Consider the following 115,343-nt stretch of genomic DNA (forward strand, 5'->3'; position numbering starts at 1 on the left):
GTGGGGTGATTGCAGGGGGGCAGGATACGGCGACGATTATCAACGGGATGTTGAATGATCATTCGTTGAAGGTGGATACGGTGTGACTTGAAGGCTGAAACGACAAAACCCGCGATCCCGGTGATAGGGGGTGGCGGGTTTTTTATTGTTCCTCTGCGCGACGGCTGCGATCTGATGGACGTGATTGGGTGACGGTTGCGGGCGCAGATGGCGTGATAAACAAAAACGGGCGACCTCAGGGGGGCGCCCGTTTTTTTGGGTTGGTTGATACCTGCTGCGCCTTCCTGGCATGAAGCGACAGAGCACGATTAATTAATATCGTGATCTGTCCCCGGATTTCGGTCGGGGTTAATGTCCGTTGAGAAGCTGGAACGTGTATGCAAACCGGGAATAGGGCGGTGCGGCAATGGAACGGTCGGTGGTGGTGGTTGGACTGGTAGCCCATGTTTCAAACAGCCCTCCGTAAGGGGGCGTGACATGGGCTGGATAAAAAGTAGTGTAAATGCTGCCGGCTTCACCGATGGGGGCATAAATTTGGGTGAGGTCCTGGAATTGGGAGGGGAAAAGGAAGGGGACGTAGCCAAGACCGCCAGATTCCGGATTGGCGTAGTTCCATGAAACTGCTGCTGGTCCCGAAAGGGGGGTGGGCGAGCGTATGAGGCGACAGACCCGAGAAGCGGATACTGTGTAGGAGAGACTATCACCGTTGCTGTCTGTGACGGTGATAATGGTGGTTCCGTTGCCTCGTGCTCTCACTTTTCCGTCAGTAGCGCCGACCGTTGCCACTGATGGGTTCTGCGATGTATAGCGATAAGGAGGGGTGCCCGCGGTCGCCTGTCGTGTTTCCGTTGTTCCGGGTGCGTCTTTTTCGGTCCAGCCGAAATCTTGAATGAGCTTGATACCGTTGAGTCCCATGTGGGTTGTGGGTATTTGTATTTTTTGCACCACTCTAAAGGTCCGTGCCAGTGATACGGGCAAGCTGCCATAAGTGGCTTTGGCTGTAATGCTGTGCGCAGCCACTGTCAGGCCGGTGAGGGTGTAGTTCCATTCGCCTGTTGAATCAATGGTGACCGTGTCTTTTATTGTTCCGTTGACCAGGATCTGCACCTGCAAGTTAGCGGTGGCTCTACCGGTCAACTTGACCGTGGTGTCGGCCGTGGTGCCGCCCTGCGGGATCTCTACATTCTTGGAGTTCCTCACATAGGTAATAGTGGGCTCAATCAACGCCACCGCTTTGATGGTATAGGTCCGATCCGGAAACACCGTGGCCGTGGCCAGATTGTTGCTCTTGTCCAGCGAGACCTTGAACTTGATCGTCAGCGTGGTGCCGTGTCCGAGTTGCTTGAGATAGCTGTTGGCCAGCGCGTTGGGCCAGAATCCTTGACTGATCCAGGTGGCGTTGACCTGGGACGGGAGGCCGTTCCACCGGGTCAGGTTGTGCGCCGTGCCGTCCGCCTTCTTGCCTTCCAGACTCAGCCAGCACGGCTGGCCCGCTTCGATCAGCGTGTGGAGCAGAGCGTGAATGGTCGCGTTGTTGCTGCCCAGCGCCATCACATCCAGAAAGTTGTTGGCGTCGGCCTCGACGATTTTTGGCGCGATCAGTGCCGTCGCTGGCAGCGTCAGGATGTTCAACGGCAAAGGCAATGAGGGGGCGGGTTTGCCGTTGCGTTCGACGACGTAAGTGACCGTCACCTGTTTACCCAAGCTGTAGGCCAGCACCGAGCGCGGCACGGCGATTTCCAGACCTGCGCTGACCAGCCGCTGCGGGCTGGTGTAGGAGCCCGCCACCGCTGAGCCGGTCGCGCCTTGCCAGACCACGCTCAGCTTGTCGGTGGGCAGCAGCGAGCCTTGCGGCACCAGCACTCGGACTTCCGGCTGGGTCGGGCTGAAGTTGGTGCCGGTCATGCCCTTGACAGTCGGGGCCGGCAGGTCAAGTCGGTCGAGATGAATGTCCAGTCGCTTCTCCGGGGATTTGACCCGGTTGAGCAACTGGTCGACGACAGCAAATTCAGCTACTGCACTCGCGTTGTCACCCGCCTTCTGGAACGTGTCGGTGAACAGTGTGTGGGTGATTGGCGCCGTGCCGTCGGGGACATCGAACTCGACTAGGGTGTCGCCCAACCCAAACTTGATGCGGTCGTGGTTGCGCCGGTTGGCATAGGTGAACCCGAACTCCACCCCTTGCGCCGCGCGTGCGGCGCTGACGCCGTCCTTGAGTACGTCGGCCGGGATTATCAGATTCAGGTTTTCCGCAGGCCGTAGGTGATACAGCACGAGCAGATCCCGAGAGGGTTCCGAGTTCCCGCTGGGACGAGTGACCATGTAATGCAGCCGATTGACGCCCTGTCTCAAATTCCCGTGTGGCAGGCACAGGCGCTGGCGCAGCGTTTCCTCCCCCGGCTTGACGGTCTGGCCTGCTCCTGGGATGAGGTCGCCGTTGCAATACAAATCCACGTGATCATCGGCCGCCATGATCCAGGAGCGCTGCTGCAGTTCGGTCCAGGGATCGACCAGGCATACAAGGCCCTGTGCCTGGCCGTCGTAAAGGGCTTTGGAAATACCGCCGTCGGCGATGCCGGCCGGTTTCACCGGCGTGACCCAGCCATGGATGATCATGGGATGCAGCACAAACAATTCGTTCAACACCGCGGACTGGATATCCATTACGTTCTCCTTGGAGGTGGCAAGCCCTGAGTCCTCTCGGGACGCGGGCTCATCACACACCAGGCTGGGAAGGTTGGCTACTGTCAGATCTGACAGGTAGGCGTGACTTCCAGACGAACGGTCGAATTCCTCACATCGGCTCCGGCGGCCCAATCAACGGCAAATCAATGCTGTTGGTTGCCCGGTAAATCCACGCGACTGCTGGCGTCACGGTCAATCTGGGCGTGGTCGGTGCGCAGAACACCCCGGGCGCCGGGACCGACTCTGAGGACGATCGAAAACCTGACCGGCATGTTGAATGATCATTCGTTGAAGGTTGATACGGTGTGATCTGAAATGACAAAACCCGCCATTCCTTTGAAAAAGTGGCGGGTTTTTTATTGGCTTTGGCGAAGGCACTTAAGCATTATTAAGGCGTAGGGAAAAATGGTAAATAAATGCGTCCCCTATTCCCTACCACTTTCTCCAAACACCTGGTTCTGGACTTATCTTGGGTTGCTTCTTTAATTCCCGACTACCCAAACATTGTTGTCCGTGTAATTGCAGATATAGACGCGAGTGCTGTCCGAGCTGAAGGCTACACCTGCAGAGTCGCGGCCGACCGGGATGCGACGGACGCTAAAGGTCGTGGTATCGACTATCACAATGGCCTTGCCGTTAAACCACTCACTGGCACAGAGAGACTTGCCATCCGGACTGAGCGCCAATTGCCACGCGCCAAATCCGATTGGGATGTTGTGAATGACTGCATGGGTACGGGCATCGATCACCACGAGCAGGCTGCCGTCTGTCCTGACGGTATAGATGCGAGTGCCGTCCCGGCTGACCACTATGCCGTGCGGATTCGACCCAACCCCGATGTTGCTGATCACGGAGTAAGTACTTGTATCAATCACCGAGACCGTTCCGCCGTCGATGCCCACCATGCCATTGCCATTCGCGTTGGTGGCATAGACACGACTACCGTCCGGGCTGACGGTAACTTCACTTGCATTGTTCTGAAGCACCAAGGTCTGGAGTGTCTCGAAGCGTGCCGTATCGACTACCGCCAGCCTGCCGTTGGGGAAACCGGTAAAAGGATAAGCGCCACCACAAAGATAGGCACGAGAGCCATCCGGGCTTATCGCAACGCCAAATGGAGCAAAACCCGTGAACGAAATATTGCGAATAATATCGAGGCTGGTGGTATCGACTACGGTCAAAACCTGATTAAGAGAATCAACGCCACCCCGGGTGATATAGACGCGGCTGTTATCCGGACTGACTGCAACACCGAACACATTCCTCCCTAGTGCGATAGAGCCCGTCGCTTTGTGAGTGGCGGTATCAACCACCGTGAGTGCGCCATAGTTAGCGGGATGTGAAGTACTGACGACATAGGCTCGGGTGCCGTCGGGACTAATTGCGATGTTGTAAGGGTAGGGGATTCCCGGGATGGTCCCCGCGGATGTCTGTGGCGTGACGGTCGCAACACCCGTCACGGTCTGGTTTCCATACAAAGCAGTCAAGGAATAAGCGCCGGGCACCCTGTGCCCCTTCACCCCGTTTACAGTGATCTTTCCATCTTTGTCGGTGACGAAGCGGCGGCTGCCACCGGCGTTGTCGCTGAAAGTAAAATCTTTTGGCAAGGACAGTTCGACGGCTTCGTCAGGTAGATCCACGCCATTCTTCGCCAGCGCCAGCCTGACGGTAAACCGGCCTGCCGGGGCGAGCGTGTAGGGGTCATTATCAAAGGTCAGGGTCACTACCGGGGCTGAAATCCTGAGCCGCAACTCTGGTGAGGGCGTCAGCGATCCTTTGCGGATCAGAACCCAGCGCAGTCTGAGGTTTCTGCCCTGATGTGCCTTGAGCAACTCGGGGCTTAGCGTGAAGTTGGCGCGCCTGTTCTGGTTCAACTTGACCGTCGCAAACCCCGGTGTGCCTGGAAGTGCATTGAGCGCCTCCAACCGCGCTTCGTCGCCCTCTTGAGCGGTCAGGTGTTCGACTCGCACCTTCACCCCTTCCGGATAAAGAGACGATTCAATCGGGTTCTTGGCCGGAGCCACCAGAAACGGTGCCTTCAGCTCAATCTGTGTATTGCCTGTCACCATGACGGGGGTTGAGTAAGAGCGTCCCAGTTCCCGGCCATCTCTCAATTGCTTGTAGTACACCCATATCTGCCAACCACTTGCGGCGGCAAAGTAACTATTGTCCAGTGACAACTCGGGAAAGTCCGGGACAATTTTCACCTCCTTTGTCGTCACAAAAGTTACGTCCTTGCCCTCCGCGTTCCGGTAGGTGCAGGTCAGTTCCAGTGTGTCGCCTGTGGCCCATGGCGTGCGCACATGTACCTTGGCGATCACCGGTTGACCATTGAGTTCACCCAGGTCGATGGTTTCAGGCCCGTGCTGTGGGCTGAGGATGGGTTTGTCGAACCAGTTGCCTTTGAGGTTCACCCACAGCGGGATACTCTCCGAATACGGTTCTGGGGCAGGACCGTTACCGATCCAGTCCTTGACCGTATAGGAGAAGCGAACTGCCGTCCCTTCGCCAGCGGCAACAAGAGCGGCATGATTTACCAGAATCGGTAGCGGATTCTGGTGAGAAGTTTGCTCAGCTTCTTCGACGCTCACATTGTGTTTGATGACATGGCCGTTGCAATTGAACAGGACCATGTCGAACGCTCTAATCATCGGGTAAAACACGTAAAACCAGACCCCGCGCTGCGCCAGTTCCGGCCCTACGCCGTACTTGGCGGCGTCCTCGACCTGGATCTGTAATTGTGAATTCACACCATCGCCTGGCTGGTCGTCCCGCCCTCCCGGGCCTTCTCGGTGAAACCATGCCGACAGGTCGTCAGAGGTGCCGATATTTTGCGAACCGTTGGTGACGGTGTAGTGGATGAGGTTCTGGCCATCGCGCAAATAGTCCGTCGGGATTTGGAGGTTTGCGGTTTTGTTTTCATCTCCGGGGTTCAGGTAGGTGTGGAAGTCGACCTTCAGCTTGTTTACGTACAAAGTGATGGTTTGGCCCTGCTGGCTACCGGGAAAAGGGTCCACGACAGCGACGTATCCGGAGTCCGTCTTTGCAAGAATCGGGATGCCGCACTGCGCGTTGATCCCTCCGGGCACGGTGATTTCCATGCCCTCAATCCTGACCAGATCCAACTTGAGAATCTCTACAGCTGTCATGACCTCACTCCCTGCCCGAGGCGCCCACGAGTTAGACGCAGGGCGGCGATGAGCGTCATGACACCTGATGTTGGGTGATTTGCCTACTGTCATATCTGACAGGTACATGATGGTTTAAGACGAACGGTCGAACCGCTCACATCGGCTCCGGCGGCCCAATCAACCGTCCCATCACCCCGAACAATCCCAACTCACGGATCACTTCCAACTCCCCCTTGGTCTCGACCATCTCCGCAATCAACGGCAAATCAATGCTGTTGGTCGCCCGGAAAATCGCCTCGATAAACAGCCGTTTATCACTCTGCTCATCAATGTGACGGATGTACGCGCCATCAATTTTCAAGTAAGCCAGACCCAGTTGAGCCAGGTTGCCGATCTGGCCGAAGCTGCCGCCGAAATGCTGCAGACCGATGCGGTAACCGGTGTTGAGCAGGCTGTGGCTCAGGCGTTGCAGTTCTTCCTGAGGTGGCAGTTGGCGTTCGTCGATTTCCAGGATCAGCAGGGGGGCAAGTTCGGGCAGCGATTCGAGCATGTCGAGGATGTGTTGCAACTGCGCTGGATCGCGCAGGGTGCTGCCGGACAAGCTTAACGCCAGGGGCCAACGGTTGATGATGAGGTAGTCGAGGGTGGCTTCGAGCATGGCCAGGTCGAACCGGGCCGACCAGCCGAGCCGCTCGATCCACGGCAGGAAATGCCCGGCGGCAATGGCCTTGCCCTGCGGGTCGAGCAGGCGTGCGAGCACTTTGTGATGCAGCACCTGGCTGGTATCGGCGCATTGCACCACCGGCTGGAAATACAACTGCATTTTGCCTTGGTTCAGGGCGTCGTCGATCCAGGTTTGCCAGTCGTTTTGGGACGGGGTCGGCGCGGTGATGGAATCGGCCAAGTGGACCCACGGGCGCTCGGGATGTTGCCGGGCTTCGGTCAACGCCTGGTCCAGTCGCGTCAGCACGTCACTGGCGGGCTCGCCGGGGTGGTAGGGGGCGATCCCCAAGTGCGCCACCGGCATGGCGTCGCTGGCGCCAGTCAGGCGCAGGTTTTCCAGGGTGGCGCTGACTTCGCTGGCCAGGCGTGCAGCATCGACGCTGTCCAGCCCGGGCGTCAGCAAGCTGAACTCACCGCCGCGATTGCGCGCTGCAAGCCAGGTGCGACGTTCCGGTGGCTCAGTCAGGCGCTTGAGCAATTCGCCGACGGCGCTGATCAGCGCATCGGTGCGCTGGCCGCCCAAGCGCTGGTTGAGACCGGCCAGGTCGTTGATCCGCAGCATCAGCAAATGACCATCGCTGCTCTGCTCGGACACCAGCAATTCGTCGGCCAGCTCTTCATCCAGCAAGCGCCGATTGGCCAGGCCCGTAAGGCTGTCCTGATAGGACTCGACCCGCAGCTTTTCACTGCGTGCGACCTCTTCGGCGAACAGCGCCTTGAGCTTCTCGACCATCTGGTTCATGGCCAATACCACGCGTTTCAACTCCGGTGTGCGCGGCAGTTTCGGCAGACTGATGAACTCGCGTTTGCTGATGGCTTCGGCCTGCCTGACCATGGTATCGAGTGGCCGAAATTGTCGGCGCAGCAACCAGCCACCAAACACGGCACTGAGCAGGCCGCACACCAGCAACCAGATCAGGCTGCCGAGGGTGCTGTCCCAGAGTTTGGCCAGGGCGAACTGCGGATTGCTCAGCACTTCGACCCGTGCCGCCTGGACCCAGCCGCGCATGATCAGCGCTTCGCCACCGGGTGGGTGCAGGTCGACCAGGTTCACAAACCAGGCGGGAACGCCTTCGATTTGCCCCGGCACAGTGCGCTCTACCAGTACCTGAGAATTCTCGATGTTGATGATTCGAATACTGCTGAAATAACCGCTGTCGAAAATCGAGCTGACCATTAATTCGATCATCGCCGGGTCATCGATCTGCGCTGTCAACGACAAACCCAACGCGGTGGCGGCGTCCTGAGCGTGGGAGCGCAACTGGCCGATCATCTGCTCGCGAGAGCTTTCCAGGCTGACAAAAAAACTGCCGCTGAACGCCACCAGCAAGAACAGGCAGATAGCGAGAAACAACTGTTTACGCAGTGACATGAATCGCTCCTTGCTCAGGTGGCTAGCCGTCGCCCACGGCGAACCCTTCGGCCTGCATCTTTTTCAGTACGTCCTGCCAGCGCGACAGTTTTTTCGAGTCGCTGCTGCGTTTGCCGCCATTGGCTCCCGGCAAGTACAGGCCTTCTGCGTTGAAGGCGTACACCGGCAGCAAGTCTTTGCGTTGGGAAGCGGGGCGGACATCGCCGATCAAGTTATCCAGCACCAGCGGATCGGCCGTGGGGCTGTTGTAGAACGTCAGCACCATGTGTGCCTGGTTCTGGGACAGGGCTTTGACGTAGGTGATGCGCAGCTTTTCGCTGGGAATTCCCAGGTGGCGCAGGCTGAAATATTTCGCCAGTGCATAGTCCTCGCAATCAGCGGCACCTTTGATCAGGGATTCGACGGGCGTAGCCCAGTAATCGGTCTGATGCCAGATGCGGGTGTCGTCCAGAAAGCTCAGTTGCTGATTGAAGAAGCGATTGACCGCGTTCAACTGCTCGCGCTCGGAGCCGTTGGCTTCGCTACTGAGCATTTGACTCCAGGCCTCGATCCTTCCGCGTCCCGGGCCGAGGGTGCCGTAGCGATCTTCGGCGGTTTGCAGAATCTGCGTAAAACTCCAGTTGGCCCCGACACTGACCAGGCTGGTCGAAAGGAAAGTGATCAGCAACAGCCATCCGCCGAGCCGAAGTCGGAGCGTTGACCATCCTGGGCTACGCGGACTGCGGGACATGTCTGGCCGCTCGGGTGCAGATGTCTGAAGTCTAGGCGGTGTTTTTTGAAAGGTAGGGTTGATCGTCGGGTCAGTTCGCGGACTGATCGTTCCCACGCTCCGCGTGGGAATGCATCCAGTGACGCTCTGCGTCACAGAGTCGAAGGGACGCGGAGCGTCCCGGGCGGCATTCCCACGCGGAGCGTAGGAACGATCAGGGCTCAGGGTTTGCGCAGGGTTTTCTGTTTGAGGATGTAAAGGGTCACCAGCACGGCGCTGGTCAGCATGAACCCACGCGCCCACGGCAGTGGCACCAGATAGCAGGAAAGCAGGATGCTCGCCCACATCAGGCCGATGGCGTAGACCTTGCCTTTGAGCGGGATGCCGTTGCCGCTCAGGTAATCGCGAACCCACGGCCCAAGCCGTGGATGTTCAATCAGCCAATGATAAAAGCGCGGCGAACTGCGGGCGAAGCAGGCAGCCGCCAGCAGCAGGAAGGGCGTGGTGGGCAATACCGGCAGGAAAATCCCGATCACCCCCAGCGCTACGCTTAGCCAGCCGATGGCCAGCAGCACGTAACGCAACATCAGGGAGCGGTTGCCTATGGGGTTGTCCATAGGCAAAACCTTAGTGGTGACGAGGCTTTAGGATCGCCGGTTTTTCGTCTGGCGCCTGGCACAGCAGGTACAGCGCGGTCAGGGCTTCCGGGATCTGCACGATCATGTCGTCCATCAGGTTGGGGTCTTTGGCGATGTCTTCGAACTCAGGCTGTTCGTCGAACAGACCCGAACCGACCATGATCGGCAGAAGCATTTCGCTGACTTCGTCTTCGGCGGTTTCGAACCAGGCCGCTTCGCGCAGGAACACGCCTTCCATGAAACCGATGCACCAGCCGCGCAGGTCGGAATCATCCGGCTCTTCGCCCAGGTCCAGGTCGCAGGGCAGCTCGAACTCTTCATCGGATGCCAGTTGGCGAGCGATGTGAGCCTTGAGGGCCAACAGGGTGGATTCGATCGCTTCACGCTCGGTATCGTCGGCGTAATGCGGCTCTTCGGCGAAGAGGGCGTCGATCCATTCACGGTCGGGAACGGGTTCGGAACAGATCGACAGCGCAGTGAGGTAGCCGTGGGCGGCCACGTAGTCCAGCGCCTCGTCATGCAGTTCGTCGGCGTCGAGGAAGACTTGCAGGCGGGTTAGTTGCTCAGCGAAGGACATTAAAGGGCTACCTTGGGAATTTAAACAGATGCGGGAATTCTAGGCCTTCTTGAGCGCTGGGGCCAGCCGCGCGGCATTTTTGCACCCATGCAGGAGTATGGAATGCCGCAATCCCTGTGGGAGCGAGCCTGCTCGCGATGGCGGCAACCCAATCAACATTGATATTGAATGTAACGCCGCCATCGCGAGCAGGCTCACTCCCACAGGTTGCACGCGGTGTTCGTCCTTGTGTGTCCTATCAGCGGCACCCTTTGCCGGACATCGCTCGGGTATACTCCCGCGTTTTGTGATGCCCTGCCGGCGTCGCGGCTGAAATGTGAAGCGTCATGCAATGCGCACTTACGATTTGTCAGTGCAGCCTTGGTGGTTCTGAACCAGCCTTGCAGGGATGTTTTTGTGATTTTTGGAGTTTCTATGCTCGAACAGGCTCAACGCGTCCTCAAGGACATCTTCGGCTACGACAGTTTCCGTGGCCGTCAGGGTGCAATCATTGAGCGCGTGGCCAGTGGCGGCGACGCCCTGGTGCTGATGCCTACCGGTGGCGGCAAGTCCTTGTGCTTTCAGGTGCCGGCGCTGTTGCGCGAAGGCTTGGCGGTGGTGGTGTCGCCGCTGATCGCCCTGATGGACGACCAGGTCGCTACCCTCGAAGAGCTGGGCGTCGCGGCGGCGGCATTGAACTCCACGCTCAGCGCTGAACAGCAGCGCGACCTGGCGGCACGGATCAAGCGCGGTGAAGTGAAAATGCTTTATCTCGCGCCCGAGCGTCTGGTTCAGCCACGGATGCTGGCGTTCCTGCAAAGTCTTGAAATTTCCCTGTTCGCCATCGACGAAGCCCACTGCGTGTCCCAATGGGGTCACGACTTCCGCCGCGAATACCTGCAACTGGGCCAGTTGGCGGAATTGTTCCCCAACGTCCCGCGTATCGCCCTGACCGCGACAGCCGACAAGCGAACCCGGGAAGAAATCGTCGACCGCCTTCATCTTCAGGATGCCGAGCGTTTCCTGTCGAGTTTCGACCGCCCCAACATCTTCTATCGCATCGTGCCCAAGGAGCAGCCGCGCAAGCAGTTGCTGGCGTTCCTCGCCGAGCGGCGCAGCGATGCCGGAATCGTCTATTGCCTGTCGCGCAAAAAGGTTGATGAGGTAGCGGTGTTCCTCAGCGAGCAAGGTTTCCCGGCGCTGCCTTACCATGCCGGTCTGCCTAATGACACGCGGGCCCATCACCAGAAGCGCTTCCTCAATGAGGAAGGCCTGATCATGGTGGCCACCGTGGCGTTCGGCATGGGCATCGACAAGCCCAACGTGCGCTTTGTCGCTCACCTCGATTTGCCAAAATCCCTAGAGGCCTACTACCAGGAAACCGGTCGCGGCGGCCGTGACGGTCTGCCGGCGGATGCCTGGATGGCCTACGGCCTGCAAGACGTGGTGATGCTCAAGCAGATGTTGCAGAACTCCGAAGGTGACGAGCGCCACAAGCGTCTGGAGCAGCACAAGCTCGACGCCATGCTCTCGCTCTGCGAAGAAACCCGCTGCCGTCGCCAGACGTTGCTGGCCTATTTTGACGAAGACATGCCCGAACCCTGCGGCCATTGCGACAACTGCGTCGATGGCGTGCAGACCTGGGACGCCACCGAGCCGGCCCGTCAGGCGCTGTCGGCGATCTACCGCACCGGCCAGCGCTATGGCGTCGGCCATCTGGTTGACGTGTTGCTGGGCAAGGACAATGAAAAAATTCGCAGCTTCGGTCATCAGCATTTGTCGGTATACGGTGTAGGCAAAGCGATGGGGGAGAGCGAATGGCGCTCCTTGTTCCGACAACTTGTTGCCCGTGGTCTGGCGGACATCGACCTGGAAGGCTACGGCGGCCTGCGCCTGAGCGACAGCTGTCGACCGCTGCTCAAGGGCGAAGTGACCCTGGAGCTGCGTCGCGACCTGAAGCCGCAAACCACGGCCAAAAGCAGCAAGAGCCAGGCGAGCCAACTGGTTCGCGGCGAAGAGCGCGAACAGTGGGAAGCCTTGCGCGCCCTGCGTCGAAAACTCGCCGAAGAGCATGGCGTGCCGCCGTACGTCATCTTCCCCGACTCGACACTGTTGGAAATGCTCCGCAGCCAACCGACCTCGCTGGCGGAAATGGCCACGGTCAGTGGCGTTGGCGCGCGCAAGCTGGAGCGCTACGGCGAGGCCTTCCTCGAAGTGCTCGGCGGGCAAGTCGAGGCACCGAAAGTGGTGGCCGACCTGCGCCACGAACTGATCACCCTGGCCCGAGCCGGTATGACCCCGTTGCAGATCGCCGGTCAGCTGCAATGCTCGGAAAAGAACGTCTACACCCTGCTCGCCGAAGCGATTGGCAAGCAGCAGTTGTCGCTGGAGCAAGCGCTGGATCTGCCTGAAGAGTTGATGGGCGAAATCCAGGATGCGTTCCTCGACGGCGAAGGCGAATTGCCGCCTGTGTCGGAGATTGCCGCACTGTTCGCCGGGAGAGTACCGGAAGGCGTTTTGTACTGTGTTCGGGCGGCGCTGCAATCCGAATTCGAGATTTAGGTGATCTGCCACATAGATGTAACGATTCAGTACAGGGCAAGCCTTGCCTATGGCCAAGGGTCATGCTTAGCTGACTAATAATTAGTTTTTCTTTATTTCAGTCTAATCATGAGTGTTTTATGCCGTTAACCGAACAACACCGCTTTGGCATGCAACTGGCCCAGATGTCGCGTGGCTGGCGTGCCGAACTGGACCGCCGCCTGGCTGGCCTGGGTCTGTCCCAGGCGCGCTGGCTGGTGCTGCTGCACCTGGCGCGTTTTGATGATGCGCCGACTCAACGTGAACTGGCGCAGAGCGTCGGGGTTGAGGGGCCGACCCTGGCTCGTCTGCTCGACAGCCTCGAAAGCCAGGGGCTGGTGCAACGTCAATCGGTGCTGGAAGACCGTCGGGCAAAAAAAATCGTCCTCTGTGCCCCGGCTCTTCCCTTGATCGAACAAATTGAAACCATTGCCACCCAACTGCGCCACGAATTGTTCGATGGCGTCGATGAGGCAGACTTGAAGGTCTGCATGCGGGTCCACGGGCACATTCTGGCCAACCTGGAAAAATCTTGAGGCATAAACGCCCCCAGGACTTTTGAGATACCCCGTTGGGCAGACTATAAAGAACTACTTGGCAATATCGTGTTCGTACCGGATGTGCGAACGCGTACAAGATGGTTCTGGTTATCTAAGGGATGCTCATGCTCGATAGTTGGCACGTGGCTTTACGGTGTTGCGCCAGGCTGTTTCTGGTCGGTGGCGCTGTCACTTACTCGGCATTGGCGCCCGCGTTGGGCTTGGGTGAAATCACCCTGCATTCGGCGTTGAATCAGCCGTTGCGCGCCGACATCGCACTGGAAGATGCCGCAGGTCTGGCGGAGGGCGAGTTCTCGGTCAGCCTGGCGACAGCGGATGAATTCAGTCGCGCCGGCATCGATCGGGTGTTCTTCCTCAATAATCTGAAATTCACGCCGATCCTGCGCGGCAACCGCAGCCTGATCCGGGTGAGCTCCAGCAAACCGGTCAATGAGCCTTTCCTGAATTTCCTGGTGCAGCTCAATCAACCCAATGGGCGGGTGCTGCGCGAATACACGGTGCTGATCGATCCGCCGGGTACGCCGGGGATTGTCCCCGTGACTGACGAACCGGTTACCGACGTTCAGTCCTCCGGATTCCCGACAGTTGCGCCGGCCGCTGAGAAGCCACCTGCGACAAAAAGCAAAAAGTCACCACCGCCTCCTGTCGCCGCGCCGATGAGTGATCCCGTCGCCGAACAACTGGCCGCCAGCGTGCTGCAAAATCAGCAGCTGCAAGCAAGCATCGATGAACTGACTGCGAAGCTTCAGGCCCAGGAAGAGCTGGTCGCCGGTCAGAAAAAGCAGGTGACGGAACTGCAAACCCAATTGGCGGAAATCACCACCGCAGCGGCGGAGCCGGTTGCTCCCGCCGTTGTGGCTCCCGCGCCGGCCATTGTTGAAGAGCCTGAGGCGACTAACTGGGGGCTGATTGTCGGGTTGCTGGCGGTGGCGGTTCTGGTGTTGCTGGGGGTGTTCGTTCGGCGTCAACGACAACAGGTTCAGGCATTGCCTGACGCCCTGCCTGTTTTACCTTCACGGCATGAACCGGTGCTTGATCGCACTGCAGGACTGGTTGCCCAATCGTCAACGGTGCAGCCCGTAACTGAATCGGGCGAAGAGTCGCCCGCAGGCGATGTGCTTGAAGGGGTCGAAATCTACCTGGCCTATGGCCGTTTTTCCGAAGCAGCCGGTTTGTTGCGTGAGGCGCTGATCAAGGAGCCGCAACGCACGGACCTTGCCGTTCAGCTGTTGGAAGTCTTGGGTAAACAGGGTGACGCACCCGCCTATGAAGCACAGGAAAACAACCTGCGTGACGCCGGATACGACCTGCAAGAACTTCAGACTATTCGCGCCCGACACCCGAAATTGAGCAGTGCGGCACCGTTGGCCGTTGCAGCGTCAATGACTCCCCCCAAGGCTGCGATTGCCGAAGCAACACCCAACGATGAGTTCCAGTTGAACCTGGATGACCTGTCAATGGATTCGAGCTGGGACCTGATCAGCCCTTTTGAGCACTCGCCGTCCGCCGCCGCCCCGGTCGAGCCGCCTTTTGTCTCGAACCTGCACGTCTTGCCCGAGGTGTTTGAAATGCCCGACGAGCCGATACTGGACGAGCCCGAACTTGAATGGGTCGCCGAGCCTGACTCGCAGTCTCTGGATGACGCCTTTCTCAACGAGTTCAGCGATCCCGGCCAGTCGCTGGAACTGGAACCTCTGAATCTGGAGCCGGCTGAACCGAGCAGCGCCGACAAACTCGAACAAGCCCAGACCTGCATTGATGACGGCGATGTGAACAGCGCCATCGAACTGCTCAACGAGTTGCTCGAGGAAGGCAACGAGCCGCTTAAGCAGACAGCCCGGAACCTGCTCGCCGGGCTATCATAGCGGCGCCCTCTGGCTCAGGAGTTTCGCCGATCATGACTGCACGCAAACCGGAAATCATCATCACCTATTGCACGCAATGCCAGTGGCTGTTGCGTGCTGCCTGGCTGGCCCAGGAACTGCTCAGCACGTTTGGCGACGACCTCGGCAAAGTGTCGCTGGTGCCCGGCACCGGTGGGGTGTTTCACATTTTCTGTGACGACGTGCAGATCTGGGAGCGCAAGGCTGACGGCGGTTTCCCGGAAGCCAAAGTGCTGAAGCAGCGGGTCCGCGATCAAATTGATCCGGACCGCGACCTGGGGCACAACGATCGCACTCAGTGAGAAGCGACTTCTGCCGCAACAGTCTTCTTGCTTGACGCGCCCGAGAGGCGGCTGGAGACCACGATCGCCACGATGATCAATGCGCCACCGATCAACATGCGTAGCGTCGGATTTTCATCAAACAGCAGCCAGGCCATGGTGATGCCGTAAACCGGCTCCAGGGCGAAAACCACGGCGGCGGTCCGCGCCTTGATCACTGCCAGACTGGCGACGAAAAGACTGTGAGCGACGCCAGTGCAGAACACCCCGAGCAAACCGATCCACAACCAGTCTATGGTGCGTACTTCGCCTAACTGCGGTGCCGCCAACGGCAACAGGCACAACGCGACCACCACGTTCTGACACAACGCAGCCTGCACCGCCGGGATTCGCCCGGAGCTGGCGCGGTTGGTTAGCGATAGCAGAGAGAACAGCAAACCTGAGCCCACCGCCCACAGCAGACCCATTGTGGCGCCGCTGGCCAGATCGAAATCAGGGGTGACCAATACCAGCCCGATACTGACCAGCACCACCAGCAGGATTTCGTTGGCGCGAATTCGCTCGCGGAAGATCAGTCCTTCAAGGATTACGGTAAACGCCGGGAAGCTGGCGAACCCCAAGGTCGCGATCGCCACGCCTGCGACTTTTACCGCAATGAAAAAACTTACCCAATGCCCGGCCAGCAGTAAGCCGCTGAGCAACAGTCGGCGCCAGTCCACTGCCTCGAGTTTCTGCCAGCGAGTCGCACTGGCGAATCGTGCAAAAACGGCTAATGCCAGCACGGCGAACGCGGCACGCCCGAAAACGATGACGGCGGGAGAGGCGGCAGCCAGTTTGCCGAAGACACCGGTCAGGCCGAACATCAATGCGCCAATATGCAAAGCGCCGAGGGCGGTACGGGGAGTCATTGCAATCCTTGAAAAACGTATAAAACCAGGCCCTACATTGAACCGCGCAACGTCCCGTTGTGTCTGTCGCCAGACTCGCGTCCTTTGTCGCCAACCTCGCGCCGCAATTTTCCAGGCGATGCCCCAAACTCCCGCAACACCGCCGCCGCGAAGGCGCTCTGGGAACTGTAACCGACCCGACTGGCAATCTCGCCGATCGGCAGCGCCGAATCCCGCAACAAGCCCACGGCCATGTGCAAACGTCGACTGCGGATGTAATCCATCGGCGTCTGCCCGCATTCCGTAACGAACCGTGCATGCAGGCGAGCGCTGGACAGACCGGCGATACGCGCCAGGTCGGCGACTTGAAGTGGGTAGGCTGCGTACTGATCGATGTGCGCATTCAGCGCCGCATAAGGCAGTCGCCGACCGCCGATGATCTCTGGCCTGGCGTTGTTGAGGCTGGCCAGCAACAACACCGCGCCTTGTTGCGCGATCAGTGGATCGTTGACCTGACTGCCCGCCAACCAACTGACCAATTGGCTTTGCCCTGCATCCAGCGGCAAGCGACCGGCGTGGTCGAGCAAGCGACGGCTGGCCTCGGCGTGATCACCCAGGGACTGAACAACCCATTGGTCATTGGGCACATCCAGCACCAGGCAACGGCTGCCATTGGCACTACCGCAGGCGTGATGGAAACCGGACGGCACTACCACGAAACTCTGCTGGACCACCTGACTGCCACGTCCGTCGACCTCGAAATCCAGCGCACCCGACAACCCGAACACCAGTTGCGCGTGGTCGTGACTGTGGACGATCAGGTCGTGGGTGTATTGGCGAAGCGTGAGGATCGGTCTCATCGCGGGTCTCTTGGTCAAGGTGCGGCCAGTCTACACCGGCCGGGTGCTGTCACAGGACTGACTCGCCACTGTCATAGGCAGTTAACCCGTGCGGCGCAAGCTTGCAAAAACTATCCAGAGGGTTGCCCATGACCAGCGCCGAGCTCGCCAAACCCAGTCGTAAGCAACGTGTGCGAACCTTGTGGATTTCCGATGTGCATCTGGGCACCCGGGATTGCCAGGCCGAACACCTGTCGCAGTTTCTCAAGGGCTATCACGCGGACAAGATCTACCTGGTCGGCGACATCATCGATGGCTGGAAGCTGCGCGGCGGCATGTACTGGCCTCAGGCGCATACGAATGTGATCCGCCGCTTGCTGACCATGAGCAAGCGTGGCACCGAAGTAATCTACGTCACCGGCAACCACGACGAATTCCTGCGCCGCTATTCGAAGCTGATTCTGGGCAATATCCAACTGGTGGATGAAGCCGTGCACGTGACCGCCGATGGTCGCCATCTCCTGGTCATTCATGGCGACCAGTTTGACGTGATCACGAGGTATCACCGCTGGCTGGCCTTTCTCGGCGATTCGGCCTACGAATTCACCCTGACCCTCAACCGCTGGCTCAACCATTGGCGCGCACGCTATGGCTACGGTTACTGGTCGCTGTCGGCGTATCTCAAGCACAAGGTCAAAACCGCGGTCAGCTTCATCAGCGATTTCGAAGAAGCCATCGCTCACGAGTGCGTCAAGCGCGAGTTGCACGGCGTGGTGTGCGGGCACATCCACCATGCCGAGATACGCAAGGTCGGCGGGGTGGATTACCTCAATTGCGGGGATTGGGTGGAGTCTTGCACCGCGCTGATCGAGCATTGGGATGGCTCGATCGAGTTGTATCGATTGGCGGATGCGCAGGCGCGGGAGGCCGAGTTGAAGGCCATCAAAATCGCTGAACCGGCGTAAACCAGAGGTTTAGCCTTTGTGGCGAGGGGGCTTGCCCCCGTTGGGGCGCGAAGCGACCCCAAAACCATTCATCCCGGTTGTATCGGGTAGACCGTATTTGTCGGTTTTTACGACTGCTGCGCAGCCGAACGGGGGCAAGCCCCCTCGCCACAGTTCCCTTACATTCTTCAGGCCGACGAATGTTCTTCCATCGCCGCCTTGTAAATCGAGTGCTTGGGCTGCGCAAACAACCGTTCCATCATCGGTTCAAAGAAGCTCAGCGGCAGCGTGTCATACGCCGGATCAAACGCCGCTGCGTCGTATTTGGCGCAAAACTCAATGGTCGCCTGATACTGCGGATGCCCGCTGAATTGCTCGCGCAGATGCCGATCCATCCCTAGATGATGGAAGAAGTAATACCCCTGGAAAATGCCGTGCTTCTCGACCATCCACAGGTTCTCGGCGCTGACGAACGGCTTGAGGATTGCCGCAGCGATGTCCGGGTGGTTGTAGGAACCCAAGGTGTCGCCGATGTCGTGAAGCAGCGCACAGACCACGTATTCTTCATCGCGGCCATCGCGCCAGGCACGGCTGGCGGTTTGCAGGGAATGGGTCAGACGATCCACCGGGAAGCCGCCGAAATCACCTGCCAGTAATTTCAGGTGCGCCACAATCCGTGTCGGCAATTGCCTCGCATAGGCACTGAAATCTGCGGCGATGATCGCCCAGTCTTCCTGCGTGCCGTCCTGCATGTGGGTGAAACGGGCATTGGCATTCATCGGCTGTCCTCCTGTGGTTCGTTGGGCCTAGAACGGCACGCGACCCAGAATCATGTCCCGGTACATGACGAAATCACCGAGCAGGCTGTAAAACGGATGTTGAAAGGTCGCGGGGCGGTTCTTCTCGAAAAAGAAATGTCCGGCCCAGGCGAAGCTGTAACCCGCCAGCGGAAGGGCCCATAACAGCAGCCAGGCGCCACTGCCGATGGTCAGGGCCAGGATGAAAATAACCAGCGTCGTGCCGATAAAGTGCATTCGTCGGCAAGTGCTGTTGCTGTGTTCGCTGAGGTAATACGGGTAGAACTCAGCGAAGCTATTGAAACGCTTAATGTTTTCCACGACTGCGATCTCTGTGGTGATCGAACTGACATGCAAGATGTTCTGCGGGTAGCTTATTTGAGTCTAGAGTGATCATTGGCATCAGCCAGTGACAATAGGCGCCACTTTAGTATCCTTCGGAAATTGGCCGTAGCATGCGGCTCATCATGTAAGTGGACGACATGAGCGAACGAACGACTTCTGCAAGCTGGGCGATGGGGATTGTCAAAGCACTGGAGATGGACGGCCTGGATTGCCGGGTGCTGTTCAAACAGCTGGGGCTCGACTACGCGGCGCTGGATGATCCGGACGCGCGCTTCCCGCAAGATTCCATGACACGACTGTGGCAGCGCGCGGTTGAGCTGTCCGGCAACCCGGCGATTGGCCTGAACATGGGCAAGGTGGTGCGACCGGCCTCCTTCCATGTGGCGGGCTACGCCTTGATGTCCAGCCAGACCCTGGCCGAAGGCTTTCAACGGCTGGTGCGTTATCAGCGGATCATTGCGGAAAGTGCCGACCTGAGTTTCCGATTGTTGGAAGAAGGCTACGCGCTGATTCTGACGGTCCACGGCGACCATCTGCCGCCGACCCGGCAGAGTGCCGAAGCGTCACTGGCTTGTGCCCTGGCGCTGTGCGGCTGGTTGACCGGACGTACCCTGCAACCACGCAAGGTGCTGGTGCAGGGCGATGAACCCGTCGATATCGAGCCCTACAAACAAGCCTTCCATGCGCCTTTGGTGTTCAACGCACCGTATGACGCCTTGATCTTCGAACGCGCTGACATGGAGGCGCCGTTGCCTACCGCCAATGAGGCGATGGCGCTGTTGCACGACCGGTTTGCCGGTGAATACCTGGCGCGGTTTTCCGAGAGTCGCGTAACCCACAAGGCGCGGCAGGTGCTGTGCCGTTTGCTGCCCCAGGGCGAGCCCAAGCGCGATACCGTGGCGCAGACGCTACACCTGTCGCAACGCACCTTGCAGCGACGTTTGCAGGAAGAGGGCACGAGTTTTCAGACGTTGCTGGACGACACCCGGCGTGAACTGGCCGAGCAATACCTGGCGCAGCCGACCATGACCCTGCTGGAAATTGCCTACCTGTTGGGGTTCGCCGATCCGAGCAACTTCTTCCGCGCCTTCCGGCGCTGGTTCGACACCACCCCCGGCGAGTACCGGACGCGGTTGATGGGCGCGCCTGCGCCTGTCAGTGACGCCAGAACGCCGGAATACACAGAACAAACACCGTAATGATTTCGAGTCGGCCCAGTAGCATGCCGAACGAGAGAATCCACTTGGCGGCGTCCGGCAGGGTGGCGAAGTTGCCCGCCGGGCCAATGGTCTCGCCCAGTCCCGGACCAACGCCGGACACCGTGGCGGCCGCACCGGTGAGGGCGGTCATCCAGTCCACGCCGAGCAGCGACAACAGCAGCGCGATCACGCAGATGGTGATGGCGAAGAAGAACGAAAAGGTCAGAATCGAGCGCACGATCTCTTCATCGAGACGGTGACCGTTGTACTTCTGCTTGATCACTGCGCGCGGGTGAATCAACTGGTTAAGGTTGGCCTTGAGCAGAATGTATGCAACCTGGAAGCGGAAAATCTTGATCCCGCCAGCGGTCGAGCCCGAGCAACCGCCGATAAAGCCCAGGTAGAAGAACAGCATCAGCGAGAAATTGCCCCAGAGGCTGTAGTCCCCCAGCGCGAAGCCTGTAGTCGTGACCACCGAGGTCACGTTCAGCGCCACATGCCGTAATGCCTCCAGCCAATGCAACTGGGTGGTCCACCAATACCAGGTGCCGAGCACCAGCCAGGTCACCAGCAACATGCCGAGCAAGCCTTGAACCTGCTCATCCTTGATCAGTGCTTTGCGGTTACCGCGCAAGGTCGCTACATACAGGGTGAACGGCAGGGCACCAAGAATCATGATGACGATCGCGACCCAATGCACTGCAGGCTCCGGCCACTTGGCCAAAGACTGGTCGGAGGTCGAGAAACCACCGGTGGAAATCGCTGACATCGCGTGGTTGATCGCGTCGAACGGACTCATCCCGGCCCACCAGAACGCCAGGCTGCCGAAAATGGTGATGCCGACGTAGGCCGCAACGATCAAACGCGCCACCATGTGCGAACGGGGCATGACTTTTTCGGAACGGTCTGACGACTCGGTCTGAAACAGCCGCATGCCGCCGATGCGCAGCAATGGCAGAATCGCTACCGCCATGCCGATAAAGCCGATGCCGCCGATCCAGTGCAGCAACGAGCGCCACATCAGGATGCCGGGAGACATGTTGTCCAGGCCCGTGAGCACCGTCGCCCCGGTGGCGGTAATCCCGGACATGCTTTCGAAGAACGAGTCGGTATAGCTGATGTGCTGTGTCAGCAGGAACGGCAGCGCGGCGAAGATGCACACCACCAGCCAGCTGCTGACCGTCAGCAGGTACATGTCTCGCGGGCGCAGGTGTACATGTTCCGGGCGACCGGGGATGACCAGCGTGAGGCCCGCGAGAAAGGTAATCATGCTCGCCCAGAGGAACGACGGCAGGTCGCCGGTGCGGTCGAACACCACCAGCGTGCCCATGGGCACGACCATGGCGATGGCCAGGGTGATCAGGAAGATGCCGATGATGAAACCAATGAGACGTAAGGTCGGCAACGCCATGAAGTCCGCTCGGGCTGAAATAGGGAAGGGCGCCATTCTACCTGTGGCGCCTGCCATGTAAACCGGCGCCGCCTGCGCAGTTGCAGCTAGAATAGCCAAACATTTTTTTCAGGAGGTGGCCGATGCAGGCTCTCGACGCTTTGCTCAACCGTGTTTCCGTTCCACGACTGATAGAACCGGCGCCCACCGCAGAACAGCGGGAAGTGCTGTTTGGCGCCGCAATGCGAGCGCCAGACCATGGCCACTTGCAGCCTTGGCGTTTCCTGACCGTCGAAGGCGCGGCGCGCGAGCAAATGGGCGAGTTGCTGGCCGAGGCGGCGAAGCAGCAGGACAGTGAAGTGTCCGAGGCGGTATTGGACAAGGCGCGTAACGGTCCGCTGCGCGCGCCACTGGTGGTGGTGGTGATCGCGCGATTGCAGGATCACGTCAAGTATCCGAAGTCCGAACAACGGCTGGCGGCGGGGTGTGCCGCTCACGGGATTTTGCTGGCGGCTTATGCGCAAGGGATTGGCGCGGTATGGCGCACGGGCGAACTGGCGTATTCGGAACATGTGGCCAAGGGCTTGGGCCTGGCTGAAGGGGAAGAAGTGATCGCGTTCCTTTACCTCGGCACGCCGCAGAAGGAGCCGCGCGTGGCGGAGAAAGTCGACCTGGCCGAATTCGTCAGCGCCTGGCCAGCCGCGTAAGGATCGTTCCCACGCTCTGCGTGGGAATGCCTCAAGGGACGCTCCGCGTTCCAATGGGACGCAGAGCGTCCCGGGCTGCATTCCCACGCGGAGCGTGGGAACGATCATCTAAGTGGCGACTCCCGGCACTAACGGTAATTCGAGGCTGGCGATAAACCCGCCATCGGGATGATTAGCCAGCACCAGACTCCCGCCATGCCGTTCCGCCGCACGGCGCGCAATCGCCAACCCCAAGCCATGTCCGGCCGCCGTCTGCCCCGGTGCCCGGTAGAACGGCTCGCCCAATCGGCTCAAATGCGCAGCCTCTACACCCGGCCCATGGTCGCGCACACTGACCACAATCCGCTCACCCTGGCGCACCGCCTGCATTTCAATCGATTGCCCCACCGGGTTAAACCGTTGAGCATTACGCAGCAGGTTGTCGACGGCGCGCTCGATCATCGTCGGCCAGCCTTTAAGGTTCAGATTCGACTCGGCCTCAAGGTGCACGTTCTGCTCCGGCGAACCCAATTGAGCATCCTTTTGCAACGTGTTGAGCAGCGCATTGAGATCAATCTCTTCAGCGCTGGCGTTGTCGGCATCGACCCGCGCCAGAACCAGGATTTCGCTGATCAGCGCTTCCAGTCGGTCGCACTCTCGAGTGAGGCGCGGCCAGAGTTTCTGGCGTTCTTCAGGGTTGGCTCGCTCGGCCAGTGCCAGCGCGATGCGCAGCCGGGCAAGCGGTGAACGCAGCTCGTGGGACACATCCCGCAACAACTGCCGCTGGCTGCCGATCAAACTTTGCAGGCGCGCGCCCATGCGGTTGAAGTCGTTGGCCAGCACGCCGAATTCATCGCGCCGGTTGGCCAGTTTCACCAGGCTGTTTTGTTGGTAGGTGGTTTGCCCCAGGTCATGCACCGCGCCGCGCAAGCGGTTGAGTGGGCGAGTAATGGACATCGTCACGAACAGGCTGAACAAGGTCAGCACCACCAACGCTATACCCAGCGCACTCAGCGGCCAGAGCAGGCTTTCGCGGTGCCACGCGTCAAGTTCGGGGTGCGGAATACGGTAGATCAGCAGGTAGGTGTCGCCGGTTTTTGCGCTGGTGTACTCATCGGTCAGCCGGCGCCATGGCAGGCGACGGTCGTCGTTGTTCTGGCGCGCTTCGAAGGCGGCCGCCCGGCGTGGAAAGGTACCGCGCACCAGCGGATCGCCGCTCTCATTGAGCACTTGAACGTCGATATGATACTGGCGCTTGCGCTGTTCCAGAATGTCCTGGGCCGCGTCTTCACCCTGTGATTCGTAGGTTTGCGTCCACTGTTCGGCCAAGGTATTGAGGCCTGGATGGCGGCTGAGAATCCAGGCGTCCTGGTTGAGCATGTGGCCCAGCAGAATGGAAAGCCCGGCAACCAGAGCGATGGCCAACCAGAAGCTGGCCAGAATACGCCAGAACAATGAGCGCACAGAAACTCCTCAGCAAAGAAAGCCCAACGGCGATTAACCGTCGGGCTGTGATATGTCGCTAGAACATTACTGCGCCTTTTGCGGCTGTTGCGCTTTCCAGGCCTTGAACTCGGCCCATTCGGCGCGACGTTCAGCCTGTTTTTTCTGGATCTCGTCGAATTGCTTCTGTTGATCCGGTTTCAGCAGCGCACGCACGTCGGCTTCGGCTTTCTTGTGGTTGGCCGCTATTTCATCTTTCAAGGCTTTCTGGTCGGCTGGCGAGAGTTTTTCCAGGTACTTGTCGACCACTTGCTTACGTTCACGCATCTGCTCGCCCATGATTTTGCGGATCTGCTCGCGCTGTTCGCGGCTCAGGTCCAGCTGGCTGTACGGGCCTTTGCCGTGCATGCCGTGCATCTGACCGCCATGGTGTGAGCCGTCCATCGGGCCGGCACCTTCAGGCATGGCCATGGCAACGGTCGGCAGGGCGGCAGCGAACATCAGAGCGATAAGAGTCTTGCGCATGGTGAATCTCCTTGTCTCGTTCCCGGTACGTTCCGGATGAGTACAGATTACGCAGATCAAGGTCAGCGGCGGTCAGCTGAGCGTAAAGCTTAGGTAAAGACGATTTCAGATTGACCTGACAAATCCATCACTTTCACCAATTTCACTGACCAAACATGACCGATGTAGCAGCTGTCGAGCCCCAGCGAGGCTGCGTTCGGCTGCGAAGCAGTCGTGAAATCAGGCGATGCGTTTTTTCAAGTTAGCCGCGTATCCAGAACTTACGACTGCTTCGCAGCCGAACGCAGCCTCGCTGGGGCTCGACAGCTGCGACAACGTTTTGCATTGGGTTTTAGAGGCTGTAGTAATATCCGCGGCTGCGCAGGGCCACGATGCGTGGGCGGCCGTCGGGGTGCGGGCCGATCTTTTTGCGCAGGTTGCTGACGTGCATGTCCAGGCTGCGGTCGTACAACGTCAGTTTGCGGCCGAGGGCGATTTGCGCCAGTTCCTGTTTGTCCAGCGGCTCGCCGGGTTGCTTGAGCAGGGCTTCGAGCAAGCGGCTTTCGGAGACGGTGAGGGTGAACTCCTGTTCATCGATGCTGACCACGCCACGTACCGGACTGAAACACAGGTCGCCCAGTTCCAGCTGACTGGACACCGCTGCCGGATGACTGCGGCGCAACACGGCGCGCAGGCGGGCGGTCAATTCCCGTGGGTCGCATGGTTTGGCCAGGTAATCGTCGGCGCCGAGTTCCAGGCCAAGGATGCGGTCCAGCGGCTCGCCGCGAGCCGAAAGCATCAGCACCGGCAAGTCCGGGTGATCGCTGCGCAATTGCTTGAGCAGCTCCAGGCCGCTGCCATCCGGCAGCATTACATCCAGCACCACGGCTGCCGGCGATGTTTCGGCCAGTGCGCGACGGGCGCTCTGACCATCGTGGCAGGCGCGGACCTGAAAGCCTTCCTGGCTCAGCCAACTGCTCAGGAGCTCACACAGCTCCTGGTCATCATCAATTAATAACAGCTCGCTCATGACTCACTCAATTTAGCCATTGCCTACGTTTTCTGGTGGCACCACTGGCGAAGATACCGCAGAGCAGCGCCAATAGCGCTACCCCGGCGCCGATGACGAACCACTGTTGCTGATCGGTCAATAGACGCGGCAGCGAGCTGCTGGCCTGGGTTTCCTTGAGTTGCAGCTTGAGACGCTGATTCTCTTGGCGCAACCGGCTTAGCTGGGCGCTTTCGCGTTCGGCATCGGTATTTTGCAGCTGTTTGCTCAGTTCTTCTCGTTGCTGTTCGCTTGCCTTCAAGCGCTGTTGCAACTCGGTGATCTGGCTGCCGGCGCTCAGGGACAGCGGTGTCGAGCTGCCGCCCTCGGCGCTTTCTTCACCGTGGGCAGGGGCCACAATCGATAACGTCACCAACATCAGACACAACGGACCTTTGCGCATCGCCACTCCTGATTCCAATACGAGTATTGGGCAGGTTGTCGGCCGGCAAACGAGAATAATGAGCGTTGAGAGCGCGATGAACCGATAAGGTTCATCGCGCGGGGAGATATTACGGCAGGACTTGCTTGAACGGTTTGACCGAAACGTTGGCGTAGACGCCTGCGGCGATATACGGATCAGCGTCGGCCCAGGCCTGCGCGGCGCTCAGGGAATCGAATTCGGCGACGATCAGGCTGCCGGTGAAACCCGCAGCGCCAGGATCATTGCTGTCGACTGCCGGGTGTGGACCGGCCAAAACGATGCGACCTTCACCTTTGAGCGCTTGCAGGCGCTCAAGGTGTGCAGGCCGTGCGGCCAGGCGGGCTTCCAGGGAGTTGGCGACGTCTGTGGCAATGATTGCGTAAAGCATGTCAGTCCTCGGTTTTTGGCGTTGTGGTATCGGCGTCGTGCAGGTGGCGGGACAGGTAGATGCCCTGCGCAACCAGGAACAGCAGCGTCATGCCCAGGCTGCCGAAGACTTTGAAGTCGACCCAGTATTCCTGGAACGTGAACGCGACGAACAGGTTGGCGGCACCGCAAAACAGGAAAAAGCCGATCCAGGCGATGTTCAGGCGAGTCCAGACCGGCTCCGGCAGGGTCAGCGCGTGGCCCATGATGCGTTTGATCAGCAATTGCTCGCCGATGAAGTGGCTGCCGATGAACGCCAGGGCGAACAGCCAGTTCACGACCGGCGCTTTCCATTTCAGGAAGGTTTCGCTGTGGAACGCCAGGGTCAGACTACCGAAGACCAGGCAGGCGATGAGGGTCAGCCACTGGCTCTTCTCCAGCTTGCGCTGCTTGATGAACAGCGTGCCGTAAACCACCAGGGAGCTGAGGATCAGCATGGCAGTGGCGCTGTAGATACCGCCTACAGTGACCTCGTGGCCGGCAATGTCGACGACCCGGGGATCGAGTTTGAAGACGATGAAGAACAGCAGGAGCGGGATGAAATCGATGAATTGTTTCACAGTGGCAGCCAGAAGCAGGATGTGGCGGCATAATAACAAACATATGGGCGCGCGATAGCGCCAGCTGAATTGAGGTAAAAAAGTCCTGTGAATGTTGATTTGCACTGCCATAGCACGGCCTCCGATGGCGCTCTCGCGCCTGCAGTACTGGTTGCGCGTGCGTTCGAGAAAGGCGTGCGAGTCCTGGCCTTGACCGATCACGACACTCTCGAGGGCCTCGACGAGGCTCGCAGTGCGGCGACCGCGCTGGGGATGCAACTGGTCAACGGCGTCGAATTGTCCTGCACCTGGGGCGGCGCGACCATTCATGTGCTGGGCTATGGTTTCGACGTCAACGCTGTGCCGTTGGTCGAGGCCATTGCAAAATTGCACGATGGCCGCTGGCTACGGTCCGAAGAAATAAGCCGCAAGTTGGCATTGAAAGGCATGCCGGGTGCGCTGGAAGGTGCCCGGGCCATCCAGCAGGAACTGGGCGACAGCGGCAACGCGCCGGCCCGTCCGCATTTCGCCGACTGGATGGTGCGTGAAGGTTTCGTCAAGGATCGCGCCGAAGCGTTCCGCAAATGGCTGGGTGCCGGCAAACTGGGGGACGTCAAGCAACACTGGCCAACCCTGGAAGACACGGTCGAAACCCTGCGTGCCGCCAAGGCCTGGGTCAGCCTTGCGCATCCGTGGCACTACGATTTCACTCGCAGCAAGCGTCGCCGGCTGATTTCTGACTATATTCAAGCTGGGGGCCACGCTATCGAAGTGGTCAATGGCCATCAGCCCGCCGAGCAAGTGGGCAGCCTGGCGATTCTCGCCCGTGAGTTCGGTCTGCTGGTCAGCGCCGGCAGTGATTTTCATGGCCCTGGAGGCTGGTCCGAGATCGGTGAGTACCGCCCGCTTCCGGAAGATTTGCCACCACTGTGGTGTCGATTCAAACATGACCCAATTATTGCCGCCGTCTGAACAGGTAGAGAATGTGAGTCAATTTTTCCAGATTCATCCGGAAAACCCGCAAGCGCGCCTGATCAAACAGGCTGTCGAGATCATCCGCAAAGGCGGGGTGGTGATTTATCCCACAGACTCTTCCTACGCCATTGGTTGCCAGATCGGTGACAAGAATGCCGTGGAGCGCGTGCGTCGATTGCGTGGTCTGGATGACAAGCACAACTTCGCCCTGATTTGCAGCGATCTGTCGCAACTGGGGCTGTTCGCCAAGATCGATACCGGTCTTTTTCGCTTGCTCAAGGCCCACTTGCCGGGTCCGTATACCTTCATTCTCAACGCCACCCGCGAAGTCCCGCGGCTGTTGTTGCACCCGAAAAAACGCACCATCGGCCTGCGCGTACCGAGCCATCCGATTGCCCTGGCGCTGCTGGAAGAACTCGGCGAACCGCTGATGAGCGTGACCCTGATCATGCCCGGCGACACCGACCCGATGACCGATCCTTACGAAATGCGCCAGTTGCTCGAGCATCAGGTCGACCTGATCATCGACGGCGGTTTCGGCGGGATCAAGGCGTCCACCGTGATCAACCTCGCTGACGGCGAGCCGGAAGTGATCCGCGTGGGTTGCGGCGACCCGACGCCGTTCATGGCCGAGGCGTAGATGTCTGCAGTAGAACCCGTGGTTGACAGTCAGGCCGGAGCCCAGCAAGAGCTGCCCTTCGCGATGGTCTATGGCCAGGCGGTCATGGAAATGCCGCTGGACCTGTACATTCCGCCGGATGCGCTTGAGGTTTTTCTCGAAGCCTTCGAAGGCCCCCTCGACCTGCTGCTGTACCTGATCCGCAAACAGAACATCAACATCCTCGACATTCCTGTAGCGGAAATTACCCGGCAATACATGGGCTATGTCGAGTTGATGCAGTCGGTGCGCCTGGAACTGGCCGCCGAGTACCTGGTCATGGCCGCAATGCTGGCCGAGATCAAATCGCGGATGCTGCTGCCGCGTGCCGAAACGATCGAAGCCGAAGAAGATGACCCTCGCGCCGAACTGATTCGCCGCTTGCAAGAGTACGAACGCTTCAAGGCCGCAGCCGAAGGCATCGATGGCCTGAGCCGTGTGGGTCGTGACGTGGTCGTCCCCAAGCTCGACGCCCCGGAAGCCCGGGCGCGCAAGCTGTTGCCGGACGTGCGTCTTTCAGAGCTGTTGTTGTCCATGGCAGAAGTGTTGCGCCGTGGCGACATGTTCGAAAGTCACCAGGTCAGCCGCGAGGCACTGTCCACCCGCGAACGCATGAGCGATGTGCTGGAGCGCCTCAAGGGCGGCGGTTTCGTGCCCTTTGCCGAGCTGTTCACCGCTGAGGAAGGACGTCTGGGGGTGGTGGTAACCTTTATGGCGATCCTCGAACTGGTCAAGGAATCCTTGGTCGAGCTGGTGCAGAATGAGCCGTTCGCAGCGATCCACGTGCGGGCCCGAGCCGAATAACGAGTTGAATCATGAACCTGACTGAACCCCGCGAGCTGGCGCCACTGCTTGAAGCCTTTCTGCTGGCCTCGGGAAAACCGCAATCGCTTGAACGCCTGTTCGAACTCTTTGAAGAGGGTGAGCGGCCGGAGCCGCCGGTCTTCAAGAAAGCCCTGACGATTCTCGCCAAGTCCTGCGACGGCCGCGCCTTCGAGCTGAAGGAAGTGGCCTCCGGGTATCGCTTGCAGATCCGCGAAAAGTTCTCGCCGTGGGTAGGACGTTTGTGGGAAGAGCGGCCGCAGCGCTATTCCCGCGCCATGCTCGAAACCATTGCGCTGATCGCCTATCGCCAGCCGATCACCCGGGGCGAGATCGAAGACGTGCGGGGTGTGGCGGTCAACAGTCACATCGTGAAAACCTTGCTGGAGCGCGAGTGGATTCGCATCGTCGGCTACCGCGACGTGCCAGGTAAACCAGCGATGTTTGCCACCACCAAGGCCTTTCTCGATCACTTCAACCTCAAAAACCTCGACGATTTGCCGCCGCTGGCCGAATTGCGCGAGCTTGAGCCTGATCCGGTGCTCGATTTCGACGACGCGCCGGTGCCTGCCGCACTGCAAGAGTTGGCCGACGCCAGCGCCGAGCCGGAAGAGCCGAAGGAAGAAACCAGTTTCCATACGCTGTTGCTGGAGCTCGACACCATGGAGGAGGGGCTCAAGACCGACTTCGACGATCTGTTGCGTGATGGTGAGGTGAGCGGGACCGAAGAGATTGTGGACCTGCCCGAGCCTGTGATCGAAGTCGAACTTCAGATCGAGCCCGAAGCCACAGTCGAAGAAGAGCAGGAAGAAGAGCAGGAAGATGATGTGCTTGGCGTTGCCGAAGCTCGCGAGAAACTCCTGGCCGCTGTCGCCGCCCTTGAACAACACAAGCCCGAGCCCGAGTTGACCGACGAAGAAGCCGAAGCCCGAGCCCTCGCCGAAGCAATCGAGGCCGAACGCCGCGCATTCGAAGACGATTAACCTGACTGATCGTTCCCACGCGTGGGAACGATCTTCAAGAACTGTAGGAGCCGAGCTTGCTCGCGATAGCGGTCTTCCAGTCACCTTGATGTTGAATATGCCGACGTCATCGCGAGCAAGCTCGGCTCCTGCACAAGCCGGTCGGCGGAAAAACAGGTAAGTCGCCATTGATCAGCTAGTCTCTGATGCGCGAACGCTCCCATGAGCGTATGATTCGCGACCCTTCGGCGATCCCTTCGCCAAGTACCCCGTTTTACAGACCACACCGGGAGGTGCCCAGATGAGTATCAAAGACCAGAAAGACGACCAGGAAATCGGCCCAGCAGGCGAAAAACTGCAGAAAGTCCTCGCCCGTATCGGCGTCGGCTCGCGCCGTGACGTGGAAGCCTGGATCAGCCACGGCCGCATCAAGGTCAATGGCAAAGACGCCACCCTCGGGCAGCGCGTCGACATGCACGACGCCATCACCATTGATGGCAAGGTGATCAAGCGCGAAGAAGCCGCCGAGTCGGTACGCCGCGTGATCATGTACAACAAGCCGGACGGCGAAATCTGCACCCGCCTTGATCCGGAAGGTCGTCCGACCGTTTTCGACAAGATGCCGAAACCAAAAGAAGGTCGCTGGATCAACATCGGTCGTCTGGACATCAACACTACCGGCCTGCTGATGTTCACCACCGACGGTGAGCTGGCCAACCGCCTGATGCACCCTTCCTACGAAATGGACCGTGAATACGCGGTGCGTGTCCGTGGTGAAGTCGATGACGAGATGATTGAGCGTCTGAAAGCAGGCGTCGTCCTCGAAGACGGCCCGGCCAAGTTCACCGACATCAAGCAGGCGCCAGGTGGCGAAGGTTTCAACCACTGGTACCACTGCGTGGTGATGGAAGGTCGCAACCGCGAAGTTCGTCGTCTGTGGGAATCCCAGGGTCTGGTGGTCAGCCGTCTGAAGCGCGTGCGTTTCGGTCCGGTGTTCCTCAACTCCGACCTGCCGATGGGCCGCTGGCGCGAAATGAGCCAGTACGAAGTCGATATTCTGAGTGCTGAAGTCGGCTTGACCCCGGTGGCCATGCCGCAGATGAACGCCAAGAGCAAAGACAAGCTCGATCGCATGCAGCGTAAATCGTCGCGTCCGATGGGCAAGACCGAGCGCGTGCGTTCGTTGCGTCCAGCCATCGGTAACCAGACCGCTGCTACGCCGCGTGATACCCGTGAACCGCATATCGAAGGCGAGCGCCCAGCCCGCAAGCCAGCAGCACCTCGTGCTGACGGCGAGCGCGGTCCACGCACGCCACGTCCGGCCAATGGTCGCACCGAGCGCGGCGAAGGCCGCGGTGCGCCAAGCGGTGGTCGTAGCGACCGCGGTGCTCCGGCCGGTCGTGGCGAGTCTCGTGGTGAGTCGGGTCGCGGTACGCCTGTGGCAGACCGTCCTTCCGACACCAAGCGCCCGGCCAAGGCTCCGGCGAAGAAGCGTCCAGGCATCGTTCTGGTCGACAAGGACGCACCCTCGGGCAAACGCCGTGGTGCACCAGCCGGTTCGGGCCAGCGTCCGGGCTTCGGTCGTCGCAAGCCTGAGTAATCGGTAAGCGCTCCATGAAAAACGCCAACCTTCGGGTTGGCGTTTTTTTTGTCTGTTTTTCTGATCGTACCCACGCTCCGCGTGGGAATGCAGCCCGTGACGCTCTGCGTCACATCTCAAGAGCGGACGCAGAGCGTCCATTGATGCATTCCCACGCGGAGCGTGGGAACGATCAGTCGATCAGTCAGAACACAAACCGCCCATCAAACACCGGCTCATCATCCAGCGCCAACACGCCGCTGGAGAAAATCAGGTCCAGATGATGGCTACCCTTCGCGCCACCGCCCAATCCCAGGTGCAGCCCGCAATGGCGCTCCTCGAATCCGGCATTGCGCGCATACAATGCCTTAACGCCTTCATTGGTGCCGATCCCCAACTCCTCAATTCGTCGATTGGATGGATTGGCCTCCAGGTACTTGTTGAAGTCATGTTCCAGCCCCGGCACCTCGGTGGCGATTTTGCTGATAGTCGAGTTCTCGATCCACAACTCCAGCGGCGACTCCAGTACCCCGTATTTGCGGGCAAATGGAATAGTGCCGAGAAAAGTCCCCATGAACTTGACCCTGCCATTAATGGCTTCGCTGTGCGTAGCAATCTCACCAGGCGCCAAATCGAAGTTGCCTACACCGTTGATGTCGGTCCACTTCTTGATGCTGCTCAACGGTGTTTCAAACCACGAACCGTGATCATCCTTGAAACTTAACGTGGTGGCATGGGACATGCGCTGGATCAAGTGGCTGTTCAACCCGGCAATGCGCTGCGGGGTGACACTGAACGTGTCGTAGAAGTAATCGCCGTAATCCTTGAACAGCAGCGACTTTTTCCAGTTCTCGGCCATGACGCCTTGCAGCGCGCGGACAAAATCCGGGCCATCGGGGCGTGGATTGGGCAGGGTGGAAGAGTCGTAGAAGAAAATGTACAGATCACTGTCGGCAATCGTCTGGGCCAGCAATTCCGTGGGTTCCAGGTCCAGTCGCATTGCGCTGAAACTGAAGCGAGGGCTGGCACCGGCCTGTTCGGCGATGGCGCTCGTCAGTGCCTGGTAATCAGCTGTGTGGCCGATCAATACCTTCGCCGGAGTGATGCCGACAAGGGCAGGGTGATGTTCGAGGTAGTAAAGGAAATGCGATATGGCGCGTTGCTTATCCATGTAGTCCTCCCTGACAAACCGAGAAAAAGTGGCAGGCACAACCGGCCGGATCGTGCCTGCCGGGATGTCTTACAGAGGCCACATCGCCGTGCCGAACGGAACAACCGCATCGGCTTGCATCATTTCAACGGCGGCGTCATGGGTCGGTGCTTCAAACCAATCGTCCAGTTTGCAGTTCAGTTTCCAAGTCTTTTTCAAGTGCTTGCATTGTGAATCTCCTAGATGACTTTTTCGGTAAGTGCAGCGGCGCGTTTTCAGTCATTGAACAACCCGCCAACTTGCTGATCGATGCGTCTTGGCAAGTCGCTGAAAACCTAGTTCACAGGTTTTTAAATTGCAAAAAAATAATCAAATAAGATTTGTTTGAACTTTTTATTCTGTTTTTCGTTGAACAATTTGTTAATAAAAAACAAAAAACTAACTCGATCTTTTCCTTAGGAAGCTTCCTACCGTCAATTTGCAGTCAGCCTACAGCCAGATCTGATTCGGCAAATTTACGTTACGGCATGTAAAGAATTGCTGACGAAATCAAGCCCCAAAGCCCTTGGTTTGACGCTTGCGCAAGGGATGTAAGGAAAACCTTCCGCCGAGCAGCCATTCAGGCCGTGCGCACGGCTCTGGCCCGCTTGTTTCAGTCACGCGAGAAGGGTGAGATGCGCCCCATGCCTGTCGTGCAGGTGCATAACAAGAAGGAGGCGCAATGTACGCCGTGACTTATCTCCATCTCCCCCGTGGAGCGGTTTTTCCATCGTTCCCATCGATGACCCGCAAAGGTCTGACTCAATTTTTGCAGCCGCCCGAGAACCTCGTGGCGGACACAGGCAATCCCGGCAAATGACACGCTGATCCAGCAGTGTCTGGTAGCAGGGGGTTACAGGTGTACAATGCGCCGCGTTTTAACTGTGACCTCCTGCGCATCTGCGCAAACCTCAAGGCTATCCGCCTTGTTCACTCCGTTGCGCCACAAGCGTGTCGGGTTCGATTTCGTCACAGATAAAAACAAACAGGTGACGCATGACCGTTGTAAAAACGCTGAACTCCTTTTGCCTTCGCTGGGGTTTGATCGGCGCTGCTTGAGATCGCACCCGAGCAGCAACGTCTAACGAACATCATCAAACCTTGCGTGAGACCCTTTTCATGAGTGGACAAAACTCGCATTCAGGCGAGCTGAAACGCGGCCTGAAAAATCGCCACATTCAACTGATCGCCCTCGGTGGCGCGATCGGTACCGGGCTGTTCCTTGGCTCGGCCGGTGTACTGAAATCCGCCGGCCCGTCGATGATCCTCGGCTACGCCATCTGCGGCTTCATTGCTTTCATGATCATGCGCCAGCTCGGCGAAATGATCGTCGAAGAGCCAGTCGCCGGTTCCTTCAGCCACTTCGCCCATAAATACTGGGGCGGTTTCGCCGGCTTCCTGTCGGGCTGGAACTGCTGGATTCTGTACATTCTGGTGGGCATGTCGGAGCTGACCGCGGTCGGCAAATACATCCACTACTGGGCGCCACATATCCCGACCTGGGTTTCGGCAGCCGGTTTCTTCGTCTTGATCAACCTGATCAACCTGGCGAACGTCAAAGTCTTTGGTGAGGCGGAGTTCTGGTTCGCGATCATCAAGGTCGTGGCCATCGTCGGCATGATTGCACTCGGCAGCTATCTGCTGGTCAGCGGCGACGGCGGCCCCCAAGCCTCGGTGACCAACCTGTGGGTCCACGGCGGTTTCTTCCCGAATGGCGTCAGCGGTTTGGTGATGGCCATGGCGATTATCATGTTCTCCTTCGGCGGCCTGGAAATGCTCGGTTTCACCGCAGCGGAAGCTGACAAGCCGAAAACCGTGATCCCGAAAGCCATCAACCAGGTGATCTACCGGATCCTGATTTTCTACATCGGCGCGTTGGTTATCCTGCTTTCCTTGACGCCATGGGACAGCCTGTTGACGACCCTGAATGCGTCGGGCGACTCCTACAGCGGCAGCCCGTTCGTTCAAGTGTTCTCGATGCTTGGCAGTGACACCGCTGCGCACATTCTCAACTTCGTGGTCCTGACCGCGGCGCTGTCGGTGTACAACAGCGGCACCTACTGCAACAGCCGCATGTTGCTGGGCATGGCCGAGCAGGGCGATGCGCCGAAAGCCTTGTCGAAGATCGACAAGCGCGGCGTGCCAGTGCGTTCGATCCTTGCTTCGGCGGCGGTGACATTGATTGCCGTTTTGCTGAACTACCTGATCCCGCAAAACGCGCTGGAACTGTTGATGTCGCTGGTGGTTGCCACCCTGGTGATCAACTGGGCGATGATCAGCTTCTCGCACTTCAAGTTCCGCCAGCACATGAACAAGACCAAACAGACGCCGCTGTTCAAGGCCCTGTGGTACCCGTACGGCAACTATGTTTGCCTGGCGTTCGTGGTGTTCATTCTTGGCGTGATGCTGCTGATTCCGGGGATTCAGATCTCGGTGTATGCGATTCCGGTGTGGGTCGCATTCATGTGGATTTGCTACGGCATCAAGAACAAACGCAGCGCCCGGCACGCACTGCAGGCTGCGGGTTCCGTAGCGAAATAATGTAAGCGCAGACACAACAAACCCGGCCATGTGCCGGGTTTGTTGTTTTCGGGTTTTACACAAATCCCTTGTAGGAGTGAGCCTGCTCGCGATAGCGGTGTGTCAGTCAACATCTTAGTTGCCTGACACACCGCTATCGCGAGCAGGCTCACTCCTACGGGGACCGCATTCTTTCAGTTTATTCGCGGTATCCTGAGCGCCCTGAACCCGGACGCTTTTCCATGCTGGTGATTTCCAACAACGTGCATCTGCCGGATGCCGAGATCGAATTGACCGCCATCCGCGCCCAGGGCGCCGGTGGGCAGAACGTCAACAAGGTCTCCAGTGCCGTGCACCTGCGTTTCGACATTCCGGCCTCGTCCTTGCCCGAGTTCTACAAGGAGCGGTTGCTGGCGCTGCGTGACAGTCGCATTACCAGCGACGGGGTGTTGATCATCAAGGCCCAGCAATACCGCACGCAGGAAGCCAATCGTGCGGACGCGCTGGAACGGCTGACCGAGTTGATCCTCAGTGCCACCAAGGTCGAGAAAAAACGTCGCCCGACCAAGCCGACCCTCGGTTCGAAGAAGCGTCGGTTGGAGTCAAAGACCAAGCGCGGCAGCATCAAGGCTGGACGCGGCAAGGTCGATTTTTAGCGGGTTTGGCGTTCTTCCCGGTACTTTTCATTGAGATGCTTCGGCGCCTGCCGGTACAAGTAAACACTCAGTGCCAGACCGCTCAACGCGGCGAGTGCAGCGAACAGGAAGATCGAGGCAAAGCCAAAGCCTGCCGCAATCGCACCCGCCACCGGCCCGGTGATCCCCAGCGACAAATCGATGAACAACGAATAAGCCCCGACTGCCGCGCCACGACTTGAGGCCGGTACCAGATTGACTGCTTCCACCCCCAGCGCGGGGAACACCAGCGAGAAACCGAACCCACTCAGCGCCGCACCGGCCAATGCCCAATGAGCGTCCGGCGCCAGCCACAGCAGCAGCAAGCCGAGGGTTTCCACCGACAGGCAGGCAATCGCCACGCGAAAGCCGCCGAGGCGGTTGATCAGGTTGCCGAACAACAGCCGCGCACCGATGAAACTGGCACCGAACAAACTCAAGCACAGCACCGCGTTGTCCCAATGCTGCGTGGCGTAATACAACGTGATGAAAGTCGCGATAGTGCCGAAACCGATGGAGCCCAGCGCCAGGCCGCAACCATGTGGCAGTACGCGCCCCAGCACGTGCATGAACGGCAGCCGCTCACCGACCACAATCGGCGCTGCGGTCTTCGGCCAGGCCAGCACCAGGCCGAGGACGGCCAGCAACACGATGCTCACGCCCATGCTCCACAAACCCAATTGACTGACCAGCAGCACGCCCAGCGGTGCACCGACCGCCAGCGCGCCATAACTGGCGATGCCGTTCCAGGAAATGACTTTGGCGGTGTTCGCCGCGCCGACCCGGCCGATGCCCCAGCCAATCGAGCCAGAACCCACCAGGCTTTCCGCGCTGCCGAGTACCAGACGGCCGATCAGCAGGCTGATCAGGCTCAAGGTCGGCAGGCTTTGGGTCCAGGCCGAAATCAGCATGAACACGCCGCTCAAGCCGCAGCCGGCGAGGCCGTACATCACGGCGAGTTTACTGCCCTTGTTGTCGATGATTTTCCCGGCATACGGACGGCTGAGCAGGGTGGCCAGGTATTGCACGCTGATCACCAGGCCGGCGATGACCGCACCGAAGCCCAGATCGCTGTGGACGTAGCCCGGCAGCACGGCCAGGGGAATGCCGATATTCAGGTAGCCGATGAAGGTGAACAGGACGATGGAAACGACTTGCAGCGTGACCGCCTGGGGGCGCTGGTTTTCAGACATGGGTAAAGATCCACGGGGAAGCAGGATAGATAGGCTGCTTATGATAGCGGCGCTAACGGTCGCGGGTCGTGGAAAAAGTAAAACTATTTGCCGGGTGGGGATGAATCAGGGTTTCGCGGGAGCGACCAGGTGCGTGGTGACCAGGGCGGCCAGGGCGTTTTCTTCGCTGCCGAAACGGGCGAGCAGCGCGGCGCGTTTCTCGGGGGACAGGCGATTCCAGATCTCGATCATCTTCTCGGTAGTACCGATCAAGACGCTGGCTTGGGTTTCGCTGAAGTCGTCGGTCATGGGGGGCTCAAGGATTCAGGCGGTGTGGAAAGCGCATGTTAGCGCTTTCCACACGGTCTGGCATTGCAGGTGAATCAGTCTTCGCTGTCGGCCTTGCGGCGTTCAGTGGCTTCTTTCGGCTCGGGCTGTTGGGCGCCGGCTTGTTGCGTGGGCGTCTGCTCAGTTTCGTGCAGGCTTGGGAAGGGGAGATTAGGGATCTCGTGCATATCGCGCTCCTCGCAAAGTCTGTTGATAGATCTGGTAGATCCGCGCTTTTAAAAAGCTTGGGGAGGATACAGCAGAAGAAATGACAAATAGACTTTTATATCCAATTGTTGCGACGGATGGGATTGTCTAGACAGGTCTGCGGCAGTGGCGCAGACGATCGTTCCCACGCTCTGCGTGGGAATGCAGCCCGGGACGCTCTGCGTCGCTTTAAAGCCGAACGCGGAGCGTCCGTCGAGGCATTCCCACGCGGAGCGTGGGAACGATCATTGGTGCGATAGGGATTACTTGCAGACTTCGGCGATGGCTTCGGCCAGCAGATCCAGGCGTGTCGCATCGATTCCGGCGACGTTGGCCCGGCCGGTGCCGACCATGTAAACGCTGTGATGATCGCGCAGTTGTTTGACCTGCTCCGGCGATAAACCAGTGTAGGAAAACATCCCGCGCTGCACGCCGATGTGCGCAAAGCGCTCGCGCAAACCATGAGGTTCCAGCGCTTCAACCAAACCGCTGCGCAGCTGGGCGATGCGCAAACGCATGGCTTCCACTTCGTCGGCCCAGAGGCTTTTCAGCTCTGGATCACCGAGGATGGTCGCTACCACAGCCGCGCCATGATCCGGTGGTGTCGACCACAGGTTGCGGGCGATGTTGGCCAGTTGGCTGCGGATATCCACCAGCTTGTCAGCGGTTTTCGCGCAGACAATCAGCGCACCGGTGCGATCGCGGTACAGGCCGAAGTTCTTCGAGCAGGAGCTTGTGATCAGCACTTCCGGCAACGCGGCAGCGAACAACCGGGTCGACCAGGCGTCCTGTTCCAGGCCATCGCCGAAGCCTTGGTAGGCGAAGTCGATCAGTGGCACCAGATCGCGACTGCGCACCACGTCCAGCACTCGGCGCCAGTCGTCATGGGACAGATCGAAACCGGTCGGGTTATGGCAGCAGGCGTGCAGCAGCACCACATCGCCTTTCGGCGCCTCGTTGAGGGTGGCGAGCATCGCTTCGACATCGAGGCGGTTATCGCTGCCCACGTACGGGTAATGACTGACCTTGACCCCGGCTGCCGCGAAGATGGTTTCGTGGATCGGCCAGGTCGGGTTGCTCAGCCACACGCCACGGCCCGGCAGGCACTGGGCGATGAAGTCGGCACTCAAGCGCAGCGCGCCGGTGCCGCCCGGTGTTTGCGTCGCCCCGGTCCGTTGTTCGGCAATCAGCGGGGAATCGGCGCCCAGCACCAATTCAACGATGGCCTTGCCGAACGCCGATTCACCGTGGCCACCGATGTAGGTCTTGGTGGTCTGGCGATCCACCAGACGTTGCTCGGCGAGTTTCACGGACTGGGGAATCGGTGTCAGGCCTTGGGCATCTTTATAGACGCCCACGCCGAGGTCGAATTTGCGCGGATTGGGGTCCTGCGCATAGGCCTCCATCAGGCCGAGAATCGGGTCGCCGGGTACTCGGCCGATGGCGTCGAAATGCATTATTTGCGGCCCTCGGCGTCCTTCGCCACTTCGTCAGTGCGCGCGGCCATGATGAAATCGTTGCGATGCAGGCCCTTGATGGAGTGGCTCCACCAGGTCACGGTGACTTTGCCCCACTCGGTCAGCAGGCCTGGGTGGTGACCTTCCGCCTCGGAGATTTCACCAACGGCGTTGGTGAACGCCAGTGCGTGTTTGAAGTTCTTGAACAGGAAAACTTTTTCCAGCTGCATCACGCTGTCGCGCACTTCAATGTTCCAGTCAGGAATCTGTTTGATCAGTACCGGCAGTTCTTCGTCGCTGACCTGAGGGGCATCGGCGCGGCAGGCTTCGCAATGGGCTTGGTTCAATGTGGACATGATGGGTTCCTGAAATCGAATTATTGGAATTCGGCCGTCAATTCACCACGCTAAACCAAAGCGTCGGTTCCTGACAGGCTCACTTGATTCTAAAAGCTGCGGATCACGCAGCCTTTGGCGGAAATTTCGGTGTGTGCAAGCCCAACAGCATGCCTTGCTTGACCATGCCCATGATGTCTTCGTGGGCGAGGTCGAACAGACGCTTGAGGTTCGGCAGGACAAAGTACAGCGGTTGCAGGATGTCGATGCGATACGGCGTGCGCATGCATTCCAGCGGATCGAAGGCCTGATGCTCAGGTTCGTCTGACAGGCAGTAAACGGTTTCTTTCGGCGAGGAGAGAATGCCGCCGCCATAGATGCGCAGGCCTTCAGCTGTATCGACCAGGCCGAACTCGATGGTCATCCAGTACAGGCGCGCCAGGTACACGCGTTCTTCCTTGGAAGCCTGTAGGCCGAGTTTGCCGTAGGTGTGGGTGAATTCGGCAAACCAGGGGTTGGTCAGCAGCGGGCAGTGGCCAAAGATCTCGTGGAAAATGTCCGGCTCTTGCAGGTAATCCAGCTCTTCGCGGGTACGAATAAACGTCGCCACCGGAAACTGCTTGTTGGCGAGCAATTCGAAAAAGGTCTGGAAGGGGATCAGTGCGGGCACCCGGGCAACCTGCCACCCGGTGGTTTCACCGAGGACCTTGTTGATCTCGCCGAGTTGCGGAATGCGGTCGTGGGGCAGACCGAGTTTTTCGATACCGTCCAGGTATTCCTGGCACGCACGACCCTCGATCACTTTCAGTTGGCGAGTGATCAGCGTGTTCCACACCGCGTGTTCTTCGGCGGGGTAGTCGATAAAACCTTGCGCATCGGGCTCGCGAGCCACGTATTGCGTCTGCTTCATGCTGCTCTCCTGCTAGGGGATTCGTTCTTGTTGTGTGTACAGCTATGGACCTAGAAATACCTCAGAAATGCAGTGTTGCAGCGCCCGAGTCGCGCTGTGCGTAGGAAAAATCGTCGATTTTTGTAAAGTAATCGTTACGGATCGACTGAAATGGCGCAGGGATTGAGATTGGCGGGTTTGAAATGGCGTGCAGGTGTCACATAATCTTGACGACTAAGTTGGTGTCTGCGCAGAAAAATCCCTGCTCAGGCCCTCAATCACTCCTGTTTCGGGCGTTTTTATGCGTATCAAAGTCCACTGCCAGAACCGCATCGGCATCCTGCGCGACATTCTCAACTTGCTGGTGGAGTACGGGATCAACGTCGCTCGCGGCGAAGTCGGCGGTGAGCATGGCAACGCGATCTATCTGCACTGCCCGAACCTGATCAACATTCAGTTTCAGGCGTTGCGTCCGAAGTTTGAGGCGATCGGCGGGGTATTCGGCGTCAAGCGTGTAGGGCTGATGCCCAGCGAACGTCGGCACATGGAACTCAATGCGTTGCTCGGCGCCTTGGAATTTCCGGTGCTATCGATCGACATGGGCGGCTCGATCGTCGCGGCCAACCGCGCGGCGGCGCAGTTGCTCGGCGTGCGGGTCGATGAGGTGCCGGGGATTCCGTTGTCGCGTTACGCCGAGGATTTCGACTTGCCGGAACTGGTGCGCGCCAACAAGTCGCGGATCAACGGCTTGCGGGTGAAAGTGAAGGGCGACGTGTTTCTCGCCGACATTGCGCCACTGCAATCGGAGCATGACGACAGCGAAGCAATGGCCGGTGCGGTACTCACGTTGCACCGCGCCGACCGGGTCGGTGAGCGCATCTATAACGTGCGCAAGCAGGAGTTGCGCGGTTTCGACAGCATTTTCCAGAGCTCGAAGGTGATGGCCGCGGTGGTGCGCGAAGCCCGACGCATGGCGCCGCTGGATGCGCCGCTATTGATAGAAGGCGAAACCGGTACCGGTAAAGAGTTGTTGGCGCGCGCCTGCCATCTGGCGAGTCCGCGGGGGCAGTCACCGTTGATGGCGCTCAACTGCGCCGGCCTGCCGGAATCCATGGCTGAGACGGAGCTGTTCGGCTACGGCCCCGGCGCTTTCGAGGGGGCGCGGGCCGAGGGTAAGCTCGGTCTGCTGGAGCTGACGGCAGGCGGTACGCTGTTTCTCGATGGTGTCGGGGAAATGAGCCCGCGCTTGCAGGTGAAGTTGCTGCGCTTCCTGCAGGACGGTTGCTTCCGTCGTGTGGGCAGTGATGAAGAGGTTTATCTGGATGTGCGGGTGATTTGCGCGACGCAGGTCGACCTGTCCGAGTTGTGCGCGCGGGGTGAGTTTCGCCAGGATTTGTATCACCGCTTGAACGTGCTTTCACTGCACATTCCGCCCCTGCGCGAATGCCTCGATGGTTTGACGCCGCTGGTGGAACACTTCCTCGATCAGGCCAGTCGGCAAATTGGTTGCCCGCTGCCGAAACTGGCGCCGGCGGCGATGGAACGGCTCAGTCACTACCATTGGCCGGGCAATGTTCGGCAATTGGAAAACGTATTGTTCCAGGCGGTTTCTTTGTGCGAGGGCGGGACCGTCAAGGCCGAACATATTCGCCTGCCGGACTACGGCGTGCGTCAGCCGCTTGGCGATTTCTCACTTGAGGGTGGGTTGGACGAGATTGTCGGGCGTTTCGAGAAAGCGGTGCTTGAGCGTTTGTATTCCGAGCATCCGAGCAGTCGCCAATTGGGCAAGCGGTTGGGGGTTTCGCACACCACTATTGCCAATAAGTTGCGTGAGTACGAAGTCGGCAAAGAACCCGGCAGCGCCTGATCGTTCCCACGCTCCGCGTGGGAATGCCTCAATGGACGCTCTGCGTCCGCTTTGGGACGCGGAGCGTCCCGGGCTGCATTCCCACGCTCCGCGTGGGAACGATCAGCGAATCGGTCAGTAAGGTCAGCACTTGCCTCGAAGCGGCATAACACCGCCGGTTTTTCGTCTTCGACACAATCCTCCAATCCCTCCTGAACCCATCAAGTCCTTTGTTTGCCGGGCCCTGCGCCGCCAGAAAAAAGTTGGTCTGCAAATTGCTTGTGGCTCAGCAGTACAGCGGTGGACGGCAAACGTCCGGCATGCAGAGGAAAGAGTGTGGACAAGTACCTTTATGTGGCAATGACCGGCGCCAGCCAGAATGCACTGGCGCAGAAGGCTCATGCGAACAACCTGGCGAACATCTCCACCAACGGTTTCCAGAAAGACCTGGAGCAGGCGCGTTCGATGCCGGTGTTCGGCGACAGCTTTCCGGCGCGTGCGTTTGCCCTGTCCGAGCGTCCGGCCACCGATTTCTCCCTTGGCGCATTGGTGCAAACCGGTCGCGACCTCGATGTCGCGGTGCAAGGCAATGGCTGGATCGCCGTGCAGAACCCTGATGGCGGCGAAAGCTACGTGCGCACCGGCAGCCTGAATGTCGACGCCCTGGGCGTGCTGCGGGCCGGCAATGGTATGCCGGTGATGGGCAATGGCGGGCCGATTGCCGTGCCACCCGAGCAGCAAATCGAAGTGGGCGAGGACGGCACCATCAGCATTCGTGCGATGGGCGAAGGTCCGCGCGTGATGGCGGAAGTCGACCGCATCAAACTGGTCAACCCGGATTTCAAGAACATGACCAAAGGCCTGGACGGTTCGATCCACACCAAGGACGGCAAGCCGGCGCAGGCCGATGCCGACGTCAAACTGGTGTCCGGCTTCCTTGAGTCGAGCAACGTCAACGCCGTGGAAGAGATGACCTCGGTGCTGGCCCTGGCCAAGCAGTTCGAGCTGCACATCAAGATGATGAACACCGCCAAAGAAGACGACCAGGCCATGGCTCGGGTCTTGCAGATCAGCTAATTATCAGAACGTCGCGCCGTAAAACAGGCGCACGAGGAGAATCGAATGCTTCCGGCTCTATGGGTTGCCAAAACAGGTCTGTCCGCCCAGGACACCAACCTGACGACCATTTCCAACAACCTGGCCAACGTGTCGACCACGGGTTTCAAACGTGACCGCGCCGAGTTCCAGGACTTGCTCTACCAGATCAAACGCCAGCCAGGCGCCCAGTCGACCCAGGACAGTGAATTGCCATCGGGTCTGCAATTGGGTACCGGTGTGCGCATTGTCGGCACCCAGAAAAACTTCACCGCCGGCAGCCTGCAAACCACCGAGCAGCCGTTGGACATGGCCATCGACGGTCGCGGCTTCTTCCAGATTCTGCAGCCGGACGGCACCACGTCCTACACCCGTGACGGGACATTCCACCTCGACTCCAACGGTCAGATCGTGAACGCCAGCGGCTTCGCCCTGGAACCGGCCATTGTCATCCCGAACGATGCCCAGACCTTCACGGTCGGTCGCGACGGCACCGTGTCCATCACCGTTACCGGCAACCCGGCCTCCCAAGTGATCGGCAACCTGCAAACCGCCGACTTCATCAACCCGGCCGGTCTGCAAGCGGTGGGCAACAACCTGTTCCTGGAAACTGCGGCCAGCGGCGCGCCACAAGTCGGTACCCCGGGCCTGGCCGGTTTCGGCACCACGTTGCAGAACACCCTCGAGACCTCGAACGTCAGCACCGTTGAAGAGATGGTCAACATGATCACCACTCAGCGCGCTTACGAGATGAACTCCAAGGTGATCTCCACTGCCGACCAGATGCTCTCGTTCGTAACGCAGAATCTGTAATCAAGTCTATGAGGCGGCCATGAGGTCGCCTGCAACACCGTGAGGTAGGGTCATGAATCGCTTCGTATCTGTTCTGGCACTGAGTGGGGCCGTCGTGCTCGCGGGCTGCGTTGCCCCGCCGCCCAAGCCCAATGACCCTTACTACGCCCCGGTGTTGCCGCGCACACCGCTGCCGGCTGCCGCCAATAATGGCTCGATCTACCAGGCCGGTTTCGAACAGAACCTGTACAGCGACCGCAAGGCGTTCCGGGTCGGTGACATCATCACCATCACCCTGAATGAACGCACCCAGGCCAGCAAGAACGCCAACTCGCAAATTGGCAAGAACAGCAAGACCGACATCGGTCTGAGCTCGTTTTTCGGGGGTGGCCTGAGCACCAGCGATCCAGTGGGCAGCGGTAGCCTGAGCCTGGATGTCGGTTATGAAGGTGACCGCGCCACCAAGGGCGACAGCAAGTCCGGGCAGAGCAACAGCCTGACCGGTTCGATCACCGTGACCGTCGCCGACGTGTTGCCCAACGGCATCATCGCCGTGCGCGGCGAAAAGTGGCTGACCCTCAACACCGGCGATGAGCTGGTGCGGATTGCCGGTATGGTTCGATCCGATGACATCGCCACCGATAACACTGTGTCGTCGACCCGCGTCGCCGATGCGCGCATCACCTATTCGGGCACCGGTGCTTTTGCCGATGCGAGTCAGCCAGGCTGGTTCGACCGTTTCTTCCTCAGCCCGCTGTTCCCTTTCTAGGTGGCTACGTTGAATTTCAAACACCTGATGGTGGCTGCGATCCTGATGAGCGCAGCTTTCGGTGCTCAAGCCGAGCGGCTGAAGGATATCGCCAGTATTTCCGGCGTGCGTTCCAACCAATTGATCGGCTACGGCCTGGTGGTCGGGCTTAACGGCACCGGCGACCAGACGACGCAAACCCCGTTCACCCTGCAGACGTTCAACAACATGCTCTCGCAGTTCGGCATCAAGGTGCCGCCGGGTTCGGGCAACGTGCAGTTGAAGAACGTCGCGGCGGTGTCGATCAGTGCTGATTTGCCGGCGTTCGCCAAGCCGGGTCAGCAGGTCGACATCACCGTATCGTCCATCGGTAACTCCAAGAGCCTGCGCGGCGGCACCTTGCTGCTGACGCCGCTCAAGGGGATCGACGGCAACGTCTATGCGGTCGCTCAGGGCAACCTGGTGGTCGGCGGTTTCGACGCCGAAGGTCGTGACGGTTCGAAGATCACTGTCAACGTACCGTCGGCCGGTCGTATCCCGGGCGGTGCGTCGGTCGAGCGTTCGGTGCCGAGCGGTTTCAATCAGGGCAACAGCCTGACGCTGAACCTCAATCGTTCGGACTTCACCACCGCCAAGCGCATCGTCGACAAGATCAACAACATGCTCGGCCCTGGCGTTGCCCAGGCCATCGACGGCGGCTCGATTCGCGTCAGTGCGCCGCTCGATCCGAGCCAGCGCGTCGACTATTTGTCGATCATCGAGAACCTTGAAGTCGACCCGGGTCAGGCGGTGGCGAAAGTCATCATCAACTCGCGGACCGGCACCATCGTGATCGGCCAGAATGTAAAAGTTTCCCCGGCCGCCGTGACCCACGGCAGCCTGACCGTGACCATCACCGAAGACCCGATCGTCAGCCAGCCCGGCCCTCTGTCCAATGGGCAGACGGCGGTCGTGCCGCGCTCGCGGGTCAACGCCCAGCAGGAAGCCAAGCCGATGTTCAAGTTCGGCCCGGGCACCACTCTCGACGAAATCGTGCGTGCGGTGAACCAGGTCGGCGCGGCGCCGGGTGACTTGATGGCCATCCTCGAAGCCCTGAAACAGGCCGGCGCGTTGCAAGCCGATCTGATCGTGATCTGAGGACGGCGACCATGGATATGCGCAAGGGCGGTTTGGGGGTCAACAGCAACGATTCGGGTTCCTATTCGGACCTTAATCGCTTGAACCAGCTCAAGGTCGGCGACAAGGACAGTGACGCGAACATGCGCAAGGTTGCGCAGGAATTCGAGTCGCTGTTCCTCGGTGAAATGCTCAAGTCCATGCGCTCGGCCACCGACGCGCTGGGCCAGGACAATCCGCTCAATACGCCGGCCGCCAAGCAATACCAGGAAATGTACGACCAGCAGTTGGCCGTTTCCATGTCCCGTGAGGGTGGCGGTATTGGTCTGGCTGACGTGCTGATGCGTCAGATGTCGAAGAACAAACCGCTGGCCCCGGGCGAGGCCGCTGCCGCGTCAGCCGCCAAGCAAGCTGCCGCGAAAGCCGCCGTGGAAACCCCGATTGCCGCCGGTACGGTCGCCACCAACGGGCCGCTGTCGCGCCTCAATGGTGAGCGTCCGTTGTGGGCTTCGCGCTCGGTGAGCGCGACAAGTAGTGCGGGTGAAGGCACTCATCGCAATGACATGGCGCTGATCAATCAGCGACGTCTGGCGCTGCCGCCAAAACTGGCCGACCGCTTGCTCGCAGGGCTGGTGCCGTCGGCATCGATTCCCGCCGCGACCGCCACGACGGCACAGAACAACATCCAAATGCCGCAGAGCACCAAGACCGGTGCCGGTCCGCTGTACAACGGCGATTGGCTGGCTTCGCAAACGGATGCGACATCCAGCGGGCGCCTGCAGGTTTACGGTCGTGCCATGGCGCAAATACCGCTGGCACCGGCGAAGAAAGCGTTCAGTTCCGCCGACGAATTCGTCAACACCATGCTGCCGATGGCCAAAGAGGCCGCCGAACGTATTGGCGTCGATCCGCGTTACCTGGTGGCGCAGGCTGCCCTGGAAACCGGTTGGGGCAAATCGGTCATGCGCGCCCAGGATGGCAGCAGCAGTCACAACCTGTTCGGCATCAAGGCCAGCAGCAGTTGGAAGGGCGAATCGGCGCGGGCAATCACCAGCGAGTTCAGGAATGGCGAGATGGTCAAGGAGACGGCGCAGTTCCGTTCCTATGACTCTTACAAGGACAGCTTCCATGACCTTGTGACGCTGCTGCAAACCAACAATCGCTATCAAGATGTTGTGAAGTCGGCCGATAACCCAGAACAGTTTGTGCGCGAGTTGCAAAAGGCCGGTTACGCAACCGACCCGGACTACGCAAGCAAGATTTCGCAGATAGCCAAGCAGATGACGAGTTACCAGAACTACGCTGCGGCGGGCGCTACCACCACGCCTCTATAGGCATAAGCTATAAGGTCTGAACCATGAGTTTGCTCAACATCGGGATGTCGGGGCTGTCAGCCAGCCAATCGTCGTTGATGACGACGGGTAACAACATCGCCAACGTCGATACCGCGGGTTACTCGCGTCAGCAGACCGTGCAGGGCACCAAAGCCTCGCAGCAGTTCGGCAATGTCTACATCGGCACCGGCACGACCCTGGCCGATGTACGTCGGGTGTACAACAGCTACCTTGACGCCCAACTGCAGACCACCACTTCGCTCAACAGCGATTCGGCCGCGTACCTGGGTCAGGTCACGCCGCTGGACAAACTGCTGTCGGACAGCGGCACCGGCCTCAATGGCGCACTGACCAAGTTCTTCGCCTCGGTACAGAACGTCAACGCCAAGCCGGGTGACGACGCTTCACGCCAGTTGCTGCTCAGTGATGCCCAGGCCTTGAGCAATCGTTTCAATTCAGTGTCCAGCCAGTTGAACGTGCAGAACGCGAACATCAACGGCAACCTGACGAACATGGCCGATCAGGTCAACAAACTGGCCGCCACCGTGGCCCAGTTGAACCAGAAGATTTCCGAGATTTCCAGCTCTGGCGGCATGCCGAACGAACTGCTCGACGCCCGTAACGAGACCGTACGCCAGCTTTCGACCTTTACCGGCGCGCAGATCGTCGAACGCGAAGGTAACGTCGATATCTATCTGGGCAGCGGCCAGCCGCTGGTCATGGGCAACACCGTCAACAAACTCGAAGTCGTGCCGGGCAAAGACGACCCGAACCGCTTGGCGCTGCAACTCAATCGTGGTTCGAGCACCATCGATATCACGTCGATCATGACCGGTGGCGAAATCGGCGGTTTGCTGCGCTATCGCAGCACCGTGCTCGACCCGGCCATGAACGAACTGGGTCGCGTCGCCCTGGTCGTCGCCGATCAGATGAACAGCATCCAGGCCCAGGGCATCGACAAGAACGGTGACTTCGGTTCAAACCTGTTCAACAGCATCAACAGTGCCGCGCAAATGGCTCAGCGCAGCATCGCCTCCGGCAATAACAGCGTGGGTTCGGGCAACTTCGATGTCAGCATCGAAGACACTGGCAAGCTGACCATCAACGATTACAAGGTGACGTTCACCAGCGCCACCGACTACACCGTGCAGCGCCTGCCAGACAATACGCCTGTGGGCGGCAGCTACAGCACGACGACCACACCGGCGCCGGTGATCGAGGGTTTCTCCTTGAAGCTGACCGGTGGCACCGCGGCTGCTGGCGATACCTTCAAGATCACCCCGACCCGCAATGCGGCGGCCAATATCAAGACCGAGATGACCGACTCCAAACGTCTGGCCATCGCGGCACCGTTGGGTGCATCCATCGCGGCGAGCGGCAGCGGTAATGGCACCCTGACCATTCCGGCCAGCGGCCAACCGACCCTGACCACCCAATTCGATATCTACGACGCGGCCACCAAGACCGCGATGCAGAACGGCCTGAAAAATTCCACGCCGGCCAAGGTTGTCTTTGGTGCGGTGTCCGCCGACGGCACCAGCCAGGCCTACCAGTTCCTGGATGCCAAGGGTGGGGTGATCAGCAGCGGCACCATCAAGCCAGGTGAGAGCAACACCCTGAGCCTGAGCATTCCGCTCAAGGATTCCACAGGTGCGCCGATCCCGCCTGCGCCTGCCACTCAGTACACCGCGGCCTTCAGCATGACCATCGCCGGCTCCCCGAGCAACGGCGCCGGGATCAACGTCTCGCTCAGTCAACCGGGTAGCCTGGACAACCGTAACGGCACCGCACTGGCCGGCTTGCAGACCGCGCAGACCGTGGACACCGGATCCGCCAGCAAAGGCATTTCCCTGAACGACGCTTACGGCAAACTGGTCGAAGGCGTTGGCTCCAAGGCGGCCCAAGGCAAGCTCGACAGCGCCGCGACCTCAGCCATCCTGGCGAACGCCAAAGGTGCGCGCGACTCGCTTTCGGGGGTCGACCTCGATGAGGAAACCGGCAACCTGGTCAAGTATCAGCAGTACTACACCGCCTCTTCGCAGATCATCAAGGCTGCGCAGGAAATCTTCAGCACACTGATCAACAGCATTTAAGGAGTCGTAGCCCATGCGCATTTCTACCGCCCAGTTTTACGAGTCCTCGGCTGCGAACTATCAGAAGAACTTCGCCAACGTGGTCAAGAGCAGCGAAGAGGCCAGCAGCCTGGTTCGCGTCAACACGGCCGCCGATGATCCGGTCGGCGCCTCGCGTCTGTTGCAGTTGGGTCAGCAGGCTTCGATGCTTGATCAGTACAAGGCCAACACCAACACGATCAAGGCGACCCTGGGTCAGGCCGAGTCGGTGATGACCAGCATCAACAACGTGCTGCAGCGCGCCAAGGAACTGGCCATTGGTGCCAACAACGCCGGTTACACCGATGCCGACCGTCAGGCCAACGCCTCGGAACTGGGCCAGATCGAAGAGCAGCTGTTGAGCCTGATGAACAGCCAGGATGAAAACGGCAAATACATCTTCGCCGGTTCCAAGGGTGATACCGCTCCGTTTTCACGCAACTCCGACGGCACCTACAGCTACAACGGCGACCAGGTGACCCTGAACCTGCCGATCGGCGACAGCATGTCGATGGCCACCAACAGCACCGGTTGGGAAGTGTTCCAGCAGGCGATCAATACCAGTCGCACCCAGGTTACCGGGTCGATGAATGACGGTCTTGTGACCTTGTCCGACGGGCAAATCTCGTCAAACGTGTCGTACAACAACAAATTCCGCAGCGGCGAGCCGTACCTGGTGGAATTTACCAGTGGCACTCAGTTGAAGATCACTGACGCGGGCGGCAACGACGTGACGAGTGAAGCCACTCAGGGCGGCGTCATCACCAACGGCAAGAACCAGAGCGTGAGCTTTCGCGGTGTCGACCTGACCCTGAACTTCAATGACCCCAACGCTGCGTTGGCCGGGCGTACATTCAAACTGGAAGCCAAGCCGGACACGTTCAACGTTTCCCGTGGACCGGGCAACCCGAGCACCGTCCAGGCGATCAGCACCAAAATTACCGACCCGGCCGCGTACCATGCCAGCTTCCCGGGTGGCTCTGCAGTGCTCAAATTCACCAGTGCCAGCGCGTTCGATTTGTACGCGGCACCGATCACCGCCGACAGCAAACCGGTCTCCAGCGGAACGATGGTGGGTAATATCGCCACCGCATCGGGTGTTGAGTTCACGCTGAACGATACCCCGGCCAATCCACTGGCGGCAGGCGATCAGTTCAACGTGGCGGTCAACACCCACGAGACCCAGAACATTCTGGACACCGTGAGCCAGTTGAAAACCGCATTGAATACGCCGACCACAGGCAACGCCGTCGCGACCCAGAAGCAACAGGCGGCGATGGCCGCGGGCTTGGGCAACCTCGCCAGCGGCATCGATCAAGTGTCCGCGGGCTTGAGCTCGGTCGGCGGTCGCGGCTCGGCGCTGGATACTCAGAGCGATACCAACCAGGCGCTGGTGCTGGCGAACGCGCAGACGCAATCAACAATCCGTGATTCCGATCCTGCCGAAGTAATGACTCGCCTGACCTTGCAACAAACCATGTTGCAGGCCTCGCAGTTGGCATTCAGCAAGATCGCGCAGTTGGGCCTGTTCAACAAGGTCTGATTCAGTGCAGGGATCGCATGACTTAATGCGATCCCTGACCTTCTTCTTTTTACGGTTCAGGACGTTCTGCTCTCGCGCGAGTTGACGCCGGCCGGTCGAGAGTCACGCGTGTGAAACCTACTCCTCTTGTCAGCATTGCCATCCCTGCGTACAACCCGCGCTTCTTCAGTACAGCGCTGCAAAGCGCACTCGACCAGACCTACGAAAACCTTGAGATCGTCATTTGCGATGATTGCCGCACGGACGAGATCGAGCAGATCGTCGAGTCCCTGAGCGTAGAGTCGAATGTGGTTGTGCGTTATCTGCGCAACCCTGTCCGCCTGGGCTTCCAACAAAACATTCTGCGTTGTTTCGACGAGAGCCGTGGCGAGTTCATCAAGTTCCTGTGTGACGATGATCAGTTACTGGTCCATACCGTCAGCCAGCAGGCTGCGATTCTGGCCGAGCATGCGGACGTGCTGCTGGTGGTCAACAGGTTTCAATTCGTCGATGCCGACAGTTACGTGTTGCCCATTCGCATGGAGAACGTTGGCCTCACCCAGTTCGATGCCGTGTTCAAGGGTGAAGACCTGCTGGCCAGCTTCGAAAAGACACCGCGTAACATTCTCGGCGGGTTCAGCTGCGCGTTGATGCGCCGCGCCGACATCGAAATCTTGCTGCCAGCGCTGGCGCAGGCCGGTGCGGGGTTTGTGGCGTTGCTCGATTTCGCCTTGTTCATCTGCCTGTTGCGCCGCGGCAATCTGGTTGCGCTGAACAATGTCGGCAGTGTTGAGCGATTGTATCCGGAGCGCCTGACCCGTCAGCCGGACACTGTTTCGAGCGCCATTGTGGAGTGGACGTGGCTGGCGCAGATGCTTGAGCAACGCAGTGGCGAACCGGCTCCGGCCAGTGGCTGGATACGCTACCTGGCACTGGAAGAAGACACCACGAAGGTGCCACGTGAATGGGAAGAGCTGAACCTCTATTACGCCATGGCGGCACGGCAGGCCATCATCCTGTTCCAGGTGGGCACGGACACTGAAAGTTACGCAGACCTCTACGCGCAATGGCTTGCTTCCCGTTGTTTCAGCCCGACGCGCCAGCAGGTGCTTTTGCAGCAAATTGCGCGATGGTCGCATCGGCCGAAGATTGTTCCCGTCATCATCGATGCCGACGAGGACGCCCACGCAGTGGACATCACGTTACAAAGCCTCGCAGGTCAGTTGTATGGCTGCGAGTCGATTGTGTTGTTGTCCTGCGGGCAACAGGCTGTCAATCACCATGTGCTGCGGGTTGCGCTGCACACTGACTGGTCACGGCAACTCAACGCTCTGCTGCCGCAAATGGACGGCGTGGACTGGTTTTACCTGTTGCGTGCCGGTGACCGGCTGACGGAATCCGCTCTATTGGTGCTGGCCGACCGGATTGTCGGCGTGCCGGGCACGACATGCGTTTACAGCGACGAAGGTGCACTGGTAAACGACAAGCCTGCCGAGCCGATCTTCAAACCCGACTTCAATTTCGACTTGATGCGCGGTTATCCCTACGTCGGTCGCACCCTGGCCTTCGAGCGCCAGCGCTTTGTCGAGATGGGTGGCTTCGATTCAACGTTGGGTGAGCTGGCACCTCATGACCTGATCTGGCGGCTGGTGGAAACGGACGGGCCGCAGACCATCGCGCACATCGCCGAAGTGCAGGTCGAGTCGAGTTTTACCTTCGCTCAATGGTTGTCCCTGCCTGAAGTGGTCGAGCAAAACCCTCGGCTGATCTCGGCCCATCTACAGCGGATCGGCGTCGAGCATCGGCTTCATCCTGGCCCGCTGATGCAGCTGGTTCCGCGCATCGAATACCTGTGCTCGGAGCAGCCTCTGGTTTCGATCATTGTCTGTATCAAAGACGAGTTGATCGCGCTGGAGCGTTGCATCAACAGTCTGATCAGCAATACAGGATATGCCCGCTACGAAATCATCATTGTCGACAACGCCAGCGAAAGTCCCGAGGTCCGGCATTGGCTGAATGCCATGGCCGAGCTGGGCAGCGATACATTGAGGATTTTCTCGTACCCCGAGGGGGGGAGCGATGCGGTCATCAGGAATTTCGCGGTGCAACAGGCGCGTGGCGAATATCTGCTATTCCTCAGTCCTCACTGCGTCGTGCACGACGCTGCCTGGCTGGATGAAATGCTCAATCACGGGCAGCGTCCCGAAGTCGGCATCGTCGGACCGCGTACCCTCAGCCTCCAAGGCAACGTCATCGACGCCGGACTCGTGCTTGGTCTGGGCGGGCTGGCGGGGCGGGCGTTTGTGAACGAACCGGTGGTTTCCGGCGGCTACATGCAGCGGCTGCAAATGGTGCAGAACTGGAGCGCCGTCAGCGGCCATTGCTTGTTGGTGCGCAAGCAGGTGCTGGAGAGTGTCGGTGGTTACGAGGAGACCATCAGTACGCAGGGGATCAGCTCCCTCGAGTTGTGTCTGCGATTTGGCAACAGTGGTTATCTGATTGTTACCACGCCTTACTCGAGCGTTGTGCTGGTGCCTGCGGCGGATACAACACCCCGCGAAGGAGAGTGGAAAGAGCGACTGGAGCGCGAGCAGGAAGCGTTCTATCAGCGCTGGCTGCCCAAAATCGCCAACGATCCTGCTTACAATCGCAACCTGAAACTGAACGAACCCAGCTTCGGTCTGGAGCCGGGGCCGCGTACCGGCTGGAACCCTTTGAGCACCCGCAGTGTCCCGTCTATCCTGGGGTTGGCGCTCAACAGCTCGGCAATCGGACACTACCGTATCAGCCAGCCATTGTTCGAATTGCAGGGGGCTGGGCGGATCGTCGGTCGCGTGTCGTACGACATGCTGTCGATCATCGAGATCGAGCGCCAATCGCCGGATGTGATCGTGCTGCAGGGCCGCTACAACGCGAACAAGATTGAAGACATTGTTCAGGTGAAAACCTATTCGAATGCGCTGCGCATCTTTGAGCTGGATGACTACATTGCCGACATTCCCAGCAAGAATGATCACATCCGCAACATGCCAGGCAATCTTCCCGCACTGTTGCGCCGTGGCGTAGGGATGTGTGACCGGGTCGTGGTATCGACCCATGCGCTGGGGGATGCCATGTCGGACATGCACCACGATATTCGTGTCGTGCCGAATATGCTGGCACCGAACTTGTTCGGCAACCTCACGAGCCGACGTGGTGCTTCAACCAAACCGCGTATCGGCTGGGGCGGTGGTACCAGTCATCGTGGCGACCTTGATCTCATCGCCGACGTTGTGCGCGAGCTCGCGGATGAAGTGGAATGGGTGTTTTTCGGTATGTGCCCTGACTCGCTCAGGCCGTACGTGCATGAATACCATTCGGGTGTTGTCCTTTCCGCGTACCCGCAGAAGCTCGCGAGCCTCAACCTTGACTTGGCTCTGGCGCCGCTGGAATTTCATATTTTCAATGACTGTAAAAGCAATTTGCGCTTGCTTGAGTACGGCGCCTGCGGCTATCCGGTGATTTGCTCCGACACCGAGGCCTATCGCGGACATTTGCCATGCACTCGGATATTCACCAACAGCACGGACGAATGGCTGCAGGCGATTCGCATGCACCTGTCCGATCCCGCTGCCAGCTATCGGATGGGCGACGAATTGCGCGAAGTGGTGTTGCGTGACTTCATGTTGCGCGGCGATAACCTGCAGTACTGGGCCGATGGTTGGCTGCCCGATTGATGAGTTTCACGTCGAACCGTCAGAACAACGTAATGCCGCTGATCCGGCTACCCGCTCGTTATAGGAATTCATATGCAAAGCAATTTCCCGAATGGATCGTCTGCTCCGTTGAATGAGCGTTTTACCCTGGTGCTGCTGACTCACAACCAGCCGCATGCGGTTCGCCGTGCCTTGCGCTATTACAGCGCCTGGCCCTGCAACGTGCTGGTCGTCGATTCATCGCTCGAAGCAGATGCCGACATCGCCGCAACGTTCGCCGGTGCGCAGTATCTTCATGTGCCCGCGCCACGTGCCGAACACTTCAGCTACAGAGTCCGCCAGGTGATCGGGCAAATCACCACGCCATACATGGCGGTGGTCGAAGTCGAAAGCTTCCTGCTGCCCGAAGCGCTCGATCAATCGCTGGCCTTTTTGGAGGCTAATGACGACTACGGCACTTGCCAGGGTTACAGCTTGGCGTACGAAGCGCATGCCGATCGCGTCGATTATTATTTGCGTGACCGTAAGGGTTGCGAAGACTACAGCGACGACTCGGCTGAAGCCCGCCTGGCGATTTTGAACCGGGATTGCCCGTCCTTGGCCAATGCCGTGACTCGCACCCGAATCATTCAGCGCTGGTATGCATCGCTGGCCTCGGATTTCAATCCCAACTTGCGCGGGAACGGCTATTCCGACGGCCTGACGGCAGGTGGAAAGGTGCGCCTGCTGCCAATTCCGTATGCGTTGCACGAGCGCCGAAGCATTACGTTTGGCGAAATTACCGAGAAGCTGTTCGAGTCGACCTGGGATTCCCTGGCAGGCGAGCCGGTTCGTCGTTTCGAACCGACGCAATACATTGAACTGCCGTTCTACAACCAGGCCTTTTTCGAGGTGCTGGCGGCGCTCGAGTTTTTGTTGCATGCAGTGCCGACAGGTCGGCTGCAACTGGAAGAACTCGAGGCGGCGATGCTCAAACAAAAAGAGTTGTCGCGCATTCATCGCAATACCAGTGCAGAGCCGCTCCATGATCGACTGCTCAAATCCTTTGAGCTCTACGCCTTCAACCAGGAAGTGGTGGAGCGACTGGCTCGGTCGCTGAAGGGCGAGGGGGCGCTGGCGCAGGCACAGAAAGTCCTGGCATGGGGCGAGCGACTTGGCGCGGCGACGCTGGACAGCCAGGCAAAAATGTTCGACACCACGCGTTCCGGTCAACTGCTGAACTGGCTTGAGGCGCGCAACCCGAGCGAGAGCCAGGTAAAGGACATCTCCCGGCATCTGGCCCGCCATGCTGGTGGTCCGACGTTTGGCATCCTGTTGCTGGACCTGGACGCCGATATCTTCAAGCTGCAGGCGACGTTCGACAGCGTGATGAACAGTTACTGCCGAGCGTTCAAGATTATCGTGTTCACCACCGGCGACCTGCCGGCCGAAACCACGCTGCAAAACACCCTGCATTTCGTCAAGGTCAACGAAAGCAACTACGTCGACAAAATCAATCAGATGGTCAGCCAGACTGATTGCGACTGGATGGTACTGGCCGAAGCCGGCGACGAGCTGACGCCAAGCGGTCTGTACCAGGCGAGCCTGGAGTTGCTCGCCGCGCCGCACTGCCGCGCCGTGGCCATGGACGAGTTTCAGCGTCAGAAGAACGGAACGCTGGCCGATGTCTTCCGCCCGGGCTTCAACCTTGACCTGCTGCAAAACAACCCGGCCTTGATGGCACGCCATTGGCTGGTACGCCGGGATGTCATGGTTCAGGCCGGTGGTTACTCGCGTGACTTCAAGAAAGCGCTGGAATTCGATTTGCTGTTGCGTCTGATCGAGCAGGGCGGGCTGGACGGTCTTGCGCATCTGGACGAGCCGCTGCTGATCTGCCAGGCACCGGAAGACGAAACCAATGCCGATGAGCGCAAGACCTTGCTGCGCCATCTCGCCACCCGTGGATATCAGGCTGACGTCAGTTCGCTGGTGCCGGGTACGCACAAGATCGATTACCGCTTCATCGAACGGCCTATGGTGTCGGTCATCCTGCATGGCATCCGTGATCTGGCGACGTTGCAGCGCTGCATTCTCAGTGTGCTGCAACGGACCCGCTACCAGCGCTACGAAGTACTGGTGGCTGACGATTCGGCCTACGCGGCGCAATTGGGTAATTGGCTGGATGGTCAGGGCCAGCAAGGCAACCGGGTTCGTCTGTTCAGTGCCGAGCCGGGTCTGTCGACCGGGACGCTGATCAATGTCGCCAGTCAGCAAGCCAAAGGTGAATACCTGGTGACGCTGGCCGCTGACGGCGAGGTGGTCAACGTCAACTGGATCGAATCCCTGCTCAATCAGGTTCAGCGTCCGGAGGTCGGTGTGGTCGGCGCCAAGCTGATCGACCGTGACGGTTCTGTCACTCAGGCGGGCCTGATCCTCGGTTTTAACGAGGGTGTGGGTTCGCCGTTCGTGGGGCAACCGAAGACGGCCACGGGCTACATGAACCGGCTGGTGGTGGAGCAGAACTGCTCGGCGGTGTCCTTTGCCTGCCTGATGATCTCCAAGCAGTTGTTCGAGGCGGCAGACGGCGTTGATGTCGAACACTTCGCCGAAGCGTTCGGTGATATCGATCTGTGCCTGCGTGTCGGTCAGGCCGGTTATCTGACGGTGTGGACCCCGCATGTGCAGGTCATTCAGTCAGGCGTATTGGCGCAGTCGTCAGCGGCTCGTCAGGCACTGGGCGAGAAGTGGTCCGAGGCGCTGGCGCACGATCGGTTCTACAACAAGAACCTTGCCTCCAACGGCTCTGGATTCAAGCTCGGACCGGTGACCGGCGTTGAATGGTCGGCCTTGATCAAGCAGGCCCAAGCCTAAGGATCAAAGCTCGACAGCCATCCGTGTCCCGCAAAAAAAGGCTCACCTCTCGGTGGGCCTTTTTTTTTCTGAGGCGCTAGAGGCATGGCGCAACGAGGCTCGTCCGTGGTGTTTTTCGATGGCACCAATATTGCTTTCTGAGGTGTGCGCCCGAGTTAATCGCGCAGACGCCGAATTATTGGCGTCCCTTGCCAACGGCCAGCGCTTCAATGAAGTCGATGTAGCCCACAGTTGAGAGAAGCACATGAAGGCAGTAATTCTGGCGGGGGGATTGGGAACTCGTATCAGTGAGGAATCGCACCTCAAGCCCAAGCCGATGATCGAAATCGGTGGCAAGCCAATCATCTGGCACATCATGAAGATCTACTCTCACTACGGCATCAACGACTTTGTGGTCTGCCTGGGCTACAAGGGCTACATCATCAAGGAATACTTCGCCAACTACTTCCTGCACATGTCGGACGTGACGTTCGATATGGCTGAAAACAGCATGCATATTCATCAGGGCAAAGCCGAGCCATGGCGCGTCACGCTGGTTGATACCGGCGAGACCACCGGCACCGGCGGCCGCCTGAAGCGCGTGCGCGACTACCTGGGCGACGAAACCTTCTGTTTCACCTACGGCGATGGCGTGTCGAACGTCAACATTCCCGAACTGATCGAATTCCACCGTCAACACGGCAAGCAGGCCACAGTCACGGCCGTGCAGCCACCGGGACGCTTCGGCGCGATGGAACTGGAAGGTGCTTGCGTCAGAGGCTTTCAGGAAAAACCCCAGGGCGATGGCGGCTGGATCAACGGCGGCTTCTTCGTGCTGGAGCCGAGCGTGCTCGATGGCATCGAAGATGATTCAACGACCTGGGAATACGAGCCGATGCGCAACCTGGCACGCCAGGGGCAACTCATGAGCCATCTGCACCGTGGTTTCTGGCAACCGATGGATACGTTGCGTGACCGCGTCTTCCTGGAAGAGCGCTGGAACAGCGGCAGCGCCGAATGGAAGCTCTGGAAGTGAACGGATTCTGGGCGGGTAAAAAGGTTTTCCTGACCGGCCATACCGGCTTCAAGGGCGGCTGGCTGGCGTTGTGGTTGCAGCAACTGGGCGCAGAGGTGCGCGGCTTTGCCTTACCCGCCGCGACCACGCCGGCGCTGTGGACTGTGGCCGGTCTGGACCGTCTGATTGCCGGTGACATGGCGGATGTTCGCGATGAGGCGGCAGTCGCTCAGGCACTGCAGGCCTTTGAGCCAGACGTGGTCTTCCACCTTGCGGCGCAACCGCTGGTGCGCGAGGCGTATCGCATCCCTGTCGAAACCTATGCAATCAACGTCATGGGTACCGTCAATGTGCTGGAAGCCGTGCGTAATTGCCCGAGCGTTCGCGCGGTGGTAGTGGTCACGACCGACAAATGCTACGAAAACCGTGAATGGGTTTTGCCCTATCGCGAATACGACGCGCTCGGCGGCTTCGATCCGTACAGCAACAGCAAGGCCTGCGTTGAATTGCTGTGTGCGTCTTACCGCAACTCTTTCTTGCAAGCGTCCGGTGCTGCGCTGGCCACTGCGCGGGCGGGCAACGTGATCGGTGGCGGCGACTGGTCGCCAGAGCGATTGATCCCCGACGTTTTCCGGTCCTGGCAAAACAATGAAGAAGTGGTCCTGCGTTATCCCCACGCAACGCGCCCGTGGCAGCACGCTCTCGAGCCGCTGATGGGCTATCTGATGCTCGCCCGCGCGTTGTATGAGGACGGTGAGAAATACGCCAGCGCCTGGAACTTCGGCCCCGACAAGGGCAGCGTCGCCACCGTCGAAACCATTGTCGGCCAACTGGCCGAGCTGTGGCCGACTGCGGTGCGCTGGTCGGTCGATACCCAGGTGCAACCCCATGAAGCCGGGTTGCTGGCGCTCGATTCAAGCAAGGCGCGCCTGGAACTGGGCTGGACGCCGCGCTGGTCGTTAGCCACCACCCTCGAACGCACGATGGCCTGGAACCTCGCCTGGCAAAACGGCGAAGACATGCACACCTTTACCCGCAAGCAGATTGCGGACTACCAAGGCGATACCCATGAGTGAAAGTACTGCGGATCAGTTGCGCCAACAAATTGTCGAGTTGGTTGGGCGTTATGCGCAGCTGGAGCTGGCCCCCAAAGTCTTTGTCGCCGGCCAGAGCCCTGTGCCGCCTGCGGGCAAGGTGATCGGCGCAGGTGAACTGCAGACGATGACCGAAGCGGTGCTGGATGGCTGGTTGACCACCGGGCGCTTCAACGACGCCTTCGAAAAACGCCTGGCCAAATACCTGGGCCGACGTTGCGTGCTGACCACCAACTCGGGTTCGTCGGCCAATCTGATCGCGTTCTCCGCGTTGACTTCGCCCCGGCTGGGCGATCGTGCGATCAAGCCTGGCGACGAAGTGATTGGCGTCGCGGCGGGTTTCCCGACCACCGTTAACCCGATTTTGCAGTTCGGTGCGGTGCCGGTGTTCGTCGATATCGAACTGCCGCACTACAACATAGACCCGAGCAAGATCGAAGCCGCCATTGGCCCCAAAACCAAGGCGATCATGCTCGCGCACACCTTGGGTAATCCTTATGACCTGAAGGTCATCCGGGCGCTGTGCGACAAGTACAATCTGTGGCTGATCGAGGACTGTTGCGATGCTCTCGGTTCGACCTACGACGGTCAACTGGTCGGCACTTTCGGCGACATCGGTACCCTGAGCTTTTACCCGGCGCACCACATCACCATGGGCGAGGGCGGCGCGGTCTTCACCAACAGCCCATTGCTCAGCCGCATCATGGAATCGTTCCGTGACTGGGGCCGCGACTGCTATTGCGCGCCCGGCCAGGACAACACTTGCAAACAGCGTTTCTGCAAGCAGATGGGGCAGTTGCCGGAAGGCTACGACCACAAGTACACCTATTCGCACCTCGGCTATAACCTGAAAATTACCGACATGCAGGCCGCCTGTGCCCTGGCGCAGATGGATCGGCTGGAGGACTTTACCGAGGCACGCAAACGCAATTTCCGCTGGCTCAGCGAGCGTCTGGCGAATTGCGCCGACTACTTGATCCTGCCGCAGGCTACCGCCAACAGCGACCCTTCGTGGTTCGGTTTTCCGGTGACCCTGCGCGACGGTTGCGGCATCAATCGCGTTGAATTGCTGCAGTTTCTCGACAGCCAGGGCATCGGCACACGTCTACTGTTCGCCGGCAATCTGGTGCGTCAGCCGTACATGCTCGGGCGCAATTTCCGCGTCAGCGGCGAGCTGACCGTCACCGACAAAATCATGCACGACACGTTCTGGATTGGTGTGTGGCCGGGCCTCGGTGAAGAGCACCTTGGCCATGTCGCACGCTGCCTTGAGCAGTTTTTCGGGTTGCCACGCTGATGCGCGCCTACATCCTTTGCGGTGGTTTTGGCACTCGTTTGAGCGCCGTGCTCCAGGGCTCGCAAAAAGCCGTGGTCGACATTCATGGCCGACCATTCCTCGCACTGGTGCTGGCGCAACTCAAGCAGGCCGGTATCAGCGACGCGGTGCTGTGCGCGCATTACCGTGCCGATCAGTTGGCCGAGCTGTTGCCGACGTTGTCGGCCGAGTCGGGTCTGGCCTTGGCGCTGGTGGTCGAAGAGCAACCGATGGGCACGGGCGGCGCTGTATTGCAGGCGCTGCGCGAAATGCCGCCGGGTGGCCGTTATCTGGTGCTCAACGCCGATACCTGGCTCGATCACTCGGCCTATCACCTGGCGATGAATGCGACAGAGGATGTGCTGGTTGGCGTCAAAGTCGAAGACCGCTCGCGTTACGGCAGCCTGAGCTGCTCGGACAGCTTGCAGTTGCTCGCGCTGAACGAGAAGGGCGTTGGCGGGCCTGGCCTGGTGAATGCGGGTGTCTACGGCTTTGCCGTCGATTCGCTGGACGGGTTTGCGCTGCAGGCCTGTTCGATGGAGCAGGACATCTTGCCGCAACTGATTGCCCGTCAATCGTTGAAGGTCGGCGAATACTCGGGCCCCTTCATTGATATTGGAACGCCGGACTCCCTGAGTGCATTCAAGTCGGGCTTTCAAGAGGTCGCGAGCGCATGAATCAGTTGGTAAGAAGCCAGACGATTTACACCCATCAGACCATTCTCGATGCCGTTGAATGCATTGAGTCAGGCGCGCTGCAAATCGTTTTTGTGGTGGATGATGAACGGCGACTGGCCGGCGTATTGACCAACGGTGATTTGCGCCGTTACCTGCTGCAAGGCGGCGCGACGACTGTGCCGGTCACAGAGTGCATGAACACCGACTATCGCTCGGTGAAGCTCGGCGCGGCGCGCGAGGAAATGCTCAAGATTTTCGATCTGAGCTACAACGCGATCCCGGTGGTCGATGTCGATGGCTTTCTGGTCGACGTGGTCACGCCTGCGCGGCTGGCAGCCAATCAGGAAGTGCCGGTATTGGCACGAGCTCGGGCACCGGTGCGCATGAGTTTCAGCGGCGGTGGTTCCGACCTCACGTATTACTTCGTGGAAAACCCGGCAGCGGTGCTTAGTTGCACGGTCGGCCTGTATTCCCATGCCACGCTGATTCCGCGTGCCGACAGCGTCATCCGGATTTTTTCCGAAGACCTCGGCACCGAAGAGCATTACGCCTCCATCGCAGACCTGCTGGTGCATGGCGACAAAGGTTTGCTGGCGACCATCGTCTCAGTAATCCAGCCCAACTACGGACTGGATCTTTATATCCGTTCCGACTTTCCCGTAGGTTCCGGCCTGGGAGGCTCGTCGGCCGTTACAACTGCAGTCATCGCTGCATTCAACGAGTTGCGCCGCGATCGCTGGAGCACCTACGAAGTGGCCGAGCTGGCATTTCAGTCCGAGCGGTTATGCTTCGGCATCGCGGGTGGCTGGCAGGATCAGTACGCATCGGCCTTCGGTGGTTTCAACCTGATCGAGTTCAAGGAAGGTCGAAATCTGGTGCACCCGATTCGACTGGAAGATTCGATCTGCAACGAGCTTGAAGAGTGTCTGGTGCTCTGTGATACACGCATCTCCCATGACTCCGGCAAGCTGCATGAGCAGCAGCGCGAAGAGATGGAAAGCAAAAATGCCCAGGGCCTGCTCATCACCGAAAGCGTGGCGCTGTGCCGCCACATGCACCACCATCTGATTCGCGGCGAACTGCATGATTTCGGCCGTTGCCTGCATCAGGGCTGGATGCTCAAACGACAGTTTTCCCGCGCCGTCAGCGATGGCGTGCTCGACCAGATTTACGACAGCGCGCTGGCCGCAGGCGCGCTTGGCGGCAAATTACTTGGCGCCGGAGGCGGGGGCTTCTTCCTGTTCTTCGTGCAGCCCCAGCATCGCCAGGCCGTGACCGCAAAGGTCCGCGAGCTTGGCTGCCGAACCACTGATTTCCGTTTCGAATCCAACGGTGTCACTTCCTGGCGGACCAAAATTCAATGAATGAGCAAATTTTCAGCATCGATGGTGTTGTCATCGGTGGCGACCACATCTTCGTCATTGCCGAAGTGGGTAACAACCACAACGGCTCGGTAGAACTGGCAAAAAAACTGGTCGATGCGTCGATCATGGCCGGGGCCGATTGTGTGAAGTTCCAGTTGCGCAACCGTGAAGCGCTCTATCGCCGCAAGGCCGATGGTTCGCGGGCCGAGGATCTGGGTGTCGAGTACATCCAGGACCTGCTCGACAAGGTCGAACTGACCGTTGATGAGCACCTGCAAATCCGTCAGTACTGCGCGCAAAAAGGTATCAGCTACATCTGCACGCCATGGGATGAGCCGAGCGTCGAAGTGCTCGCCGATTTTGACGTGCCGGCGCTGAAGATCGCCTCGGCGGACCTGTGCAACCCGTACCTGATTGCCAAGGCTGCGAAGCTGGGCAAACCGTTGATTCTGTCGACGGGCATGTCGCTGGAGCATGAAATCGTCCGCGCCATCGAGCAGTTGAACGGTTTGGGCGTGCCATTCGCCTTGCTGCATTGCAACAGCACTTACCCGGCGCCGGAAACCGATATTCAACTCGGTTACCTGGCGCGTTTGCGTGAGCTGCACGGCCTGATCGGTTACTCCGGTCATGAGCGTGGCACTGCGATTAGCATTGCCGCTGTGGCATTGGGCGCCAAGTTGATCGAGCGTCACATTACCCTCGACCGTGGCATGGAAGGGCCGGACCACCTGGCCAGCCTGGAGCCGGAAGAGTTCCGTCAACTGGTCGAAGGCATTCGACAGGTCGAGAAGGCATTGCCATGGACCGGCCCGGGCCGCCACGCCAGCCAGGGTGAATTGCTCAACCGCGAGAACCTCGGCAAGAGTGTGATCGCCGCCCGAGCCATCGAGCCCGGTGAAGTGTTCGAACAGAACATGCTGCGCGTGGCCAGTCCGGGCCAGGGGCTGCCGCCGTATCGCCTGATCGATCTGCTCGGCAAGAAGGCCGGGCGCGCAATCCCGCAAGGCGACTTCCTGTTCGACAGCGATCTGTCCGAGCAAGCCGAAGTGCGCCGTGAATTTGCCATGCCGATTCTTTGGGGTGTGCCGGTGCGGTATCACGATTTCCTGCAATACGAGCAGTGGATCAAACCGGACCTGTTCGAATTCCATTTGTCCTACCGTGACTTGAGCGTGGCGCCGCAGGCGTATTTGCGTCAGGTCGAGTGTTCGCGTCTGGTCGTGCATGCCCCGGAGCTTTTCGAGAACAGCGAGCTGCTGGACCTGGTGGCCGATGATCTGGAATACCGCCAGCGCTCGATTGCCAACCTGCAACGAGTGGTCGATGCCACCCTGCAAATCGCCGAGTTCTTCCCGAACGCCGACTCGCTGCTGATCGTCGCGAACATCGGTGGCTTCTCGGCCGACGAACCTTTCCCGGTCAGTCAGCGTGCAGAGCTGTACCGACGCTTCCAGGAATCCTGTGCGCAGGTCGACTTCGGTCGCACCGAGCTGATTCCGCAAAACATGGCGCCTTTCCCGTGGCACTTCGGCGGGCAACGTCACCAGAACATTTTCATGATGCCGCAGGAGTTGGCCGAACAAGCCAAAGCCCTGAACCTGCGCCTGTGCCTGGACCTCTCGCACCTGCAAATGGCCTGCTTCCATTTCGGCCTGGACTTCCAGGCGGCACTGGCGCTGCTGCTGCCGCACTCGGCGCACCTGCACGTGGCCGATGCCAAGGGCAGCAACGGCGAGGGCGTGATCATGGGCACCGGTGATGTGGACTGGCCAGCGACGTGGGCGCAGCTCAAGGCGTATCCGCAAGTGAGCTTTATTCCCGAAGTGTGGCAAGGCCACAAAGATCACGGTGCCGGGTTCTGGTCGGCGCTGGATTTTCTCAATTCACTCAACGTAGGTTCGTCCAATGACTGATCAATCTCTCTCCGCGCGCCTGGATCGTTTGTTGAGCGAACCTCTGGAAGCGATTCGCCAACGCCAACAGAACACTCTGTTGAACGTCCTTGGTGATTTTGAGCAGCCGTTTGTCTTGTTCGGTGCCGGGCATCTAGGTAAAAAAGTGGCTTCGATGCTGCTGGAAATGGGCCTCAAACCCAAGGCCTTCATCGATAACAATCCTGCGCTCTGGGGACGCTCGGTGCTGGGTATCGAGGTGTTGAGCCCGGCGCACCTGGCCGAACGCGAAGCCGGTCATCTACCTGCCATCATCACCACCATCTGGTGTGGTGAGGCCAGCGATCGAATGATTGATCGACTGGCACCATTGCATGCACTGGGTTTCGAGCGCATTGCGTTATTCGGTCATCTGGCCTGGCGCTTTCCGGAGAAATTCCTCCCGCATTACAGTCTTGACCTGCCGGAAAAAGTCATCGGTGAAGCCGTGCACATTCGCCAGGCGTTCAACCTGCTGAGCGATGACGAATCGAAGGCCCTGTTTGTCGATCACGTCGAATGGCGCCTGTTTCTCGACTACGATTTGCTGCCTCCGGCCTCGCCGCTGGAGATCTACTTCAACGATCGCTTCGTCAACGCCAACGATGAGGAAGTGGTTTACGACATCGGCGCATTCAACGGCGATTCGATTCACGGTTATATCCAGAGCGGCCGCAAATATCGCGAGATCCACTCTTTCGAGCCGTCGCCAAACAACTATGCCGACCTCAAGGACACCATCGCGCAACTGTCCGGCGAATACACCGGCCTGCACGCGCACGCGATGGCGGTAGGTGACAGCGTCGGCGAGATTCTGATCGAGACCGGCAATGGTCCGGCTTCCCGTGTCGGCATGGGCACCGAGTCGGTGCGCATGAGCACGCTGGATGAACTGGGCAAAGAGATCCTTCCTGCGACGTTTATCAAGATCGATATCGAAGGCTTCGAGCCGCAGTGCCTGGAAGGTGGTCGCCAACTCATCAGCGAGGCGCATCCGGTATTGGCGGTTTGTGTTTACCACGAGCAGGCGCACCTGTGGAGCATCCTGCTGCAATTGCATGAGTACTACGACGGTTATCACTTCAGCCTGTGCCCACACCTCGCCGAAGGATGGGATCTGGTGCTGTACGCCGTACCGGCCGATCGCGTCTCTCATCACTAATTCATTTTTCAGGCGGTTTCCATGCGTGTTGCAGACTACGTCTTCGAGTTTATTGCCCGCCAAGGCGTCGGGCATGTGTTTTTCCTGCCGGGCGGAGGTGCCATGCACCTCAACAATGCGTTGTTCCGTCAGCCGCAGTTGCAAGCGATCAGCATGCTTCATGAGCAGGGTGCCGCGATTGCCGCCGAAGGCTACGCGCGCACCTCGGGCCGCTTTGGCGCCTGTCTGGTCACTTCCGGGCCTGGCGCTACCAATGCAATGACCGGCCTGGCCGGTGCCTGGTTCGAATCGACACCGGTGATGTACCTCTCCGGTCAGGTTAAGCGTGCCGACCTCAAGGGCAATAGCGGTCTGCGTCAACTGGGCACTCAGGAGCTGGACATCGTCAGCGTGGTCACGCCGATCAGCAAGTACGCAGTGTGTGTGCTTGACCCGCAGCAGATTCGTTACGAGCTGGAAAAGGCGTTGTGCGTGATGATGAGCGGCCGTAAAGGCCCAGTCTGGATCGACATTCCGCTGGACGTTCAGGCCACCGAAATCGACCCCGGTCAGTTGGCCGGTTACGCCCCCGATCAAGATGCGCAACCGGCGCTGCCGGATGCCGGCACGTTGCGTGATCTGGCAGTGCGATTGCAACAGGCACAGCGCCCGGTGCTGCTGGTTGGCAACGGCGTTCACGGCGCCGGTGCACAAGAGGCGATGCGTGCGCTGATCGAGCGCTTGGGCATCCCGACGATGACCACGTGGATCGGCGCCGATCTGCTGGAGTACAGCCATCCGCTGTACTTCGGTCGCTGTGGCACTGTGGCCTCGCGCGGAGCCAACTTCACTGTGCAAAACGCTGATCTGGTGATTGCCATCGGCTGCCGTATGGACTTCTCCATCACCGGTTTCGATCGCTCGCAATTCGCCCGTGCCGCCGAAGTGGTGGTGGTCGATATCGACCCGGCGGAAATCGCCAAACTCGGCGACATGCCTGATCAGGCGTTCGTCTGCGACGCCGGTGATTTTATCGCTGGACTGATGCGAAACACCGAACAGAAAACCTTTGATTTCACACCGTGGCGCGAACGCTGCACCGACTGGAAAAACCGTTACCCGGTGGTTCTGCCGGAGTACCACGATAAACAGGGATTCGTGAACAGCTACGTGTTCACCGAAATGCTCTGTGATGCACTGCTCGAAACCGACATGATCATCCCTGGCAGTTCCGGAGCGTCGATCGATACGTTCTGGATCTCGGCGAAACTCAAACGCGGTCAACGCGCGGTAGCCACTGGCGGCCTCGGTTCGATGGGTTACGGTTTGCCTGCGTCGATTGGCGGCTGCATTGGCAGTGGCGGCCGACGCACCATCTCGGTCGATGGCGACGGTGGGTTCGTGATGAACATCCAGGAACTGGAAGTTGTCCGCCGTCTGCAACTGCCGATCAAGTACTTCGTGCTGAACAACAACGGCTATGCCTCGATCCGCGCTTCGCAATCGGGTTATTTCAAACAGACCATCGGTTGCGATCCGGTCTCCGGTCTGACGCTGCCGGACATCGGTGCGCTGGCCGAGGCGTTCGGTTTGCCGGTGCTGCGGGTCAGCGAGCAATCGACTCTGCAGGACGTGATCAACCAGGCCCTGGCGATGCCGGGGCCGGTGGTCTGTGAAGTGATGGTCGAGCCTGATCAGGCCATCGGGCCACGGATCACTTCGCGTATCGGCCAGAACGGCCAAATGGTCTCCAGCCCGCTGGAAGACCTGTTCCCGTTCCTCGATCGCGACGAACTGAAGGCCAACATGCTGATTCCACTGGTGGGGGAATGAGCATGACTGCTGACTATCTGAAGCAGTACGCCGACGCGGGTCTGTACACGATGCAAGGGCGTCTGCTGCCACCGCAGGATGGGCGTTTCCAGTCCTTCCCTCGGGGGCAATGGCGTGAAGAAATCGAACTCACGGCGCAGGCAGGCTTGCGCGGTATCGAGTGGATTTACGATTTGTACGGTGAGGGTGCCAACCCGCTGGAAACACCTGCGGGGCGGGCTGATCTGAAAGAGTGCCTGGCCGGTTACGGCGTGTCTGTTGTTTCTATTTGCGCCGATTACTTCATGGATTGTCCGTTGCTGCGTTGCACCGACGAAGAACTGGCCTCGCGCCTGGAACGACTAGAGTGGCTGATCGGCATTTGCCCGCAATTGGGTATCGGTCGCGTCGTGCTGCCATTCGTGGACAACTCGCGCATCGGCTCACTTGAAGAGCATGCGAAAGTCATCGGTTATCTGCGGCAGGTGCTGCCTTCGGCAGAAGCAAACTCGGTGGAGCTGCACCTGGAAACGGATCTGGCGCCTGAGCCGTTCAAGCAATTGCTGCTGGCCATTGATCATCCGTTGGTCAAGGTCAATTACGATGCCGGCAACAGTGCTTCGCTGGGTTATGCGCCGGCTGACGAATTCGCCGCCTATGGCGAGCGGGTCGGCAGTTTTCACATCAAGGATCGCCGCCAAGGCAGCACCACCGTACCGCTGGGGCAGGGCGACGCCGATTTTGCCAGCTTGCGCGAACAGCTGATCCGCTTCGATTATCAGGGTGACTTCGTCCTCCAGGTCGCGCGTGGCGTGGCCGGTGAAGAACCGGTCTGGTTGCGGGAAATGAGTGAGCTGTCAGCCGAATGGCTGCGCGGTAACCGTCTGGTTTGAAATAGTTGAGGTCATTGTGCGGATTTTATTTTGCGGGTTGGGCGGCATCGGGCAACGGCATTTACGCAACTTGCGTAAGTTGTTGGGGCATTCGCTGGAAGTGCATGCGTATCGGGTTCGCGGTCAACGAATCAAGTTGCAGGACAACCTGACTGTCGAGCAGGGCGCCGATCTGGAAGCCGATTACGGTGTGATCGTTCATCACGACCTCGATAGCGCATTGGCCCAAAATCCTCAAGCGGTGTTCATCTGCAACCCCAACGCCTTGCACGTACCGATTGCCCTGGCTTGTGCCCGAGCCGGCGTGGCGGTGTTCATGGAGAAGCCGCTGGCCAGTGACCTGGAGGGTATTGAAGAGCTGCTGGCGCTGGTCAAGCAGAAGCAATTGCTGTTCTACGTCGGCTACAACTTCCGTTTTCATCCCGGCTTGCAACGGCTCAAGTCGCTTCTGGACGAAGGGCATTTCGGCAATATCATTCGCGTCAGCGCCGAGATCGGTGAATACCTGCCGAACTGGCACAAGTACGAAGACTACCGGCAGATGTATGCCGCCCGGGCCGATCAGGGCGGTGGGGTGATTCTGTCGCAGATCCACGAAATGGACTTGATCTACTGGCTGTTCGGTTTGCCTGACAACATCCTTTGTGTCGGCGGACAACTGAGCAATCTGGAAATCGACGTCGAAGACACTGCAACCTCGCTGATGCAATACCGCGGCGAGCAGGGCAGCTTCCCGATTCATCTGCACCAGGATTTCGTCCAGCGTCCACCGGTCCGCACGTTCAAGATCATTGGCGACGGTGGCAGCGCCGTGATGGACCTGATCAATACGCAGCTGACGGTGTACACCGCCACAGGCGAAGTCGCCGAAAGCTCGAACTTCCCTGATTTTGTACGCAACGAGATGTTCCTGAATCAGGCGCGACACTTCCTGGATTGCCTCCAGGGCAACGCCCGGCCGAAGGTCACCCTGTTTGATGGCCTGCAAAGCTTGCGCCTTGCTCTGGCGGCTCGTGAGTCCTTGAAGAAAGGCGTGCAGATCAATCTGGACGAGGTCACGGTCAATGGCTGATCACAACGCGATGAAGCAACTGTTCGACCTCTCCGGTCGGGTCGCGATCATCACCGGTGGCGGCGGCTTGCTGGGTTATCAGCATGCCGCCGCAATTGCCGGATTGGGGGCAGTGCCCATTCTGCTCGATGTGAGCGAAGAAGGACTGGCACGTAGCCGCAATCGGCTGCTTGAGGAAACGGGCGTCACGGCGCAGACCTTTGTAGCCGACATCACGGACCTCAAGTCGCTGCAATCGGTATGCGATCAGGTCATCGCCGATCATGGCCGGATCGATATTCTGATCAACAATGCCGCACGCAATCCCAAGGTTGAAGACGCCGACGGCAAGAACTTTTCCCGGCTCGAAGACTTCCCCTGGGAACAGTGGCAGCAGGATCTGGACGCGGGGCTGGGCGGCGCGTTCAACTGCGCCAAGGTATTCGGCAAGCAGATGGCCCTGCAAAAGAAGGGTGTGATCATCAACATCGCCTCGGACCTTGGCGTCATTGCGCCCGATCAGCGCCTGTATCGGATTGACGGTCGTGAGGACGATCAGCAGCCGGTCAAACCGGTGACGTACTCGGTGGTCAAGCATGGTTTGATCGGCCTGACCAAATACCTTGCGACGTATTGGTGCGAACAGGGCGTGCGCTGTAATGCGCTGTCGCCGGGCGGCGTCTATGCCGGCCAGGACGATGTGTTTGTCAGCAAGCTGACCAGCCTGATCCCGCTGGGTCGCATGGCCCACGCAGATGAGTATCGCGGTGCAATCGCATTCCTGTGTGCCGATGCCTCTCTCTACATGAATGGCTGCAACCTGGTAATGGACGGCGGCCGCAGCGTTTGGTGATGGCCGGCGTGTGGTGTGTTCTGCTGAAATTTTGAATCTGTTTTTGTTTCGAGGTTGTATTCATGGCTATAGACCGGGTCGCCCAGCATTGTATTTGCTGCGCCAGTACTCATCTCGACAGATCGCCTGCGGTACTGATGCCTTTCGTGGCCAGCCGGGTGTTTGGCCATGAACCTGTCAGCATTACGCCCGAGTGGGGGTTGAGGGATCTGCAGCCAGGCATGGCCTATACGTTGTGCACGTCGCTCCAGTGCCAGGCGTGCGGGGTGCTGTTTCTCGATTACCGTTTCTCTGACCGGGAAATGATGCAGCTGTATCACGGTTACCGTGATGAGGCCTATACACTTGAGCGCGAGCGTTTCGAACCCGGGTATGCCGCTGCAAACCAGCATTATCAGGGGCGGGCCGATTACGTTCGCGACGTCGAAGCCTGGCTTGAGCCACGAGTGACGTCTAACCCCCGGGTCCTTGATTGGGGGGGAGACAGCGGGATTAATTCGCCGTTTCTAGGTCGAAGCAGTCGGACCCACATATTCGATATCTCTTCGGTGGAAACGGTCGACGGTGCACAAGCGGTTGATCGCGCTGCGATAAAAACCAATAGCTATGACCTGGTGGTATGCAGTCAGGTACTGGAACACGTATCGGATCCCCATGAACTGCTGGTGCAAATCGCCGAGTGCCTGGACGACGACACGTTGTTGTACCTCGAAGTCCCGCGCGAAGCGTTGATGCGCGAGCATCCTGATCGCAAGGACCTGGCCGGGCTCAAGCGGCACTGGCACGAACATATCAATTTCTATACCGAAGAATCGCTCAGGGCGCTGGTCTTACGCGCGGGGCTGCTGGTGCAGGAATGCATGACGCTGGACATTGATTTGGGCTGGCGCAAAAGCAGTATTTTTGGATTGACCGCACGGCGCGCCCGATCATGAGAGTGACATTAGCGTCACAGGTCGTGGCCGACGATGTGCAGCGTGTTATCCGGCATCTGCACGGTTACGAAGAACTCGCCGGCAAACATTTGCTGATCACCGGCAGCACCGGTTTTTTTGGCAAGTGGCTGCTCGCGCTGCTGGCACTGTTGAACAGAAACGGCGCTGCTATAAGCGTGACCGCGATGTCCCGTTCTCCGGAGACGTTCCTGGCTCAATATCCCGAGTATCGCAACACGGGATGGATCAACTGGTTGAAGGGCGATGTGCAATCGCCGATCAATCTGCAGGCAGGGCGTCCGGTCGATCTCGTTCTGCATGCGGCCACCGACACGCTGGCCGGCGCCCACGCGAATCCGCTGAGCATCTTCGATACGATTTTGAATGGCGCGCGCAATGTGCTGGACATTGCCGTGCGCACGGGCGCCAGGCGCGTACTGTTTACCGGTACGGGCGCGCAATATGGACCGCTTCAGTACGGTCAGCCAGTGCTTGAGGCCAGTGCGTCGGCCTGCAACAGCACACTGGCGAGCAGCGCCTATGCAGAGGCCAAGCGTGCGCAGGAAACCCTCGCCGCGCTGTATGCCGAGCGCTATGGCATGGAAGTGGTTTTGACCCGCTGCTTCGCTTTCTCAGGACCGGGGATCGCCCTGGATGCCCACTTTGCTATCGGCAATTTCGTCCGGGACGCGCTGTGGAATGACGAGCTGGTGTTGCAATCGAGCGGGCAAGCCGTGCGCAGTTACCTGCACGGTGCCGATCTGGCTGTCTGGTTGTTGACGCTGCTGGTTCGCGGCGAAGCAGGGCAGGCTTATAACGTCGGCTCGGACAAGGCATTGAGCATTGCCGAGCTGGCCCACACCGTGATGGCCCGGACCGCTCCGGAAAAATCCGTCAGGGTGCTCGGGCAAAACGGCGACCCCAGGACCCAATCCTATTACGTTCCCGACATCCGCAAGGCCCGCGATCTGGGGCTGGATGACTGGACTTCGCTAGACGAGTCCATCGACAGCATGGTGCGTTGGGTCTGCGAGCACCAGCGTTGCGCCCACTAATCAATTGGCAGGCCTATACATTTCAGATTTCGTCAGGAGTGCAGCAGTGACGCGTTCATTATTTTCCAAGCGGCCTAGCCCTTATTACCTGCTTGCCCCGGACTTCCGGCGTAATTCTGCCGGTATTCGTGTGATGCACATGCTGTGCGATGCATTGATGCGCTCCGGGTATGAAGCTTACGTCACAGCCAATGTCCTGAGCCCTGGTTTGATGACGCCTCGCCTGACCAATGATGTGATCAAGACCCATCAGACTCAGGGCGTGGAACCCATTGTGGTCTATCCCGAAGTCGTGTCAGGCAACCCTTTGGCCGGCAATGTCGTGGCCAGGTACTTGCTGAATCGCCCCGGTTTTCTGTCCCGGGGCGTGACCGCAGAAAGTTTCGGCAAGGATGACCTTATCTTCGCCTACACCAAGGATCTGCAATTACCCGACAGACCGGCCGACCGGGTGATGTTTATGCCGCCGTTCGACCGCAGCATTTTCTGCTTGCCCCAAGACCCCGCAAAACGGGTGCCTGGCAAGGTATGTTACTACCGGGGCCGAAGCGCCCAGTCGCACATCGATCCTGCAATCCTGGGTGATAACCCGATAGAAATAACGCCGCACTTCCCCAACACCTGGGAAGGCCTGGCGGATGTCTTTCAGCAGTGCGAGTATTTTTACTGCGCAGAATCGTCGGCGCTGGCGGGAGAGGCGGCGCTGTGTGGTTGCATCAGTGTCCTGTTGTCCAGCGAATGGGCACCTCAGGTGATCGGCAAGAGTGAAACGCAGGGATTCGGCCTGGCCCACGGCAACGACCCTGAGCAAATTGAAGAGGCACGCCGCACATTGCCGTTGCTGCTCGAGCGGATTGTCCAGCAGGAGCAAGAATTCTGGCCCGCCCTGGACAACTTCATCGACATCACCCAAGCCGCCACCCGCGAGTATCAGGAAGCGCGCAAGGGTGGGGCAGGGACGCTTTGGCTGGCGCCACGTGTGCTGACGAATGTCGAGCGCGGCATCGCCAAGGCTTATTTGCGCGACAAAATGATCCCTGCCCTTGAGTTAGTAGTGTTCGACTTCCTTGGTCAGCCGGACAAGTTGAACAGAACCCTGAACAGTATCAATGCGCTGGACGGCTTGTACGCTTCGATCCAGATCTGTGTGATGGGTGTCGACGTGTCGAAGGTGGCGCCGCAGGTCAATCTTGATGCGGTAAAGATTCCAGCGGTCGATTACATGGAATGCATCAATCACCGACTGTTCGACTCCGGTGCCGAGTGGTTCATGTGTTTGAATGCCGGCGACGAACTGACATCCAGCGGCTTCCTGGTCACCGCGCTGGACCTGACCGGTTCACCCGATTGGCGCGCGGTTTATGCTGACGAAGTCTTGCGCTACAGCGACGGCCATTTAGAGTTGATGCTACGCCCGGACTTCAACCTTGACCTGTTGCTCAGTACGCCAGCCACATTGGCCAAGCACTGGCTGTTCCGTCGCGATGTCTGGCAGGCCATGGGTGGTTTCATCACCGATTGCCCGGACGCCTTCGAACTTGAATACATACTTCGCCTGGTCGAGAACACCGGGCTCGACAGCCTGCGGCACGTCAGTGAGCCGCTGGTGATCAGTGACATGCCATTCCTGCACGACAGAGAGCAGGAACGGGCCGTGATCGAGCATCACCTACGTGTCCGCGGTTTTGAGTCTGCGCAGGTCAACTGCCGGGTGGAGGGGCAATATGAGTTGGACTATGTTCACTCAGGCAGTCCTTTGGTCAGTATTCTGATTCTGATTGACGGGCAACTGACCCACGCCCAGCGTTGCATCGAAAGCCTGTTGGAGCAGACGACTTACAGTGCGTATGAATTGCTGTTGCTCGATCGGGGCAATGACGATCCGTCAGTGTGTGACTGGTTGTCCGGTATCGAGCAATTGGGGGCCGCGCACATTCGGGTACTGCGCTACCCGGCGGCACCTACAGTGCAAGCGATCCGCAATGATGCTGTCAGCGACGCTCAGGGAGAGTTTTTGTTGTTCCTGGATTCCACCATCGGGATCATGGGGCAATACTGGCTGCAACAGTTGTTGAATCAAGGCGTGCGACAGGAAGTGGGTTGCGTCGGGGCAAAGTTGGTGGGCGGCGATGGCAAGGTTCGGCATGCGGGGCTCCTGGCAGGTCTGGGTGGAACTGTCGGAAAAGCCTTTGAGGGCATGCCTTCCGATTCGCCTGGCTACATGCAACGTCTGCAAGTGGATCAGAACTACTCTGCACTGAGCGACCAATGCCTGATGCTGCGTCGGGAGTTGTTCCTTACGGTGGGCGGTTTCGATGAGAAACTGGCGCCTTGGGCGGACGCCGATTTGTGCTTGAAGGTTCAGCAGGCCGGCTACCTGAATGTCTGGACGCCGCGAGTGCAACTGTTGGCCGGTGACGTCGAAAGTCCGATTGCGACAGCGGAGCAGGAAGATCGTCTGTACGAGCGCTGGTTGCCGCAGTTGGCGCGCGACCGTGCCTACAACCCGAATTTCTCTTTGGCGCCAGGCCAGGCGTTCATAGTCGAGGATTCGCTGAAGTCCTGGCATCCACTGTCGAGTCACAAACTCCTGCCTCGCGTGCTCGCGCATCCTGCGGAGCAAACCGGTAACGCTCAACGCATCATCGCGCCTTTCACTGTGTTGCGTGCAGAAGGTCTGATCGAGGGGCTCGTTTCGCCCGAGCTGCTGTCTGTTGTCGATCTGCAGCGTTACGATCCTGATGTGATCGTGCTACAGCAGGTGGCGAGCGACGTGCATCTGCAGGCGATGCGTCGCATGAAAGCGTTCTCCCGTGCATTCAAGGTCTTTGAGCCGGGCGAGTACCTGCCGATCACAGAGGGCAGCCTCGCCATGTTGCACCGGGGCCTGTCGTCAATGGATAGACTGGTGGTGTCGAGCAACGTCATGGCGCAGGCTTTCGAGGGATTCTGCCCGGATATCCGTGTGGTCGAGAGCCGATTGAATCCGATTGAATGGGAAGGTCTTGTCAGCGAACGTCGTTGCTCTGACAAGCCGCGAGTCGGTTGGGCCGGTGGACTGGCAGATGTCGACGAACTGGAAATGATCGGCAACGTGATCAAAGACCTCGCTGGCGATGTGCATTGGGTCGTATTGGGTCCGTGCCCTGAAGCATTACGCCCGTTCGTTCAGGAAGTGCATAACACTGTCAATATCGCTGCTTACCCTGCGAAGCTGGCTTCGCTCAACCTTGATCTGGCGTTGGCCCCACTGGGTGACACGATGCTTAACCGCTGCAAAAGCCATCTGCGACTGCTTGAGTATGGCGTGTGCGGTTTTCCGGTGATTTGCAGCGATCTGCAACCCTATCGGAACGAGTTGAGCGTAACTCGGGTTCAGAATAGTTACGAAGCATGGGTCGAGACGATCAGGGCGCATGTGAGCGATCTGGAGGCGGCTGCGCAATTGGGTAATACCCTGCGAGATCAGGTGCGGTGTGACTGGATGTTGGCCGGCCAGAGCCTTGTGACATGGCGCAATATCTGGCTGCCGAACTGAGTCAAATGCACAGCCAGACGTGAAAAATCGCATTCATGCACTTAACGGCGTGACGCATAGGTCATAAAGTGCATCTTCACTGTATTGTGTTCCTCGGTGCGGGCGATGAGTCTGCCCCGGGAAATCAACCATTTTGATGCGCCCCTGAGCTTTTCGGGGTGAACCTAGTCGCTGTTTATGATCGGGAAGCCATGATGATTGGCATAAAAAGCATAGCGAGTTACGTGCCGGCCGCCGGCGTGGATAACTACGCTCAGGGTGCCAAATTCGCCAAGGATGAAGAGTTCATCCTGGGCAAGATCGGTTCGGCTTTCCTGCCGCGCAAAGGCGCTGAGCAGGAAACATCGGACCTGTGTGTCGAAGCTGTTAATGCATTGTTTGCTAATAATCCCGACCTCAAGCGCGAGTCTATCGATGCGCTGATCGTTGTCACCCAGAATGGTGATGAGGAAGGGCTGCCGCACACGGCTGCCATCGTTCAGGACAAGCTCGGTCTGCCAACGCATGTTGCCGCGTTCGATATTTCCCTGGGTTGCTCGGGTTACGTGTACGGCATCTACGCCATGAAAGGCTTCATGGAAGCCACAGGCTTGAAGAATGGTTTGCTGATCACCGCCGACCCTTATTCGAAGATCGTTGATCCTGAAGATCGCAACACCACTATGCTCTTCGGTGACGCGGCTACTGCGACCTGGATGGCCGAGGATGCGCCCTGGCAGTTGGGCAAGGCCAAGTTTGGTACTGACGGTTCCGGTGCCCCGCACCTGAAAGTCAGTGACGGCGTGTTCTTCATGAACGGTCGTCAGGTGTTCAACTTCGCCTTGTTGAAGGTCCCAGCGCATCTGCATGAGTTGCTGGATGAGTCGGCGTTGCAAGCCAGTGATATCGACGCGTTCTGCATTCACCAGGGCAGTGCGGCGATTGTCGATGCAGTGGCTCGGCGTTTTGAAGGCGAGCCAGAGAAGTTCATCAAGGACATGGTCGAGACCGGCAACACCGTTTCGTCGAGCATTCCTTTATTGCTGGAAAAACACGTGCTGAGTTCAACCTGGAAGCGCGTGGCGATTAGCGGTTTCGGCGTTGGCCTGTCATGGGGCTCGGCGATTCTCTATCGCGGCTGATCTCTAAAAGACTTTCAATAGCGCTACCGGCAGTCCGGTAGCGCTATTTTTTTGCCCGGAGCTTTTTTCGGCAGTTTTTTTGACGTCATTTTTTATGCGGCAAGGCCGCTAACCCCTGATTTTGTTGGGGGTGGCAGTCTGCTAGTAATTTTTTTAAAAAAAGCCCTCAAGCAACCCGCCATGACGACGATAACTATTACGAAGGTTCTCTAGGCCACACCCGGCGGTTGCCAGGGCCGGAAGCCGCAGTACCCAACCAACGAGGAATTCGTCATGGCTTTAACCGTAAACACTAACGTCACATCGTTGAACGTTCAGAAAAACCTGAACAAGGCTTCCGACTCTCTGTCGACTTCGATGACTCGCCTGTCTTCCGGTCTGAAAATCAACAGCGCCAAAGACGACGCCGCCGGCCTGCAAATTGCTACCCGCATGACCTCGCAGATCCGTGGTCAGACCATGGCGATCAAAAACGCCAACGACGGTATCTCCATCGCTCAGACCGCTGAAGGCGCGATGCAGGAACAAACCAACATTCTGCAACGTATGCGTGAACTGGCTGTTCAGTCCCGCAACGATAACAACAGCACTACCGACCGTGACGCTCTGAACAAAGAGTTCACCCAAATGTCGGCTGAACTGACCCGTATCGCCAACAGCACCAACCTGAACGGCAAGAACCTGCTCGACGGTACTGCCAGCACCATGACCTTCCAGGTCGGCTCCAACACTGGCACCTCGAACCAGATCACCCTGACTCTGAGCGCCAGCTTCGACGCAAACACCCTGGGTGTTGGCTCGGCAATCACCATCGCCGGTTCGACTTCGGCCGTTTCGGAAACCAACTTCTCGGCTGCCGTTACTGCAATCGACAAGGCTCTGGACACCATCAACGCCAGCCGTGCTGACCTCGGTGCTGCACAAAACCGTCTGACCAGCACCATCTCCAACCTGCAGAACATCAACGAAAACGCCAGTGCTGCACTGGGTCGCGTACAAGATACCGACTTCGCTGCTGAAACTGCACAGCTGACCAAGCAACAAACTCTGCAACAAGCTTCCACCGCAATTCTGGCTCAAGCCAACCAACTGCCATCCGCTGTACTGAAACTGCTTCAGTAATAGCTGGTGAGTTTTTGGCGGGGGAGTGCGCTTGTCGCGCTCTCTCGCTTTTTTGATTCAAAGAGGTGATGGACATGGATATGAGCGTGAAGCTGAACTTGTCTTATCCTGTGGCGAAGCCGGCGACGCCCGTTGCTGATGCCGCTGCGGAAAAGCCTCGAGCCGATGCTGCGCCAGTGGCATTGGTCAAGGATGAGCCAAAGGATGCGGTAAGTGAGCGGGACAAGCTGAAGATGGCCGTTCAAGAAATTGAAAAGTTCGTCCAGTCGGTCAAGCGTAACCTGGAGTTCTCTATCGATGAGCCTTCAGGCAAAGTCATCGTCAAAGTCATTGCCAGCGACTCCGGTGAGGTGATCCGTCAGATCCCCAACGAAGAAGTCCTGAAACTGGCCAATAGCTTGAATGACGCAAGCAGTCTGCTGTTCAGCGCCAAAGTCTGACAGCTGGCATGAAATTTGTTGCTATGTTCTTTTGGGCGTTGTAGTGGTCAAAAGACCGGCGAGACACTGAAGGGAGATCTACATGGCAAGTCCAATTCTACCGGGCACGGGCTTAGGCTCGGGCCTTGATACCGGTGCTATCGTCAAGGCACTGGTCAACGCTGACAAAGCGGCCAAGCAAGGTCAGATCGACCGTGGCACCACGACCAACACCGCGTCCATCTCCGGTGTCGGCACCCTGAAGTCGCTGCTCGCCACGTTCCAGGCGGCCATGAAGACGCTGGGCAATACCACTGAACCTCAGTTCACCGGTTTTGCTGCCACCTCTTCCGATCCCAAGGTCCTCACGGCTACCGCTAACAACTCCGCTGTCGCCGGCATCTACAAGATCAATGTCTCGCAGCTTGCCACGGGTTCGAAAGTCGCCACGGCTGCTTTTGATGGCGGTTCCAAGGCCTCCGTCAATGGCGGTGCTGCAGGCACTCTGGTCATCTCTCAGGGCGTGCCTGGCGGAACAGCCAAAACCTATAACCTTGACGTGCCGGCGGGCTCCACCCTCGAGTCTGTCGCCAAATCCCTGAACGACAAGTACCAGTTCAGTGGCTTCAGCGCCAACGTCGTGACCGATAACTTCGGTTCGAGACTGGTGGTGAGCTCGTCTAACACCGGTGCAGGCACCGATATTTCGCTCAGCGGTGTCGGCCTGGACGTCGATGGTTCCCAGGTGATTCCTGCGATCTCGACGAAGACCTCGGCTGGCTCAGTGGGTGCGCTCGCTGTTGACGCGAAGTTCACAGTGGACGGCCTGTCGGTCAGCAGTCCTACTAACAAGCTGGACAACACTGTCTCGGGCTTGTCGATGACGCTGCTTGCCACGGGCAATTCGCAGGTACTCGTAGCGACCAACACTGATGGCTTGAAAGCCTCGATCCAGAAATTTGTCGATGCTTACAATGCAGTGGCCAACGCGATTAGCTCGCTGACCAAGCCTTCGCTCGATGACGACGGCAACCCGACCATTCCTGCTGCGCTGACTGGCGACGCCATGCCGCGTTCGATCCTGGCGGCAATGCGCGGGCCGCTGTCCGAGGCCGGTACCGGTGACAAGCTCACTGTGCTGTCGCAGTTGGGGATCACTACCGATCAGAAGACCGGTGCGCTGAACTTCGATTCCACCAAGTTCACCTCTGCGATGAACGACAAGAAGCTCGGTGGGGAAGTACAGAATCTTTTCTCGGGTGACAACGGTCTGCTCGCGCGCATGAACAAGGCGATTTCGCCTTACACCGAAACCGGTGGAGTTCTCGATACCCGTTCTACCGCGTTGGCTAAAACCAAGAACAAACTGGCCAACGACCAGCTCGCGCTGGATCGTCGGATCGAATCCCTGACCGCTGTACTGACCAAAAAGTACAACGACATGGATACCTTGGTCGGCAAGCTGAAAGCGACTGCCAGCAACATCACTTCGATGTTTGAAGCGATGACCGCGCAGCAGAAGAACAGCTGATAACCCAGTAACGCCAAAAGCCCGGCAGCGTCGTTCAACGCTCCGGGCTTTTGTGTTTCGCGACTAAAGTTTTTTGACGCGTCGTCGATACATTGTTTATACGAACCACAGATTTTTGATGAGGTACAACATGAATCCAATGTTAGCCCTTCGCCAATACCAGAAGATTGGCGCTCAGGCGCAAACCTCCGAAGCCAGTCCTCACCGTCTCGTACAGATGCTGATGGAGGGTGGTCTCGACCGTATTGCTCAAGCCAAAGGCGCCCTGGAGCGCAAGGATATTCCCAATCGGGGCATCTTCATCGGCAAAGCCATTGGCATCATCGGTGGTTTGCGTGAAGGGCTCGATCTTGAGAACTCCCTTGAGAGCGTAGGTGAGCTGGATAACCTCTACACCTACATGATGAAGCGCCTCACCGAGGCCAATGTCAGCGCCGATCCAAAGATTCTCGACGAAGTCGCCGATCTGCTTCGCACCGTCAAAGACGGCTGGGACGCTATCGCCGCGCCGGGTCCGCAGTTTTAAGGAGATCACCATGAGTCTTGTATTGCAGCGAATCGAACAAACCCGTGAAGGCCTCGTTGGTGCTTTGGCCGAGCGAAACTGGGAAGCCATTGGTGAGTTGGACCTGGCTTGCCGTTCCTGCATGGAAGACGTCTTGAGTGAAGCTTCGGTGGACGAGGCTGCGTTGCGCGATAACCTTGAGGAGTTGTTGGGGGTGTATAAACAGCTTCTTGAGGCGGCTACGGGGGAGCGGCAAGCGATAGTTGATGAGATGTCGCAGATCCACCAAGCACAGAGCGCGGCAAAGGTTTACCATCTGTTCGGTTAAAAACCCCGGTTAATCCAAACATAGTGCGCCATAAATTTGACTGTGCACGGTTTTTTGACTTAACTAGTGGCTGCTACCAGATTTCAGGCGTCTACAGGCATAACGTGTCTGCAAGCGTCTAGCTTGCCCCCTCATTTTGGGCATTGAGTTGACTAGGGAAGTTGCTATTGCATGTGGCGTGAAACCAAAATTCTGCTGATTGATGACGATAGCGTCCGCCGCCGCGACCTGGCGGTGATTTTAAATTTTCTTGGCGAAGAAAATTTACCCTGCGGTAGCCATGACTGGCAGCAGGCTGTCGGCTCATTGTCATCAAGTCGTGAAGTAATCTGTGTCCTCATCGGGACGGTCAATGCTCCTGGTGCACTTGTGGGCTTGCTAAAGACACTCTCAACCTGGGATGAGTTCCTTCCGGTTTTGTTAATGGGCGATAATTCTTCCGTTGACTTGCCTGAAGACCAGCGTCGCCGAGTGCTTTCGACCCTCGAAATGCCACCCAGCTACAGCAAATTGCTCGACTCCCTGCACCGTGCCCAGGTCTATCGCGAGATGTACGACCAGGCCCGCGAGCGCGGCCGTCACCGTGAGCCCAATCTTTTCCGCAGTCTTGTCGGCACCAGTCGGGCGATTCAACACGTCCGTCAGATGATGCAGCAAGTCGCCGACACCGACGCCAGTGTGCTGATCCTCGGTGAGTCCGGGACCGGCAAGGAAGTGGTCGCGCGTAACCTGCACTATCACTCCAAGCGTCGTGACGCGCCGTTCGTGCCGGTCAACTGCGGGGCGATCCCGGCCGAATTGCTGGAAAGCGAACTGTTTGGCCACGAGAAGGGTGCCTTCACCGGGGCAATCACCAGCCGCGCCGGGCGTTTTGAGCTGGCCAATGGCGGCACGCTGTTCCTCGATGAAATCGGCGACATGCCGCTGCCGATGCAGGTCAAGTTGCTGCGCGTATTGCAGGAGCGCACCTTCGAGCGCGTGGGCAGCAACAAGACCCAGAGCGTCGATGTGAGGATCATCGCGGCAACCCACAAGAATCTCGAAAGCATGATCGAGGTCGGTAGCTTCCGCGAAGACTTGTACTACCGCCTGAACGTGTTCCCGATCGAAATGGCGCCTCTGCGCGAGCGTGTCGAAGACATTCCGCTGCTGATGAACGAGTTGATCTCGCGCATGGAGCACGAGAAGCGTGGTTCGATCCGTTTCAACTCGGCAGCGATCATGTCGCTGTGCCGCCACGGCTGGCCGGGCAACGTCCGTGAACTCGCCAACCTGGTGGAACGCATGGCGATCATGCATCCGTATGGGGTGATCGGCGTGGTCGAGTTGCCGAAGAAATTCCGCTATGTCGACGACGAAGATGAGCAACTGGTCGACAGCTTTCGCAGCGATCTTGAAGAGCGCGTGGCCATCAACGGTCATACTCCGGACTTCTCCGCCGGCGCCATGTTGCCGCCGGAAGGTCTGGACCTGAAGGACTACCTCGGTGGTCTGGAACAAGGGCTGATTCAGCAGGCGCTGGATGATGCCAATGGCATCGTGGCGCGCGCGGCAGAGCGACTGCGTATTCGTCGCACCACACTGGTGGAAAAGATGCGCAAGTACGGTATGAGCCGTCGTGACGGTGATGAGCAGGCGGATGATTGACGCCTGTTTTTCAAGTCCTTCATTTATAGGCGGTTTTTTTTAGGCACGGGTATTGCTACATCCCTCGCAACGTTCCGTTTAACTGACGGTCAGCCAAGCGAGAGAGCCCGATGCCCCAAGCCGCCCAGATGTCTTCTGTCCCTGACGCTCCGGGACAACCGTCGTCCGTAGAGCAGGCGAGCCGGCTTGGCCTTGAACAGGCGTTTGCACTGTTCAGCCAGATGTCGAGCCAATTGACCGATTCCTACAGCATGCTCGAAGCCCGGGTCACCGAGCTCAAGGGTGAGCTGGCGGTGGTCAGTGCCCAGCGCATGCAGGAGCTGGCGGAAAAAGAACGCCTGGCCAACCGGCTGCAAAACCTCCTTGATCTGTTGCCCGGCGGCGTCATTGTCATCGACGCCCAGGGCATCGTGCGCGAAGCCAACCCCGCTGCCTGCGAGCTGCTCGGTCTGCCCCTTGAAGGCGAACTGTGGCGTCATGTCATTGCCCGCTGCTTTGCGCCCCGTGAAGACGACGGTCACGAAATCTCGCTCAAGGACGGTCGGCGTTTGTCGATCTCCACTCGCTCGCTGGATGCCGAGCCCGGGCAGTTGGTGTTGCTCAACGACTTGACTGAAACCCGTCATCTGCAAGATCAGCTGGCCCGCCACGAACGTCTGTCGTCGCTCGGTCGCATGGTCGCGTCCTTGGCTCATCAGATTCGTACTCCCTTGTCCGCCGCCTTGCTCTACGCCAGTCATCTGACTGAGCAGGCGTTGCCGGTCGAGACCCAGCAACGTTTTGCCGGGCGCCTGAAAGAGCGCTTGCACGAACTGGAACATCAAGTTCGCGACATGCTGGTGTTTGCGCGCGGCGAGCTACCGCTGACCGATCGCGTCACGCCTAATATGCTGATGCAGTCGCTACAGGCGGCCGCATTGACCCATGTCCAGGATCTGCCGATTCGCTGGCAATGCGACAGTCATTCGGGCGAGTTGCTGTGCAATCGCGACACGCTGGTCGGGGCGATCCTGAACCTGATCGAGAACGCCATCCAGGCCAGCGCCGGCGATGTGCGTTTGAAAGTCCATTTCTATACCCGTGACAACAACCTGCGTGTCGCGGTCAGCGATAGCGGTAGTGGCATCGATACGAAGGTGCTGGCGCGTCTGGGTGAACCCTTCTTTACCACTAAAACCACCGGAACCGGCCTCGGCCTGACCGTGGTCAAGGCAGTGACGCGTGCTCATCAAGGACAATTGCAGCTGCACTCGCGGCTCGGTCGCGGCACGTGTGCGCAGGTGATCCTGCCACTTTTTTCGGGTGAAAAGCCCAGCGCTCAGGGCGCGGAGTGAAGGACATGGCAATCAAGGTTTTACTGGTCGAGGATGACCGCGCGCTACGCGAAGCACTGGCCGATACGCTGTTGCTCGCCGGTCACGATTTCAAAGCTGTCGGCTCGGCGGAAGAGGCGCTGGTAGCGGTTGGTGCCGAGGCGTTCAACCTGGTGCTGAGCGACGTCAACATGCCGGGCATGGACGGCCATCAACTGCTCGGATTGCTGCGCACTCGTCAGCCGCAGCTGCCGGTGTTGCTGATGACCGCTCACGGTGCTGTCGAGCGGGCGGTCGATGCCATGCGTCAGGGCGCGGCGGATTATCTGGTCAAGCCATTCGAGCCCAAAGCCTTGCTCGATCTGGTGGCGCGGCATGCGCTGGGCAGCCTCGGGGCGACCGAAGGCGAAGGGCCTGTAGCGTTCGAGCCGGCCAGTGCGCAATTGCTGGAATTGGCCGCACGGGTGGCGCGCAGTGATTCCACGGTGTTGATCTCCGGCGAGTCCGGAACCGGCAAGGAAGTGCTGGCGCGTTACATTCATCAGCACTCTCACCGCGCCAGTCAGCCGTTCATTGCAATCAACTGTGCAGCGATCCCGGACAACATGCTCGAAGCCACCTTGTTCGGTCACGAAAAGGGTTCGTTCACTGGCGCCATCGCAGCGCAGGCCGGCAAGTTCGAGCAGGCGGATGGCGGCACGATCCTGCTCGATGAAATCTCCGAAATGCCCCTGGGTCTGCAGGCCAAGTTGCTGCGGGTATTGCAGGAGCGCGAAGTCGAACGAGTCGGCGCACGCAAGCCGATCACGCTGGACATTCGAGTGGTCGCCACCACCAACCGAGACCTGGCCGGTGAAGTGGCTGCGGGGCGTTTTCGGGAAGACCTTTACTATCGCCTGTCGGTTTTCCCACTGGCCTGGCGTCCGTTGCGTGAACGAACCGCCGACATCCTGCCATTGGCCGAGCGCCTTCTGGCCAAGTACGTCAATAAAATGAAGCATGCCGCGGCAAAGCTGTCGCCCGAGGCCGAGGCGTGCCTGATCGGTTATCCATGGCCGGGGAATGTGCGTGAGCTGGACAACGCGATTCAGCGGGCGCTAATCCTGCAGCAGGGCGGATTGATTCAGCCTGAGGATTTCTGTCTGGCCGGGCCTGTGGCGTGCGCGCCGTTGCCGACATTGGCGCCCATGCCTGTGCGCGCAGTCGAAGTCGACGCCGAATCGGCGGGCGCCCTCGGCGATGACCTGCGGCGCCGTGAATTCCAGATGATCATCGACATCTTGCGCGCTGAGCGCGGCCGCCGCAAAGAGGCCGCCGAGCGCTTGGGCATCAGCCCGCGCACCCTGCGCTACAAGCTGGCGCAAATGCGCGACGCCGGAATGGACGTGGAAGCGTACCTGTTCGCCACCTGATCCGATTTGGGTAGCAGCTGGCGAAGCCTGCGTCCGGCTGCGCAGCAGTCGTGAAATCATCCCGCGCGGTGTTTCAGAAAGACCGCGTGTTCAGGTTTACGACTGCTGCGCAGCCGGACGCAGGCTTCGCCAGCTGCTACAGATTGCATGACGACTTGAAAAGTCTGGGCTTTTGTTTGGAGCAGCCGCGGAGCTGGCACCCTTGTTGCTAACACCTCACTACCCGCCGAGTGAGTGTCAAAAAATTGCGGGTCGCCAGAGAGAGTAGACCATGAGCCAAGGTATTGAATTTAATCGATTGATGTTGGACATGCGGTCCATGCAAATGGATGCCATGTCTGCGTCGAAATCGACTGCCGCTGTTCCTCAAATGAGTGGCAGCAGCTTTTCCGACATGCTCGGTCAGGCCGTCAATAAAGTGAACGACACCCAACAGGCGTCCAGTCAGTTGGCCAGTGCCTTCGAGATCGGCAAGAGCGGCGTCGACCTGACGGACGTGATGATCTCCTCGCAGAAGGCCAGTGTGTCTTTTCAAGCGTTGACCCAAGTACGCAACAAGCTGGTTCAGGCATACCAAGACATCATGCAGATGCCGGTTTAAGGACGATTTGAGTCATGGCAGAAGCAGCCGCCGATAATGTTCCGGCCAAGGCCACTCCAATAGACGGCAAGCCGCCGCTGTTCGGGTTGTCCTTCCTGGAAAACCTCTCCGAGATGACCATGTTGCGTCAGGTGGGCCTGTTGGTCGGCCTGGCTGCGAGCGTGGCGATTGGCTTTGCCGTGGTGTTGTGGTCCCAGCAGCCGGATTACCGGCCTCTGTACGGCAGCCTTGCCGGTATGGACGCCAAACAGGTCATGGATACCCTGGCCGCAGCCGACATTCCCTATACCGTTGAACCGAACTCCGGTGCCTTGCTGGTCAAGGCCGATGACCTGTCCCGTGCGCGAATCAAACTCGCGGGCGCTGGTGTCACTCCCAGCGATGGCAACATCGGTTTTGAAATCCTCGACAAGGACCAGGGCCTGGGCACCAGCCAGTTCATGGAAGCGACCCGTTATCGTCGCGGCCTCGAAGGCGAACTGGCTCGCACCATCTCCAGCCTGAACAACGTCAAGGGTGCCCGCGTGCACCTGGCGATTCCGAAAAGTTCGGTGTTCGTGCGTGACGAGCGCAAGCCGAGCGCTTCGATTCTGGTGGAACTGTACTCCGGCCGCTCGCTGGAGCCTGGCCAGGTACTGGCGATCATCAACCTGGTAGCCACCAGCGTTCCCGAACTCAGCAAATCCCAGATCACGGTTGTCGACCAGAAAGGCAACCTGCTGTCGGATCAGGCGGAGAATTCCGAGCTGACCATGGCCGGCAAGCAATTCGATTACAGCCGTCGCATGGAAAGCATGCTGACTCAGCGCGTGCATAACATTCTGCAACCGGTGCTGGGCAACGATCGCTATAAAGCCGAAGTCTCGGCCGATGTGGATTTCAGCGCTGTCGAGTCGACCTCTGAGCAATTCAACCCGGATCAACCGGCGTTGCGCAGCGAGCAGTCGGTCAACGAACAACGTACCGCCAGCAATGGCCCGCAAGGTGTGCCGGGTGCCCTGAGCAACCAGCCGCCCGCGCCGGCTTCCGCACCGCAAACCACCGGTGGCGCTACCGCGTCGGCCGGCATGGTGCAGCCAGGCCAGCCACTGCTGGATGCCAACGGTCAGCAAATCATGGACCCGGCCACCGGCCAGCCGATGCTGGCTCCGTACCCGGCGGACAAGCGCCAGCAGTCCACCAAGAACTTCGAACTCGACCGTTCCATCAGCCATACCAAACAACAGCAGGGCCGTTTGAATCGCCTGTCGGTGTCGGTGGTGGTGGATGACCAGGTCAAGATCAACGCGGCCAATGGCGAAACCACCCGTGCGCCATGGACCGCCGATGAATTGGCGCGCTTCACGCGTCTGGTACAGGACGCCGTCGGCTTCGACGCCAGCCGTGGCGACAGCGTCAGCGTGATCAACATGCCGTTCTCCGCCGAGCGCGGTGAAGTGATTGCCGAAATTCCGTTCTACTCCCAGCCTTGGTTCTGGGACATCGTCAAGCAAGTGCTGGGTGTCTTGTTCATCCTGGTGCTGGTGTTCGGTGTGCTGCGTCCGGTGCTCAACAACATCACCGGCGGCGGCAAAGACAAACATCTGGGCATCGGCAGCGACGTCGAGTTGGGTGGCATGGGCGACCTGGACGGCGAACTGGCCAACGACCGCGTCAGCCTCGGTGGCCCGACCAGCATTCTGCTGCCGAGCCCGAGCGAAGGCTATGACGCACAGTTGAACGCAATCAAGAGTCTGGTGGCAGAAGATCCGGGTCGCGTGGCCCAGGTCGTGAAAGAGTGGATTAACGCAGATGAGTGATAACCGAGCCGTTGCCGCCAAACTGACCAAGGTCGACAAAGCCGCGATTCTGCTGCTGTCCCTGGGTTCCACCGATGCTGCCCAAGTGCTGCGCCACATGGGGCCCAAAGAGGTCCAGCGTGTGGGCGTGGCCATGGCCCAAATGGGTAACGTGCACCGCGAGCAGGTCGAGCAGGTGATGAGCGAGTTCGTCGACATCGTCGGCGACCAGACCAGCCTCGGCGTCGGCTCCGATGACTACGTGCGCAAAATGCTCACCCAGGCCCTGGGCGAAGACAAGGCCAACGGCCTGATCGACCGCATCCTGCTGGGCGGCAACACCAGTGGCCTCGACAGCCTGAAGTGGATGGAACCGCGCGCCGTCGCCGACGTGATCCGTTACGAGCACCCGCAGATCCAGGCAATCGTGGTCGCATATCTCGACCCGGATCAGGCCGGTGAAGTGCTGGGCAACTTCGACCATAAGGTCCGGTTGGACATCATCCTGCGGGTGTCTTCCTTGAACACCGTGCAACCGGCAGCCCTGAAAGAACTCAACCAGATTCTCGAGAAGCAGTTCTCCGGCAACTCGAATGCTTCGCGCACCACCCTGGGTGGTATCAAGCGTGCGGCGGATATCATGAACTTCCTCGACAGCTCGATCGAAGGTCAGCTGATGGACTCGATCCGCGAAGTCGACGAAGACCTGTCCGGTCAGATCGAAGACCTCATGTTCGTGTTCAACAACCTGTCCGATGTCGACGACCGCGGTATCCAGGCGTTGCTGCGCGAAGTGTCTTCCGACGTGCTGGTGCTGGCCCTCAAGGGTTCGGACGAAGGCGTCAAAGAGAAGATCTTCAAGAACATGTCCAAGCGGGCGGCCGAACTGTTGCGCGACGACCTCGAGGCCAAAGGCCCGGTGCGCGTCAGCGACGTGGAAACCGCGCAGAAAGAAATCCTCACCATTGCCCGCCGTATGGCCGAAGCCGGAGAAATCGTTCTCGGCGGGAAGGGCGGCGAAGAGATGATCTAAGGTCACTATGTCGTCCAAACATGATGAGTCCAACACCGACCTGATCCGCGGCAAGGACGTCGGTGGTTTCGACGTCTGGTCGCTGCCCAGCTTCGACCCGTTCGTGCCGGAACCCGAGCCGGAACCTGAGCCCGAACCGCCGGAAATGGAAGAAGTGCCGCTGGAGGAAGTCCAGCCACTGACCCTCGAAGAGCTCGAAAGCATTCGCCAGGAGGCCTACAACGAAGGCTTCGTCACGGGCGAAAAAGAAGGTTTTCACAGCACCACGCTCAAGGTCCGCCAGGAAGCCGAGGTGGCCCTGGCCGCCAAGATTGCCGCTCTGGAGCAACTGATGGGGCATTTGTTCGAGCCTATCGCCGAGCAGGACACCCAGATCGAAAAGTCCCTGGTCGATCTGGTGCAGCACATCACCAAACAGGTGATTCAGCGTGAACTGGCCATCGACTCAACGCAGATCGAACACGTCATGCGCGAGGCCCTCAAGCTCTTGCCGCTGGGCGTGGGCAATGTGCGGCTGTACATCAATCCGCAAGATTTCGAACAGGTCAAAGCCCTGCGCGAACGCCATGAAGAAACCTGGCGCATCGTCGAGGACGAGGCATTGTTGCCCGGTGGTTGCCGGGTCGAGACTGAACACAGTCGCATCGATGCCACGGTCGAAACCCGCGTTGCGCGGGTCATGGACAAGCTCTTCGATCAGTTGCACGAACAGGCCTTGCACCCGGCCGAGCCGGATCTGAGCCTGGAACTGCCGATCAGCGACAAGCCAGCGGTCGAACCTGAACCGGACGCTCCCGATGCGCCTTGATCGCACCAGCTTCGCCAAGCGCCTCGGCAGCTACGCCGAGGCCACGGAGCTTGCAGGCGCGCCGATCCTGGAAGGCCGCTTGCTGCGCATGGTCGGCCTGACCCTCGAAGCCGAGGGCTTGCGCGCCGCCATGGGCAGCCGCTGCATGGTCATCAACGACGACAGTTATCACCCGGTGCAGGTCGAAGCCGAAGTCATGGGCTTTTCCGGCAGCAAGGTGTTTCTGATGCCGGTCGGCAGCGTTGCCGGCATCGCTCCCGGTGCCCGTGTGGTTCCTCTGGCCGATACCGGCCGTCTGCCAATGGGCATGAGCATGCTCGGGCGGGTGCTCGATGGCGCCGGTCGCGCGCTGGACGGCAAGGGCGGGATGAAGGCCGAAGACTGGGTGCCGATGGACGGCCCGACCATCAACCCGCTCAAGCGCGAACCGATCAGCGAGCCGCTGGACGTGGGCATTCGCAGTATCAACGGTTTGTTGACGGTCGGTCGCGGTCAGCGTCTTGGCCTGTTTGCCGGTACTGGCGTGGGCAAGAGTGTCCTGCTGGGGATGATGACCCGTTTCACCGAGGCCGACATCATCGTCGTCGGGCTGATTGGTGAGCGGGGTCGTGAAGTCAAGGAATTCATCGAGCACATCCTCGGTGAAGAAGGCCTCAAGCGTTCGGTCGTGGTGGCCTCCCCGGCGGACGATGCGCCGCTGATGCGCCTGCGCGCTGCGATGTACTGCACGCGAATCGCCGAGTATTTCCGTGACAAGGGCAAGAACGTCCTGTTGCTGATGGACTCGCTGACCCGTTTCGCCCAGGCCCAGCGAGAAATCGCCCTGGCCATTGGCGAGCCGCCAGCGACCAAGGGCTATCCGCCATCGGTGTTCGCCAAACTGCCGAAACTGGTGGAGCGGGCCGGTAACGCGGAGAAGGGCGGCGGTTCAATCACCGCGTTCTACACCGTACTGTCCGAAGGCGATGACCAGCAGGACCCGATTGCCGATGCCGCACGAGGCGTGCTCGACGGGCACATCGTGCTGTCCCGGCGCCTGGCCGAGGAAGGCCATTACCCGGCCATCGATATCGAAGCGTCGATCAGCCGGGTCATGCCGTCTGTGGTTACGCCCGAACACATGATGCGCGCCCAGTATTTCAAGCAGCTGTGGTCGCGTTATCAGCAGAGTCGAGACCTGATCAGCGTCGGCGCCTACGTCGCGGGTGGCGATCGGGAAACCGACCTGGCGATCTCGCTGCAACCGCAGTTGGTGAAATACCTGCGCCAGGGCCTGAACGACAGCATCAGCCTGGGCGAAAGCGAAGCCTATCTGGGCACGATTTTCGCTCCCGCGGCCGGCGGCTAACCGGTCATGGCCCAGAGCCGAGCCTCGCGCCTGGCCCCCGTGGTCGAAATGGCCGAAAAGGCCGAGAAAACCGCGGTCCTGCGTCTGGGGCACTTTCAGGGGCAGGTCCGACTGGCCGAAAGCAAGCTCGCCGACCTCGAAGCCTTTCGTCTCGATTATCAGGAGCAGTGGATCGTGCGCGGCAGCAGTGGCGTGTCGGGCCAATGGTTGCTGGGTTATCAAGGCTTCCTGGCGCAACTGGGGACCGCCATCGACCAGCAGCGGCAAAGCCTGGTATGGCATCAAAACAACCTGAACAAGGCACGGGAATCCTGGCAGCAGGCGTTTGCCCGGGTCGAAGGCTTGCGCAAACTGGTGTTGCGCTACATGGATGAGGCGCGGCGGCTGGAAGACCGACGTGAGCAAAAGCTGCTGGATGAGTTGTCCCAGCGGTTGCCGCGTCAGGATCCCTATTGAATCAGCTGGACCGCGTCATCGTTCTTCGCGGGCAAACCTCGCTCCTGCGGGTTTTGCAGCGTGAACAACACCGATCCTGCGCTCGCCCGCGAAGACGTCCTCCAGGATTGCGCCACTTACCAGCCTTGCCCCCATCCCTGCCAAGTGCTAAACCTTGTACACGTACGTTCACCAATGACAAGGAAGCCGTTAAATGTCAGTCGTTACAGAAGTCTCAAAAGATGGGCAAAAGCTGACGATATCGGTCAAGGGACGATTCGATTTCGCCAAGCATCAGGAATTTCGTGAGTCCTATGAGGACAAGAAACTCTCCGCAGTTGTCGTCGACTTGAAAGAAGCGACCTACCTCGACAGTTCGGCGCTGGGCATGTTGCTCTTGCTGCGTGATCACGCTGGTGGCGACAATTCCGATATTCGCGTCGTTAACAGTAGTACCGATGTGAAGAAGATCCTCGCCATCTCCAACTTCGACAAACTGTTCGACATCAGTTGAACGGCATGCAGTCGCCGTTCGAACCGCTGACGATCCTGATCGCCGAAGACAGCGCGGCCGATCGCATGCTGCTGTCGACCATCGTTCGTCGCCAGGGGCATGAGGTGCTGACGGCCGCCAACGGTGCCGAAGCCGTTGAAGCGTTTCGCCAGCAACGACCGCAACTGGTGCTCATGGACGCGATGATGCCGGTGATGGACGGTTTTGAGGCGGCCCGGCAGATCAAGGAGTTGGCCGGGGAAACCCTGGTGCCAATCATCTTCCTCACCTCGCTGACCGAAAGCGAAGCGCTGGCCCGCTGTCTGGAGGCCGGGGGTGACGACTTTCTGGCAAAGCCCTACAACCAGGTGATCCTCGGCGCCAAGATCAAGGCGATGGACCGCTTGCGACGATTGCAGGCCACGGTGTTGCAACAGCGTGACCAGATCGCCAGGCACCACGAGTACCTGCTCAACGAACAGCGCGTGGCCAAGGCCGTGTTCGACAAGGTGGCTCACTCCGGCTGCCTGAGTGCGCCGAATATTCGCTACCTGCAATCGCCTTATGCGTTGTTCAACGGCGATCTGCTGTTGGCCGCGTTCACCCCGGCCGGCGACATGCACGTGCTGCTCGGCGATTTTACCGGTCACGGTTTGCCGGCCGCAGTCGGTGCCATGCCCTTGGCTGAAGTTTTCTATGGCATGACCGCCAAGGGTTACGGCCTGTCCGAAACCCTGCGCGAGATGAATGCCAAGCTCAAGCGCATCCTGCCGGTGGATATGTTCTGTTGTGCAACGATGCTGTGCCTGAGTTTTCAGCGCCGCTCGGTGGAGGTCTGGAACGGCGGAATGCCGGACGGTTACCTGCACAGCATCGCCAGCGGCGAGCGAACGCCGCTGGCGGCTCGGCATTTGCCGCTCGGCGTGCTGAGCCCGCATTCCTTCGATGACCGCACCGAGGTGTTTCCGATGGCGGTCGGGGATCGGGTCTTCCTGTTGTCCGACGGAGTGATCGATACCTGCGATGACAACGAACAGCTGTTTGGAGTGGAGCGGTTGCAGCAGGTGTTTGCGGCCAATCGTCAGCCTGATGAGCTGTTCGAAGAGATCGAGCAGGCGTTGCGGGACTTTCGCGGCGAGGCCCGTGATGACGTGAGCATGGTCGAGGTCAGTCTGCTGGAGGCGGCACAACTGAGCCCGCCGGCGCTGGTGTATTCCGACAGTGGTCAGTCCTGCCCGCTGGACTGGTCAGTGAGTTTCGAATTTCGCGCCGCCACGCTCAAACGCTTCAATCCGCTGCCGTTTCTTCTGCAATTGCTGCTCGAGGTCCACGGTCTGCGGGCTCAGAGCGGGGCGCTCTACAGTGTTTTGGCCGAACTGTATTCCAATGCCCTGGAGCATGGGGTGCTGGGGCTGGATTCAAGTCTCAAGCGCGATGCCTCGGGTTTCACCCGCTATTATCAACAACGCAATACACGCCTGGACGGGTTGCAGGACGGCTATGTGCGGGTGCATTTGCAGGTAACACCCAAGGGCGAGGGCGGGTGTCTGATTGTTCGGGTTGAAGACAGTGGCAAGGGTTTCGATGTCGCACGAGTAATGGAACGCCCCGTCGACGGTGTCCGTCTGTCGGGGCGTGGCGTCAGTCTTATCCGTCAACTGGGCCACAACGCGAGTTGGTCCGATGATGGCCGAAGTGCCCGCGTGGAGTTTTTCTGGGAGGCTCTGGCATAATCCACGCATTCTTGATCAAGGAGTGAGCAAGTGGCTGACACACATCTGGACCGCGACATACTGAACGCGCTGCAAGAGGTGATGGAGGATGAGTATCCGATGTTGCTGGATACCTTTCTCGCCGACTCCGAAGAGCGTTTACGCATCTTGCGCAAGGCTGAAGATGCCGCGCAACTCATGAATGCCGCCCACAGCTTCAAGGGCAGCAGCAGCAACATGGGCGCTATTCACCTGGCTGAGTTGTGCCATGAGCTGGAGCAGCGCGCCAAGCAAAAAAGCCTCGCCGGCATTGAAAAGCTGGTAGACGAAATTGATGACGAATTTGCGTTTGTCCGGCCGCTCTATGAAGCAGAGCGTCAGCGCTCGATCTCTGGCAATGAGACCGTTCGGCGCTTTTAGCGCCAGTCACTCAAACCTGGCGCGACCTTTGCAATAATCTCCGTCAACTGTACCTACGATCCCAGTGCAGCGGAGACCGTTCCATGCCCGTTACCCCCAATATGCTCCTTCAGGCCGCCGCGCAGGCCAAGACTCAAGCCGCCTCCGCCAAAACACCGGCGCTGGCCGCTGAGCCTGGGGACAAGGCATCCAGCTTCGCTCAGGTCTACGCCAATCAAGCCCGGAACAAACCCTCTGCGGTGGGTGATGGATCGGCCAGGCCGATACACGATAAAGCGCCGGACAGCCCCGATAAAAAAGACGTCAGCAACGACAAGTCTGCCGCTCCGGAACCGGCGGTTGCCGATAGCGGCAAATCCTTGCCCGCCGATAAACCGGCGCAGGCTGACGACGAGGCCGCCAGCGATGAAGGAGCGGAGGCTGTGCAAACGCCGGTCGCTGATGCCGCGCCTGTTGACCCGACGCTGGATCCTGCGTTAATGCAGGCAGTACAGCCCGCGGCGCCAATGCCGCTACCGGCCGCTCCGCCCGTTGTGGTCACCCCACCACCGCAGGTCGAGGTGGCTGTGACGGCGGCAACGACTCCGGTCGTTGCAAGCACTGACACCGATTTCGATCCCGAAGCCGATCCCCTCGACGCACTGCCCGCCGTGCGCATGGCCATGGAGCAGGGCGGCCATATTTCGGTGGCGAGTCAGGCCCAGCCAACAGCGGCACCGACCTCGGCCCAGGCTCAGGCCGACGGCGAGTCGACCTCGGCGCAGAACTTCGCCGCCGGCATGGCGAGCATGCTCGATGTGCAAGCCGACAAGGACAGCACCGGCCAGGACGGCGACAAGGCCTTCAGTGGTCTTATCGATGACGGTCTCAAGGATCTGAAATCCGCCAGTAGCGATACCCGGGTCGACGATTTCGCCAACCGTCTGGCGGCACTGACCCAGGCGGTCACGCCGAAAACCGCCAACGCATTGCCGGTGAACCAGCCGATCGCCATGCATCAGAGCGGCTGGACCGAAGAAGTCGTGAACCGGGTCATGTACCTGTCCAGTGCCAATCTCAAGGCCGCCGACATTCAGTTGCAACCGGCGGAGCTGGGGCGGCTGGACATTCGGGTGAACATGGTTCCGGATCAGCAGACTCAAGTGACATTCATGAGTGCCCATCCAAGCGTCCGTGAAGCGCTGGACGGGCAGATGCATCGCTTGCGTGACATGTTTGCGCAACAGGGCATGGGCCAGGTCGACGTCAATGTGTCCGACCAGTCCCGCGGGTCGCAGCAAGGCCAGGATCAGGCTCAACAGAGTCAGGGGGGACGCACCAGTGCCAGTGGCGGTCGCCTTGATTCGATGGATGACGAGCTCACCCCAACCATTGCCGAAGTGGCGCCTGCGGCTACCAGCGTCATCGGCTCCAGCGCCGTCGACTACTACGCCTGATCAAATCAGGCATCAAACCCTGTGGGAGCGAGCCTGCTCGCGATGAGGCCATAACATTCAACATCGTCGTTGACTGTTACATCGCCATCGCGAGCAGGCTCGCTCCCACAGTGGTTTGTGGTGTGCTTCAGATTGCCGTCACCCATCTCCCTACAGACGCTTCTGGCATAACACTTGCTCTTGCCTTGCCGTGCGACTGTGAAAACCCGAATAGTGACGGATTATTGGCATGGCGAAGAGCGAAGCAGCAGTAAAAGACCCCGCAACCAAAGGCAAACTCAAGCTGATCATTGTGATCGTGGTGGCCCTGCTGCTGGCGATCGGTTTGTCCGTGGGAGCAACCTGGTTCTTCATGCACAGCGCCCAGAGCAAACCTGCCGACGCGGCTGAAACCGCCCCGGTCGGCAAGCAGCCAGCGATTTTCGAGCCCATGGCTCCGGCCTTCGTGGCCAACTACAACCAGAACGGTCGTCAGCGCTACATGCAGGTGAGCATCACCATGCAGGGTCGCAATCAGGCCGATCTGGACGCGCTCAAAGTCCACATGCCCGTCATCCGCAATAACCTGGTCATGCTGTTCTCGGGACAGGATTTCGCCACGCTGGCATCGCCGGTCGGCCAGGAAATGTTGCGTCAGAAAGCCACGGCCAGCGTCCAGGAAGTGGCGCAGAAAGAACTCGGCAAAGTGGTCATCGAACAGTTGCTTTTCACTAATTTCGTACTGCAGTAGGAACACGACATGGCCGTGCAGGACCTGCTGTCCCAGGATGAGATCGATGCGCTGTTGCATGGCGTCGACGATGGTCTGGTACAGACCGATACCGCTGCTGAACCCGGCAGCGTCAAAAGCTACGACCTGACCAGTCAGGATCGCATCGTCCGTGGGCGCATGCCGACCCTGGAAATGATCAACGAACGTTTCGCCCGTTACACCCGCATCAGCATGTTCAACATGCTGCGCCGCTCGGCGGACGTTGCCGTCGGTGGCGTGCAGGTGATGAAGTTCGGCGAATACGTGCACTCGCTGTACGTGCCGACCAGCCTCAACCTGGTCAAGATCAAACCGTTGCGCGGCACTGCGTTGTTCATCCTCGACGCCAAACTGGTGTTCAAACTGGTGGACAACTTCTTCGGCGGCGACGGCCGACACGCGAAGATCGAAGGGCGTGAATTCACCCCCACCGAATTGCGTGTAGTGCGCATGGTGCTGGAACAGGCCTTCGTCGATTTGAAAGAAGCCTGGCAGGCGATCATGGAAGTGAACTTCGAGTACATCAACTCGGAAGTGAACCCGGCCATGGCCAACATCGTCGGCCCGAGCGAAGCGATTGTGGTGTCGACGTTCCACATCGAACTCGATGGCGGTGGCGGCGACCTGCACGTGACCATGCCCTACTCGATGATCGAACCCGTGCGCGAAATGCTCGACGCCGGCTTCCAGTCGGACCTCGACGATCAGGACGAACGCTGGGTCAACGCCTTGCGCCAGGATGTGCTGGACGTTGACGTACCGATCGGTGCCACGGTTGCCCGTCGCCAGTTGCGCCTGCGGGACATTCTGCACATGCAGCCGGGCGACATTATCCCGGTCGAGATGCCGGACGAGATGATCATGCGCGCCAACGGCGTGCCTGCGTTCAAGGTCAAGATGGGGTCGCACAAAGGCAACCTCGCGTTGCAAGTGATCGAGCCGATCGAGCGCCGCTGACCGGCGCTCCCAACCCCCTGTGCTTTTAACTGACGGCTCCTGATTGAAGGGATGCCCGCCGAGGACAAATTGATGGCTAACGATATAAACACCCAGGACGACCAGGCGCTGGCTGATGAATGGGCTGCGGCCCTGGAAGAAACCGGCGACGCCGGGCAGGACGACATCGACGCCTTGCTGGCCGCCGACGCCGCCAGTTCGCCGTCCAACCGTCTGCCGATGGAAGAGTTCGGCAGCGTGCCGAAAAACCACGAACCGGTTACCCTCGACGGTCCGAACCTGGACGTGATTCTCGATATCCCGGTGTCGATTTCCATGGAAGTCGGCAGCACCGATATCAACATCCGCAACCTGCTGCAACTCAACCAGGGGTCGGTGATCGAGCTCGATCGCCTGGCCGGTGAGCCGCTGGACGTGCTGGTCAACGGCACGCTCATCGCCCACGGCGAAGTAGTGGTGGTCAACGAGAAGTTCGGCATCCGCCTGACCGACGTGATCAGCCCAAGCGAACGCATCAAGAAGTTGCGCTGAGTGAAAAAGGTTCTGGGGGGGTTGCCAGGGTTGGCGCTGGCCTTGCCGTTCAGCGTTATGGCTGCCGAGCCGGTGGCGACGGCTGCCAGCGCCGCCGCACCGGCGGTCAGCAGCGGTGTGGCCGGGCAATTGACGCAGTTGGTGTTCGGTTTGCTGCTGGTGCTGGGGTTGATCTTCTTCCTCGCCTGGTTGCTGCGCCGGGTCCAGCAGGCCGGGCCGGCCGGCAAAGGGCAGGTGATCGAGCTGATCGGTTCCCGCGCACTCGGCCCGCGTGACCGTCTGATGCTGGTGCAGGTCGGCAACGAGCAGATTCTGCTTGGCTTGAGCCCCGGCACCATCACCGCGCTGCACGTGCTCAAGGAGCCGGTGCAAGTGCCCGGCATTACTGAGAAAGCGACCCCCGAGTTTGCCCAGCGCCTGATGGAGCTGATGGGCAAGGATCATAAGGATAAGAAGTAATGGGTGCGCTACGCATCATCTTGACGCTGGCGCTGATGCTGGCCGCGCCACTGGCGTTCGCCGCCGATCCGTTGTCGATCCCGGCGATTACCCTGGGTACCAATGCCGAGGGTGCTCAGGAGTATTCGGTCAGCCTGCAAATCCTGCTGATCATGACCGCGCTGAGTTTTATCCCGGCGTTCGTCATGCTGATGACCAGTTTCACCCGGATCATCATCGTCTTCTCGATCCTGCGTCAGGCCCTGGGCCTGCAACAGACGCCGTCGAACCAGATCCTCACGGGCATGGCGCTGTTCCTGACCCTGTTCATCATGGCGCCGGTATTCGACCGGGTTAATCAGGATGCCTTGCAGCCGTATCTGGCGGAGAAACTCACCGCTCAAGACGCCGTGGCCAAGGCGCAGGTGCCGATCAAGGACTTCATGCTCGCCCAGACTCGCAGCAGCGATCTGGAGTTGTTCATGCGCTTGTCCAAACGCACTGATATCGCGTCGCCGGATCAGGCGCCGCTGACGATTCTGGTTCCGGCGTTTGTCACGTCCGAACTGAAAACCGCGTTCCAGATCGGTTTCATGATCTTCATTCCGTTCCTGATCATCGACCTGGTCGTGGCCAGTGTGCTGATGGCCATGGGTATGATGATGCTCTCGCCGCTGATCATTTCCCTGCCCTTCAAGATCATGTTGTTCGTGCTGGTGGATGGCTGGGCGTTGATCATCGGCACCCTGGCGAGCAGCTTCGGCGGTGTATCGCCATGACGCCGGAAGTTGCGGTAGACATCTTCCGGGAAGCGCTGTGGCTGACCACCATGATGGTTGCCGTGCTGGTGATTCCGAGTTTGCTTGTGGGCCTGTTGGTGGCGATGTTCCAGGCCGCGACCCAGATCAACGAACAGACCCTGAGCTTCCTGCCGCGTCTGCTGGTGATGCTGGTGACGTTGATCGTCGCCGGTCCGTGGCTGGTGCAGACCTTCATGGAATACATCCTGCAGTTGTACGGCAGTATTCCTCAGGTCATCGGTTAAACCATGTCGCTGCTCCAGCTGACCGATACCCAGATCAGTACCTGGGTGGCGACGTTCATGCTGCCGCTGTTTCGTATCGGCGCCTTGCTGATGGTCATGCCGGTTTTCGGCACGACCCTGGTGCCTACGCGAGTGCGCCTATATTTCGCCTTGGCGATTACATTGGTGATCGCCCCCGGCCTGCCGCCGATGCCGCCGGTCAATGCGCTGGACTTGAGCGGTTTGCTCCTGATTGCCGAGCAGATCCTCGTCGGTGCCGTGCTGGGATTCTCCTTGCAACTGTTCTTCCAGGCCTTTGTGGTCGCCGGGCAGATCGTCTCCATTCAGATGGGTATGGGTTTCGCTTCGATGGTCGATCCCACCAACGGTGTCTCGGTGGCGGTGATCGGGCAGTTCTTCACCATGCTGGTGACGCTGTTGTTCCTGTCCATGAACGGCCACCTGGTGGTGTTCGAAGTCCTTACCGAAAGCTTTACTACGTTGCCGGTCGGTAGCGGGTTGATGGTCAATCATTTCTGGGAACTGGCCGGCAAGCTCGGCTGGGTCCTCGGTGCTGCGCTGTTGCTGGTGTTGCCGGCAATCACCGCGTTGCTGGTGGTCAACATCGCCTTTGGCGTGATGACCCGGGCTGCGCCGCAGTTGAACATCTTTTCTATCGGCTTCCCGCTGACACTGGTGCTCGGGCTGTTCATCGTCTGGGTCGGGCTGGCGGACATTATCAATCAGTATCAACCGCTGGCCTCCGAGGCCTTGCAGTTGTTACGCGAACTGGCACGGGCGCGCTGAGTCATGGCTGAGAGCGAAAGCGGTCAGGACAAAACAGAAGACCCCACCGAGAAACGCAAGAAGGATTCTCGCGAGAAGGGCGAGATCGCGCGTTCGAAAGAACTCAACACCCTTGCGATCATGATTGCCGGATCCGTCGCGCTGCTGATTTTCGGCGGGGCGCTGGCGCAAGAATTGATGGAACTGATGCGGCAGAATTTCTCCCTGTCCCGTGAAGTCATTCTTGATCAGCGCTCCATGAGCACTTACCTGTTGAATTCAGGGCTGACAGCCTTGCTGGCGATTCAGCCGATCATGATCACCCTGGTGTTGGCAGCGTTGATCGGGCCGATCTCCCTGGGTGGATGGCTATTCGCAGCGGGGTCCCTGGCACCGAAATTCAGTCGGATGAACCCTGCCGCCGGCCTCAAACGAATGTTTTCGTTCAAGGCGGTGGCGGAGCTGCTCAAGGCATTTGCGAAGTTTTTGATCATTCTGGCTGTGGCCCTGCTTGTGTTGAAGTCAGACATCGATGACCTGATACGCATCGCTCACGAGCCGTTGGAGCTGGCCGTCATTCACTGCCTGCAGGTGGTGGGCTGGAGTACCTTGTGGATGTCCTGCGGGCTGATCGTCATCGCTGCAGTGGACGTGCCGGTGCAGCTTTGGGAAAGCCACAAGAAACTGCTGATGACCAAGCAGGAAGTGCGTGACGAGCATAAAGAAGCCGAAGGGCGACCGGAGGTCAAGCAGCGTATTCGCCAGTTGCAGCGCGAAATGTCCCAGCGCCGGATGATGGCGGCGATCCCCGACGCCGATGTGGTCATCACCAACCCTACCCACTACGCCGTAGCGCTCAAGTACGACCCGGACAAGGGTGGGGCGCCGATGCTGATTGCCAAGGGCAGCGACTTCCTGGCTTTGAAAATCCGTGAAATCGCGGTGGCCAACGAAGTGCTGCTGCTTGAGTCGCCGGCACTGGCGCGTTCGATCTACCACTCCACCGAGCTTGATCAGGAAATCCCTGGCGGGCTCTACCTTGCTGTCGCCCAGGTGCTCGCTTACGTCTACCAGATCCGCCAGCACCGTGCCGGCAAGGGTAAGCGCCCGGATCCGCTGAAGGGCGACCTGCCGATTCCGCCCGACCTGCGGCGCGACACCTGAGAGAGGCGCGTGTAGCAGCTGTCGAGCCTGCGAGGCTGCGTTCGGCTGCGCAGCAGCCGTGAAACTCTGGCGAGGACTTCGTCCTCGGACGCAGCCTCGCAGGCTCGACAGCTGCTACAGGCGTTGAGCGGCCGGACCAGGCACTGCAAATTCCTTGATAAACCCCTCTATTTCCCGCCTCTGCAAAAGTTGGAAGGCTTCTTGCAGTAGCCGCTCTGCGCCCGCTTCAGGCGTCAAAAAGTTTGCTTTAAAGGAACGGGGAAAACCGGTGGATCGCTCTCAGTTATTCAACACTGCACGCACAAACGTTGCCGACCTGAGTCGAGGCAATCTGGGTGTGCCGTTGTTGCTGCTGGTCATGCTGGCGATGATGATGTTGCCGGTGCCGCCGTTCCTGCTGGACGTGTTCTTCACGTTCAACATCGCGTTGTCGATTGTCGTGTTGCTGGTCTGTGTTTACGCGTTGCGGCCGCTGGATTTCGCGGTGTTCCCGACCATCCTGCTGGTGGCGACCCTGTTGCGACTGGCGCTGAACGTGGCCTCCACGCGGGTGGTGATGCTCCACGGTCAGGACGGCCATGCCGCCGCCGGTAAGGTGATCCAGGCCTTCGGCGAGGTGGTGATCGGCGGTAACTACGTGGTCGGTATCGTCGTCTTCGCGATTTTGATGATCATCAACTTCGTCGTGGTGACCAAGGGTGCCGGACGGATTTCCGAGGTGAGCGCGCGTTTCACCCTCGATGCGATGCCTGGTAAACAAATGGCGATCGACGCCGACTTGAACGCCGGTCTGATCGACCAGAACCAGGCCAAGCTGCGCCGGATGGAAGTGGCCCAGGAAGCCGAGTTCTACGGTTCCATGGACGGTGCCAGCAAGTTCGTTCGCGGTGACGCCATTGCCGGCCTGCTGATTCTGTTCATCAACCTGATCGGCGGCATGGCGGTCGGTATCTTCCAGCACGGCATGACCTTCGGCGATGCCGGTCGGGTGTACGCCTTGTTGACCATCGGTGACGGTTTGGTGGCGCAATTGCCATCACTGCTTTTATCGACAGCTGCGGCAATCATGGTGACCCGTGCTTCCGGCTCGGAAGACATGGGCAAGCAGATCAATCGCCAGATGTTCGCCTCGCCCAAAGCGTTGGCGGTGGCGGCGGGTTTGATGGCGGTGATGGGCCTCGTGCCGGGCATGCCGCACTTTTCCTTTCTCAGCATGGCAGCCCTGGCGGCGGGCGGCGCGTACCTGTTCTGGAAGAAGCAGAACGTGGTCAAGGTACAGGCCCTGCAAGAGGTCAAGCGTCAGCAGGAATTGCTGCCATCGCCGGCTCGCGCTCAGGAAACCAAGGAGCTTGGCTGGGATGACGTCACGCCGATCGACATGATCGGCCTGGAAGTCGGCTACCGACTGATTCCCTTGGTGGACCGTAATCAGGGTGGTCAATTGCTGGCGCGAATCAAGGGCGTGCGCAAGAAGCTGTCCCAGGATCTGGGCTTCCTGATGCCGACCGTGCATATCCGTGACAACCTCGACCTGGCGCCAAGTGCCTACCGCCTGACCCTGATGGGGGTGATCCTGGCCGAAGCGGAGATTTACCCGGATCGCGAGTTGGCGATCAACCCGGGCCAGGTCTACGGCACGCTCAACGGCATTACCGCCAAAGATCCGGCTTTCGGCCTGGAGGCGGTCTGGATCGAAATCAGCCAGCGTGCCCAGGCCCAATCCCTCGGTTACACCGTGGTCGATGCCAGTACGGTAGTGGCAACCCACTTGAACCAGATTCTCTACAAGCATTCGAGTGAGTTGATCGGTCACGAAGAAGTGCAGCAACTCATGCAATTGCTGGCCAAAAGCTCGCCAAAACTGGCTGAAGAACTGGTGCCGGGCGTGGTGTCGCTGTCGCAGCTGCTCAAAGTATTGCAGGCGTTGCTGGCCGAACAGGTGCCAGTTCGCGATATCCGCAGCATTGCCGAGGCCATCGCCAACAACGCCAGCAAGAGTCAAGATACTGCCGCGCTGGTGGCCGCGGTGCGCGTCGGCGTATCCCGTGCAATCGTCCAAAGCATTGTAGGCACTGACTCCGAGCTGCCAGTGATCACCCTGGAGCCAAGGTTGGAACAAATATTGCTCAATAGTCTTCAGAAGGCAGGACAAGGCTCGGAAGAGGGTGTTCTGCTGGAGCCAAGCATGGCTGAGAAACTGCAACGTTCGTTGATCGACGCGGCGCAGCGTCAGGAAATGCAAGGTCAACCGGTGATTCTGCTGGTCGCCGGTCCGGTTCGCGCGATGCTGTCGCGATTCGGCCGATTGGCAGTCCCGGGTTTGCATGTGTTGGCTTACCAGGAAATACCTGACAACAAGCAAGTGACCATCGTTGCGACAGTAGGGCCCAACGGCTGAGGTAGTGGTTTATGCAAGTTAAGCGTTTTTTCGCCGCCGATATGCGTCAGGCCATGAAACTGGTTCGTGATGAGCTGGGCGCTGATGCCGCCATCATTGGCAACCGCCGGATCGCCGGTGGCGTCGAGCTGACGGCTGCCCTGGATTACAAATTGTCGGCGCTGGCCCCGCGCGTTCCGAACATGGAACTCGAAGACGAGCTGCGCAAGACCCAGTCGCGGATCGTCACCGCCCAGGCCGAACTGAGCCTGCGCAGCGATGGCGAGAGCGACAAGTCCACCAATCGCCAATTGTTCGCCGGCCTGCCACTGACCGCCGCCGAGCCGCTGATCGAACCGACGTACACCGAACCCCATCGTCCTGCACCGGTTGCGGCACCAGCCTCTGGTGGCGTCGACCCACGGGCGTTCGACTCGATGCGTTTCGAGCTCAACAGCCTGCGCGAACTGATGGAAGTGCAACTCGGCTCCCTGGCCTGGAATCAGCTGCAAGGCAGCCGTCCGGCCCAGGCCAATCTTTGGCGTCGCCTGCAACGCATCGGCCTGTCCGGCCCGTTGTCGCGCGATTTGCTGGCGCTGATTACCGATATTGAAGAACCTCGTCAGGCCTGGCGCATGTTGCTGGCACACCTGGCGCGGATGATCGCCACACCGGAAGTCGAGCCTCTGGAGGAGGGCGGCGTGATTGCCATGGTCGGTCCTGCCGGCATGGGCAAGACCACCACCCTGGCCAAGCTCGCGGCCCGTTACGTGCTCAAGTACGGCGCGCAGAACATCGCGCTGGTCAGCATGGACAGTTTCCGTATTGGTGCTCAGGAACAACTCAAGACGTTGGGCCGGATCCTCAATGTGTCGGTGACTCACGTCGATCCGGGGCAGTCACTGGTACAGGCGCTGGAGCCCTTGCTGCGCAAACGCGTGGTGCTGATCGATACCGCGGGCCTTCAGGCCAGCGATCCGGCACTGCGCATGCAGCTCGAAAGCCTGGCCGGTCGTGGCATCAAATCGAAAAATTATCTGGTTTTGGCAACCACCAGCCAGAAACAGGTTCTAACGGCCGCTTATCACAGTTACAAGCGTTGTGGGCTCGCTGGCTGCATCCTGACTAAACTGGATGAAACGGCAAGTCTGGGCGAGGTGTTGAGCCTGGCCATCAGTCATGAACTGCCGGTGGCCTACCTGACCGATGGCCCGCGGATCCCGGATGATTTGCATCTGCCGCGTCGTCATCAGTTGGTCAGTCGCGCTGTAAGCGTGCAAATGCAAGAAGAACCCAGCGAAGAAGCCATGGCTGACATGTTCGCTGATATTTACCACAGCCCGACCAAGCAGGTGGGCTGAGGTACTAATGACAGTTTTTGTACCTACATCGATGGCCTGCCATGCATTGTTCAGTTAATGAACGCGCAGCCAGTAATGTGGCCTCCGTCTAAGTAAGACAAGGTAAAGAAATTCATGGGCAGCATGCATCCCGTACAGGTGATCGCGGTGACCGGCGGCAAAGGTGGCGTCGGGAAGACTAACGTGTCAGTGAACTTGTCCCTGGCTCTAGCTGAGCTCGGTCGGCGCGTCATGCTGTTGGACGCCGATCTGGGGCTGGCGAACGTCGACGTCCTGCTGGGGCTGACACCCAAACGTACGTTGGCCGACGTGATCGAAGGCCGCTGCGAGCTGCGCGACGTACTGTTGCAGGGCCCTGGCGGCATCCGCATCGTTCCGGCCGCGTCCGGCACACAGAGCATGGTTCATTTGAGCCCGGCCCAGCACGCCGGCCTGATCCAGGCGTTCAGCGATATCGGCGACAACCTCGACGTGCTGGTGATCGACACCGCGGCGGGCATTGGTGACTCGGTCGTCAGTTTCGTCCGTGCAGCGCAAGAAGTCTTGCTGGTGGTCTGCGACGAACCGACCTCGATTACCGATGCTTACGCACTGATCAAACTGCTGAACCGCGATTACGGCATGAACCGCTTCCGCGTCCTGGCCAACATGGCCCAGAGCCCGCAGGAAGGGCGCAACCTGTTCGCCAAGTTGACCAAGGTCACGGATCGCTTCCTGGACGTCGCCTTACAATACGTCGGCGCGGTGCCTTACGACGAAAGCGTGCGCAAGGCTGTGCAGAAGCAGCGCGCCGTCTACGAAGCCTTCCCGCGGTCCAAGTGCTCACTGGCGTTCAAGGCCATTGCCCAGAAGGTCGATACCTGGCCGCTGCCTGCCAACCCGCGTGGGCACCTGGAGTTTTTCGTCGAGCGCCTCGTGCAACAGACCGCAGGACCTGTGCTATGACAGCCGGTGGCTACAACCTTTACAAGAAGTCGGCACGTGACGCGCAGTACGAGCTGATCGAGCGTTACGCGCCACTGGTTAAACGCATTGCCTACCACTTGCTGGCGCGTCTGCCGGCCAGTGTCCAGGTCGAAGACCTGATCCAGGCCGGGATGATCGGCCTGCTTGAAGTGTCGACCAAATACGACGCCAGCAAAGGCGCGAGTTTCGAGACGTACGCGGGCATTCGAATCCGCGGCGCGATGCTCGACGAAGTACGCAAGGGGGACTGGGCGCCACGTTCGGTCCACCGCAATACCCGGATGGTCAGCGACGCCATTCGCTCGATTGAAGCTAAAACCGGCCGTGACGCTAAAGATCACGAAGTTGCGGCCGAACTCCAATTGAGTCTCGACGATTATTACGGGATTTTGAACGACACCCTGGGTAGCCGGTTATTCAGTTTCGACGATCTGTTGCAGGACGGCGAACACGAAGGGCTGCACGAGGATGGCGCGAGTGCACATCTGGAGCCGTCACGCGATCTGGAAGATGAACGCTTCCAGGCGGCGCTGGCGGACGCGATTGCCAATTTGCCGGAGCGTGAGCGACTGGTGTTGGCGCTGTACTACGACGAAGAGCTGAACCTCAAGGAAATCGGTGAGGTCCTGGGGGTCAGCGAATCGCGGGTCAGCCAGTTACATAGCCAGTGCGCGGCCCGTTTGCGGGGGCGTTTGGGGGAGTGGCGAGCGCGCTGAAGGCAGTGTGGGGGCACTGCGAACGCGGCTGGTGGGGTGTTGAACCTTGCCGGTCACGATCTGTTGTGCTCCAGACAGTCATCGAGTGCATTGCCGGATTGATTGAAATGGCGTGTCCAGGTGCTGGGCGCGTTTAAGACTGCTTGGAGGTCGAATTGGACAAGAACATGAAAATCCTCATCGTTGATGACTTCTCAACGATGCGGCGGATCATAAAAAACCTGTTGCGTGACCTTGGGTTCACCAACACGGTCGAGGCTGACGATGGCATCACTGCGATCCCGGTCCTCAACAGCGGCAGCATCGACTTTCTGGTAACGGACTGGAACATGCCTGGCATGACCGGCATCGATCTGCTGCGTCACGTACGCGCGGATGAAAAGCTCAAGCACCTGCCAGTGCTGATGGTCACCGCTGAAGCCAAGCGCGAGCAGATCATCGAAGCGGCCCAGGCCGGTGTTAACGGCTATGTGGTCAAACCCTTCACGGCCCAGGCGTTGAAAGACAAAATCGAAAAGATTTTCGAACGCATCGGTTGATCCACTTCGCCACGGGGGAGCTATGGAGCATAACGAGTCTTCACAGGGCGATTTCGAATCGACCCTGAAAAAACACGCGGTCGAACTGGTCGAAAGCCTTGAAAAAGGCAGGTTCGGCGACGCTGTGCAACTGATCCATGAGCTCAATCAGACCCGTGACCGTGGCCTGTATCAGGAAGTGGGCAAGCTCACTCGCGAGCTGCATAGTGCGATCGTCAATTTCCAGATTGACCCGAACATGCCGCAAGCCGAGGAGGTCTCGCAGATCACGGATGCCACCGAGCGCTTGGGTTATGTGGTCAAGCTGACCGAAGCCGCGGCCAACCGCACCATGGACCTGGTGGAAAACGCCACGCCGCTGGTCAACGGCCTGAGCAACGAAGCCCAGGCCTTGAGCACCGATTGGGGACGGTTCATGCGTCGCGAAGTCGGGGCTGAAGAGTTCCGCGAGCTGGCTCGGCGAGTCGACGGTTTCCTGACACGCAGCAGCGAAGACAATCGCGTTGTGTCGAGCAACCTCAACGACATTCTGCTCGCTCAGGATTACCAGGACCTCACCGGTCAGGTGATCAAGCGCGTGACCCAACTGGTCACCGAAGTTGAAAGCAACCTGCTCAAGCTCGTGCTTATGGCCAGTCAGGTGGACCGCTTTGCGGGCATCGAACATGACCGTGAAGCGATGCTGGCAGAAAAAGATCCGCAAAAACATCTCTCTCAGGGTGAAGGTCCGCAGATTCATGCCGATAAAAGAGAAGACGTTGTGTCCGGTCAGGACGATGTAGACGATTTGCTTTCCAGCCTTGGATTCTAGGAGCACCCCTACACATGAGCTTCGGCGCCGATGAAGAGATCCTTCAGGATTTCCTGGTTGAGGCCGGCGAGATTCTAGAGCAACTGTCCGAACAGCTGGTCGAGCTTGAAAGCCGACCTGATGATGCGGACTTGCTCAATGCAATTTTTCGCGGTTTTCACACTGTAAAAGGAGGCGCCGGCTTCCTCCAGCTCAACGAGCTGGTGGAGTGCTGTCACATCGCCGAGAACGTGTTCGACATCCTGCGCAAGGGTGAACGTCGCGTCGACTCGGAACTGATGGACGTGGTTCTTGAAGCGCTGGATGCGGTGAACGGCATGTTCACCGAAGTCCGCGAGCGCAGCCCGATCACGGCTGCCACACCAGAATTGCTGGCGGCACTGGCCCGTTTGGCCGAGCCGAAAACCGCCGATGAAACGGCACCGGTCGCTGGCGTGGTGGAAGAACCTGCCGCCGAGAGCGAGTCGGGTGACATCACCGATAACGAATTCGAACAACTGCTGGACTCGCTGAACGCCGTCAAGGCTCAGGCAGAAGCCCCGGCAGTTGTGCCAGCGCCGAGCAGCAATGCAGCGGGCAGCGACGAAATCACCGATGCCGAGTTCGAGTCGTTGCTCGATCAACTGCACGGTAAAGGCCAGTTCGCCGTCGATGCGGTAGCCTCGGCGCCAGCCGCACCGGTTGCCCCGAAAGCGCCAGGCGACAGCTCCGATATCACCGACGACGAGTTCGAAGCACTGCTCGATCAACTGCACGGCAAGGGCAACTTTGCCGTTGATGCGCTGGAGTCGGCCATTGCTGCGGTCCCGGCCCCGGCTGCGCCTACCGCAAAAGCGGCTGGCGGCGATCTGATCTCCGATCACGAGTTCGAATCGCTGCTCGACGAATTGCACGGCAAAGGCAAGTTCACTGAAGTCGGCACTGGCGCCGCTGTTTCGGCACCTGTCACCAAGGCTCCTGCCGCTGCAGCGAAACCTGTCGCCAAAGCGCCCGAGCCTAAAGCCGAAGCGCCGAAGCCTGCTGCTACCCCGGCCCCGGCTCGTGCCGCGTCTGCGCCGCCAGCGGAAAAACCGGCCAGCGAAGCCGAGACCACCGTGCGCGTCGATACCGCACGTCTCGACGAAATCATGAACATGGTCGGCGAGTTGGTACTGGTGCGTAACCGTTTGGTCCGTCTGGGCCTCAACAGCGGCGACGAAGCCATGTCCAAGGCCGTGTCGAACCTCGACGTGGTCACGGCCGACCTGCAAACCGCGGTCATGAAGACCCGGATGCAACCGATCAAGAAGGTCTTCGGGCGCTTCCCTCGTCTGGTTCGCGACCTGGCTCGCCAGCTCAAGAAAGAGATCAACCTGGAACTGGTCGGCGAAGAAACCGACCTCGACAAGAACCTCGTCGAGGCCCTGGCCGACCCGCTGGTCCACTTGGTGCGCAACTCGGTCGACCACGGTATTGAAGAGCCGGCCGAGCGTGAAGCGATGGGCAAGCCGCGCAGCGGCAAGGTGATCCTGTCCGCTGAACAGGAAGGCGACCACATCCTGCTGTCGATCTCCGATGACGGCAAGGGCATGGACGCCGACGTTCTGCGCGGCATTGCCGTGAAGAAAGGCTTGATGGACAAGGATGCGGCGGATCGTCTCAGCGAGTCCGATTGCTTCAACCTAATCTTCGCGCCGGGTTTCTCGACCAAGACCGAAATTTCCGACGTCTCCGGTCGCGGTGTGGGCATGGACGTGGTGAAAACCAAAATCGCCCAGCTCAACGGCACCATCAATATCTACTCGACCAAGGGCAAGGGCTCGAAGATCGTCATCAAGGTCCCGTTGACCCTGGCGATCATGCCGACGCTGATGGTCATGCTGGGCAACCAGGCGTTTGCGTTCCCGCTGGTGAACGTCAACGAGATCTTCCACCTCGACCTGTCGCGCACCAACGTGGTGGACGGCCAGGAAGTGGTGATCGTGCGGGACAAGGCGCTGCCATTGTTCTACCTCAAACGCTGGTTGGTCAGTTCCGCCGCTCACGAAGAGCAGCGCGAAGGCCATGTGGTGATCCTTTCGGTGGGCACGCAGCGGATCGGCTTCGTCGTCGATCAACTGGTGGGCCAGGAAGAAGTGGTCATCAAGCCATTGGGCAAAATGCTCCAGGGAACCCCGGGCATGTCCGGCGCCACCATCACCGGTGACGGCCGCATTGCGCTGATTCTCGATGTTCCGAGCATGCTCAAGCGTTACGCCGCACGGCGTATTTGATTCTGGTGGGGCGGGGCGACTGAGCCTCGCTCCGCCTAACGGAGTGTTTATGGCAGTTAAAGTCCTGGTGGTGGACGATTCGGGGTTTTTCCGCCGCCGCGTCTCGGAAATTCTTTCAGCGGATCCGAATATCCAGGTCGTCGGCACGGCGACCAACGGAAAAGAGGCGATTGATCAGGCGCTGGCCCTCAAGCCAGACGTGATCACCATGGACTACGAGATGCCGATGATGGATGGCATCACGGCAGTGCGGCACATCATGCAGCGCTGCCCGACCCCGGTGTTGATGTTCTCCTCGCTGACCCACGAAGGCGCTCGGGTAACCCTCGATGCGCTGGACGCTGGCGCGGTGGATTTCCTGCCGAAGAATTTCGAAGACATCTCCCGCAACCCGGAGAAGGTCAAGCAACTGCTGTGCGAAAAGATTCTCAGCATCTCGCGCAGTAACCGTCGCGCCAACACCTACAGCGCTCCGGCACCTGTAGCCGCACCCGCCCCGACGCCTGCACCTTCGAGCGTCAGCAGCTACGGCAGCAGCGCGCCTGCGCGTCCGGCACCGGCGCCGATTCCAGCGCGTACCCCTGCGCCAGCCTCGTCGTCGCCAGCGCCGAAACGCAAAGCCTACAAACTGGTCGCCATCGGCACGTCCACTGGCGGCCCGGTTGCCTTGCAGCGGGTGCTGACCCAGTTGCCGGCCAGTTTCCCCGCACCGATCGTATTGATCCAGCACATGCCGGCGGCCTTTACCAAGGCTTTCGCCGAGCGTCTGGACAAGCTCTGCCGCATCAGCGTCAAGGAAGCCGAGGATGGCGACATCCTGCGTCCGGGCCTGGCGTTGCTGGCGCCGGGTGGCAAGCAAATGATGATCGACGGCCGTGGCGCGGTGAAAATCCTGCCGGGCGACGAACGCCTGAACTACAAGCCGTGCGTGGACATCACCTTCGGTTCCGCGGCCAAGTCTTACGGTGACAAAGTTCTGGCGGTCGTATTGACCGGCATGGGCGCCGATGGTCGTGAAGGCGCGCGTCTGCTCAAACAGGGCGGCAGTGCAATCTGGGCGCAGGATGAAGCCAGCTGCGTGATCTACGGCATGCCGATGGCCATCGTCAAAGCCGAACTCGCTGACGCGGTGTACAGCCTGGACGATATTGGCAAGCATTTGGTCGAGGCTTGTATCTGATGGATGTTTTAAGCCTCATCGGGATCATCATGGCGTTCGTCGCCATTATTGGCGGCAACTACCTTGAAGGCGGCCACCTCGGCGCCCTGGCCAACGGCCCGGCGGCGTTGATCGTTATCGGCGGAACCGTCGGTGCGGCGCTGCTGCAGTCACCGATGAGCGCCTTCAAACGCGCCATGCAGATTCTGGCCTGGATCCTGTTTCCACCTCGCGTAGACCTCGCCGGTGGCGTCGATCGCGTCGTCAACTGGAGCCTGACCGCACGCAAGGAAGGCCTGCTGGGTCTGGAAGGGGTGGCCGACGCCGAACCTGACAACTACTCGCGCAAAGGCCTGCAACTGCTGGTGGATGGCGCCGAGCCGGAAGCGATTCGCAGCATTCTGGAAGTGGATTTCTACACCCAGGAAAGCCGCGACATCGAAGCCGCCAAAGTCTTCGAAAGCATGGGCGGCTACGCGCCGACCATCGGCATCATCGGTGCGGTGATGGGGCTGATCCACGTGATGGGCAACCTGGCCGATCCCTCGCAACTGGGTAGCGGCATTGCCGTGGCCTTCGTCGCGACCATCTATGGCGTGGCCAGTGCCAACCTGGTGCTGCTGCCGATTGCCGCCAAACTCAAGGCTGTTGCTTTGCGGCAGTCGCGTTATCGCGAAATGTTGTTGGAAGGCATTCTGTCGATCGCCGAAGGTGAAAACCCTCGCTCTATTGAGTTGAAGCTTCAAGGCTTCATGGATTGATGGGGGTAATGGACTATGGCTCGTCGTCGGCAACCTGAAGAACATGTAAACCATGAACGCTGGCTGGTTTCATACGCCGACTTCATTACGTTGCTGTTCGCTTTCTTCGTGGTGATGTACTCGATCTCTTCGATCAACGAAGGCAAGTACAAGGTTATTTCCGAAGCGTTGATCGGGGTCTTTACCGACTCCGACCGCGCCCTCAAGCCGATCCCGATCGGTGACGAGCGACCGCAGACCGTGACCCCGGCCAAGCCGCTGGTTAAAGACGCCGAGCAGGTCGACGCCGGAATCGCGGGTGCCAGCGATCCGCTCAAAAGCATCGCCGATGACATCAGCGCGGCGTTCGGCGACCTGATCAGCTCCAACCAGATGACCATTCGCGGCAACGAGTTGTGGGTCGAGATCGAACTCAATTCCAGCCTGTTGTTCGGCAGCGGTGACGCCATGCCCAGCGACATCGCGTTCAACATCATCGACAAGGTTGCCGCGATTCTGAAACCGTTCGACAACCCGATTCACGTCGAAGGATTCACTGACGATCAACCGATCCGCACCGCGCAATACCCGACCAACTGGGAGCTGTCCTCGGCTCGTTCGGCGAGCATCGTGCGCATGCTGGCGATGCAGGGTGTGAACCCGGGTCGCCTGGCGTCGGTGGGTTACGGCGAGTTCCAGCCAGTGGCCAACAACGCCACTGCCGAAGGGCGGGCGCGTAACCGTCGCGTGGTATTGGTGGTGTCACGAAATCTTGATGTACGCCGCAGCCTCACGGGTACCGGAACGGCCAATGCGAAACCGGATGCCGCGTTGAAGCGTGCTGGCACACAAACTGCACCGACCCCGGTCAAGTCGCCGGGACGAGAGAGTGCCGTCAATTCTCCGTCACCCGCATTAATACGTTGAGCTATTTCTCGGTCGGCATTTCGACCGGGAGGAACAATCCGAATGAGAGTCTGGGCCGTTGCCAATCAAAAGGGTGGTGTTGGTAAAACCACTTCCTCTATCGCTTTAGCCGGTTTGCTGGCCGAGGCGGGCAAGCGCGTGGTCGTGGTCGATCTCGACCCCCACGGCTCCATGACCAGCTACTTCGGTTACGACCCCGACAGTCTGGAACACAGCAGCTACGACCTGTTCCTGCACAAGGGCAGTGTGCCGCAAGGTTTGCCCGGTCAGTTGCTGTTGCCCACCAGCCACGAAAGTATTTCCCTGCTGCCATCAAGCACCGCACTCGCTACCCTCGAGCGCCAGTCGCCGGGACAGAGCGGCTTGGGCCTGGTGATTGCCAAGAGCCTGGCGCAACTTTGGCAGGACTTCGATTACGCCGTGATCGACAGCCCGCCGTTGCTTGGCGTGCTGATGGTCAATGCCTTGGCGGCGAGCCAGCAATTGGTCATTCCGGTGCAGACTGAACACCTGGCGGTCAAAGGCCTGGAACGCATGGTCAATACCCTGGCGATGATCAACCGTTCGCGTAAACAGGCGCTGCCGTTCAGCATCGTGCCGACCCTGTTCGACCGCCGCACGCAGGCTTCTCTCAGCACGCTGCGAGTATTGCGCGACAAGTACCCGGAAGAAATCTGGCAGGGCTACATCCCGGTCGATACCCGCTTGCGCGACGCCAGCCGTGCCGGCGTGACGCCTTCGCAGTTCGACGGCAAGAGCCGTGGGGTGCTGGCTTATCGCGCGTTGCTCAAGCATTTGCTGGCCGCACAACTTGTCCCGACGGTGGCCTGATGAACACAGCTCCTACGGTGGTGCGCGCATGAACCGGCCCGTGAAGGTCACCTCGCGCCCGCAACTGGCTCTCCAGTCTTATCTGGACAGCTTGCTGATGGAGGCGACTGAAGAGTTGCCGCTGGAAGTCGAAGCACTGGTTGAAGTCATTGAAGTTGTCGAAGCGGTCGAAGTTGAAGCGGCGCTGGACGAGTTCCAGGCAGCGGTTCTTGAAGAGCAGGCTCGCGATGCGCAGAACCCCGCCGTGGTTGCCGCACCGGTAGCGGCGCCCGTGGCGAAGGCCCCAGTGGCGCTGGTCGAAGCACCTGCACCGATGCTGGCGCCGGTATCGACCATCGCACCGTTGCTGCAAGCGCTTGTGCCGCCGGTTGTAGAAGTCCACCGGCCACCGAGCAATACGCCGCCACCCGTGGAAACCGATGGTCGCCCGTCCTGGGCTGCCGAGCCGTTCGAATGCCTGTTGTTCGACGTCGCCGGGCTGACCCTCGCGGTGCCGCTGGTGTGTCTGGGTTCGATTTATTCGTTGGCCGGCCACGAGCTGACACCGCTGTTCGGTCAGCCGGAGTGGTTCCTCGGGATCCTGCCGAGCCAGGCCGGCAACCTGAAAGTGTTGGACACCGCGCGTTGGGTCATGCCCGACCGTTACCGCGACGATTTCCGCCAAGGCCTGCAATACGTTATTTCGGTTCAGGGCTACGAATGGGGGCTGGCGGTGCATCAGGTCAGCCGCTCGTTGCGCCTGGACCCGAACGAAATCAAATGGAGAAGTCACCGAGGTCAGCGGCCATGGCTCGCCGGCACGGTGATTGAGCACATGTGTGCGCTGCTGGACGTTTCCGCCCTGGCCGAGTTGATCGCCAGCGGCGGGGCAAAGCACATGAGCGGCAGCAAGCCGCTACACAAACCGACATAGCTGCCGACATAACAAGTATGCGACGGCATTGTTGAATGCCGCCTACAGAACACACACCGCCAGAAGCGGTTTTTCGAGGGGTCAGGGTATGAGTAATCAAGCGACGAATGCAAAAGGTTCTGAAGATCCGATCCTGCAATGGGTAACCTTCAAACTGGACAATGAAACCTACGGCATCAACGTGATGCGCGTTCAGGAAGTCCTGCGTTACACCGAGATCGCCCCGGTCCCGGGTGCCCCGAGCTACGTGCTGGGCATCATCAACCTGCGCGGCAACGTGGTCACCGTGATCGACACCCGCCAGCGCTTCGGCCTGATGAATGCCGAGATCAGCGACAACACCCGAATCGTCATCATCGAAGCCGACAAGCAAGTCGTCGGGATCATGGTCGACAGCGTGGCCGAAGTGGTTTACCTGCGTCAGTCGGAAATCGAGACCGCGCCGAACGTCGGTAACGAAGAATCCGCCAAGTTCATTCAAGGCGTGTGCAACAAGAACAACGAACTGCTGATCCTGG

At 59.4% G+C, this 115,343-nt stretch carries 104 protein-coding genes (1 of these 104 running past the window's edge); 78 read left to right on the forward strand and 26 right to left on the reverse strand.

Going from position 1 to position 115,343, the window contains the following annotated elements; all coding sequences use genetic code 11:
• Nucleotides 1-348 precede the first annotated feature (348 nt).
• The 7 genes from AC3WP4_RS14815 to AC3WP4_RS14845 form a co-directional block, all read right to left on the reverse strand.
• A complete protein-coding gene (locus AC3WP4_RS14815; protein ID WP_102616519.1) occupies nt 349-2,664 on the reverse strand; it encodes an immunoglobulin-like domain-containing protein in 2,316 nt (771 codons plus the stop codon).
• A 164-nt stretch (nt 2,665-2,828) separates the two neighbouring features.
• The gene (locus AC3WP4_RS14820; protein WP_256581226.1) at nt 2,829-2,957 is read right to left on the reverse strand and encodes a hypothetical protein; all 129 of its coding nucleotides are present in this window, start codon (nt 2,955-2,957) and stop codon (nt 2,829-2,831) included.
• Nucleotides 2,958-3,167: 210 nt separating this feature from the next.
• Complete coding sequence (locus tag AC3WP4_RS14825; protein ID WP_158242624.1) at nt 3,168-5,834, reverse strand: YncE family protein; 2,667 nt, start codon at nt 5,832-5,834, stop codon at nt 3,168-3,170.
• 136 nt (nt 5,835-5,970) lie between these two features.
• Nucleotides 5,971-7,911, reverse strand: a complete 1,941-nt coding sequence (lapD, locus tag AC3WP4_RS14830; RefSeq protein WP_102616517.1) for a cyclic di-GMP receptor LapD — start codon at nt 7,909-7,911, stop codon at nt 5,971-5,973.
• A 22-nt stretch (nt 7,912-7,933) separates the two neighbouring features.
• Nucleotides 7,934-8,641, reverse strand: coding sequence for a cysteine protease LapG (gene lapG / locus AC3WP4_RS14835; RefSeq protein ID WP_074874431.1), 708 nt, complete (start codon nt 8,639-8,641; stop codon nt 7,934-7,936).
• Nucleotides 8,642-8,841: 200 nt separating this feature from the next.
• The gene (locus tag AC3WP4_RS14840; protein WP_076030128.1) at nt 8,842-9,237 is read right to left on the reverse strand and encodes a YbaN family protein; all 396 of its coding nucleotides are present in this window, start codon (nt 9,235-9,237) and stop codon (nt 8,842-8,844) included.
• A 10-nt stretch (nt 9,238-9,247) separates the two neighbouring features.
• On the reverse strand, nt 9,248-9,835 hold the full coding sequence (locus AC3WP4_RS14845; protein WP_102616516.1) for a UPF0149 family protein: 588 nt from the start codon (nt 9,833-9,835) through the stop codon (nt 9,248-9,250).
• 414 nt (nt 9,836-10,249) lie between these two features.
• Between AC3WP4_RS14845 and recQ the strand changes: the two genes are divergently transcribed.
• The 4 genes from recQ to AC3WP4_RS14865 all read left to right on the forward strand — a co-directional run bounded on the left by recQ (nt 10,250) and on the right by AC3WP4_RS14865 (nt 15,139).
• Entirely contained in the window at nt 10,250-12,376 is a 2,127-nt protein-coding gene (gene recQ / locus AC3WP4_RS14850; RefSeq protein ID WP_102616515.1) for a DNA helicase RecQ, read from the forward strand.
• Between the two features lie 119 nt (nt 12,377-12,495).
• Entirely contained in the window at nt 12,496-12,930 is a 435-nt protein-coding gene (locus tag AC3WP4_RS14855; protein ID WP_074874439.1) for a MarR family transcriptional regulator, read from the forward strand.
• 128 nt (nt 12,931-13,058) lie between these two features.
• Complete coding sequence (locus AC3WP4_RS14860) at nt 13,059-14,819, forward strand: type IV pilus assembly protein FimV (RefSeq protein ID WP_102616521.1); 1,761 nt, start codon at nt 13,059-13,061, stop codon at nt 14,817-14,819.
• A gap of 32 nt (nt 14,820-14,851) precedes the next feature.
• Nucleotides 14,852-15,139, forward strand: a complete 288-nt coding sequence (locus AC3WP4_RS14865) for an Rdx family protein (protein ID WP_033055915.1) — start codon at nt 14,852-14,854, stop codon at nt 15,137-15,139.
• On the opposite strand, the gene AC3WP4_RS14870 is transcribed toward AC3WP4_RS14865, so the two are convergent.
• Nucleotides 15,133-16,026, reverse strand: coding sequence for a DMT family transporter (locus AC3WP4_RS14870; RefSeq protein WP_102616514.1), 894 nt, complete (start codon nt 16,024-16,026; stop codon nt 15,133-15,135). The genes AC3WP4_RS14865 and AC3WP4_RS14870 overlap by 7 nt on opposite strands.
• Nucleotides 16,027-16,058: 32 nt before the next feature.
• Entirely contained in the window at nt 16,059-16,865 is an 807-nt protein-coding gene (locus AC3WP4_RS14875) for a helix-turn-helix transcriptional regulator (RefSeq protein ID WP_074874443.1), read from the reverse strand.
• Between the two features lie 128 nt (nt 16,866-16,993).
• On the opposite strand from AC3WP4_RS14875, the gene AC3WP4_RS14880 reads away from it, so the two are divergent.
• Nucleotides 16,994-17,809, forward strand: coding sequence for a UDP-2,3-diacylglucosamine diphosphatase (locus AC3WP4_RS14880; RefSeq protein WP_008156147.1), 816 nt, complete (start codon nt 16,994-16,996; stop codon nt 17,807-17,809).
• 167 nt (nt 17,810-17,976) lie between these two features.
• On the opposite strand, the gene AC3WP4_RS14885 is transcribed toward AC3WP4_RS14880, so the two are convergent.
• Both AC3WP4_RS14885 and AC3WP4_RS14890 read right to left on the reverse strand, forming a co-directional pair.
• Nucleotides 17,977-18,567: an HD domain-containing protein gene (locus AC3WP4_RS14885; protein WP_074874445.1), complete on the reverse strand. Its 591-nt coding sequence runs from the start codon at nt 18,565-18,567 to the stop codon at nt 17,977-17,979.
• Nucleotides 18,568-18,594: 27 nt separating this feature from the next.
• The gene (locus tag AC3WP4_RS14890) at nt 18,595-18,906 is read right to left on the reverse strand and encodes an Mpo1-like protein (RefSeq protein WP_102616513.1); all 312 of its coding nucleotides are present in this window, start codon (nt 18,904-18,906) and stop codon (nt 18,595-18,597) included.
• 161 nt (nt 18,907-19,067) lie between these two features.
• On the opposite strand from AC3WP4_RS14890, the gene AC3WP4_RS14895 reads away from it, so the two are divergent.
• On the forward strand, nt 19,068-20,129 hold the full coding sequence (locus AC3WP4_RS14895) for an AraC family transcriptional regulator (RefSeq protein WP_207250574.1): 1,062 nt from the start codon (nt 19,068-19,070) through the stop codon (nt 20,127-20,129).
• Here AC3WP4_RS14895 and AC3WP4_RS14900 read toward each other — a convergent pair.
• The gene (locus AC3WP4_RS14900; RefSeq protein ID WP_074874451.1) at nt 20,086-21,540 is read right to left on the reverse strand and encodes a TrkH family potassium uptake protein; all 1,455 of its coding nucleotides are present in this window, start codon (nt 21,538-21,540) and stop codon (nt 20,086-20,088) included. The two genes, AC3WP4_RS14895 and AC3WP4_RS14900, sit on opposite strands and share 44 nt — an antisense overlap.
• 122 nt (nt 21,541-21,662) lie before the next feature.
• Here AC3WP4_RS14900 and AC3WP4_RS14905 point away from each other — a divergent pair, with 122 nt between their 5' ends.
• Entirely contained in the window at nt 21,663-22,226 is a 564-nt protein-coding gene (locus AC3WP4_RS14905; RefSeq protein WP_074874453.1) for an NAD(P)H nitroreductase, read from the forward strand.
• A gap of 108 nt (nt 22,227-22,334) precedes the next feature.
• Here AC3WP4_RS14905 and AC3WP4_RS14910 read toward each other — a convergent pair whose 3' ends face one another.
• The 6 genes from AC3WP4_RS14910 to AC3WP4_RS14935 form a co-directional block, all read right to left on the reverse strand.
• Nucleotides 22,335-23,669, reverse strand: coding sequence for a sensor histidine kinase (locus tag AC3WP4_RS14910; protein ID WP_102616512.1), 1,335 nt, complete (start codon nt 23,667-23,669; stop codon nt 22,335-22,337).
• A gap of 66 nt (nt 23,670-23,735) precedes the next feature.
• Entirely contained in the window at nt 23,736-24,173 is a 438-nt protein-coding gene (locus AC3WP4_RS14915; RefSeq protein ID WP_074874459.1) for a Spy/CpxP family protein refolding chaperone, read from the reverse strand.
• Nucleotides 24,174-24,504: 331 nt separating this feature from the next.
• Nucleotides 24,505-25,182 carry a response regulator transcription factor gene (locus tag AC3WP4_RS14920; protein ID WP_027922300.1) on the reverse strand — a complete coding sequence of 226 codons (678 nt, stop codon included), beginning with the start codon at nt 25,180-25,182 and terminating at the stop codon, nt 24,505-24,507.
• Between the two features lie 7 nt (nt 25,183-25,189).
• Nucleotides 25,190-25,603: an SH3 domain-containing protein gene (locus AC3WP4_RS14925; RefSeq protein WP_074874461.1), complete on the reverse strand. Its 414-nt coding sequence runs from the start codon at nt 25,601-25,603 to the stop codon at nt 25,190-25,192.
• 109 nt (nt 25,604-25,712) lie between these two features.
• Nucleotides 25,713-26,012, reverse strand: a complete 300-nt coding sequence (locus AC3WP4_RS14930; RefSeq protein ID WP_047532085.1) for a YciI family protein — start codon at nt 26,010-26,012, stop codon at nt 25,713-25,715.
• A 1-nt stretch (nt 26,013) separates the two neighbouring features.
• Nucleotides 26,014-26,610 carry a septation protein A gene (locus AC3WP4_RS14935; RefSeq protein ID WP_074874463.1) on the reverse strand — a complete coding sequence of 199 codons (597 nt, stop codon included), beginning with the start codon at nt 26,608-26,610 and terminating at the stop codon, nt 26,014-26,016.
• Nucleotides 26,611-26,697: 87 nt separating this feature from the next.
• Between AC3WP4_RS14935 and AC3WP4_RS14940 the strand changes: the two genes are divergently transcribed.
• The 5 genes from AC3WP4_RS14940 (at nt 26,698) to rluB (ending at nt 31,606) form a co-directional block, all read left to right on the forward strand.
• The gene (locus AC3WP4_RS14940) at nt 26,698-27,561 is read left to right on the forward strand and encodes a PHP domain-containing protein (protein WP_033053481.1); all 864 of its coding nucleotides are present in this window, start codon (nt 26,698-26,700) and stop codon (nt 27,559-27,561) included.
• A gap of 13 nt (nt 27,562-27,574) precedes the next feature.
• Nucleotides 27,575-28,204 (forward strand): L-threonylcarbamoyladenylate synthase, encoded by a 630-nt coding sequence (locus AC3WP4_RS14945; protein ID WP_102616520.1) that lies wholly within the window; start codon nt 27,575-27,577, stop codon nt 28,202-28,204.
• Nucleotides 28,205-29,026, forward strand: coding sequence for a segregation and condensation protein A (locus AC3WP4_RS14950; protein ID WP_008156118.1), 822 nt, complete (start codon nt 28,205-28,207; stop codon nt 29,024-29,026).
• An 11-nt stretch (nt 29,027-29,037) separates the two neighbouring features.
• Nucleotides 29,038-30,027 carry an SMC-Scp complex subunit ScpB gene (gene scpB / locus AC3WP4_RS14955; RefSeq protein ID WP_102616511.1) on the forward strand — a complete coding sequence of 330 codons (990 nt, stop codon included), beginning with the start codon at nt 29,038-29,040 and terminating at the stop codon, nt 30,025-30,027.
• 280 nt (nt 30,028-30,307) lie between these two features.
• Nucleotides 30,308-31,606, forward strand: a complete 1,299-nt coding sequence (gene rluB, locus AC3WP4_RS14960) for a 23S rRNA pseudouridine(2605) synthase RluB (RefSeq protein WP_074874473.1) — start codon at nt 30,308-30,310, stop codon at nt 31,604-31,606.
• 184 nt (nt 31,607-31,790) lie between these two features.
• Here rluB and AC3WP4_RS14965 read toward each other — a convergent pair whose 3' ends face one another.
• Together AC3WP4_RS14965 and AC3WP4_RS14970 are read right to left on the reverse strand one after the other, a co-directional pair.
• A complete protein-coding gene (locus AC3WP4_RS14965) occupies nt 31,791-32,756 on the reverse strand; it encodes a M29 family metallopeptidase (RefSeq protein WP_102616510.1) in 966 nt (321 codons plus the stop codon).
• A gap of 69 nt (nt 32,757-32,825) precedes the next feature.
• Nucleotides 32,826-32,954 carry a hypothetical protein gene (locus AC3WP4_RS14970; protein WP_256581235.1) on the reverse strand — a complete coding sequence of 43 codons (129 nt, stop codon included), beginning with the start codon at nt 32,952-32,954 and terminating at the stop codon, nt 32,826-32,828.
• A 939-nt stretch (nt 32,955-33,893) separates the two neighbouring features.
• Between AC3WP4_RS14970 and AC3WP4_RS14975 the strand changes: the two genes are divergently transcribed.
• Nucleotides 33,894-35,315, forward strand: coding sequence for an amino acid permease (locus AC3WP4_RS14975; protein WP_076030148.1), 1,422 nt, complete (start codon nt 33,894-33,896; stop codon nt 35,313-35,315).
• 221 nt (nt 35,316-35,536) lie between these two features.
• Nucleotides 35,537-35,950 carry an alternative ribosome rescue aminoacyl-tRNA hydrolase ArfB gene (gene arfB, locus AC3WP4_RS14980; protein ID WP_003222786.1) on the forward strand — a complete coding sequence of 138 codons (414 nt, stop codon included), beginning with the start codon at nt 35,537-35,539 and terminating at the stop codon, nt 35,948-35,950.
• Here the strand turns inward: arfB and AC3WP4_RS14985 are convergent.
• The 6 genes from AC3WP4_RS14985 to phhA form a co-directional block, all read right to left on the reverse strand.
• On the reverse strand, nt 35,947-37,161 hold the full coding sequence (locus AC3WP4_RS14985) for an MFS transporter (protein ID WP_102615923.1): 1,215 nt from the start codon (nt 37,159-37,161) through the stop codon (nt 35,947-35,949). The two genes, arfB and AC3WP4_RS14985, sit on opposite strands and share 4 nt — an antisense overlap.
• Nucleotides 37,162-37,266: 105 nt before the next feature.
• A complete protein-coding gene (locus AC3WP4_RS14990) occupies nt 37,267-37,449 on the reverse strand; it encodes a hypothetical protein (RefSeq protein ID WP_074874481.1) in 183 nt (60 codons plus the stop codon).
• 74 nt (nt 37,450-37,523) lie between these two features.
• The gene (locus AC3WP4_RS14995) at nt 37,524-37,655 is read right to left on the reverse strand and encodes a hypothetical protein (protein WP_008156098.1); all 132 of its coding nucleotides are present in this window, start codon (nt 37,653-37,655) and stop codon (nt 37,524-37,526) included.
• A gap of 282 nt (nt 37,656-37,937) precedes the next feature.
• Nucleotides 37,938-39,131 (reverse strand): amino acid aminotransferase, encoded by a 1,194-nt coding sequence (locus tag AC3WP4_RS15000; protein WP_074874482.1) that lies wholly within the window; start codon nt 39,129-39,131, stop codon nt 37,938-37,940.
• Nucleotides 39,131-39,487, reverse strand: coding sequence for a 4a-hydroxytetrahydrobiopterin dehydratase (locus tag AC3WP4_RS15005; RefSeq protein ID WP_008030478.1), 357 nt, complete (start codon nt 39,485-39,487; stop codon nt 39,131-39,133). The genes AC3WP4_RS15000 and AC3WP4_RS15005 overlap by 1 nt, the downstream gene beginning before the upstream one ends.
• Before the next feature lie 103 nt (nt 39,488-39,590).
• The gene (gene phhA / locus AC3WP4_RS15010) at nt 39,591-40,376 is read right to left on the reverse strand and encodes a phenylalanine 4-monooxygenase (RefSeq protein WP_074874484.1); all 786 of its coding nucleotides are present in this window, start codon (nt 40,374-40,376) and stop codon (nt 39,591-39,593) included.
• 280 nt (nt 40,377-40,656) lie between these two features.
• On the opposite strand from phhA, the gene AC3WP4_RS15015 reads away from it, so the two are divergent.
• From AC3WP4_RS15015 to AC3WP4_RS15330, 64 genes are all read left to right on the forward strand, one after another.
• On the forward strand, nt 40,657-42,222 hold the full coding sequence (locus AC3WP4_RS15015; RefSeq protein WP_074874485.1) for a sigma-54-dependent transcriptional regulator: 1,566 nt from the start codon (nt 40,657-40,659) through the stop codon (nt 42,220-42,222).
• A 315-nt stretch (nt 42,223-42,537) separates the two neighbouring features.
• Nucleotides 42,538-43,278 carry a flagellar basal body rod protein FlgF gene (locus tag AC3WP4_RS15020; RefSeq protein WP_102615922.1) on the forward strand — a complete coding sequence of 247 codons (741 nt, stop codon included), beginning with the start codon at nt 42,538-42,540 and terminating at the stop codon, nt 43,276-43,278.
• 45 nt (nt 43,279-43,323) lie between these two features.
• Nucleotides 43,324-44,109: a flagellar basal-body rod protein FlgG gene (flgG, locus tag AC3WP4_RS15025; RefSeq protein WP_059407583.1), complete on the forward strand. Its 786-nt coding sequence runs from the start codon at nt 43,324-43,326 to the stop codon at nt 44,107-44,109.
• 52 nt (nt 44,110-44,161) lie between these two features.
• Nucleotides 44,162-44,857 carry a flagellar basal body L-ring protein FlgH gene (flgH, locus tag AC3WP4_RS15030; protein ID WP_074874489.1) on the forward strand — a complete coding sequence of 232 codons (696 nt, stop codon included), beginning with the start codon at nt 44,162-44,164 and terminating at the stop codon, nt 44,855-44,857.
• Between the two features lie 27 nt (nt 44,858-44,884).
• Nucleotides 44,885-45,973 carry a flagellar basal body P-ring protein FlgI gene (locus AC3WP4_RS15035; RefSeq protein WP_102615925.1) on the forward strand — a complete coding sequence of 363 codons (1,089 nt, stop codon included), beginning with the start codon at nt 44,885-44,887 and terminating at the stop codon, nt 45,971-45,973.
• Between the two features lie 11 nt (nt 45,974-45,984).
• Nucleotides 45,985-47,286 (forward strand): flagellar assembly peptidoglycan hydrolase FlgJ, encoded by a 1,302-nt coding sequence (gene flgJ / locus AC3WP4_RS15040; protein WP_102615921.1) that lies wholly within the window; start codon nt 45,985-45,987, stop codon nt 47,284-47,286.
• 23 nt (nt 47,287-47,309) lie between these two features.
• On the forward strand, nt 47,310-49,379 hold the full coding sequence (gene flgK, locus AC3WP4_RS15045) for a flagellar hook-associated protein FlgK (protein ID WP_102615920.1): 2,070 nt from the start codon (nt 47,310-47,312) through the stop codon (nt 49,377-49,379).
• A 13-nt stretch (nt 49,380-49,392) separates the two neighbouring features.
• Nucleotides 49,393-50,940 (forward strand): flagellar hook-associated protein 3, encoded by a 1,548-nt coding sequence (locus AC3WP4_RS15050; protein ID WP_102615919.1) that lies wholly within the window; start codon nt 49,393-49,395, stop codon nt 50,938-50,940.
• A 110-nt stretch (nt 50,941-51,050) separates the two neighbouring features.
• Entirely contained in the window at nt 51,051-54,635 is a 3,585-nt protein-coding gene (locus tag AC3WP4_RS15055; RefSeq protein ID WP_102615918.1) for a glycosyltransferase, read from the forward strand.
• A 72-nt stretch (nt 54,636-54,707) separates the two neighbouring features.
• Nucleotides 54,708-57,464 carry a glycosyltransferase family 2 protein gene (locus AC3WP4_RS15060; protein WP_102615917.1) on the forward strand — a complete coding sequence of 919 codons (2,757 nt, stop codon included), beginning with the start codon at nt 54,708-54,710 and terminating at the stop codon, nt 57,462-57,464.
• A 244-nt stretch (nt 57,465-57,708) separates the two neighbouring features.
• Entirely contained in the window at nt 57,709-58,479 is a 771-nt protein-coding gene (rfbF, locus tag AC3WP4_RS15065) for a glucose-1-phosphate cytidylyltransferase (protein ID WP_102615916.1), read from the forward strand.
• Nucleotides 58,461-59,534: a CDP-glucose 4,6-dehydratase gene (gene rfbG, locus AC3WP4_RS15070; RefSeq protein WP_173860456.1), complete on the forward strand. Its 1,074-nt coding sequence runs from the start codon at nt 58,461-58,463 to the stop codon at nt 59,532-59,534. The genes rfbF and rfbG overlap by 19 nt, the downstream gene beginning before the upstream one ends.
• Nucleotides 59,527-60,849, forward strand: a complete 1,323-nt coding sequence (gene rfbH, locus AC3WP4_RS15075) for a lipopolysaccharide biosynthesis protein RfbH (protein WP_102615915.1) — start codon at nt 59,527-59,529, stop codon at nt 60,847-60,849. Before rfbG ends, rfbH begins: the two co-directional genes overlap by 8 nt.
• Nucleotides 60,849-61,544 carry a sugar phosphate nucleotidyltransferase gene (locus tag AC3WP4_RS15080; protein ID WP_102615914.1) on the forward strand — a complete coding sequence of 232 codons (696 nt, stop codon included), beginning with the start codon at nt 60,849-60,851 and terminating at the stop codon, nt 61,542-61,544. Before rfbH ends, AC3WP4_RS15080 begins: the two co-directional genes overlap by 1 nt.
• The gene (locus AC3WP4_RS15085; protein WP_102615913.1) at nt 61,541-62,908 is read left to right on the forward strand and encodes a GHMP family kinase ATP-binding protein; all 1,368 of its coding nucleotides are present in this window, start codon (nt 61,541-61,543) and stop codon (nt 62,906-62,908) included. The genes AC3WP4_RS15080 and AC3WP4_RS15085 overlap by 4 nt, the downstream gene beginning before the upstream one ends.
• Nucleotides 62,905-64,824: an N-acetylneuraminate synthase family protein gene (locus AC3WP4_RS15090; protein WP_102615912.1), complete on the forward strand. Its 1,920-nt coding sequence runs from the start codon at nt 62,905-62,907 to the stop codon at nt 64,822-64,824. The genes AC3WP4_RS15085 and AC3WP4_RS15090 overlap by 4 nt, the downstream gene beginning before the upstream one ends.
• Nucleotides 64,817-66,004 carry an FkbM family methyltransferase gene (locus AC3WP4_RS15095; protein WP_102615911.1) on the forward strand — a complete coding sequence of 396 codons (1,188 nt, stop codon included), beginning with the start codon at nt 64,817-64,819 and terminating at the stop codon, nt 66,002-66,004. Before AC3WP4_RS15090 ends, AC3WP4_RS15095 begins: the two co-directional genes overlap by 8 nt.
• A 21-nt stretch (nt 66,005-66,025) precedes the next feature.
• Nucleotides 66,026-67,816, forward strand: coding sequence for a thiamine pyrophosphate-binding protein (locus AC3WP4_RS15100; protein ID WP_102615910.1), 1,791 nt, complete (start codon nt 66,026-66,028; stop codon nt 67,814-67,816).
• A gap of 2 nt (nt 67,817-67,818) precedes the next feature.
• Nucleotides 67,819-68,688, forward strand: coding sequence for a sugar phosphate isomerase/epimerase family protein (locus AC3WP4_RS15105; RefSeq protein WP_102615909.1), 870 nt, complete (start codon nt 67,819-67,821; stop codon nt 68,686-68,688).
• A gap of 16 nt (nt 68,689-68,704) precedes the next feature.
• Nucleotides 68,705-69,760, forward strand: coding sequence for a Gfo/Idh/MocA family protein (locus tag AC3WP4_RS15110; protein ID WP_158242623.1), 1,056 nt, complete (start codon nt 68,705-68,707; stop codon nt 69,758-69,760).
• Nucleotides 69,753-70,592, forward strand: coding sequence for an SDR family oxidoreductase (locus tag AC3WP4_RS15115; RefSeq protein WP_102615907.1), 840 nt, complete (start codon nt 69,753-69,755; stop codon nt 70,590-70,592). The genes AC3WP4_RS15110 and AC3WP4_RS15115 overlap by 8 nt, the downstream gene beginning before the upstream one ends.
• 137 nt (nt 70,593-70,729) lie before the next feature.
• On the forward strand, nt 70,730-71,527 hold the full coding sequence (locus AC3WP4_RS15120) for a class I SAM-dependent methyltransferase (RefSeq protein WP_256581190.1): 798 nt from the start codon (nt 70,730-70,732) through the stop codon (nt 71,525-71,527).
• Nucleotides 71,524-72,582: an NAD-dependent epimerase/dehydratase family protein gene (locus AC3WP4_RS15125; protein ID WP_102615905.1), complete on the forward strand. Its 1,059-nt coding sequence runs from the start codon at nt 71,524-71,526 to the stop codon at nt 72,580-72,582. Before AC3WP4_RS15120 ends, AC3WP4_RS15125 begins: the two co-directional genes overlap by 4 nt.
• Before the next feature lie 46 nt (nt 72,583-72,628).
• Nucleotides 72,629-76,120: a glycosyltransferase gene (locus tag AC3WP4_RS15130; RefSeq protein WP_146011592.1), complete on the forward strand. Its 3,492-nt coding sequence runs from the start codon at nt 72,629-72,631 to the stop codon at nt 76,118-76,120.
• Nucleotides 76,121-76,314: 194 nt separating this feature from the next.
• Nucleotides 76,315-77,241 carry a ketoacyl-ACP synthase III gene (locus tag AC3WP4_RS15135; protein WP_102615903.1) on the forward strand — a complete coding sequence of 309 codons (927 nt, stop codon included), beginning with the start codon at nt 76,315-76,317 and terminating at the stop codon, nt 77,239-77,241.
• Nucleotides 77,242-77,514: 273 nt separating this feature from the next.
• Nucleotides 77,515-78,363, forward strand: a complete 849-nt coding sequence (locus AC3WP4_RS15140) for a flagellin domain-containing protein (protein ID WP_102615902.1) — start codon at nt 77,515-77,517, stop codon at nt 78,361-78,363.
• 74 nt (nt 78,364-78,437) lie between these two features.
• On the forward strand, nt 78,438-78,803 hold the full coding sequence (locus AC3WP4_RS15145) for a flagellar protein FlaG (protein WP_102615901.1): 366 nt from the start codon (nt 78,438-78,440) through the stop codon (nt 78,801-78,803).
• A gap of 82 nt (nt 78,804-78,885) precedes the next feature.
• Nucleotides 78,886-80,313 carry a flagellar filament capping protein FliD gene (gene fliD, locus AC3WP4_RS15150; protein WP_102615900.1) on the forward strand — a complete coding sequence of 476 codons (1,428 nt, stop codon included), beginning with the start codon at nt 78,886-78,888 and terminating at the stop codon, nt 80,311-80,313.
• Nucleotides 80,314-80,443: 130 nt separating this feature from the next.
• Nucleotides 80,444-80,839 carry a flagellar export chaperone FliS gene (gene fliS / locus AC3WP4_RS15155; protein WP_102615899.1) on the forward strand — a complete coding sequence of 132 codons (396 nt, stop codon included), beginning with the start codon at nt 80,444-80,446 and terminating at the stop codon, nt 80,837-80,839.
• A gap of 10 nt (nt 80,840-80,849) precedes the next feature.
• Nucleotides 80,850-81,146: a flagellar protein FliT gene (fliT, locus tag AC3WP4_RS15160; RefSeq protein ID WP_008151048.1), complete on the forward strand. Its 297-nt coding sequence runs from the start codon at nt 80,850-80,852 to the stop codon at nt 81,144-81,146.
• A gap of 171 nt (nt 81,147-81,317) precedes the next feature.
• Complete coding sequence (locus AC3WP4_RS15165; RefSeq protein WP_074874537.1) at nt 81,318-82,793, forward strand: sigma-54 dependent transcriptional regulator; 1,476 nt, start codon at nt 81,318-81,320, stop codon at nt 82,791-82,793.
• Nucleotides 82,794-82,921: 128 nt separating this feature from the next.
• Entirely contained in the window at nt 82,922-84,127 is a 1,206-nt protein-coding gene (locus tag AC3WP4_RS15170; RefSeq protein ID WP_162493969.1) for a sensor histidine kinase, read from the forward strand.
• Between the two features lie 5 nt (nt 84,128-84,132).
• Complete coding sequence (locus AC3WP4_RS15175) at nt 84,133-85,518, forward strand: sigma-54-dependent transcriptional regulator (protein WP_102615898.1); 1,386 nt, start codon at nt 84,133-84,135, stop codon at nt 85,516-85,518.
• A 271-nt stretch (nt 85,519-85,789) separates the two neighbouring features.
• On the forward strand, nt 85,790-86,119 hold the full coding sequence (fliE, locus tag AC3WP4_RS15180) for a flagellar hook-basal body complex protein FliE (RefSeq protein ID WP_074874543.1): 330 nt from the start codon (nt 85,790-85,792) through the stop codon (nt 86,117-86,119).
• Nucleotides 86,120-86,133: 14 nt separating this feature from the next.
• Nucleotides 86,134-87,918: a flagellar basal-body MS-ring/collar protein FliF gene (gene fliF, locus AC3WP4_RS15185; RefSeq protein WP_102615897.1), complete on the forward strand. Its 1,785-nt coding sequence runs from the start codon at nt 86,134-86,136 to the stop codon at nt 87,916-87,918.
• A complete protein-coding gene (fliG, locus tag AC3WP4_RS15190) occupies nt 87,911-88,930 on the forward strand; it encodes a flagellar motor switch protein FliG (RefSeq protein ID WP_007894195.1) in 1,020 nt (339 codons plus the stop codon). Before fliF ends, fliG begins: the two co-directional genes overlap by 8 nt.
• Nucleotides 88,931-88,937: 7 nt before the next feature.
• Nucleotides 88,938-89,738 (forward strand): flagellar assembly protein FliH, encoded by an 801-nt coding sequence (gene fliH / locus AC3WP4_RS15195; RefSeq protein ID WP_102615896.1) that lies wholly within the window; start codon nt 88,938-88,940, stop codon nt 89,736-89,738.
• Nucleotides 89,728-91,086, forward strand: coding sequence for a flagellar protein export ATPase FliI (gene fliI / locus AC3WP4_RS15200; protein WP_074874549.1), 1,359 nt, complete (start codon nt 89,728-89,730; stop codon nt 91,084-91,086). Before fliH ends, fliI begins: the two co-directional genes overlap by 11 nt.
• 6 nt (nt 91,087-91,092) lie before the next feature.
• Complete coding sequence (fliJ, locus tag AC3WP4_RS15205) at nt 91,093-91,542, forward strand: flagellar export protein FliJ (protein ID WP_033055981.1); 450 nt, start codon at nt 91,093-91,095, stop codon at nt 91,540-91,542.
• A gap of 193 nt (nt 91,543-91,735) precedes the next feature.
• Nucleotides 91,736-92,035, forward strand: coding sequence for an STAS domain-containing protein (locus AC3WP4_RS15210; RefSeq protein WP_074874554.1), 300 nt, complete (start codon nt 91,736-91,738; stop codon nt 92,033-92,035).
• A 5-nt stretch (nt 92,036-92,040) separates the two neighbouring features.
• Nucleotides 92,041-93,747 (forward strand): ATP-binding SpoIIE family protein phosphatase, encoded by a 1,707-nt coding sequence (locus AC3WP4_RS15215; RefSeq protein ID WP_102615895.1) that lies wholly within the window; start codon nt 92,041-92,043, stop codon nt 93,745-93,747.
• 30 nt (nt 93,748-93,777) lie between these two features.
• Entirely contained in the window at nt 93,778-94,146 is a 369-nt protein-coding gene (locus AC3WP4_RS15220) for an Hpt domain-containing protein (RefSeq protein ID WP_074874558.1), read from the forward strand.
• A gap of 83 nt (nt 94,147-94,229) precedes the next feature.
• A complete protein-coding gene (locus AC3WP4_RS15225) occupies nt 94,230-95,582 on the forward strand; it encodes a flagellar hook-length control protein FliK (RefSeq protein ID WP_102615894.1) in 1,353 nt (450 codons plus the stop codon).
• 229 nt (nt 95,583-95,811) lie between these two features.
• A complete protein-coding gene (fliL, locus tag AC3WP4_RS15230) occupies nt 95,812-96,312 on the forward strand; it encodes a flagellar basal body-associated protein FliL (protein ID WP_074874562.1) in 501 nt (166 codons plus the stop codon).
• A gap of 9 nt (nt 96,313-96,321) precedes the next feature.
• Nucleotides 96,322-97,290, forward strand: coding sequence for a flagellar motor switch protein FliM (gene fliM / locus AC3WP4_RS15235; protein ID WP_008151077.1), 969 nt, complete (start codon nt 96,322-96,324; stop codon nt 97,288-97,290).
• 72 nt (nt 97,291-97,362) lie between these two features.
• Nucleotides 97,363-97,821, forward strand: a complete 459-nt coding sequence (gene fliN, locus AC3WP4_RS15240) for a flagellar motor switch protein FliN (protein ID WP_074880538.1) — start codon at nt 97,363-97,365, stop codon at nt 97,819-97,821.
• Complete coding sequence (fliO, locus tag AC3WP4_RS15245; protein WP_074874564.1) at nt 97,822-98,280, forward strand: flagellar biosynthetic protein FliO; 459 nt, start codon at nt 97,822-97,824, stop codon at nt 98,278-98,280. It abuts the gene before it with no gap.
• Nucleotides 98,280-99,038 carry a flagellar type III secretion system pore protein FliP gene (fliP, locus tag AC3WP4_RS15250; protein WP_074874566.1) on the forward strand — a complete coding sequence of 253 codons (759 nt, stop codon included), beginning with the start codon at nt 98,280-98,282 and terminating at the stop codon, nt 99,036-99,038. The genes fliO and fliP overlap by 1 nt, the downstream gene beginning before the upstream one ends.
• Entirely contained in the window at nt 99,035-99,304 is a 270-nt protein-coding gene (gene fliQ, locus AC3WP4_RS15255) for a flagellar biosynthesis protein FliQ (RefSeq protein WP_007948918.1), read from the forward strand. The genes fliP and fliQ overlap by 4 nt, the downstream gene beginning before the upstream one ends.
• A gap of 3 nt (nt 99,305-99,307) precedes the next feature.
• Nucleotides 99,308-100,090, forward strand: a complete 783-nt coding sequence (fliR, locus tag AC3WP4_RS15260) for a flagellar biosynthetic protein FliR (RefSeq protein WP_074874568.1) — start codon at nt 99,308-99,310, stop codon at nt 100,088-100,090.
• A gap of 3 nt (nt 100,091-100,093) precedes the next feature.
• Nucleotides 100,094-101,233, forward strand: a complete 1,140-nt coding sequence (gene flhB, locus AC3WP4_RS15265; RefSeq protein ID WP_102615893.1) for a flagellar biosynthesis protein FlhB — start codon at nt 100,094-100,096, stop codon at nt 101,231-101,233.
• Between the two features lie 268 nt (nt 101,234-101,501).
• Nucleotides 101,502-103,631 carry a flagellar biosynthesis protein FlhA gene (gene flhA, locus AC3WP4_RS15270; RefSeq protein WP_074874572.1) on the forward strand — a complete coding sequence of 710 codons (2,130 nt, stop codon included), beginning with the start codon at nt 101,502-101,504 and terminating at the stop codon, nt 103,629-103,631.
• An 11-nt stretch (nt 103,632-103,642) separates the two neighbouring features.
• Nucleotides 103,643-104,971 (forward strand): flagellar biosynthesis GTPase FlhF, encoded by a 1,329-nt coding sequence (gene flhF / locus AC3WP4_RS15275; RefSeq protein ID WP_074874574.1) that lies wholly within the window; start codon nt 103,643-103,645, stop codon nt 104,969-104,971.
• A gap of 114 nt (nt 104,972-105,085) precedes the next feature.
• Nucleotides 105,086-105,916 (forward strand): flagellar synthesis regulator FleN, encoded by an 831-nt coding sequence (gene fleN, locus AC3WP4_RS15280; protein ID WP_008001746.1) that lies wholly within the window; start codon nt 105,086-105,088, stop codon nt 105,914-105,916.
• Entirely contained in the window at nt 105,913-106,653 is a 741-nt protein-coding gene (gene fliA, locus AC3WP4_RS15285) for an RNA polymerase sigma factor FliA (RefSeq protein WP_074874576.1), read from the forward strand. The genes fleN and fliA overlap by 4 nt, the downstream gene beginning before the upstream one ends.
• A 167-nt stretch (nt 106,654-106,820) precedes the next feature.
• Complete coding sequence (locus tag AC3WP4_RS15290; RefSeq protein ID WP_008072643.1) at nt 106,821-107,192, forward strand: chemotaxis response regulator CheY; 372 nt, start codon at nt 106,821-106,823, stop codon at nt 107,190-107,192.
• 22 nt (nt 107,193-107,214) lie between these two features.
• Nucleotides 107,215-108,003, forward strand: coding sequence for a protein phosphatase CheZ (locus tag AC3WP4_RS15295; RefSeq protein WP_074874578.1), 789 nt, complete (start codon nt 107,215-107,217; stop codon nt 108,001-108,003).
• 14 nt (nt 108,004-108,017) lie between these two features.
• A complete protein-coding gene (locus AC3WP4_RS15300) occupies nt 108,018-110,255 on the forward strand; it encodes a chemotaxis protein CheA (protein WP_102615892.1) in 2,238 nt (745 codons plus the stop codon).
• 49 nt (nt 110,256-110,304) lie between these two features.
• Entirely contained in the window at nt 110,305-111,435 is a 1,131-nt protein-coding gene (locus tag AC3WP4_RS15305) for a protein-glutamate methylesterase/protein-glutamine glutaminase (protein WP_102615891.1), read from the forward strand.
• The gene (locus AC3WP4_RS15310) at nt 111,435-112,175 is read left to right on the forward strand and encodes a flagellar motor protein (RefSeq protein WP_074874584.1); all 741 of its coding nucleotides are present in this window, start codon (nt 111,435-111,437) and stop codon (nt 112,173-112,175) included. The genes AC3WP4_RS15305 and AC3WP4_RS15310 overlap by 1 nt, the downstream gene beginning before the upstream one ends.
• Before the next feature lie 15 nt (nt 112,176-112,190).
• A complete protein-coding gene (motD, locus tag AC3WP4_RS15315; RefSeq protein ID WP_074874586.1) occupies nt 112,191-113,081 on the forward strand; it encodes a flagellar motor protein MotD in 891 nt (296 codons plus the stop codon).
• A gap of 42 nt (nt 113,082-113,123) precedes the next feature.
• On the forward strand, nt 113,124-113,912 hold the full coding sequence (locus tag AC3WP4_RS15320) for a ParA family protein (RefSeq protein ID WP_074874587.1): 789 nt from the start codon (nt 113,124-113,126) through the stop codon (nt 113,910-113,912).
• A 28-nt stretch (nt 113,913-113,940) separates the two neighbouring features.
• Complete coding sequence (locus AC3WP4_RS15325) at nt 113,941-114,825, forward strand: CheW domain-containing protein (RefSeq protein WP_102615890.1); 885 nt, start codon at nt 113,941-113,943, stop codon at nt 114,823-114,825.
• An 88-nt stretch (nt 114,826-114,913) separates the two neighbouring features.
• On the forward strand, nt 114,914-115,343 hold the 5' portion of the coding sequence (locus AC3WP4_RS15330; RefSeq protein WP_008155806.1) for a chemotaxis protein CheW. Its footprint extends 56 nt past the window's final position; the window shows 430 of its 486 coding nt (coding positions 1-430); it begins with the start codon at nt 114,914-114,916; its stop codon lies off the right edge, out of view.

It is taken from the genome of Pseudomonas sp. FW305-20 (assembly GCF_058788075.1).

Coding starts and splice junctions, on each gene's coding strand:
- fliG (WP_007894195.1), top strand. CDS start 87,911: ATGAGTGATAACCGAGCCGTTGCCGCCAAACTGACCAAGGTCGACAAA.
- AC3WP4_RS15080 (WP_102615914.1), top strand. CDS start 60,849: ATGCGCGCCTACATCCTTTGCGGTGGTTTTGGCACTCGTTTGAGCGCC.
- AC3WP4_RS15320 (WP_074874587.1), top strand. CDS start 113,124: ATGAGAGTCTGGGCCGTTGCCAATCAAAAGGGTGGTGTTGGTAAAACC.
- AC3WP4_RS15305 (WP_102615891.1), top strand. CDS start 110,305: ATGGCAGTTAAAGTCCTGGTGGTGGACGATTCGGGGTTTTTCCGCCGC.
- fliI (WP_074874549.1), top strand. CDS start 89,728: ATGCGCCTTGATCGCACCAGCTTCGCCAAGCGCCTCGGCAGCTACGCC.
- rfbF (WP_102615916.1), top strand. CDS start 57,709: ATGAAGGCAGTAATTCTGGCGGGGGGATTGGGAACTCGTATCAGTGAG.
- AC3WP4_RS14920 (WP_027922300.1), bottom strand. CDS start 25,182: ATGAGCGAGCTGTTATTAATTGATGATGACCAGGAGCTGTGTGAGCTC.
- flgK (WP_102615920.1), top strand. CDS start 47,310: ATGAGTTTGCTCAACATCGGGATGTCGGGGCTGTCAGCCAGCCAATCG.
- fliJ (WP_033055981.1), top strand. CDS start 91,093: ATGGCCCAGAGCCGAGCCTCGCGCCTGGCCCCCGTGGTCGAAATGGCC.
- AC3WP4_RS14860 (WP_102616521.1), top strand. CDS start 13,059: ATGCTCGATAGTTGGCACGTGGCTTTACGGTGTTGCGCCAGGCTGTTT.
- flgJ (WP_102615921.1), top strand. CDS start 45,985: ATGGATATGCGCAAGGGCGGTTTGGGGGTCAACAGCAACGATTCGGGT.
- AC3WP4_RS15135 (WP_102615903.1), top strand. CDS start 76,315: ATGATTGGCATAAAAAGCATAGCGAGTTACGTGCCGGCCGCCGGCGTG.
- AC3WP4_RS15105 (WP_102615909.1), top strand. CDS start 67,819: ATGACTGCTGACTATCTGAAGCAGTACGCCGACGCGGGTCTGTACACG.
- AC3WP4_RS14990 (WP_074874481.1), bottom strand. CDS start 37,449: ATGACCGACGACTTCAGCGAAACCCAAGCCAGCGTCTTGATCGGTACT.
- lapG (WP_074874431.1), bottom strand. CDS start 8,641: ATGTCCCGCAGTCCGCGTAGCCCAGGATGGTCAACGCTCCGACTTCGG.
- AC3WP4_RS15120 (WP_256581190.1), top strand. CDS start 70,730: ATGCCTTTCGTGGCCAGCCGGGTGTTTGGCCATGAACCTGTCAGCATT.
- AC3WP4_RS15095 (WP_102615911.1), top strand. CDS start 64,817: ATGACTGATCAATCTCTCTCCGCGCGCCTGGATCGTTTGTTGAGCGAA.
- AC3WP4_RS15015 (WP_074874485.1), top strand. CDS start 40,657: ATGCGTATCAAAGTCCACTGCCAGAACCGCATCGGCATCCTGCGCGAC.
- flgG (WP_059407583.1), top strand. CDS start 43,324: ATGCTTCCGGCTCTATGGGTTGCCAAAACAGGTCTGTCCGCCCAGGAC.
- AC3WP4_RS14915 (WP_074874459.1), bottom strand. CDS start 24,173: ATGCGCAAGACTCTTATCGCTCTGATGTTCGCTGCCGCCCTGCCGACC.
- fliF (WP_102615897.1), top strand. CDS start 86,134: ATGGCAGAAGCAGCCGCCGATAATGTTCCGGCCAAGGCCACTCCAATA.
- AC3WP4_RS14880 (WP_008156147.1), top strand. CDS start 16,994: ATGACCAGCGCCGAGCTCGCCAAACCCAGTCGTAAGCAACGTGTGCGA.
- AC3WP4_RS15125 (WP_102615905.1), top strand. CDS start 71,524: ATGAGAGTGACATTAGCGTCACAGGTCGTGGCCGACGATGTGCAGCGT.
- fliQ (WP_007948918.1), top strand. CDS start 99,035: ATGACGCCGGAAGTTGCGGTAGACATCTTCCGGGAAGCGCTGTGGCTG.
- arfB (WP_003222786.1), top strand. CDS start 35,537: ATGCTGGTGATTTCCAACAACGTGCATCTGCCGGATGCCGAGATCGAA.
- fliM (WP_008151077.1), top strand. CDS start 96,322: ATGGCCGTGCAGGACCTGCTGTCCCAGGATGAGATCGATGCGCTGTTG.
- fliD (WP_102615900.1), top strand. CDS start 78,886: ATGGCAAGTCCAATTCTACCGGGCACGGGCTTAGGCTCGGGCCTTGAT.
- rluB (WP_074874473.1), top strand. CDS start 30,308: ATGAGTATCAAAGACCAGAAAGACGACCAGGAAATCGGCCCAGCAGGC.
- rfbG (WP_173860456.1), top strand. CDS start 58,461: ATGGAAGCTCTGGAAGTGAACGGATTCTGGGCGGGTAAAAAGGTTTTC.
- AC3WP4_RS14875 (WP_074874443.1), bottom strand. CDS start 16,865: ATGAGACCGATCCTCACGCTTCGCCAATACACCCACGACCTGATCGTC.
- AC3WP4_RS14995 (WP_008156098.1), bottom strand. CDS start 37,655: ATGCACGAGATCCCTAATCTCCCCTTCCCAAGCCTGCACGAAACTGAG.
- AC3WP4_RS15140 (WP_102615902.1), top strand. CDS start 77,515: ATGGCTTTAACCGTAAACACTAACGTCACATCGTTGAACGTTCAGAAA.
- AC3WP4_RS15100 (WP_102615910.1), top strand. CDS start 66,026: ATGCGTGTTGCAGACTACGTCTTCGAGTTTATTGCCCGCCAAGGCGTC.
- AC3WP4_RS14965 (WP_102616510.1), bottom strand. CDS start 32,756: ATGGATAAGCAACGCGCCATATCGCATTTCCTTTACTACCTCGAACAT.
- AC3WP4_RS15295 (WP_074874578.1), top strand. CDS start 107,215: ATGGAGCATAACGAGTCTTCACAGGGCGATTTCGAATCGACCCTGAAA.
- fliA (WP_074874576.1), top strand. CDS start 105,913: ATGACAGCCGGTGGCTACAACCTTTACAAGAAGTCGGCACGTGACGCG.
- AC3WP4_RS14845 (WP_102616516.1), bottom strand. CDS start 9,835: ATGTCCTTCGCTGAGCAACTAACCCGCCTGCAAGTCTTCCTCGACGCC.
- AC3WP4_RS15090 (WP_102615912.1), top strand. CDS start 62,905: ATGAATGAGCAAATTTTCAGCATCGATGGTGTTGTCATCGGTGGCGAC.
- fliS (WP_102615899.1), top strand. CDS start 80,444: ATGAATCCAATGTTAGCCCTTCGCCAATACCAGAAGATTGGCGCTCAG.
- AC3WP4_RS14865 (WP_033055915.1), top strand. CDS start 14,852: ATGACTGCACGCAAACCGGAAATCATCATCACCTATTGCACGCAATGC.
- AC3WP4_RS14820 (WP_256581226.1), bottom strand. CDS start 2,957: ATGCCGGTCAGGTTTTCGATCGTCCTCAGAGTCGGTCCCGGCGCCCGG.
- phhA (WP_074874484.1), bottom strand. CDS start 40,376: ATGAAGCAGACGCAATACGTGGCTCGCGAGCCCGATGCGCAAGGTTTT.
- motD (WP_074874586.1), top strand. CDS start 112,191: ATGGCTCGTCGTCGGCAACCTGAAGAACATGTAAACCATGAACGCTGG.
- AC3WP4_RS14900 (WP_074874451.1), bottom strand. CDS start 21,540: ATGGCGTTGCCGACCTTACGTCTCATTGGTTTCATCATCGGCATCTTC.
- AC3WP4_RS15325 (WP_102615890.1), top strand. CDS start 113,941: ATGAACCGGCCCGTGAAGGTCACCTCGCGCCCGCAACTGGCTCTCCAG.
- AC3WP4_RS15050 (WP_102615919.1), top strand. CDS start 49,393: ATGCGCATTTCTACCGCCCAGTTTTACGAGTCCTCGGCTGCGAACTAT.
- AC3WP4_RS14985 (WP_102615923.1), bottom strand. CDS start 37,161: ATGTCTGAAAACCAGCGCCCCCAGGCGGTCACGCTGCAAGTCGTTTCC.
- fliN (WP_074880538.1), top strand. CDS start 97,363: ATGGCTAACGATATAAACACCCAGGACGACCAGGCGCTGGCTGATGAA.
- AC3WP4_RS14815 (WP_102616519.1), bottom strand. CDS start 2,664: ATGGATATCCAGTCCGCGGTGTTGAACGAATTGTTTGTGCTGCATCCC.
- AC3WP4_RS14855 (WP_074874439.1), top strand. CDS start 12,496: ATGCCGTTAACCGAACAACACCGCTTTGGCATGCAACTGGCCCAGATG.
- AC3WP4_RS14930 (WP_047532085.1), bottom strand. CDS start 26,012: ATGCTTTACGCAATCATTGCCACAGACGTCGCCAACTCCCTGGAAGCC.
- flhF (WP_074874574.1), top strand. CDS start 103,643: ATGCAAGTTAAGCGTTTTTTCGCCGCCGATATGCGTCAGGCCATGAAA.
- fleN (WP_008001746.1), top strand. CDS start 105,086: ATGGGCAGCATGCATCCCGTACAGGTGATCGCGGTGACCGGCGGCAAA.
- AC3WP4_RS14885 (WP_074874445.1), bottom strand. CDS start 18,567: ATGAATGCCAATGCCCGTTTCACCCACATGCAGGACGGCACGCAGGAA.
- flhB (WP_102615893.1), top strand. CDS start 100,094: ATGGCTGAGAGCGAAAGCGGTCAGGACAAAACAGAAGACCCCACCGAG.
- AC3WP4_RS15310 (WP_074874584.1), top strand. CDS start 111,435: ATGGATGTTTTAAGCCTCATCGGGATCATCATGGCGTTCGTCGCCATT.
- AC3WP4_RS15290 (WP_008072643.1), top strand. CDS start 106,821: ATGAAAATCCTCATCGTTGATGACTTCTCAACGATGCGGCGGATCATA.
- fliP (WP_074874566.1), top strand. CDS start 98,280: ATGGGTGCGCTACGCATCATCTTGACGCTGGCGCTGATGCTGGCCGCG.
- AC3WP4_RS15060 (WP_102615917.1), top strand. CDS start 54,708: ATGCAAAGCAATTTCCCGAATGGATCGTCTGCTCCGTTGAATGAGCGT.
- AC3WP4_RS15210 (WP_074874554.1), top strand. CDS start 91,736: ATGTCAGTCGTTACAGAAGTCTCAAAAGATGGGCAAAAGCTGACGATA.
- AC3WP4_RS14870 (WP_102616514.1), bottom strand. CDS start 16,026: ATGACTCCCCGTACCGCCCTCGGCGCTTTGCATATTGGCGCATTGATG.
- AC3WP4_RS14895 (WP_207250574.1), top strand. CDS start 19,068: ATGAGCGAACGAACGACTTCTGCAAGCTGGGCGATGGGGATTGTCAAA.
- AC3WP4_RS15215 (WP_102615895.1), top strand. CDS start 92,041: ATGCAGTCGCCGTTCGAACCGCTGACGATCCTGATCGCCGAAGACAGC.
- AC3WP4_RS14825 (WP_158242624.1), bottom strand. CDS start 5,834: ATGACAGCTGTAGAGATTCTCAAGTTGGATCTGGTCAGGATTGAGGGC.
- fliH (WP_102615896.1), top strand. CDS start 88,938: ATGTCGTCCAAACATGATGAGTCCAACACCGACCTGATCCGCGGCAAG.
- AC3WP4_RS14840 (WP_076030128.1), bottom strand. CDS start 9,237: ATGGACAACCCCATAGGCAACCGCTCCCTGATGTTGCGTTACGTGCTG.
- AC3WP4_RS14950 (WP_008156118.1), top strand. CDS start 28,205: ATGTCTGCAGTAGAACCCGTGGTTGACAGTCAGGCCGGAGCCCAGCAA.
- AC3WP4_RS14925 (WP_074874461.1), bottom strand. CDS start 25,603: ATGCGCAAAGGTCCGTTGTGTCTGATGTTGGTGACGTTATCGATTGTG.
- recQ (WP_102616515.1), top strand. CDS start 10,250: ATGCTCGAACAGGCTCAACGCGTCCTCAAGGACATCTTCGGCTACGAC.
- lapD (WP_102616517.1), bottom strand. CDS start 7,911: ATGTCACTGCGTAAACAGTTGTTTCTCGCTATCTGCCTGTTCTTGCTG.
- fliL (WP_074874562.1), top strand. CDS start 95,812: ATGGCGAAGAGCGAAGCAGCAGTAAAAGACCCCGCAACCAAAGGCAAA.
- fliT (WP_008151048.1), top strand. CDS start 80,850: ATGAGTCTTGTATTGCAGCGAATCGAACAAACCCGTGAAGGCCTCGTT.
- scpB (WP_102616511.1), top strand. CDS start 29,038: ATGAACCTGACTGAACCCCGCGAGCTGGCGCCACTGCTTGAAGCCTTT.
- AC3WP4_RS15300 (WP_102615892.1), top strand. CDS start 108,018: ATGAGCTTCGGCGCCGATGAAGAGATCCTTCAGGATTTCCTGGTTGAG.
- AC3WP4_RS15175 (WP_102615898.1), top strand. CDS start 84,133: ATGGCAATCAAGGTTTTACTGGTCGAGGATGACCGCGCGCTACGCGAA.
- AC3WP4_RS15005 (WP_008030478.1), bottom strand. CDS start 39,487: ATGTCCACATTGAACCAAGCCCATTGCGAAGCCTGCCGCGCCGATGCC.
- AC3WP4_RS15085 (WP_102615913.1), top strand. CDS start 61,541: ATGAATCAGTTGGTAAGAAGCCAGACGATTTACACCCATCAGACCATT.
- AC3WP4_RS14905 (WP_074874453.1), top strand. CDS start 21,663: ATGCAGGCTCTCGACGCTTTGCTCAACCGTGTTTCCGTTCCACGACTG.
- fliE (WP_074874543.1), top strand. CDS start 85,790: ATGAGCCAAGGTATTGAATTTAATCGATTGATGTTGGACATGCGGTCC.
- fliR (WP_074874568.1), top strand. CDS start 99,308: ATGTCGCTGCTCCAGCTGACCGATACCCAGATCAGTACCTGGGTGGCG.
- AC3WP4_RS15000 (WP_074874482.1), bottom strand. CDS start 39,131: ATGCATTTCGACGCCATCGGCCGAGTACCCGGCGACCCGATTCTCGGC.
- AC3WP4_RS15115 (WP_102615907.1), top strand. CDS start 69,753: ATGGCTGATCACAACGCGATGAAGCAACTGTTCGACCTCTCCGGTCGG.
- rfbH (WP_102615915.1), top strand. CDS start 59,527: ATGAGTGAAAGTACTGCGGATCAGTTGCGCCAACAAATTGTCGAGTTG.
- AC3WP4_RS15165 (WP_074874537.1), top strand. CDS start 81,318: ATGTGGCGTGAAACCAAAATTCTGCTGATTGATGACGATAGCGTCCGC.
- AC3WP4_RS15225 (WP_102615894.1), top strand. CDS start 94,230: ATGCCCGTTACCCCCAATATGCTCCTTCAGGCCGCCGCGCAGGCCAAG.
- AC3WP4_RS15170 (WP_162493969.1), top strand. CDS start 82,922: ATGTCTTCTGTCCCTGACGCTCCGGGACAACCGTCGTCCGTAGAGCAG.
- AC3WP4_RS14975 (WP_076030148.1), top strand. CDS start 33,894: ATGAGTGGACAAAACTCGCATTCAGGCGAGCTGAAACGCGGCCTGAAA.
- AC3WP4_RS15145 (WP_102615901.1), top strand. CDS start 78,438: ATGGATATGAGCGTGAAGCTGAACTTGTCTTATCCTGTGGCGAAGCCG.
- flgH (WP_074874489.1), top strand. CDS start 44,162: ATGAATCGCTTCGTATCTGTTCTGGCACTGAGTGGGGCCGTCGTGCTC.
- AC3WP4_RS15035 (WP_102615925.1), top strand. CDS start 44,885: ATGGTGGCTGCGATCCTGATGAGCGCAGCTTTCGGTGCTCAAGCCGAG.